112 protein-coding genes and 1 tRNA gene (2 of these 113 running past the window's edge) are annotated in these 111,343 nt (G+C 67.0%); 67 read left to right on the forward strand and 46 right to left on the reverse strand.

The genetic code is table 11. The features are described from left to right. Positions 1 to 1,593 carry the 3' portion of an SLC13 family permease gene (locus ASE22_RS08410; protein WP_056357425.1) on the forward strand. 186 nt of this gene lie to the left of the window's left edge, so 1,593 of the gene's 1,779 nt are visible here — the last part of the coding sequence; the start codon falls outside the window, past its left edge; the stop codon is at positions 1,591 to 1,593. 42 nt (positions 1,594 to 1,635) lie between these two features. Beyond that, positions 1,636 to 2,103 carry a YbaK/EbsC family protein gene (locus ASE22_RS08415; RefSeq protein WP_056357429.1) on the forward strand — a complete coding sequence of 156 codons (468 nt, stop codon included), beginning with the start codon at positions 1,636 to 1,638 and terminating at the stop codon, positions 2,101 to 2,103. Positions 2,104 to 2,169: 66 nt separating this feature from the next. Here the strand turns inward: ASE22_RS08415 and ASE22_RS08420 are convergent, their stop codons facing one another. Continuing rightward, positions 2,170 to 2,550 carry a hypothetical protein gene (locus ASE22_RS08420; RefSeq protein ID WP_056357432.1) on the reverse strand — a complete coding sequence of 127 codons (381 nt, stop codon included), beginning with the start codon at positions 2,548 to 2,550 and terminating at the stop codon, positions 2,170 to 2,172. Between the two features lie 83 nt (positions 2,551 to 2,633). Beyond that, positions 2,634 to 3,176 carry a DNA-deoxyinosine glycosylase gene (locus ASE22_RS08425; protein WP_056357435.1) on the reverse strand — a complete coding sequence of 181 codons (543 nt, stop codon included), beginning with the start codon at positions 3,174 to 3,176 and terminating at the stop codon, positions 2,634 to 2,636. 104 nt (positions 3,177 to 3,280) lie between these two features. Between ASE22_RS08425 and ASE22_RS08430 the strand changes: the two genes are divergently transcribed. From ASE22_RS08430 to tatC, 31 genes are all read left to right on the forward strand, one after another. Next, positions 3,281 to 4,279 carry a cysteine synthase A gene (locus ASE22_RS08430; RefSeq protein WP_056357438.1) on the forward strand — a complete coding sequence of 333 codons (999 nt, stop codon included), beginning with the start codon at positions 3,281 to 3,283 and terminating at the stop codon, positions 4,277 to 4,279. A 106-nt stretch (positions 4,280 to 4,385) separates the two neighbouring features. After that, positions 4,386 to 4,622 carry a hypothetical protein gene (locus tag ASE22_RS08435; RefSeq protein ID WP_056357441.1) on the forward strand — a complete coding sequence of 79 codons (237 nt, stop codon included), beginning with the start codon at positions 4,386 to 4,388 and terminating at the stop codon, positions 4,620 to 4,622. 414 nt (positions 4,623 to 5,036) lie between these two features. Next, the gene (locus ASE22_RS08440; RefSeq protein WP_235536254.1) at positions 5,037 to 5,519 is read left to right on the forward strand and encodes a division/cell wall cluster transcriptional repressor MraZ; all 483 of its coding nucleotides are present in this window, start codon (positions 5,037 to 5,039) and stop codon (positions 5,517 to 5,519) included. Continuing rightward, entirely contained in the window at positions 5,516 to 6,484 is a 969-nt protein-coding gene (gene rsmH, locus ASE22_RS08445; RefSeq protein WP_056357447.1) for a 16S rRNA (cytosine(1402)-N(4))-methyltransferase RsmH, read from the forward strand. Before ASE22_RS08440 ends, rsmH begins: the two co-directional genes overlap by 4 nt. Further along, a complete protein-coding gene (locus ASE22_RS08450) occupies positions 6,481 to 7,095 on the forward strand; it encodes a hypothetical protein (RefSeq protein ID WP_056357452.1) in 615 nt (204 codons plus the stop codon). Before rsmH ends, ASE22_RS08450 begins: the two co-directional genes overlap by 4 nt. After that, the gene (locus ASE22_RS08455) at positions 7,092 to 8,831 is read left to right on the forward strand and encodes a peptidoglycan D,D-transpeptidase FtsI family protein (protein WP_056357455.1); all 1,740 of its coding nucleotides are present in this window, start codon (positions 7,092 to 7,094) and stop codon (positions 8,829 to 8,831) included. The genes ASE22_RS08450 and ASE22_RS08455 overlap by 4 nt, the downstream gene beginning before the upstream one ends. Next, entirely contained in the window at positions 8,818 to 10,269 is a 1,452-nt protein-coding gene (locus tag ASE22_RS08460) for a UDP-N-acetylmuramoyl-L-alanyl-D-glutamate--2,6-diaminopimelate ligase (protein ID WP_056358689.1), read from the forward strand. The genes ASE22_RS08455 and ASE22_RS08460 overlap by 14 nt, the downstream gene beginning before the upstream one ends. Further along, entirely contained in the window at positions 10,257 to 11,672 is a 1,416-nt protein-coding gene (locus tag ASE22_RS08465; protein WP_056357458.1) for a UDP-N-acetylmuramoyl-tripeptide--D-alanyl-D-alanine ligase, read from the forward strand. The genes ASE22_RS08460 and ASE22_RS08465 overlap by 13 nt, the downstream gene beginning before the upstream one ends. After that, on the forward strand, positions 11,657 to 12,727 hold the full coding sequence (gene mraY / locus ASE22_RS08470) for a phospho-N-acetylmuramoyl-pentapeptide-transferase (protein ID WP_056357461.1): 1,071 nt from the start codon (positions 11,657 to 11,659) through the stop codon (positions 12,725 to 12,727). Before ASE22_RS08465 ends, mraY begins: the two co-directional genes overlap by 16 nt. Continuing rightward, the gene (gene murD / locus ASE22_RS08475; RefSeq protein WP_056357463.1) at positions 12,724 to 14,004 is read left to right on the forward strand and encodes a UDP-N-acetylmuramoyl-L-alanine--D-glutamate ligase; all 1,281 of its coding nucleotides are present in this window, start codon (positions 12,724 to 12,726) and stop codon (positions 14,002 to 14,004) included. The genes mraY and murD overlap by 4 nt, the downstream gene beginning before the upstream one ends. Continuing rightward, positions 14,001 to 15,224, forward strand: coding sequence for an FtsW/RodA/SpoVE family cell cycle protein (locus ASE22_RS08480; RefSeq protein ID WP_056357466.1), 1,224 nt, complete (start codon positions 14,001 to 14,003; stop codon positions 15,222 to 15,224). Before murD ends, ASE22_RS08480 begins: the two co-directional genes overlap by 4 nt. Next, positions 15,221 to 16,381, forward strand: a complete 1,161-nt coding sequence (gene murG, locus ASE22_RS08485) for an undecaprenyldiphospho-muramoylpentapeptide beta-N-acetylglucosaminyltransferase (RefSeq protein WP_056358692.1) — start codon at positions 15,221 to 15,223, stop codon at positions 16,379 to 16,381. Before ASE22_RS08480 ends, murG begins: the two co-directional genes overlap by 4 nt. Continuing rightward, positions 16,378 to 17,799: a UDP-N-acetylmuramate--L-alanine ligase gene (murC, locus tag ASE22_RS08490; protein WP_056357470.1), complete on the forward strand. Its 1,422-nt coding sequence runs from the start codon at positions 16,378 to 16,380 to the stop codon at positions 17,797 to 17,799. Before murG ends, murC begins: the two co-directional genes overlap by 4 nt. Further along, complete coding sequence (locus ASE22_RS08495; RefSeq protein WP_056357473.1) at positions 17,796 to 17,996, forward strand: hypothetical protein; 201 nt, start codon at positions 17,796 to 17,798, stop codon at positions 17,994 to 17,996. Before murC ends, ASE22_RS08495 begins: the two co-directional genes overlap by 4 nt. After that, positions 17,993 to 18,910 (forward strand): UDP-N-acetylmuramate dehydrogenase, encoded by a 918-nt coding sequence (murB, locus tag ASE22_RS08500; protein WP_200933291.1) that lies wholly within the window; start codon positions 17,993 to 17,995, stop codon positions 18,908 to 18,910. The genes ASE22_RS08495 and murB overlap by 4 nt, the downstream gene beginning before the upstream one ends. A 121-nt stretch (positions 18,911 to 19,031) precedes the next feature. Beyond that, positions 19,032 to 19,973, forward strand: coding sequence for a D-alanine--D-alanine ligase (locus ASE22_RS08505; RefSeq protein ID WP_056357476.1), 942 nt, complete (start codon positions 19,032 to 19,034; stop codon positions 19,971 to 19,973). Further along, positions 19,970 to 20,884: a cell division protein FtsQ/DivIB gene (locus tag ASE22_RS08510; RefSeq protein WP_056357479.1), complete on the forward strand. Its 915-nt coding sequence runs from the start codon at positions 19,970 to 19,972 to the stop codon at positions 20,882 to 20,884. The genes ASE22_RS08505 and ASE22_RS08510 overlap by 4 nt, the downstream gene beginning before the upstream one ends. 34 nt (positions 20,885 to 20,918) lie before the next feature. Beyond that, complete coding sequence (gene ftsA / locus ASE22_RS08515) at positions 20,919 to 22,178, forward strand: cell division protein FtsA (RefSeq protein ID WP_056357481.1); 1,260 nt, start codon at positions 20,919 to 20,921, stop codon at positions 22,176 to 22,178. A 139-nt stretch (positions 22,179 to 22,317) separates the two neighbouring features. Beyond that, positions 22,318 to 23,802: a cell division protein FtsZ gene (gene ftsZ, locus ASE22_RS08520; RefSeq protein WP_056357484.1), complete on the forward strand. Its 1,485-nt coding sequence runs from the start codon at positions 22,318 to 22,320 to the stop codon at positions 23,800 to 23,802. Between the two features lie 113 nt (positions 23,803 to 23,915). Then, positions 23,916 to 25,337 (forward strand): SPOR domain-containing protein, encoded by a 1,422-nt coding sequence (locus ASE22_RS08525; RefSeq protein ID WP_235536240.1) that lies wholly within the window; start codon positions 23,916 to 23,918, stop codon positions 25,335 to 25,337. A gap of 140 nt (positions 25,338 to 25,477) precedes the next feature. Beyond that, the gene (locus ASE22_RS08530; RefSeq protein WP_056357487.1) at positions 25,478 to 25,714 is read left to right on the forward strand and encodes a hypothetical protein; all 237 of its coding nucleotides are present in this window, start codon (positions 25,478 to 25,480) and stop codon (positions 25,712 to 25,714) included. A 36-nt stretch (positions 25,715 to 25,750) separates the two neighbouring features. Next, on the forward strand, positions 25,751 to 26,914 hold the full coding sequence (locus ASE22_RS08535) for a deoxyguanosinetriphosphate triphosphohydrolase (RefSeq protein WP_056357491.1): 1,164 nt from the start codon (positions 25,751 to 25,753) through the stop codon (positions 26,912 to 26,914). Next, positions 26,914 to 28,752, forward strand: a complete 1,839-nt coding sequence (locus ASE22_RS08540) for a M20/M25/M40 family metallo-hydrolase (RefSeq protein WP_056357493.1) — start codon at positions 26,914 to 26,916, stop codon at positions 28,750 to 28,752. The genes ASE22_RS08535 and ASE22_RS08540 overlap by 1 nt, the downstream gene beginning before the upstream one ends. A 58-nt stretch (positions 28,753 to 28,810) precedes the next feature. Further along, on the forward strand, positions 28,811 to 30,541 hold the full coding sequence (gene argS / locus ASE22_RS08545; RefSeq protein WP_056357495.1) for an arginine--tRNA ligase: 1,731 nt from the start codon (positions 28,811 to 28,813) through the stop codon (positions 30,539 to 30,541). Beyond that, a complete protein-coding gene (locus tag ASE22_RS08550) occupies positions 30,541 to 31,341 on the forward strand; it encodes an SPOR domain-containing protein (RefSeq protein WP_056357498.1) in 801 nt (266 codons plus the stop codon). Before argS ends, ASE22_RS08550 begins: the two co-directional genes overlap by 1 nt. A 105-nt stretch (positions 31,342 to 31,446) precedes the next feature. Then, the gene (gene nagZ / locus ASE22_RS08555) at positions 31,447 to 32,460 is read left to right on the forward strand and encodes a beta-N-acetylhexosaminidase (protein ID WP_056357501.1); all 1,014 of its coding nucleotides are present in this window, start codon (positions 31,447 to 31,449) and stop codon (positions 32,458 to 32,460) included. Positions 32,461 to 32,570: 110 nt separating this feature from the next. Then, complete coding sequence (locus ASE22_RS08560; protein WP_056357504.1) at positions 32,571 to 33,344, forward strand: segregation and condensation protein A; 774 nt, start codon at positions 32,571 to 32,573, stop codon at positions 33,342 to 33,344. Continuing rightward, the gene (gene scpB / locus ASE22_RS08565; protein ID WP_056357507.1) at positions 33,341 to 33,928 is read left to right on the forward strand and encodes an SMC-Scp complex subunit ScpB; all 588 of its coding nucleotides are present in this window, start codon (positions 33,341 to 33,343) and stop codon (positions 33,926 to 33,928) included. Before ASE22_RS08560 ends, scpB begins: the two co-directional genes overlap by 4 nt. A 159-nt stretch (positions 33,929 to 34,087) precedes the next feature. Continuing rightward, entirely contained in the window at positions 34,088 to 34,345 is a 258-nt protein-coding gene (locus ASE22_RS08570) for a twin-arginine translocase TatA/TatE family subunit (protein ID WP_056357511.1), read from the forward strand. A gap of 29 nt (positions 34,346 to 34,374) precedes the next feature. Further along, entirely contained in the window at positions 34,375 to 34,788 is a 414-nt protein-coding gene (tatB, locus tag ASE22_RS08575) for a Sec-independent protein translocase protein TatB (RefSeq protein ID WP_056357514.1), read from the forward strand. Further along, on the forward strand, positions 34,785 to 35,546 hold the full coding sequence (gene tatC / locus ASE22_RS08580; protein ID WP_056357517.1) for a twin-arginine translocase subunit TatC: 762 nt from the start codon (positions 34,785 to 34,787) through the stop codon (positions 35,544 to 35,546). The genes tatB and tatC overlap by 4 nt, the downstream gene beginning before the upstream one ends. 60 nt (positions 35,547 to 35,606) lie before the next feature. On the opposite strand, the gene ASE22_RS08585 is transcribed toward tatC, so the two are convergent. The 3 genes from ASE22_RS08585 to ASE22_RS26155 form a co-directional block, all read right to left on the reverse strand. Continuing rightward, positions 35,607 to 35,747, reverse strand: coding sequence for an entericidin A/B family lipoprotein (locus ASE22_RS08585; protein ID WP_056357520.1), 141 nt, complete (start codon positions 35,745 to 35,747; stop codon positions 35,607 to 35,609). Positions 35,748 to 36,042: 295 nt separating this feature from the next. Continuing rightward, on the reverse strand, positions 36,043 to 37,584 hold the full coding sequence (locus ASE22_RS08590) for a sensor histidine kinase (RefSeq protein WP_056357522.1): 1,542 nt from the start codon (positions 37,582 to 37,584) through the stop codon (positions 36,043 to 36,045). A gap of 61 nt (positions 37,585 to 37,645) precedes the next feature. Next, a complete protein-coding gene (locus tag ASE22_RS26155; protein WP_082545864.1) occupies positions 37,646 to 37,855 on the reverse strand; it encodes a NepR family anti-sigma factor in 210 nt (69 codons plus the stop codon). Positions 37,856 to 38,125: 270 nt separating this feature from the next. Here ASE22_RS26155 and ASE22_RS08595 point away from each other — a divergent pair, with 270 nt between their 5' ends. Both ASE22_RS08595 and ASE22_RS08600 read left to right on the forward strand, forming a co-directional pair. Then, on the forward strand, positions 38,126 to 38,920 hold the full coding sequence (locus ASE22_RS08595; protein ID WP_056357525.1) for a response regulator: 795 nt from the start codon (positions 38,126 to 38,128) through the stop codon (positions 38,918 to 38,920). Positions 38,921 to 39,085: 165 nt separating this feature from the next. After that, positions 39,086 to 39,721, forward strand: coding sequence for a sigma-70 family RNA polymerase sigma factor (locus ASE22_RS08600; RefSeq protein WP_235536238.1), 636 nt, complete (start codon positions 39,086 to 39,088; stop codon positions 39,719 to 39,721). 112 nt (positions 39,722 to 39,833) lie between these two features. Here the strand turns inward: ASE22_RS08600 and ASE22_RS08605 are convergent, their stop codons facing one another. Next, entirely contained in the window at positions 39,834 to 39,989 is a 156-nt protein-coding gene (locus ASE22_RS08605) for a hypothetical protein (RefSeq protein ID WP_156397503.1), read from the reverse strand. Between the two features lie 99 nt (positions 39,990 to 40,088). Between ASE22_RS08605 and ASE22_RS08610 the strand changes: the two genes are divergently transcribed. The 3 genes from ASE22_RS08610 to ASE22_RS08620 all read left to right on the forward strand — a co-directional run bounded on the left by ASE22_RS08610 (position 40,089) and on the right by ASE22_RS08620 (position 45,444). After that, a complete protein-coding gene (locus ASE22_RS08610) occupies positions 40,089 to 42,779 on the forward strand; it encodes a bifunctional [glutamine synthetase] adenylyltransferase/[glutamine synthetase]-adenylyl-L-tyrosine phosphorylase (protein ID WP_056357534.1) in 2,691 nt (896 codons plus the stop codon). Positions 42,780 to 43,007: 228 nt separating this feature from the next. After that, complete coding sequence (locus tag ASE22_RS08615; RefSeq protein WP_056357537.1) at positions 43,008 to 44,933, forward strand: [glutamate--ammonia-ligase] adenylyltransferase; 1,926 nt, start codon at positions 43,008 to 43,010, stop codon at positions 44,931 to 44,933. Between the two features lie 49 nt (positions 44,934 to 44,982). Beyond that, positions 44,983 to 45,444, forward strand: coding sequence for a peroxiredoxin (locus ASE22_RS08620; protein ID WP_056357540.1), 462 nt, complete (start codon positions 44,983 to 44,985; stop codon positions 45,442 to 45,444). Here the strand turns inward: ASE22_RS08620 and ASE22_RS08625 are convergent. The 4 genes from ASE22_RS08625 to ASE22_RS08640 all read right to left on the reverse strand — a co-directional run bounded on the left by ASE22_RS08625 (position 45,439) and on the right by ASE22_RS08640 (position 50,202). Further along, entirely contained in the window at positions 45,439 to 46,494 is a 1,056-nt protein-coding gene (locus tag ASE22_RS08625; RefSeq protein ID WP_056357543.1) for a PepSY-associated TM helix domain-containing protein, read from the reverse strand. The genes ASE22_RS08620 and ASE22_RS08625 overlap by 6 nt on opposite strands. Further along, positions 46,491 to 48,689, reverse strand: coding sequence for a TonB-dependent receptor (locus ASE22_RS08630; protein WP_056357546.1), 2,199 nt, complete (start codon positions 48,687 to 48,689; stop codon positions 46,491 to 46,493). Before ASE22_RS08630 ends, ASE22_RS08625 begins: the two co-directional genes overlap by 4 nt. Before the next feature lie 89 nt (positions 48,690 to 48,778). Next, complete coding sequence (locus ASE22_RS08635) at positions 48,779 to 49,255, reverse strand: RNA pyrophosphohydrolase (protein WP_082545831.1); 477 nt, start codon at positions 49,253 to 49,255, stop codon at positions 48,779 to 48,781. After that, positions 49,252 to 50,202 carry an alpha/beta hydrolase gene (locus ASE22_RS08640; protein WP_056357549.1) on the reverse strand — a complete coding sequence of 317 codons (951 nt, stop codon included), beginning with the start codon at positions 50,200 to 50,202 and terminating at the stop codon, positions 49,252 to 49,254. Before ASE22_RS08640 ends, ASE22_RS08635 begins: the two co-directional genes overlap by 4 nt. A 35-nt stretch (positions 50,203 to 50,237) precedes the next feature. Between ASE22_RS08640 and ASE22_RS08645 the strand changes: the two genes are divergently transcribed. The 6 genes from ASE22_RS08645 to ASE22_RS08670 all read left to right on the forward strand — a co-directional run bounded on the left by ASE22_RS08645 (position 50,238) and on the right by ASE22_RS08670 (position 54,888). Further along, positions 50,238 to 51,185 (forward strand): histone deacetylase family protein, encoded by a 948-nt coding sequence (locus tag ASE22_RS08645; protein WP_056357551.1) that lies wholly within the window; start codon positions 50,238 to 50,240, stop codon positions 51,183 to 51,185. Then, a complete protein-coding gene (locus ASE22_RS08650; RefSeq protein ID WP_056357554.1) occupies positions 51,185 to 52,030 on the forward strand; it encodes a ferritin-like domain-containing protein in 846 nt (281 codons plus the stop codon). Before ASE22_RS08645 ends, ASE22_RS08650 begins: the two co-directional genes overlap by 1 nt. Before the next feature lie 65 nt (positions 52,031 to 52,095). Then, positions 52,096 to 52,782, forward strand: coding sequence for a M23 family metallopeptidase (locus tag ASE22_RS08655; protein WP_235536237.1), 687 nt, complete (start codon positions 52,096 to 52,098; stop codon positions 52,780 to 52,782). A gap of 90 nt (positions 52,783 to 52,872) precedes the next feature. Further along, positions 52,873 to 53,199 carry an iron-sulfur cluster insertion protein ErpA gene (erpA, locus tag ASE22_RS08660; protein WP_056358704.1) on the forward strand — a complete coding sequence of 109 codons (327 nt, stop codon included), beginning with the start codon at positions 52,873 to 52,875 and terminating at the stop codon, positions 53,197 to 53,199. 111 nt (positions 53,200 to 53,310) lie between these two features. Beyond that, a complete protein-coding gene (gene xth, locus ASE22_RS08665) occupies positions 53,311 to 54,087 on the forward strand; it encodes an exodeoxyribonuclease III (protein WP_056358707.1) in 777 nt (258 codons plus the stop codon). Between the two features lie 63 nt (positions 54,088 to 54,150). Further along, positions 54,151 to 54,888 carry a hypothetical protein gene (locus ASE22_RS08670; protein ID WP_056357560.1) on the forward strand — a complete coding sequence of 246 codons (738 nt, stop codon included), beginning with the start codon at positions 54,151 to 54,153 and terminating at the stop codon, positions 54,886 to 54,888. Between the two features lie 4 nt (positions 54,889 to 54,892). On the opposite strand, the gene ASE22_RS08675 is transcribed toward ASE22_RS08670, so the two are convergent. The 6 genes from ASE22_RS08675 to lptF form a co-directional block, all read right to left on the reverse strand. Then, positions 54,893 to 55,189 (reverse strand): DUF1244 domain-containing protein, encoded by a 297-nt coding sequence (locus ASE22_RS08675; protein WP_056357563.1) that lies wholly within the window; start codon positions 55,187 to 55,189, stop codon positions 54,893 to 54,895. Positions 55,190 to 55,199: 10 nt separating this feature from the next. Continuing rightward, positions 55,200 to 55,832 carry a LysE family translocator gene (locus ASE22_RS08680; RefSeq protein ID WP_056357566.1) on the reverse strand — a complete coding sequence of 211 codons (633 nt, stop codon included), beginning with the start codon at positions 55,830 to 55,832 and terminating at the stop codon, positions 55,200 to 55,202. Between the two features lie 23 nt (positions 55,833 to 55,855). Then, positions 55,856 to 57,004 (reverse strand): GNAT family N-acetyltransferase, encoded by a 1,149-nt coding sequence (locus ASE22_RS08685; RefSeq protein WP_056357569.1) that lies wholly within the window; start codon positions 57,002 to 57,004, stop codon positions 55,856 to 55,858. Further along, positions 57,004 to 57,711: a sterol desaturase family protein gene (locus ASE22_RS08690; protein ID WP_082545863.1), complete on the reverse strand. Its 708-nt coding sequence runs from the start codon at positions 57,709 to 57,711 to the stop codon at positions 57,004 to 57,006. Before ASE22_RS08690 ends, ASE22_RS08685 begins: the two co-directional genes overlap by 1 nt. 158 nt (positions 57,712 to 57,869) lie before the next feature. Next, positions 57,870 to 58,934, reverse strand: a complete 1,065-nt coding sequence (lptG, locus tag ASE22_RS08695; protein ID WP_056358709.1) for an LPS export ABC transporter permease LptG — start codon at positions 58,932 to 58,934, stop codon at positions 57,870 to 57,872. Positions 58,935 to 58,960: 26 nt separating this feature from the next. Further along, positions 58,961 to 60,163 carry an LPS export ABC transporter permease LptF gene (gene lptF / locus ASE22_RS08700; RefSeq protein WP_056357572.1) on the reverse strand — a complete coding sequence of 401 codons (1,203 nt, stop codon included), beginning with the start codon at positions 60,161 to 60,163 and terminating at the stop codon, positions 58,961 to 58,963. Between the two features lie 117 nt (positions 60,164 to 60,280). Here lptF and ASE22_RS08705 point away from each other — a divergent pair, with 117 nt between their 5' ends. From ASE22_RS08705 to ASE22_RS08715, 3 genes are read left to right on the forward strand one after another with little or no spacing between them, the layout of a single operon-like run. Beyond that, positions 60,281 to 60,799: a DUF2141 domain-containing protein gene (locus ASE22_RS08705; RefSeq protein WP_056357576.1), complete on the forward strand. Its 519-nt coding sequence runs from the start codon at positions 60,281 to 60,283 to the stop codon at positions 60,797 to 60,799. Positions 60,800 to 60,801: 2 nt separating this feature from the next. Continuing rightward, positions 60,802 to 61,773, forward strand: coding sequence for a diacylglycerol/lipid kinase family protein (locus tag ASE22_RS08710; RefSeq protein ID WP_056357578.1), 972 nt, complete (start codon positions 60,802 to 60,804; stop codon positions 61,771 to 61,773). 12 nt (positions 61,774 to 61,785) lie between these two features. Next, on the forward strand, positions 61,786 to 62,709 hold the full coding sequence (locus ASE22_RS08715) for a hypothetical protein (RefSeq protein ID WP_056357580.1): 924 nt from the start codon (positions 61,786 to 61,788) through the stop codon (positions 62,707 to 62,709). Positions 62,710 to 62,720: 11 nt separating this feature from the next. Here the strand turns inward: ASE22_RS08715 and ASE22_RS08720 are convergent, their stop codons facing one another. The 3 genes from ASE22_RS08720 to ASE22_RS08730 all read right to left on the reverse strand — a co-directional run bounded on the left by ASE22_RS08720 (position 62,721) and on the right by ASE22_RS08730 (position 66,220). Then, positions 62,721 to 64,706 (reverse strand): ATP-binding protein, encoded by a 1,986-nt coding sequence (locus tag ASE22_RS08720; RefSeq protein WP_056358714.1) that lies wholly within the window; start codon positions 64,704 to 64,706, stop codon positions 62,721 to 62,723. 63 nt (positions 64,707 to 64,769) lie between these two features. Continuing rightward, positions 64,770 to 65,981, reverse strand: a complete 1,212-nt coding sequence (spt, locus tag ASE22_RS08725; protein ID WP_056357583.1) for a serine palmitoyltransferase — start codon at positions 65,979 to 65,981, stop codon at positions 64,770 to 64,772. After that, positions 65,978 to 66,220: an acyl carrier protein gene (locus ASE22_RS08730; protein WP_012050083.1), complete on the reverse strand. Its 243-nt coding sequence runs from the start codon at positions 66,218 to 66,220 to the stop codon at positions 65,978 to 65,980. The genes spt and ASE22_RS08730 overlap by 4 nt, the downstream gene beginning before the upstream one ends. A 237-nt stretch (positions 66,221 to 66,457) precedes the next feature. Between ASE22_RS08730 and ASE22_RS08735 the strand changes: the two genes are divergently transcribed. Then, entirely contained in the window at positions 66,458 to 66,898 is a 441-nt protein-coding gene (locus ASE22_RS08735) for a Pycsar system effector family protein (protein ID WP_235536236.1), read from the forward strand. 57 nt (positions 66,899 to 66,955) lie between these two features. Here the strand turns inward: ASE22_RS08735 and ASE22_RS08740 are convergent, their stop codons facing one another. The 8 genes from ASE22_RS08740 to hspQ form a co-directional block, all read right to left on the reverse strand. Beyond that, positions 66,956 to 67,861, reverse strand: coding sequence for an SDR family oxidoreductase (locus ASE22_RS08740; protein ID WP_056357589.1), 906 nt, complete (start codon positions 67,859 to 67,861; stop codon positions 66,956 to 66,958). After that, entirely contained in the window at positions 67,858 to 69,000 is a 1,143-nt protein-coding gene (gene proB / locus ASE22_RS08745) for a glutamate 5-kinase (RefSeq protein ID WP_056357592.1), read from the reverse strand. The genes ASE22_RS08740 and proB overlap by 4 nt, the downstream gene beginning before the upstream one ends. Further along, the gene (gene obgE, locus ASE22_RS08750; RefSeq protein WP_056357595.1) at positions 68,985 to 70,022 is read right to left on the reverse strand and encodes a GTPase ObgE; all 1,038 of its coding nucleotides are present in this window, start codon (positions 70,020 to 70,022) and stop codon (positions 68,985 to 68,987) included. The genes proB and obgE overlap by 16 nt, the downstream gene beginning before the upstream one ends. Before the next feature lie 123 nt (positions 70,023 to 70,145). Then, positions 70,146 to 70,715 carry a TetR/AcrR family transcriptional regulator gene (locus ASE22_RS08755; protein ID WP_056357599.1) on the reverse strand — a complete coding sequence of 190 codons (570 nt, stop codon included), beginning with the start codon at positions 70,713 to 70,715 and terminating at the stop codon, positions 70,146 to 70,148. A 188-nt stretch (positions 70,716 to 70,903) separates the two neighbouring features. Then, the gene (locus ASE22_RS08760; RefSeq protein ID WP_056357601.1) at positions 70,904 to 71,476 is read right to left on the reverse strand and encodes a GNAT family N-acetyltransferase; all 573 of its coding nucleotides are present in this window, start codon (positions 71,474 to 71,476) and stop codon (positions 70,904 to 70,906) included. A gap of 180 nt (positions 71,477 to 71,656) precedes the next feature. Continuing rightward, positions 71,657 to 71,926: a 50S ribosomal protein L27 gene (gene rpmA / locus ASE22_RS08765; RefSeq protein ID WP_056357607.1), complete on the reverse strand. Its 270-nt coding sequence runs from the start codon at positions 71,924 to 71,926 to the stop codon at positions 71,657 to 71,659. A gap of 26 nt (positions 71,927 to 71,952) precedes the next feature. Continuing rightward, complete coding sequence (gene rplU, locus ASE22_RS08770; RefSeq protein ID WP_056357610.1) at positions 71,953 to 72,315, reverse strand: 50S ribosomal protein L21; 363 nt, start codon at positions 72,313 to 72,315, stop codon at positions 71,953 to 71,955. A gap of 195 nt (positions 72,316 to 72,510) precedes the next feature. Continuing rightward, complete coding sequence (gene hspQ, locus ASE22_RS08775) at positions 72,511 to 72,882, reverse strand: heat shock protein HspQ (RefSeq protein WP_056358717.1); 372 nt, start codon at positions 72,880 to 72,882, stop codon at positions 72,511 to 72,513. 144 nt (positions 72,883 to 73,026) lie between these two features. Between hspQ and ASE22_RS08780 the strand changes: the two genes are divergently transcribed. Further along, positions 73,027 to 73,116 (forward strand) — tRNA-Ser (locus ASE22_RS08780). 48 nt (positions 73,117 to 73,164) lie between these two features. Here the strand turns inward: ASE22_RS08780 and ASE22_RS08785 are convergent. Beyond that, positions 73,165 to 74,466, reverse strand: a complete 1,302-nt coding sequence (locus ASE22_RS08785) for a GGDEF domain-containing protein (RefSeq protein ID WP_082545826.1) — start codon at positions 74,464 to 74,466, stop codon at positions 73,165 to 73,167. Between the two features lie 187 nt (positions 74,467 to 74,653). Then, on the reverse strand, positions 74,654 to 75,085 hold the full coding sequence (locus ASE22_RS26160) for a lasso peptide biosynthesis B2 protein (RefSeq protein WP_162257090.1): 432 nt from the start codon (positions 75,083 to 75,085) through the stop codon (positions 74,654 to 74,656). A gap of 356 nt (positions 75,086 to 75,441) precedes the next feature. Here ASE22_RS26160 and ASE22_RS08795 point away from each other — a divergent pair, with 356 nt between their 5' ends. Both ASE22_RS08795 and ASE22_RS08800 read left to right on the forward strand, forming a co-directional pair. Then, on the forward strand, positions 75,442 to 77,649 hold the full coding sequence (locus ASE22_RS08795) for a thiamine pyrophosphate-dependent enzyme (protein WP_056357615.1): 2,208 nt from the start codon (positions 75,442 to 75,444) through the stop codon (positions 77,647 to 77,649). Beyond that, entirely contained in the window at positions 77,642 to 78,676 is a 1,035-nt protein-coding gene (locus tag ASE22_RS08800) for an ACP S-malonyltransferase (RefSeq protein WP_056357618.1), read from the forward strand. The genes ASE22_RS08795 and ASE22_RS08800 overlap by 8 nt, the downstream gene beginning before the upstream one ends. Here ASE22_RS08800 and ASE22_RS08805 read toward each other — a convergent pair. The 9 genes from ASE22_RS08805 to coxB all read right to left on the reverse strand — a co-directional run bounded on the left by ASE22_RS08805 (position 78,669) and on the right by coxB (position 86,304). After that, positions 78,669 to 79,883, reverse strand: a complete 1,215-nt coding sequence (locus ASE22_RS08805; protein WP_056357621.1) for a glycosyltransferase — start codon at positions 79,881 to 79,883, stop codon at positions 78,669 to 78,671. The genes ASE22_RS08800 and ASE22_RS08805 overlap by 8 nt on opposite strands. Positions 79,884 to 79,890: 7 nt before the next feature. Then, positions 79,891 to 80,520: an SURF1 family protein gene (locus ASE22_RS08810; protein ID WP_056357622.1), complete on the reverse strand. Its 630-nt coding sequence runs from the start codon at positions 80,518 to 80,520 to the stop codon at positions 79,891 to 79,893. Next, positions 80,520 to 80,903: a DUF983 domain-containing protein gene (locus ASE22_RS08815; RefSeq protein ID WP_056357625.1), complete on the reverse strand. Its 384-nt coding sequence runs from the start codon at positions 80,901 to 80,903 to the stop codon at positions 80,520 to 80,522. The genes ASE22_RS08810 and ASE22_RS08815 overlap by 1 nt, the downstream gene beginning before the upstream one ends. A gap of 86 nt (positions 80,904 to 80,989) precedes the next feature. Further along, positions 80,990 to 81,856, reverse strand: a complete 867-nt coding sequence (locus ASE22_RS08820; protein ID WP_056357628.1) for a cytochrome c oxidase subunit 3 — start codon at positions 81,854 to 81,856, stop codon at positions 80,990 to 80,992. A 33-nt stretch (positions 81,857 to 81,889) separates the two neighbouring features. Continuing rightward, positions 81,890 to 82,468, reverse strand: coding sequence for a cytochrome c oxidase assembly protein (locus ASE22_RS08825; RefSeq protein ID WP_056357630.1), 579 nt, complete (start codon positions 82,466 to 82,468; stop codon positions 81,890 to 81,892). Continuing rightward, positions 82,465 to 82,593, reverse strand: coding sequence for a hypothetical protein (locus ASE22_RS27860; RefSeq protein WP_268797034.1), 129 nt, complete (start codon positions 82,591 to 82,593; stop codon positions 82,465 to 82,467). Before ASE22_RS27860 ends, ASE22_RS08825 begins: the two co-directional genes overlap by 4 nt. Continuing rightward, positions 82,590 to 83,498 carry a heme o synthase gene (locus ASE22_RS08830; protein ID WP_056357633.1) on the reverse strand — a complete coding sequence of 303 codons (909 nt, stop codon included), beginning with the start codon at positions 83,496 to 83,498 and terminating at the stop codon, positions 82,590 to 82,592. Before ASE22_RS08830 ends, ASE22_RS27860 begins: the two co-directional genes overlap by 4 nt. A gap of 83 nt (positions 83,499 to 83,581) precedes the next feature. Then, positions 83,582 to 85,270, reverse strand: a complete 1,689-nt coding sequence (gene ctaD / locus ASE22_RS08835) for a cytochrome c oxidase subunit I (RefSeq protein WP_056357636.1) — start codon at positions 85,268 to 85,270, stop codon at positions 83,582 to 83,584. Positions 85,271 to 85,281: 11 nt separating this feature from the next. Next, positions 85,282 to 86,304, reverse strand: coding sequence for a cytochrome c oxidase subunit II (gene coxB, locus ASE22_RS08840; protein WP_056357638.1), 1,023 nt, complete (start codon positions 86,302 to 86,304; stop codon positions 85,282 to 85,284). Positions 86,305 to 86,495: 191 nt separating this feature from the next. Here coxB and pyrE point away from each other — a divergent pair, with 191 nt between their 5' ends. From pyrE to lepB, 4 genes are read left to right on the forward strand one after another with little or no spacing between them, the layout of a single operon-like run. After that, a complete protein-coding gene (pyrE, locus tag ASE22_RS08845) occupies positions 86,496 to 87,086 on the forward strand; it encodes an orotate phosphoribosyltransferase (protein ID WP_056357641.1) in 591 nt (196 codons plus the stop codon). Then, positions 87,083 to 87,808, forward strand: a complete 726-nt coding sequence (locus ASE22_RS08850; protein WP_056357645.1) for a pyridoxine 5'-phosphate synthase — start codon at positions 87,083 to 87,085, stop codon at positions 87,806 to 87,808. The genes pyrE and ASE22_RS08850 overlap by 4 nt, the downstream gene beginning before the upstream one ends. A 16-nt stretch (positions 87,809 to 87,824) precedes the next feature. Beyond that, complete coding sequence (gene acpS / locus ASE22_RS08855) at positions 87,825 to 88,226, forward strand: holo-ACP synthase (protein ID WP_056357648.1); 402 nt, start codon at positions 87,825 to 87,827, stop codon at positions 88,224 to 88,226. Between the two features lie 36 nt (positions 88,227 to 88,262). Beyond that, positions 88,263 to 89,135, forward strand: a complete 873-nt coding sequence (gene lepB / locus ASE22_RS08860; RefSeq protein ID WP_056357651.1) for a signal peptidase I — start codon at positions 88,263 to 88,265, stop codon at positions 89,133 to 89,135. A gap of 316 nt (positions 89,136 to 89,451) precedes the next feature. Here the strand turns inward: lepB and ASE22_RS08865 are convergent, their stop codons facing one another. Beyond that, complete coding sequence (locus ASE22_RS08865) at positions 89,452 to 90,021, reverse strand: FKBP-type peptidyl-prolyl cis-trans isomerase (protein ID WP_056357653.1); 570 nt, start codon at positions 90,019 to 90,021, stop codon at positions 89,452 to 89,454. Between the two features lie 76 nt (positions 90,022 to 90,097). Next, entirely contained in the window at positions 90,098 to 90,304 is a 207-nt protein-coding gene (gene rpsU / locus ASE22_RS08870; RefSeq protein ID WP_029548939.1) for a 30S ribosomal protein S21, read from the reverse strand. 207 nt (positions 90,305 to 90,511) lie between these two features. Here rpsU and ASE22_RS08875 point away from each other — a divergent pair, with 207 nt between their 5' ends. Together ASE22_RS08875 and ASE22_RS08880 are read left to right on the forward strand one after the other, a co-directional pair. Next, complete coding sequence (locus ASE22_RS08875; RefSeq protein WP_056357656.1) at positions 90,512 to 91,057, forward strand: (2Fe-2S)-binding protein; 546 nt, start codon at positions 90,512 to 90,514, stop codon at positions 91,055 to 91,057. A 111-nt stretch (positions 91,058 to 91,168) separates the two neighbouring features. Further along, positions 91,169 to 92,068 (forward strand): RcnB family protein, encoded by a 900-nt coding sequence (locus ASE22_RS08880; protein WP_235536235.1) that lies wholly within the window; start codon positions 91,169 to 91,171, stop codon positions 92,066 to 92,068. 64 nt (positions 92,069 to 92,132) lie between these two features. Here ASE22_RS08880 and ASE22_RS08885 read toward each other — a convergent pair whose 3' ends face one another. Next, positions 92,133 to 92,585: a MarR family winged helix-turn-helix transcriptional regulator gene (locus ASE22_RS08885; RefSeq protein WP_056357661.1), complete on the reverse strand. Its 453-nt coding sequence runs from the start codon at positions 92,583 to 92,585 to the stop codon at positions 92,133 to 92,135. A gap of 52 nt (positions 92,586 to 92,637) precedes the next feature. On the opposite strand from ASE22_RS08885, the gene hppD reads away from it, so the two are divergent. From hppD to fahA, 3 genes are read left to right on the forward strand one after another with little or no spacing between them, the layout of a single operon-like run. Continuing rightward, positions 92,638 to 93,741 (forward strand): 4-hydroxyphenylpyruvate dioxygenase, encoded by a 1,104-nt coding sequence (hppD, locus tag ASE22_RS08890; RefSeq protein WP_056357664.1) that lies wholly within the window; start codon positions 92,638 to 92,640, stop codon positions 93,739 to 93,741. Between the two features lie 33 nt (positions 93,742 to 93,774). Next, positions 93,775 to 95,049 (forward strand): homogentisate 1,2-dioxygenase, encoded by a 1,275-nt coding sequence (hmgA, locus tag ASE22_RS08895; protein WP_056357669.1) that lies wholly within the window; start codon positions 93,775 to 93,777, stop codon positions 95,047 to 95,049. Then, on the forward strand, positions 95,046 to 96,323 hold the full coding sequence (fahA, locus tag ASE22_RS08900; protein ID WP_056357672.1) for a fumarylacetoacetase: 1,278 nt from the start codon (positions 95,046 to 95,048) through the stop codon (positions 96,321 to 96,323). Before hmgA ends, fahA begins: the two co-directional genes overlap by 4 nt. 34 nt (positions 96,324 to 96,357) lie before the next feature. Here the strand turns inward: fahA and ASE22_RS08905 are convergent, their stop codons facing one another. Further along, positions 96,358 to 97,137 carry an SDR family oxidoreductase gene (locus ASE22_RS08905; RefSeq protein WP_056357675.1) on the reverse strand — a complete coding sequence of 260 codons (780 nt, stop codon included), beginning with the start codon at positions 97,135 to 97,137 and terminating at the stop codon, positions 96,358 to 96,360. Next, positions 97,134 to 97,460 (reverse strand): nuclear transport factor 2 family protein, encoded by a 327-nt coding sequence (locus ASE22_RS08910; RefSeq protein ID WP_056357677.1) that lies wholly within the window; start codon positions 97,458 to 97,460, stop codon positions 97,134 to 97,136. The genes ASE22_RS08905 and ASE22_RS08910 overlap by 4 nt, the downstream gene beginning before the upstream one ends. A 171-nt stretch (positions 97,461 to 97,631) precedes the next feature. Here ASE22_RS08910 and ASE22_RS08915 point away from each other — a divergent pair, with 171 nt between their 5' ends. Beyond that, entirely contained in the window at positions 97,632 to 97,928 is a 297-nt protein-coding gene (locus ASE22_RS08915; protein ID WP_235536234.1) for a winged helix-turn-helix transcriptional regulator, read from the forward strand. A gap of 26 nt (positions 97,929 to 97,954) precedes the next feature. Here the strand turns inward: ASE22_RS08915 and ASE22_RS08920 are convergent, their stop codons facing one another. Next, positions 97,955 to 100,633, reverse strand: coding sequence for a TonB-dependent receptor (locus ASE22_RS08920; protein ID WP_235538151.1), 2,679 nt, complete (start codon positions 100,631 to 100,633; stop codon positions 97,955 to 97,957). Between the two features lie 225 nt (positions 100,634 to 100,858). Here ASE22_RS08920 and ASE22_RS08925 point away from each other — a divergent pair, with 225 nt between their 5' ends. The 5 genes from ASE22_RS08925 to ASE22_RS08945 all read left to right on the forward strand — a co-directional run bounded on the left by ASE22_RS08925 (position 100,859) and on the right by ASE22_RS08945 (position 108,090). Beyond that, complete coding sequence (locus ASE22_RS08925; RefSeq protein ID WP_056357683.1) at positions 100,859 to 102,421, forward strand: ATP-binding protein; 1,563 nt, start codon at positions 100,859 to 100,861, stop codon at positions 102,419 to 102,421. Between the two features lie 57 nt (positions 102,422 to 102,478). Next, complete coding sequence (locus ASE22_RS08930) at positions 102,479 to 103,543, forward strand: helix-turn-helix transcriptional regulator (protein ID WP_056357686.1); 1,065 nt, start codon at positions 102,479 to 102,481, stop codon at positions 103,541 to 103,543. 118 nt (positions 103,544 to 103,661) lie between these two features. Then, positions 103,662 to 104,576: an alpha/beta fold hydrolase gene (locus ASE22_RS08935; protein WP_056357690.1), complete on the forward strand. Its 915-nt coding sequence runs from the start codon at positions 103,662 to 103,664 to the stop codon at positions 104,574 to 104,576. 14 nt (positions 104,577 to 104,590) lie between these two features. Beyond that, positions 104,591 to 106,819, forward strand: a complete 2,229-nt coding sequence (locus tag ASE22_RS08940; protein ID WP_056358723.1) for a TonB-dependent receptor — start codon at positions 104,591 to 104,593, stop codon at positions 106,817 to 106,819. A gap of 56 nt (positions 106,820 to 106,875) precedes the next feature. Next, entirely contained in the window at positions 106,876 to 108,090 is a 1,215-nt protein-coding gene (locus ASE22_RS08945; RefSeq protein ID WP_056357693.1) for a spinster family MFS transporter, read from the forward strand. A gap of 3 nt (positions 108,091 to 108,093) precedes the next feature. Here ASE22_RS08945 and ASE22_RS08950 read toward each other — a convergent pair whose 3' ends face one another. Together ASE22_RS08950 and ASE22_RS08955 are read right to left on the reverse strand one after the other, a co-directional pair. Next, positions 108,094 to 109,011, reverse strand: coding sequence for a DUF481 domain-containing protein (locus ASE22_RS08950; RefSeq protein ID WP_056358725.1), 918 nt, complete (start codon positions 109,009 to 109,011; stop codon positions 108,094 to 108,096). 116 nt (positions 109,012 to 109,127) lie between these two features. After that, positions 109,128 to 110,870, reverse strand: a complete 1,743-nt coding sequence (locus ASE22_RS08955) for a DUF885 domain-containing protein (protein WP_056357696.1) — start codon at positions 110,868 to 110,870, stop codon at positions 109,128 to 109,130. A gap of 176 nt (positions 110,871 to 111,046) precedes the next feature. Between ASE22_RS08955 and ASE22_RS08960 the strand changes: the two genes are divergently transcribed. Then, positions 111,047 to 111,343, forward strand: the beginning of a protein-coding gene (locus ASE22_RS08960) for a peptide ABC transporter substrate-binding protein (RefSeq protein WP_056357698.1). It continues 1,233 nt past the right edge of the window; the window shows 297 of its 1,530 coding nt (coding positions 1-297); its start codon is at positions 111,047 to 111,049; its stop codon lies off the right edge, out of view.

A 111,343-nucleotide genomic window follows, 5' to 3' on the forward strand; every position in this document is an offset into this window, starting at 1 on the left:
GCGCTGGTGGTAAGCGCGGCGGTGGAACGGGCCGGCGTCGTCGAGACCGTGCTGGGCTGGACGGCGCAGCGGGTGACGAAGATCAGGTGGCAGCTCACCGTCCTTGTCGGATCGGTCACGCTGCTGTCGGCGCTGGTCAAGAATATCGGCGCGCTCGCCATGCTGATCCCGGCCGCGCTGAAGATGGCCAAGCGCTCGGGCACCTCGCCCGCCGTGTTCCTGATGCCGATGTCGTTCGGATCGCTGCTCGGGGGGCTGGTCACCCTGGTCGGGACCTCGCCCAACATCATCGTCTCGCGCGTGCGCGAGCAGATGACGGGCCAGCCGTTCCACATGTTCGACTATGCGCCGGTCGGGCTGGGCCTGTCGCTGGCGGGGCTGATCTTCCTTCGTTTCGGCTACCGGCTGATCCCCCGCGATCGCCATGCCGCGGCGACGATGGGCGAAGCGCTGGATATCGCCGATTATAATACCGAGGCGGAAGTGCCGCCGGACGCGGGCGCCGTCGGCAGCACGATCGGCGCCTTCGTCAGCGCGAACGATGGCGCCGTCGTCGTCACCGGCATGATGCGTGGCACGCGCCGCCGCGCGATCACCCTGCCCGATACCGTGATCGAGGAAGGCGATACCTTGTTCCTGCGCGGCGAACCCGATGCGCTCGAACGCGCCATCGCCAAGGGAGGGCTCGAGCTGGTCGGCCAGGACCGCAGCGCGGTGACGGACACGCTCGCCGAGAATCGCGGGGTGATCGAGGCGGTCGTCACGCCCCAGGCGGCACTGATCGGCCAGGCCGCCGGACGGATCGCGCTGCACGATCGCCACGGCATCAACCTGATCGCCATATCGCGGGCCGGGCACCGCATGACCGAACGGCTCGGCGACACCAACCTGGCGGCCGGCGACGTCCTGGTGGTGCAGGGGCCGCTCGACATCCTGCCGGAACGGATGCGCGAGCTGGGTCTGCTGCCGCTCGCCGAGCGGCCGATCCGGCTGGGCGGGATGCGCACCAGCCTGCTGCCGGTCGCGATTCTCGTCGCGGCGATGGTGGCGACGGCGACCGGACTCGTCCCCGTCGCGGTCGCCTTTTTCGCGGCGGCGGCGCTGATGCTGCTGACCGGCGCGATCGGCCCGCGCGAGGCCTATGACCATGTCGAATGGCCGATCCTGATCATGCTCGGGGCGCTGATTCCGGTCAGCGAGGCGCTGCGGACCAGCGGCGGCACCGACCTGATCGCCACCTGGCTGTCGAGCACCGCGGCCGGCCTGCCGGTCTGGGCCGCGCTCGGCCTGATCCTCGTCGTGGCGATGGCGGTGACGCCGTTCCTGAACAACGCCGCGACGGTGCTGGTAATGGCGCCGATCGCCACCCTGTTCGCCGGGGATCTCGGCTATCGCCCGGAGGCCTTCCTGATGGCGGTGGCTGTCGGCGCGGGCAGCGACTTTCTCACGCCGATCGGCCACCAGTGCAACACGCTGGTAATGGGTCCGGGCGGCTATCGTTTCAGCGATTATGCCCGGCTCGGGGCGCCGCTGTCGCTGATCGTCATCATCGTCGCGGTCCCGCTTATCCTGATCGTCTGGCCGGTCCACTGAACCCGGTTCCCGCAGTGCTCCCTTTCGGGCTAAGCGGTGGCCATGAGCCTCGAATCGGTCCGCGCCTTTCTCGCGACACATGCCCCGGACCTAGCCGTCATCGATCAGGGCGCCAGCACCGCCACGGTGACGGAAGCCGCCGAGACGCTGGGCGTGCTGCCGGGCCAGATCGCAAAGACACTCTCGATCCGCGTCGGTGAGACGGCGATGCTGGTCGTCGCGCGCGGCGATGCCCGCCTCGATAACCGCAAGACCAAGGATGCCCTCGGCGGTCGCCCCCGGATGCTGGGCGCGGAGGAGGTCGAAGCGCTGACCGGTCATCCGGTGGGCGGCGTCTGCCCTTTCGGACTCGCCAGCCCGCTGCCGATCTACTGCGACCTCTCGCTGAAGGATTTCGAAGAGGTCTATCCTGCGGCCGGATCAAGGACCGCATCGGTGCGGCTCACCCCCGATCGGCTCSCGGCGCTGACGGGCGCCCGGTGGGTCGACGTCTGCCAGCCGCCCGCGTGACGCAGCGCATCAAAAAAGGCCGGCGGAGCATGGCTCCCGCCGGCCTTCGTCATGATGGGAAAGGGATCAGGCCTTGCAGCTCTGCGACGGCTTGCCCGGCGCGGCGATGTCGACCTGCGGACCGTCGCCGCTGATCGAATAGCCTTCGGCGACGTAGGGCTTGCCGGCTTCGGCTGCCGTCAGCGGCACGCCGGCTTCTTCCTTCTTGGTCTTGTAGGCAGCCGTGTTGTTGCTGAAGAAATCGACATAAACCAGGCTGCCGTCCTTGCAGCGATAGGTGCGGCTGGCGGTCACCATCGGCGGCAGCTCGACCGGCGCAGCGGCGTTCAGCGTGGCAGCATCGGGATCGTCGTTCCCGGCGGTGACGGTTTCGGGCTTGCCGCAAGCGGTGAGCACCAGGGCGGTGCCGAGAAGCGCGGCGGCGGTGAGGCGGAAGTGGTTTTTCATAACGAGCGGTGTCTTGGAGTCCTTGGGTGCAGTGCGTCAAGTACAGGCTGCCGATGAAGGGCCCATGAACATGCGAATTTCGATCAATCTCGGCGGAATTCGGCTATCGGTTCTAAAAATCCACGCAGTCCGACCCATTTTTCGCGCTTTTCGGCCAGTGATCGGGTGAAGGCGGGGCTGCTGGAGGGCAGGTCGACCAAGGCGATTCCCTGCGGCGCGCCGATCATCCGCCGGCCGAGTCGCGCCGCGGTTCCGCCGTTGAAACCGATCGCGCGGAGCGATGGCAAGCTCGCGACCAGGGCCGCCAGGTCGTTAGGCCGATGATCGCGGATCGCCGCGTCGAGGCTGCCGTCGCGGACGGCGTCCGCGACCACGTCCCAGAGGCCGACGCCCGATGCGAGCAGCCGGGCGAGCCGCGCCTGATAATCGAGCAGGTGGAAATCCTCGTCGCCGACCAGCGCGCCAGTCAATCGCCAGAACTGGTTCTGGGGATGAGCGTAATAGCGCTCGGCGCGCAACGACGCCTCGCCGGGCAGGCTGCCGAGCAGGAGGAGGCGGGTATCGGCGGAGACCACCGGGGGGAAGCTGGACTTGCGCGCTTCGGAAGGCGTCCTGGGACCGGTCATCGGACGGACATGGGGTGGAAGGCCGCCCGTCACAAGCGGCAAAGACTGTCGCCAAAGAGAAGCTATGTTGGCAAGCGCCGCGCCGCTCGGCTAGGCTTGGCGACATGGCACATGACACGATAGCGCCCGACGCGCTCGCCCTGATCGGCAATACCCCTCTCGTCCGACTGAAGGGCCCCAGCGAGGCGACCGGCTGCGAGATCCTCGCCAAGTGCGAGTTCATGAATCCCGGCGGCTCGGTAAAGGACCGCGCCGCGCTGGCGATCATCACCGACGCCGAGGAGCGCGGCCTGATCGCGCCGGGCGGGATCATCGTCGAGGGCACCGCCGGCAACACCGGTATCGGCCTTGCACTGGTCGGCAACGCGCGCGGCTACCGCACCATCATCGTGATGACCGACACCCAGAGCCAGGAAAAGCAGGATACTCTACGCGCGCTGGGTGCCGAGCTGGTGCTGGTGGCGCCGACCGCCTATTCGAACCCCGCCCATTATGTGCACACTTCGCGTCGGATCGCCGAGGATACCCCCGGGGCTCTCTGGGCGAACCAGTTCGACAATACGGCCAATCGGCTTGCCCATATCCGCACCACCGCGCCCGAGATCTGGGCGCAGACCGGGGGCCGGATCGACGGCTTTACCTGCGCGGTCGGCACCGGTGGCACGCTGGCGGGCGTCGGGCTGGGCCTCAAGGCGTTCAACGAGGACATCGTCATCGGCCTGACCGATCCGCACGGTGCCGCGCTGTACAATTATTTCGCCCATGGCGAGCTGAAAGCCGAAGGGTCGAGCATCGCGGAGGGCATCGGCCAGAGCCGCATCACCGCCAATCTCGACGGCGCGCCGATCGACACCCAGTTCCGCATCTCCGACGAGGAAGGTCTCGAGCAGGTGATCGCTCTGCTCGGCAGCGAGGGGCTGTGCGTCGGCCTGTCGTCGGGCATTAACGTCGCGGGCGCGATCGCCCTAGCCCGGGAACTGGGTCCGGGCAGGACGATCGTCACTATCCTGTGCGATTCGGGAATGCGTTACCTGTCGTCGCTGTTCAATCCGGCCTGGCTGGAGGCCAAGGGCCTGCCCGTCCCCGCATTGCTGCGCCGCTGACGCGGGCCAGGCGACCGTCTGCCCCGTCGTCTGGAGGCGGAGAGATATTGACGATTGACCTCGACCCGAGGCTGGCGGACATTGGCGTCATGGGGATCTTCGCCTGATGCAGCGCGTGCGGATCGGTATCACCGGACTTGCCGTCGTCTTCCTGATCGTCCTGCTGGCGGCAGCGGTCGTAGGCTTCCGCTCGAAGGAACGAAGCGGCGAGGCGAACTCGATCGCCGAGAGCGATAACAGCACCAAGTCTGCCCCCGCCGATCCGCTCGCCGAGCTGGGCGTGGCTCCCGGGGGCACGTCGGGCGAGAGCGCCGCGACTCAAGGCAAGGACACGGAACGCTGATTCCGTTCGCCGCGCGGCGAACCCAAGCTCCGGTCGCCTGACGGCGGGGGTCGGCCCCGAAAATCGCCGCCCATCTTTTCGACAAACTTATCCACAGGGAGCCACTGCGGCATCCCCGGCGGATTCCTGCGCTTCCGCGAGTTTTTCCCCGATCCACGCCGTCCCTTGCTCTCCCTGGAATCCACAGCCGAATCCATGAAAAACCATGAAGTGGTATAAAAACCCTTTGAAATGGCGGGCCGACCCAAGTACACCGCAATGGTGAAATGGGGTGGGGAGTATCGCTTGGCGCATTGACGCCTCCCGCCGGCCCGAAAGGGCGGCGCGGTCCCGGCGGTTCTTCCCTCGTTCTAACTGGGGTATGCGTCGGTGGCGGCGGGTGGTGCGGTCTTCAATGACGTTCATTTGAACGGCGTGGACCTGAAAGGGCGGGTATCGCTCCCGGCTGCCTTTCGTCAGACGATCGACATCCGTTCGGGATCTCCCAAGGTCGCGTCGGGCCTCGGTCGCACGCTGCGCATGACCTTCAACGCGACGCTGAAGTGCATCGAGGTCAGCGACGGCCTGCAGATCGCCGAAACCGAAGAGCAGATGAACGCGCATGCCCAGCGCGTCTCCGAACAGACGGGCGAACTGATGGGCGACGTGCTCGACCGGCTCGAATCCGAGACCTTCCCGCTGCTGAAGGACGTCAATTTCGATGCGGCCGGCCGCATGGTGCTGCCCGACCGGCTGCGCGCCAAGGCCCAGATCGGCACAGATGCCTTCTTCGTCGGCCGCGGCCGGCGTTTTCGCATCTGGAGTCCGGACGTGCTGCGCGATGCCGCGGGGGGCGAATCCGGCGACGTGCTCGAAGAAATGGAAGAGCTGCTCGCCAAGCGGAAGGAGCGCGGATGATCCCGGCCGCGCCCCATGTTCCCGTCCTGCTCGACGAGGTCGTCGCCGGTCTCGATCCCGTAGCCGGCGAGACCCATGTCGACGGCACCTTCGGAGCGGGCGGCTATACCCGCGCCCTGTTGCGCGCGGGCGCACGCGTCTACGCGTTCGACCGCGATCCCGACGCGATCGCCGAGGGTCGCGCGCTGGAAGACGAGCATGACGGCCAGCTTATCCTGGTTCCCGAACGCTTCTCCCGCATGGCCGAGGCGCTGAGCGAACGCGGCGTCGACCAGGTCGACGGCGTGACGCTCGACATCGGCGTGTCGTCGATGCAGCTCGACCGCGCCGACCGTGGCTTCTCCTTCCAGGCCGACGGACCGCTGGACATGCGGATGGACAAGAGCGGCATGAGCGCCGCCGATTTCGTCAATACCGCCGACGAGGCCGAGATCGCCGACGTCCTGCACGACCTGGGCGAGGAACCGCGCGCACGGCGTGTCGCACGTGCGATCGTCCAGGCGCGGCCGATCACGCGGACGTCCGAACTGGCCCAGGTCGTGCGCCGCGCGCTCGGCCACAAGCCGCACGAAAAGAAGGACCCCGCGACCCGCACCTTCCAGGCAATCCGCATCCACCTCAACGCCGAGCTCGAAGAGCTCGAGCAGGGGCTTGCCGCCGCCGAGCGTGTGCTGCGTCCGGGCGGGCGGCTGGCGGTCGTCTCCTTCCACTCGATCGAGGACCGGATCGTGAAACGTTTCCTGCGCGATCGCAGCGGCGCCACGCCGGCCGGTTCCCGTCACCTTCCAGATGCGCGCGCCGGGGGGCCGCGTCCCAGCTTCGAGGCCGTCGCCAAACCCGTTCGCGCGGGCGAGGCCGAACTCGTCCGTAACCCCCGGTCCCGCTCGGCGACGTTACGCGTCGCCCAGCGGACCGAAGCAGCGCCATGGGGCCTCGCGCCCAAGAAGGAAGGACGTCAGGGATGATCACGAACCGCTTCAAGGAAGTGGTCTGGACAGGCGGCATCTGCGTCGCGGCCCTCTCCTTCTACATGATCTCGCAGACGGTCGCCGCGAAGCGGGCCGAACTCGCGGGGGTCGAGCGCAAGATCGCATCGACCCATCAGGAGATCCGCCGCCTGCGAACCGAGATCGACACGCGCGGCGGCCTGGCGCAGATCGAGAAGTGGAACCAGAGCGTCTACGGCCTGCAGGCGCCGGGGCCCGAACAGTTCGTGACCAGCTCGGTCCGGCTGGTCGCGCTGACCCAGCCGCGGCAGCTGCCGCTCGACCCCGCGATCGTGGCCAGTCATGGCGCGCTCGACAAGGTCAGCTACGACCGGATCGAGGACAGGGTGATGGACGCGCCCGCCGATCGCACCGTGGCGGCGGCTCCGCATGTCGTCGCGCCGCCGCCGCAGCCCGCGCTGCGCCAGGCCAATTATGTCCAGCCCAGGCCATCGGCGCTGGCCCCGCAGGCGTCACCCGTGCATGAGGTCGCGGAACGCAAGCTGGTCCGCGCGGTAAGGCTGGACGACAACTTTCTCGACGGTCTCGTCGAAGATGCACCGGCCCGTGCGCGCAAGGGGAAACAATGAACGCGATCGCCGCCGGGCTTGCCCAGCCGCGCGACCGCGCCCTCGCCAAGACCAACGATAGCGTCCGCATCGCCCATTATCGGCTGATGGTACTGATGCTGTTGTTCGCGCTGATGGTCGGCGTGATCGCGCTGCGCCTGCTCTACCTCGCGGTGTTCGACGCGCCCGATCGCACCTCCAGCGTGGCGGCCACCGGCCCGCGCGCGGACATCACCGATCGCAACGGCGTCGTGCTGGCAGCGACGATCAAGGGAATCAGCCTCGCCATCCGCCCTCCCCGCGTGATCGGCGACAAGGATCGGCTCGCGGTCGAGCTCGCCCGCCTCTTCCCCAATCGTACCGCCGAAGAATATCGCCGGATCCTGGGCGGACGCCGCAAGTTCGTCTACCTCGAGCGCGGCGCGACCCCCGCCAAGATCCACGCCGTCCGCCTGCTGGGCGAGCCGGCGATCGAGGAGGTTCCCGAGCCCAAGCGCTTCTATCCGCAAGGTACGATGGCCAGCCAGGTTATCGGCTACATGGATATCGGCGGCGTGCCGGTGAGCGGGATGGAGGCGTTTCTCGACAAGCGACTGACCAGCACCGCCAATAGCGGCCAGCCGGTCGAGCTGTCGATCGACAGCCGCGTACAGGCCGCGCTCGAAAGCGCCATCCGGGCATCGGCGGAGAAATATCTCGCGGTCGGCGGCGCGGGCATCGTGCTCGACGTCCACACCGGCGAGGTGCTCGCCATGGCCTCGCTACCGGTGTTCAACTCGAACGCGCCGGGCCTGATCCCGGTCGGAACCGATCCGCTGCGTCCCGACGCGCGCTACAACCGGGCGGTCAGTTCGGTCTACGAACTCGGTTCGACCTTCAAGGTGCTGACGATGGCCAATGCCATCGAGCATGGCGTGATCACCGATTTCGGCAAACGCTACGACGCCACCGCCCCGCTCCAGGTCGGCGGCTTCCGGATCAGGGACGACCATCCCGAGAACCGCTGGATGTCGGTGCCCGACATTCTGATCCATTCGTCCAACATCGGCACCGCCCGGATTTCCGAGGAGGTCGGGCTGGAGCGCACCCAGGCGTTCTTCCGCCAGCTCGGCTTCGACCGGGCAGCGGAGCTCGAGCTCGGCGCGCTCGGCAAACCGCTCTGGCCGGGCTATTGGGCACGCACCACCTTGATGACGGTCGCCTATGGCCATGGCATCGCGGTGAGCCAGCTCCATCTGGCCAATGCCTATGCGGCGATGGTCAACGGCGGCATCCTGCGGCCGGCGACGATGCTGAAGCGGGCGCCGGGCCAGATCCCGAAGGGCAAGCGCATCATTTCCGAGCAGACCAGCTACCGGGTCCGCCAGCTGATGCGCCTCGTCGTCGACGAAGGCACTGGCAAGGGCGCCAACATCCCGGGCCTGCGGGTCGGCGGCAAGACCGGCACCGCCGAGAAGAACCTCAACGGCCGCTATATCCACAGCAGCCTCGTCACCACCTTCGCCGCCGCCTTCCCGATGGACGCGCCGCGCTACGTGGTCATCGTGACGATGGACGAGCCGAAGGGCATCCCCGAAACCTACGGCTTCCGCACCGCCGCCTGGAACGCGCTGCCGGCGGTGAAGGCCGTCATCGCCCGGATCGGCCCGCTGCTCGGCGTCATTCCCGATCCCAGCAAGGACATCGACGTCTCCGACATGATGCCGTTCGTCTACAAGCCGAAAGAGAAGGACGAGGGGGTCCATGCGATTGACTGACCTGGTCGCCGGCGTTCCGGCCCTGCTCGACGCGGGCATCGGCGACGCGCGGGTCACCGGCTTCGCGATCGACCATCGCAAGGTTGCGCCGGGAACGGTGTTCGGCGCCTTCAAGGGCAGTCGCTTCAACGGCGAGGATTTCATCGCGCAGGCCGTCGCCGACGGCGCGATCGCGATCGTCTCCGCCCCCGGCGTCGCGGTCGACGGCGCGCTGCATCTCGCCGATGCCGAGCCCCGCCGGCTGTTCGCGCAGCTCGCCGCGCGCTTCTTCGCGCCCTTTCCCGATACGACGATCGCGGTCACGGGCACCAACGGCAAGACCTCGACGGTCGAGCTGACCCGCCAGCTGTGGCGGATGGCGGGCTTCCATGCCGCATCGATCGGCACGCTCGGCGTCACCACGGCCGACGACCAGGTGTCCACCGGGCTCACCACGCCCGACATCGTCACCTTCCTGTCGAACATGGCGGGACTGCGGAAGGAAGGCGTCACCCACGCCGCGTTCGAGGCGTCGAGCCATGGCCTGTCGCAGTACCGCACCGAAGGACTGCCCGTGCGCGCGGCGGCCTTCACCAATCTGAGCCGCGACCACCTCGATTATCACGGCACGATGGACGATTATTTCGCGGCCAAGCTGCGGCTGTTCACCGAAGTGGTGGACCAGGACGGCGCGGTCGTCCTCTGGGCGGACGACCCGAGATCGGCCGACGTGATGGCCGCGGTTCGCAAGCGTGGCGTGCGATTGCTCAGCGTGGGTTCGGCCGGGGAGGCAATCCGCCTCGTCGAACGCACGCCCACCGCGCTCGGCCAGACCCTGCGGCTCGAGGTCGACGGCGCGGCGCGCGACGTCAAGCTGCCGCTGATCGGTGCCTACCAGGCCGCCAACGCGCTGGTCGCGGCGGGACTCGTCATCGCCACCGGCGGCGATATCGGTCTGACCCTGGCCAACCTCCAGCGGGTCGCACCGGTACGCGGCCGCCTCGAACGCGCCGCGATCAGCAGGACCGGCGCCCCGATCTATGTCGACTATGCCCATACGCCGGACGGGCTGGAGGCCGCGATCCAGGCGCTGCGCCCGCACACCGCCGGCCGGCTGATCACCGTGTTCGGCGCGGGCGGCGATCGCGACACCGGCAAGCGTCCGCTGATGGGCGAGGTCTCGACCCGGCTGTCCGACCGGACGATCGTCACCGACGACAATCCGCGCAGCGAGGACCCGGCCACGATCCGTCGCGACGTAATGGCCGGCGCGCGGGGCGCCATCGAGATTGGCGGCCGGCGCGAGGCGATCGCCGCCGCCATCGCCGAGGCGCAGGCGGGCGACATCGTCCTGATCGCGGGCAAGGGCCATGAGCAGGGCCAGATCGTCGGCGCCGGGGACCAGATGCGCGTCCTGCCGTTCGACGACGTCACCGTCGCGCGGGAATGCGCGGCGTGAACGCCCCGCTCTGGACCGCTTTCGACATCGCCGCCGCGACCGACGGCGAGGTGCATGGCGATTTCCGCGCGGACGGGGTGGCCTTCGACTCGCGGGAGATCGGCGCGGGCGACCTGTTCGTCGCCCTGAAGGGCGAGACGACCGACGGCCACCGCTTCCTCGACAATGCTTTTGCCTCCGGCGCGGCAGGCGCGATCGTCTCCGACGCGTGCAGCGGGCCGCATGTCCGCGTCGCCGACACCACCATGGCGCTCGACGCGCTCGGCGCGGCCGCCCGCGCGCGGATGGCGGGGAAGGTGATCGGCGTCACCGGGTCGGTCGGCAAGACCGGGACCAAGGAAGCGCTCTATGCCTGCCTGGACCGCGCCTTGCCCGGACGCGTCCACCGCTCGGTCAAGAGTTACAACAATCATACCGGCGTTCCGCTCAGCCTGGCACGCATGCCGGCCGATACCGCGGTCGGCGTGTTCGAGATGGGGATGAACCATGCCGGCGAGCTGGCGGCGCTGACCCGCCTCGTCCGCCCGCATGTCGCGATCGTTACCGCCATCGCGCCCGCGCACAGCGCCTATTTCGCGAGCGAAGCCGATATCGCCGACGCCAAGGGCGAGATATTCCAGGGCCTGGAGCCCGGCGGCGTCGCCATCATCCCGTATGACAGCCCGCACCGCGACCGGCTCATGGCGGCCGCGAAGCCCCATGCCGGCCGGATCCTGACCTTCGGCACCGACCACAAGGCCGATGTCCACGCGCAAGATGTGATCCCGCTCGACAAAGGCACGCTGCTGTCGCTGGTCCTACCCGATGCCGAGCTAACCTTCACGGTCGCTCCGCCGGGCGGGCATTGGGTATCGAACGCGATGGCGGTGATCGCCGCGGTCTGGGCGGTGGGCGGCGACCTCGCTGCCGCCGGCCTCGCCTTCGCCGAGATGGAAGGGCTGGCCGGCCGCGGCCAGCGCAGCATCGTTGCAGCCGGCACGGGCGAAGCGCTGCTGATCGACGAAAGCTATAACGCCAACCCTGCATCGATGGCCGCGACCATCAAGGTATTGGGCAACGAAAAGGCCGACCGCCGCATCGCCATTCTCGGCGAGATGCGCGAGTTGGGTAGCGGATCGGCCGCCTATCATGCCGACTTGGCCGGTCCGCTCCGCGATGCGAAGGTGGATTTCGCTCTGCTCGTCGGATCGGAGATGACGGCGCTCGCGAACGCCCTTGAGGGATGGATCGAATTCGCGCATGTGCCCGACGCCGACGCAGCGATCGAGTCGATAGAAGCGATGATCGCGCCCGGCGACGCCATATTGATCAAGGGATCCAACGCGATCGGCCTGTCGCGTCTCGTTGCGCATCTGCGCGCGCGGGACGGCACCGGCGAAAGGACAACATGCTCTACCTGTTAGCCGAACAGCTCGGGTTTCCGGGCGTGCTTAACCTCATCCGCTACATCACCTTCCGCGCGGGGGCCGCAGCGCTGACCGCATTGTTCATCGGCCTGATCATCGGACCGGGCTTCATCGGCTGGCTCCGCGTGCGTCAGGGCAAGGGCCAACCGATCCGCGCCGACGGTCCGCAGACTCATCTCGCCAAGGTCGGCACGCCGACGATGGGCGGGCTGCTGATCCTCGTCTCGGTGATGCTGTCGCTGCTGCTATGGATGGACCTCAACAACCGCTACGTCTGGGCCTGCATCGGCGTGACCCTCGGCTTCGGGCTGATCGGGTTCCTCGACGATTACGACAAGGTCAAGAAGCGCAGCCATCATGGCGTTTCCGGCAAGGTCCGCCTCGCCGGCGAGTTCGTGATCGCCGGCCTCGCGAGCTGGCTGATCGTGTCGGGCAACGGCACCCAGCTCTACGTTCCCTTCTATAACGGGCCGGTCATCGACCTCGGCGCCTTCTACGTCGTCTTCGCGGCCTTCGTGATCGTCGCCTTCGGCAATGCCGTTAACCTGACCGACGGCCTCGACGGACTGGCGATCATGCCGGTGGTCATCGCCAGCCTCGCCTTCTTCGTGATCGCCTATCTCGTCGGCAATGCCAAATTCGCCCAATATCTAGGTATTCCGCACGTCCCGGGCGCGGGTGACCTGACGATATTGACGGCGGCGATCATCGGCGGCGGCCTCGCCTTCCTGTGGTTCAACGCGCCCCCGGCCGCCGTCTTCATGGGCGATACCGGCAGCCTCGCGCTCGGCGGCGCGCTCGGCGTCATCTCGGTCGTCGCGCATCACGAAATCGTGCTGGCGATCGTCGGCGGGCTGTTCGTCATGGAGACGATCTCGGTCATCCTGCAGGTGTTCTTCTACAAGCGGACCGGACGGCGGATCTTCCGCATGGCGCCGATCCACCATCATTTCGAACAGCTCGGCTGGAGCGAACCGACCGTGGTGATCCGCTTCTGGATCATCTCCTTCGTCCTCGCGCTCGCCGGTCTCGCCACGCTGAAGCTGCGGTGATCACGAGTCCCGCCTTTGCCGGCAAGACCTATGCCGTGCTCGGGCTGGCGCGCTCGGGCGTGGCGACGGTCGAGGCGCTGCAGGTGAGCGGCGCCGAAGTGACCGCGTGGGACAGCCGGGAAGAGGCGCGCGGCCAGGTGACCGGAGTCCGTTTCGCCGATCCCATCGACATGGACCTGACCGGCTATGCCGGCGTCGTCGTCTCGCCCGGCGTTCCGCTCAACAAGCATCCGATCGCCGGCCATGCGGCGAGCTTCGGCGTGCCCGTCATCGGCGACATCGAGCTTTTCGCCCAGGCGCGGCCCTCGCTGCCCGACCACAAGGTGGTCGGCATCACCGGGACCAACGGCAAGTCGACCACCACCGCCCTCATCAAGCATATCATCGAGACCGCGGGCGTGCCGACCCTGATGGGCGGCAATATCGGCCTGCCGATCATGGGCCGCGATCCACTACCGGCGGGCGGCGTCTATGTGCTCGAGCTGTCGAGCTACCAGATCGACCTCAGCTTCAGCCTGGACTGCGACGTCGCGGTGCTGACCAATATCACTCCCGACCATCTCGATCGCTATGACGGCTTCGCCGGCTATGCGGCATCGAAAGAGCGGCTGTTCGCGATGCAGTCTCCGGGCCATGCCGCGATCATCGCGGTCGAGGACGAACCGAGCCGCGCGATCGCGACGCGGCGACCCGGCGCCATCGGCGTACGATCGACCGACGCCGGCGGCGGCCAGCAGGACTGGCCCGCGCTCCAGGGTCCGCACAACGCCCAGAACGCAGCCATCGCCATCCGGGTCGCCCGCGCACTCGGCATCTCCCAAGCCGCCATAGACGAGGGGCTCGCCACCTATCCCGGCCTGCCCCACCGGATGCAGCGGATCGCCGAGAAGAAGGGCGTGTTGTTCGTCAACGACAGCAAGGCGACCAACGCCACCGCCACCGCTCCCGCGCTCGGAGCCTATCCGCGGATCCACTGGATATTGGGCGGCCTGCCCAAGACCGACGACCTCGACGACTGCGCGCCGTACTTCGACCATGTCGCCGCCGGTTACACGATCGGCCAGGCTGGTCCGATGTTCGCCCGCATCCTGCGCGCGGCGGGCAAGCCGGTGGTGGAGAGCGGGACGCTAGACCAGGCGGTGGCCGATGCCGCCGCGGCGGCGCGACCGGGTGAGGTCGTCATGCTGTCGCCCGCCTGCGCCTCGTTCGACCAGTTCAGCGATTATGAGGCACGTGGCGACGCTTTCCGTCGCGCGGTGGAGGGGCTTCCGCTATGAACGTCGCAGTGTCCTTCGACTCGTCCGTGCCCTCGCCCTCCCCGCCCTCGCCTTTCAAGCGCTCGCGTTTCGGACGCGGCAAGCGCACGCCGATCGCGCGCTGGTTCTGGGAGATCGACCGTGTCCTCCTGCTGCTGGTGACGATCCTGATCGGTGTCGGCCTGATCGCCGTCGCCGCCGCCTCGCCCGCCGCCGGGGTCCGCTATTCGGGCACGGGCGTCACCGTCGCGCCACGTCACTATTTCTGGATGCAGCTCGGCTGGACCGTGATCGCGGTACCCGTGATGCTCGCCGTTTCGGCCCTGCCGGTGCAGATCGCCCGGCGCGGCGCGCTGATCGGCGGCATCCTCTTCCTGACCCTGCTGGCGCTGGTGCCGATCGTCGGCAGCACCGCCAACGGCGCCACACGCTGGATCTCGCTCGGCCCGGCCAAGCTCCAGCCGTCCGAATTCCTGAAGCCGATGTTCGCCGTCGGCATGGCTTGGCTCTTCTCGCTGCGCGCCCGCAACCCGGGCCTGCCCTTCGCGATGATCTCGGTCGTGCCGATGGCGCTGGTCGCGGTGCTGCTGATGAAACAGCCCGACTTCGGTCAGACGGTGATCTTCGTGTCGGTCTGGATCGTCCTGCTGATGCTGTCGGGCGCCTCGCTCAAGCTGCTCGGCATGCTGGGTGCGGGCGGTCTCGCGGCGATCGTGTCGGCCTATTTCTTCTATTCGGTCGCGACCGAGCGCATCAACAAATTCCTGTTCAAGCAGGGCGATACCTATCAGGTCGACCGCGCCCACGCCACGCTGACCAACGGCGGCCTGCTCGGCACCGGCCCCGGCGCGGGAACCGAGAAGTTCACCCTGCCCGAACCGCACACCGATTATATCTTCTCGGTGATCGGCGAGGAATTCGGCCTGATCGCCTGCATCGCCATCGCGTGCCTCTACCTGGCGATCGTAGCGCGGGTCAGCTTGCGCCTGCTGCGCGAGGAGAACGATTTCCTGCTGCTCGCCTCGGCCGGCCTGGTCTCGCAGTTCGGGTTGCAGGCCCTGATCAACATGATGGTCAATGTCGGCCTCGCCCCGTCCAAGGGCATGACCCTGCCATTCATCAGCTATGGCGGCTCGTCGATGATCGCGCTGTCGATCGGCATGGGTCTGCTGCTCGCCTTCACCCGCGAGAACCCCCATCTCAAGGAAGCGACCTACACGGTGCGGTGGAACGGCAGATGAAGGTGACGCGACACTTCGTCCTCGCGGCGGGCGGTACCGGCGGCCATATGGTCCCCGCGCACGCTCTGGCGGCCGAGCTGATGCGGCGCGGCCACCGGGTCGCGCTGGTCACCGACGAACGCGGCGCACGCATCCCCGGCCTGTTCGACGGAGTCCAGACCCACATCATCCCGGCCGGGAGGCTCGGCGGCGGCCCGCGCGAATGGCTGAAGGCCTTCCGCGACATCCGCGCCGGCACCGCGATGGCGCTCCAGCTCTATTCGACCTTCGAGCCATCGGCGGTGATCGGCTTCGGCGGCTATCCCGCGCTGCCCGCGCTGCGCGCCGGCTTCAGGCGTCGCATTCCCACCGTGATCCACGAGCAGAACGCCGTGCTGGGCAGGGTCAACCGGCTGGTCGCGGGCAAGGTCGACGCGATCGCCACCGCCTATCCGGTCGTCCAGCGGCTCAAGCCCAAGTTCGAGGACAAGACCGTGCTGGTCGGCAATCCGGTGCGCGACATCGTCCGCGACATCCGCGACCAGCCCTTCCCCGATCTCGGCCCCGACAGCATCTTCCGCGTGCTGGTGACCGGTGGCAGCCAGGGCGCCTCGATCCTGTCCGACGTGGTGCCCGACGGGCTCGCGCTGCTGCCGCAAGGTTTCCGCCGCCGCCTGCAGGTGACCCAGCAGTGTCGGCCCGAGGATATCGAGACGGTGCGCAGCAAATATAAGGTGCTGGGCATTCCCGCCGACCTCGCCACCTATTTCACCGACCTGCCCGAGCGGCTGGCCTGGGCCCATCTGGTGATCGCCCGCGCAGGCGCCTCGACCATCGCCGACATCAGCGTCGCGGGCCGGCCCGCCATCCTGATCCCGCTGCCGTCCGCCGCCGACGATCACCAGACCGCCAACGCCCGCGAGCTCGCGCAGGTCGGCGGCGCGCGTGCGATCCGGCAGGAGAATTTCACGCCGCAGGAACTCGCCAAGCAGATGCAGAAGCTGGCGCTCGATCCGCAGGCTTTGATCAACGCGGCCAAGCGCGCGCGCAGCGTCGGTCGCCCCGACGCCGCCGAGGCGTTGGCCGACCTCGTCGAGCGGATCGGCCCCGATCCGATCGTCGAGCCCATCCCCGTGGAAAAACTGGAACTTCGTCCCTTGAAAGGCGCATTCGCATGAAGGGTGTCGCAACCGACATCGGCACCATCCATTTCATCGGCATCGGCGGCATCGGCATGTCCGGCATCGCCGAGGTGATGCACAATCTGGGGTACAAGGTGCAGGGCAGCGACGTGGCCGAGGGCTATGTCGTCGAGGGCCTGCGCGCACGCGGCATCCCGGTGATGATCGGCCACAAGGCGGAGAATCTGGGCGACGCCGCCGTCGTCGTCACCTCGACCGCGATCAAGCGCGGCAATCCCGAAGTCGAGCTGGCGCTGGAGAAGCGCGTTCCCGTCGTCCGCCGCGCCGAGATGCTGGCCGAGCTGATGCGGCTGAAGTCGACCGTCGCGATCGCCGGCACCCACGGCAAGACGACGACCACCTCGATGGTCGCCGCACTGCTCGACGCGGGCGGGGTCGACCCGACCGTGATCAACGGCGGCATCATCAACAGCTACGGCTCCAACGCCCGGCTCGGCGCGTCGGACTGGATGGTGGTCGAGGCCGACGAGAGCGACGGCAGCTTCCTGCGGCTCGACGGGACGATCGCCGTCGTCACCAACATCGATCCCGAGCATCTCGACCATTATGGCTCGTTCGACAAGGTGAAGGATTGCTTCGTCGAGTTCGTCGAGAACGTCCCCTTCTACGGTGCCGCGCTGCTCTGCATCGATCATCCCGAGGTGCAGGCGATCATCCCCCGGGTGCGTGACCGCAAGGTCGTCACCTATGGCTTCTCGGCGCAGGCCGACGTGCGCGGCGACAACGTCACCCCGGTTCCCGGCGGCAACCGGTTCGACGTGGTGGTCCGCAACCGCGACGGCGAGACGCGGCGGATCGAGGGGGTCACCCTGCCGATGCCCGGCCGCCACAACGTCCAGAACGCGCTGGCGGCGATCGGCGTCGCGCTGGAGATGAACATTGCGGACGAGATCATCGCCAACGGCTTCGCCAAGTTCGGCGGGGTAAAGCGGCGCTTCACCAAGGTCGGCGAGGTCGCGGTCGGCGACGGCATCGCGACCGTTATCGACGATTACGGCCATCACCCGGTCGAGATCCGCGCGGTGCTGGCCGCCGCGCGCGAGGGCGCCAGGTCGAAGGTGATCGCGGTGGTCCAGCCGCACCGCTATACCCGGCTGCGCGACCTGATGACCGATTTCCAGACCGCGTTCAACGATGCGGACAGCGTCTACGTCGCCCCGGTCTATCCGGCCGGCGAGGCACCGATCGAGGGAATCGACGCGGCGGCGCTCGTCGCCGGGCTCAAGCAGCGCGGTCATCGGTCGGCGCAGGTGATCGCGGGGCCGGAGGCGCTCGCCTCCGCCCTATCGGCGGCGATCGGGCCGGACGACATGGTGATCTGCCTGGGCGCTGGTGATATTACGAAGTGGGCGGCGGGGCTTTCGACGGCGATAGCCAAGGAGAAGGCACAATGACCGATTTCTTCGGACCCTGGAAAGTGCTCCAGGACCAGGCGATGCACATGCACAAGACCGCGGTCGACGCCGCGTTCAAGGCGATGGGCAGCGGCGAGCAGTTCGACAATGCTGCCAAGGCGGCCAAGGACCTCGCCGACATGCAGGTCAAGGCGTGGGAACGCTGGATGGCGATGTGGGGCCTCGAGAAGAAGTGAACCTGGTAGCCGGCAGCACATCCCCTCCGTCCCTGCCGCGCGTGCGCGGCCGGCTGACGGCGGATGCGCCGCTGGCGCCGCTCGTCTGGTTCAAGAGCGGGGGCGCCGCCGAGTGGTTGTTCGAACCCGCCGACGTCGACGATCTGTGCGATTTCCTGGCCGCGCTCGACCCGGCGGTGCCGGTGATGGGCCTCGGCCTCGGTTCCAACCTGATCGTGCGCGACGGCGGCGTCCCGGGCATCGTGGTCCGTCTCGGCAAGGCGTTCGCCAAGGTCGAGCGGCTGGACGCGACGACCCTGCGCTGCGGCGGCGGGGCGAGCGGCATCCTCGTTTCATCGTCGGCGCGCGACGCGGGCATCGCCGGGGTCGAGTTCCTGCGCTCGATCCCCGGCACGGTCGGCGGCTTCGTCCGCATGAACGGCGGCGCCTATGGCCGCGAGGTCAGGGACGTGCTCGTCGCGGCGGACGTCGTCCTGCGATCGGGCGAGCGCAGGCAACTGGGGTTGGCCGAGCTGGGCTACACCTATCGACACAGCGATCTGCCCGAGGGGGCGATCGTCGTGAGCGCGACCTTCCGCGGCGAGGCCGGCGACCCCGCCGCGATCCAGGCCGAGATGGACCGGATCGCCGCCGAGCGCGAGGCCAGCCAGCCGCTGCGCAGCAAGACCGGCGGTTCGACCTTCAAGAACCCGAACGGCCACAAGGCCTGGCAGCTCGTCGACCAGGCGGGATGCCGCGGCCTGACCCGCGGCGACGCGCAGGTCAGCGAGAAACATTGCAATTTCCTGCTTAACCTCGGCGCGGCCCGCTCGGCCGACATCGAGGCGCTGGGCGAAGAGGTACGGGACAAGGTGAAGGCGAAGACGGGCGTGACCCTGGAGTGGGAAATTCAGCGCGTGGGGGTGAGCCGGTGATCCGCCATCCTCTTTACCCGTCATGCCAGCATAGGCTGGCATCTCATGAGATGATCGATGCGCGCCTCTCCGGAGACCCCAGCCTTCGCTGGGGTGACCGATTTGGTTTTGAGGTGAGCAAATGACCCACGTCCCCCTTCACATCGTCGTCCTGATGGGCGGCTGGTCGTCCGAGCGCGAGGTGTCGCTGACCTCGGGCAACGGCGTCGCCGACGCGCTGGAGAGCCTGGGCCACAAGGTCACGCGGATCGACATGGACCGCGACGTCGCGTTGCGCCTGGCCGAGGCGAAGCCCGACGTGGTGTTCAACGCGCTTCACGGCACGCCGGGCGAGGACGGCACCGTCCAGGGCATGATGGACTTGATGGGCCTGGTCTACACCCATTCGGGCCTCACCACCTCGGTCATCGCGATCGACAAGGAACTGACCAAGCAGCAGCTCGTCCCCCATGGCATCCGCATGCCCGAAGGAAAGGTCGTCGAGAGCGAAAGCCTCTACGCCGGCGACCCGATGCCGCGCCCCTATGTGCTCAAGCCCGTCAACGAAGGTTCGTCGGTCGGGGTCGCGATCATAAAAGAGCGTGACAATCATGGCGCGCCGATTCATCGTGACTCGCATGGCCCGTGGCAGACCTTTCCGACCCTGCTTGCCGAGCCCTTCATCCGGGGGCGCGAGCTGACCGTCGCGGTGCTCGGCGATCGCGCCCTGGGCGTGACCGAGCTGGTCCCCAGCAGCGGCTTCTATGACTATGAAGCCAAATATACCGACGGGCTGACGACCCATATCTGCCCCGCCGACATCCCCGACGACATCGCCGGCGCGGCCATGCGGATGGCGCTCGATGCGCATCGGCTGCTCGGCTGCAAGGGCACGTCGCGGTCCGATTTCCGCTGGGACGACGAACGGGGCGAGGCCGGGCTCTACCTGCTCGAGGTAAACACCCAGCCAGGCATGACCCCGCTCAGCCTCGTGCCCGAACAGGCGCGCCATGTCGGCATGACCTATGCCGATCTCGTCCAGGCTATCGTCGACGAGGCGCTGGCCGCGAAGGAAAGATCATGAAGGCGGCGCGGGCACGCTCCACCGACCGGCGACCGCGGGTGGCGGCGCCGGCGAAGCGCGCGTCCGCGCGGCGCAAGCCTTCCGCCATCGCGCGCGCGGTCGAACAGCTTCCCATTTCGCGCGAGGCCTTGCGCAGGCTGGGCAACTGGACGCTCGGCATCGGTATCGGCGGCGGGGTCGTCGCCGGCTTGATTGCGATGGGCCTGCCGCAGATGATCGGCCTGCTGATCGCCGACGGGATCGGCGATGCCGGCTTCAAGGTCCGCAACGTCGAGATCCTCAATCGCCGCCAGGTGGACAGCGCCTTCGTCTACGACGTGGCGATGCGCCAACAGGCCCGACCGATGCCGCTCGTCGACCTCGACGGGACGCGCGCCGAGCTGATGAAGATGGGCTGGATCGCCGATGCACGGGTCTCTCGCCGCCTGCCCGACACGCTGGTGGTCGACATCGTCGAACGCGTGCCCGCCGCGATCTGGCAATATCAGCACCGGCTCGCGCTGATCGACAAGGACGGCGTCGTGATCGGCCCGGTCGACGATCGCGCCATGCCCGATCTGCCTGTCGTGGTCGGCCCGGGCGCCAACCGCCGCGCGACCCAGCTCGCCGCGTTGATGGCGGCGGCCCCCTCGCTCAAGCCGCTGGTCACCGCCGCGAGCTGGCAGGGCGACCGGCGCTGGGACATCATCTTCCAGTCGGGCGAGAAGCTGATGCTGCCCGAAGGCGACCAGGAAGCGGCCAAGGCGTTGGCCTTCTTCGCGCAGGAGGACCGGCGCGCCGGGATGCTCGGCAAGGGGCTGGTATCGATCGACCTGCGCGATCCGAGCCGGATGGTTGCGCGCATGTCGCGCGAACCCGGCAGCAAGATCGAGCCGGCGGCCCCGTCCCTCAGCGCGAAATCGGTAACATGAGGCGGACATGGCTATTTTGGGGAAGGGTATAGCGATGTCACAGGCACGCAATGACGGGCTGATCACGGCCATCGACATCGGATCGTCGAAGATCTCGGCGCTGATCGCGCGCGCCGACGACCAGGGCGAGCTGGAGGTGCTCGGCACCGGCCAGCGCGAGAGCCGGGGCGTGCGGCGCGGCTACATCGCCGACATGGAAGCGACCGAAGGCGCGATCCGCGAGGCCGTCGAGCAGGCGGAGACGATCGCCCGCATCAATATCGACCATGTCTGGGTCAGCTTCTCGGCCGGCGGGCTCGTCAGCGACGTAGCCCAGGTCGAGGTCGACCTCGGGGGCGTCCAGATCGAGCAGAAGGACATAGACGAACTGCTCCACCAGGGCCGCCGCTCGCTCAACCCCGAGGGCCGCATGGTCCTCCACGCCCAGCCGACGCTCTACACGCTCGATGGCCTCAACGGCGTCAAGAATCCGCTCGGCCTGCATGCCGATAAGCTCGGCGTCGAGATCCACGTCATCGCCGCCGAGCCGTCCCCCGTCCGCAACCTCGCGCTCTGCGTACGTTCGGCGCATCTCGGCGTCCGCTCGATCGTCGCCTCGCCGATCGCGACCGGCGTTTCCTGCCTTACCGATGAAGACCGCGAGATGGGCATCGCCCTGGTCGAGATGGGCGCCGGTGTCACGAATGTCTCGCTGTTCGCGGGCGGTCTGCTGGTCGGCCTCGCCTCGCTGCCGATGGGCTGCGCCGACATCACCGACGACATCGCCTCGGCCTTCAACATTCGCCGCGCGCAGGCCGAGCGGCTGAAATGCGTCCACGGATCGGCGCAGAACAGCCCGCGCGACAATCACGAGATGCTGGAGATCGGCTCGCCCGAGGAGGTCGCCGACGGCGCCGAGCCACCGCGCATCAGCCGTGCCCAGCTGATCCAGGTGATCCGCCAGCGGCTCGACCACTGGATGGACGCGGTCGCCAAGGCGCTGACCGATCTCGGCTATGTCGGCCCGGTCGGGCGGCAGGTGGTGCTGACCGGCGGCGGCGCCGAACTGCGCGGCATCGCCGATTATGCCCAGGGGGTCCTCGGCCGCAGCGTCCGGATCGGGCGGCCGCGCACCCTATCGGGCCTGCCAGACGCGCACAGCGGCCCCGGCTTCGCGACCCTGGTGGGCCTGGCCCAGGTCGCCGCGACCAATCCGGCCGAACTGCGCCCCTTCGCGGCCGAACAGGCGATCCACCGGCCGCAGCCCATGGGGCTCGTCGGGCGGCTCATCGCGGCGGTGAAGACGGGCTATTGATCGTGTCGGCCCCTGTCCCACATCGGTTAACCTCGAAAACTGTGGATAGGACAACTTTTCGCGTGATTCGGCGAATCGCGTCTGGCAAGATTCAATCCACGTGTTGCTTGGGCCGGCATGGCCGCCAGGGAGAAAATCTATGACGATCGAGTTCATGCGCCCCCAGGTCGATGAGCTGAAACCCCGCATCAGCGTGATCGGCGTAGGCGGAGCAGGCGGAAACGCGGTCGCCAACATGATCGGTGCCGACGTCCAGGGCGTCGACTTCATCGTCGCCAACACCGACGCGCAGGCGCTGAACGCCTCGTCGGCGGAGCGCCGCATCCAGCTCGGCCTGAAGATCACCCAGGGCCTGGGTGCAGGCAGCCGTCCCGAAATAGGACGGGCGGCCGCCGAGGAGACCCTCGAGCAGGTCGAGAAGGCACTCGAAGGATCGCACATGTGCTTCATCGCCGCGGGCATGGGCGGCGGCACCGGCACCGGTGCCGCGCCGGTCATCGCCAAGGCGGCGCGCGACCGCGGCATCCTGACCGTCGGCGTCGTCACCAAGCCGTTCAGCTTCGAAGGCAATCGTCGCATGCGTTCGGCCGATGCCGGCATCGAGGAGCTACAGAAGCACGTCGACACGCTGATCGTCATTCCGAACCAGAACCTGTTCCTGATCGCCAACCCGAACACGACCTTCAAGGAAGCGTTCCAGATGGCCGACCAGGTCCTCCAGCAGGGCGTGCGCGGCATCACCGATCTGATGGTCATGCCCGGCCTCATCAACCTCGACTTCGCCGACGTCCGCTCGGTGATGAGCGAGATGGGCAAGGCGATGATGGGAACCGGCGAAGCCACCGGCGACAACCGCGCGATCGAGGCGGCCGAGAAGGCGATCGCCAATCCGCTGCTCGACGGCGTCAGCCTCAATGGCGCGAAGGGCGTCATCGTTTCGATCACCGGCGGCGACGACATGCGCCTGCTCGAGGTCGACGAAGCGGCCAATCATATCCGCCAGCTCGTCGATCCGGACGCGAACATCATCTGGGGTTCGGCTTTCAACAACGAGCTCGAGGGCCGCATCCGCGTCTCGGTGGTCGCCACCGGCATAGAGGTCGATGTCGCGACGATGCCCGAACCGTCGAAGAGCTTCAGCTTCCCGCCGCGCACCCCGATGCGCGACGAAAAGTCGGTCGCCGTGCCGCAGGCGGCCCCGGCGCCGCAGGCCGAGACCCCCGCTCCGCAGCCGCAGGCCGCCGCGTCGGACACTCCGGCGGCACCGGCCGCCCCGGCCCCGGCCGAAGAGAAGATCGTCCTCGAGGCGCCCGAGCAGCCCACCGCCGCCGAGCCGCTGGAGCTGACCAACCTGTTCAACGACGAGCTTCTGCTGCAGCCGGAATCGGCCATGCCGACCCCGGCGGCGGAAGGTCCTTCCGAAGAGGAAGCCGCACCGCAGGGCAATCGCCGCTGGGTGACCGATGCCGAGCCTGCCCGCCGCCCGTCGGGTGCCGGCGCGACCCTGTTCGAGCGCATGTCGAACATCGCGCGCGGCGCCGCCAAGGCCCAGGTCGAGGGCGATGAGCGCGGCAACGACGATGCCGATATTCCGCGTTTCCTGAACCGCCAGAGCAACCAGTAATTGCGCATTATCGATACGCCCGTGCCAGTCGGCGCGGGCGTATCTCGTTTCGGCGTTCTGTTTGGGTTCAGCTCTTGCGCGCGATATGGCGGATATCCGAGAGCGATGTGCCCATGAACAGATTTTCCCTCGTCAGCCTGCTCGCGCTGGCTTCCACCTTCCTCGTCGTCACGCCCGCCGTCGGCCAGATGGATTCGACCTCGGCCAGCGAGGAACCGTTGATCACCGACCCGATGGCGTCGGCTCGCGATGCGATGGCGCGCGGCGATCCCGCCGAGGCGCTGGCACGTTATCTGCGCGTGCTGGCGCGCGATCCCGGCGATCTCGACGCACTGTCGGGTGCCGGATCGGCGGCGCTGGCGGTCGGCGATGCCGATGCCGCCATCAATTTCTTCGTGCGGGCCGAAAAGATCTCGCCGCGCGACGGCCGCATCAAGGCAGGCCTGGGTTCAGCGCTGATCCAGAAGGAGCAACCCCGCGCTGCGCTCCGCCTGTTCGACAATGCCACCGACCTGGGCGTCCCGCCGGTCGACGTCGCGCTCGATCGCGGCCTTGCCTATGATCTCCGCGGCGACAACCGCAAGGCGCAGGCCGAATATAACCTGCTGCTCCGCACCCGCGCCGACCCCGAGGCGACCCGCCGGCTGGCGCTGTCCCTGGCGATGAGCGGCGACAAGGTCGGTGCGCTCGCGGTCCTCGACCCGCTGCTGCAGAAACGCGATATCGCGGCCTGGCGCGCGCGCGCTTTCGTGCTGGCGATGACCGGTGACGCGCCCGGTGCCGAATCGGCCGCTTATGCGGTGCTGCCGCGCTATCAGGCGGATGCACTCAAGCCCTTCCTGTCGCGCCTGCCCGCGCTCAAGGCTGCCGAGAAGGCCGCAGCCGTCCATTTCGGCCATTTCCCCGAGGACAAGGTCCCGATGGAAATGGCGCAGGTCAGTCCCGTCCCCTCGTCCAAGGGTTCGCCCATGTCGGTCACGGCCCCGGCCGCGACATCGTCTTCGACCCGTCCGCGCTTCGACGGCAACGGCCGACTCGTGCTGAAGGCCGATACGAGCACCGCCAAGGCGGGTTCGTCGACGCCGGCCGCAGCCAGCAGCGCCGGCGATACGCCCTCGCCGCAACAGGCCGTCGCGGAACAGAAGGCCGCCGACGAGCGCAGCCTGGCCGAGGACCGCCGCGCCGCCCAGCGCAAGGCGGCCGCCGAAAAGGCCGCCGCCGAGAAGAAGGCCAAGGCACAGGAAATGGCCAAGGCCCGCAAGGCCAGCCCCGAGCGCTATTGGGTCCAGATCGCCAGCGGCGCCTACAAGCCCGATCTCGACAAGGAGTGGAGCAAGCAGAAGAGCAGCCATGGCAAGCTGCTGGCGGGCAAGACCCCGTGGACCACGCCCTACAAGGCGACCAACAGGCTGCTGATCGGCCCTTTCCCGAGCAAGGAAGCCGCCCAGGACTATGTCAACGACGCCCGCGCCGGCGGACTGAGCAGCTTTCCCGTCACCACCTCTCCTGGACAGAAGGTGGAACGGATCGATTAAACCGCCCGATGTTCGCGTGAAGGCCACGCGATTCATCGGAAGCGAGGCAAAGCCCCCGAGGCGGATCGGCGCTCTCGCCACAAGACTGTCATACAGACGTAACAGCCATGCCGCATCAGCGTCACCGAATCGGAGACGCCATGACCCGCCTGCTCGCTGCCGCCCTGCTGTTCCTTGCCGCCCAACCCGCGCTCGCGGTTCCCGGCCAGCCGCGGCTTCCCGTGGAGAAGTCCCCGCCGGTCGATCGCATCTACCCGGAATTGGCGATCGAGGGCGAAGGCTGGCGCGGGCTGCTTCCGATCATGCTGATGAACGTCGAGCAGGCCACCCGCGCGCGGACGGCGGGCGCCGCCGATACGAGCCGCGAGACAAGATAGTCGACTTGGGCCGCGCGGTCGGCCATCACGGCGCCGATGCCGACGCTTGCTCCCTACGCTTCCGATCCCTCCCGCAGCCGGGGCCGCTTCCACATATTGGGCGGCGGCGAGACGCGCGGGCCGCGCGATGCCTTCCAGCGCGATCGCGACCGGATCATCCATTCGATCAGCTTCCGCCGCCTGCGCCACAAGACCCAGGTGTTCGTCGCGCCCGATGGCGACCATTACCGCGTCCGGCTGACCCACAGCCTGGAGGTCGCGCAGATCGGCCGCACCGTCGCCCGCGCGCTCGGCCTCAACGAGGATCTCACCGAGGCGCTGTGCCTGGGCCACGACATCGGCCATCCGCCGTTCGGCCATGCCGGTGAGGAAGCGCTCCAGACCGCGATGGCCGGGGCGGGCGGCTTCGACCACAATGCCCATACGCTGCGGATACTGACCCGGCTCGATTCCCCCTATCCCGCGCATGACGGGCTCAATCTGAGCTGGGAAACGCTGGAGGGGCTCGCCAAGCATAACGGCCCGGTGCGCAAGCGGACCTGGGCAATGGCGGAGGTCGACGGCGAATGGCCGCTCGACCTCGACAGCTGGGCGGGCGCGGAGGCGCAGGTCGCGGCTCTGGCCGACGACATCGCCTATGACAATCACGATATCGACGACGGCGTGCGCGCGGGACTGCTGACGCTCGAACAGGTGCTCGAGGATTCGCTGATCCGGTCGAACTGGGATCGCGTCCGCGCGCGCTATCCCGATGTCGCGCCGGCCCGGCTGATCGGCGAACTGGTGCGCGAGCAGATCGGCTGCATGGTCAACGACCTGCTCGACGAGAGCCGCCGCCGGCTCGACGAGGCCGCCCCCCGTTCGGTCGAGGACGTTCGCGCGGCGGGCCGGCCGCTGATCGGCTTTTCGGAGCCGATGGCCGCACGCGAAAAGGCGCTGACGCGTTTCATGTACGCCAATCTCTACCACCATCCGCAACAGCTCGACATCGCCGTGCGGATGGGTTCGGTCATTGCCGGGCTGGCTGCCGCCTACAAGGCCGATCCCCGGCTGATGCCGGACAAGTGGCGCGAGACCCTGCCCGCCGACGAGCCCGGCCTTACTCGCCATATCGGCGACTTCATCGCTGGAATGACCGATCGCTACGCCCTGTCCCGCTATCGGGATCTCGTCGGACCCATCTCCACCGAAGGCTTCTGATGCATCGGACGATCGCCCTGGTAGCTGCCGTTGCCGGCGCCCTGATCTGGGCGATCATCGCGGTGTTGCCCCCCGCCCCGCGCGGTGCCGATGCGCCGCTGGACGCTTTTTCGGCTGGACGGGCCTTCGCCGACGTTGCGGCGATCAGCCAGGCACCGCGACCGGTCGGATCGCCGGGCCATGCGCGGACCCTCGCTTATCTGACCGCCCGGCTGCACGGCCTGGGCGCCGAGGTGAGCGAACAGGCCGTGCCGCTGAAGGGCAAGTCGCTGGCACGGCTGCACCAATGGAGCGGCCGCCCCGAAAAGGGAGTCGTCGCGCGCAACCTCATCGGCGTCATTCCGGGCAGGGACCGGGCGAAACCGGCGCTGATGCTGATGGCGCATCATGACAGCGTGTGGGGATCGCCGGGTGCCGGCGACGATGCGATGGCCGTCGCCGCGGCGCTGGAAGTCGCGCGCGCGATCGGCGCGCGAGGGCGGCCGGAACGCGACCTGATCCTGCTGTTCACCGACAGCGAGGAGATCGGGCTCGACGGCTCGATCGCCTTTTTCGACAGGCATCCGCTCGCACGGCGGACCGGCGCGATCATCAACATGGAGGCGCGCGGCGCTGGCGGCCGCGCCAACATGTTCGAGACGGGCCCGGGCAACGGCGCGATGATGCGACTCTATGCCGACCAAGTCGATCGCCCGGCCACCAATTCGCTGTCGGTGCTGATCTACGACCTGATGCCCAATTACACCGACTATACGATCGCCAAGCGCAAGGGCATCGCCGGTTTCAACCTGGCGGTGCTGGACCGCGGCTATGCCTATCACTCGCCGCTGGCGACGGTGGCGGCACTCGATCCGGCATCGCTGCAGGACATGGGCGACCAGGCGCTGGCGCTGGCCTCCGCGCTCGCCTTCGCGACCGAAATGCCGGCGCGCAGCGAGAATGCCGCCTTCTCCGATCTGCTCGGCCGGGTCACGATCGTCTACCCGGCCAGCACGGGATGGGCGCTGCTGGCGATCGCGGCGGCGCTGATCGGGCTGGCCCTGAGGCGCCATCGCCCCTCCTTCGGCCGGGTCGGCGGCGGCGCGGTCCTGGTCGGCGCGATCCTGCTGCACGGTGCCCTGCTGCTGACCGCCATCAACGCCCTGTCGGGCAGCGGCGGCGCCAATTATTACGACCGGCTCGCCGCGCTTCCCCGGCTGGAGACGATCGCGGGCCTGCTCGTCGCCGCGCTCCTGCTGCTGGTTCCGCTGGCCCGCCGCACCGAACCGCCGATGCTGGCCATCGCGCCAGCCATGGCGGTGATGTGGGCGGGCGTCTTCTGCGACGGACCGCTGGTGACGCTGCTGCCGCTCGGTATCTCCGCGATGCTCGCCGCATGGTTCCTGCCCGACGAGGAGGAGGGCGGACCCGTCGCCGCGATCCTGCTCCTGCTGCTCGCCGGCATCGTCGTCCAGGCGTTGCAGCCCACCGCCGGGCCGCTGTTCCACTGGCCGCTGCTGCTCGGCGCGGTCGCGTTGGCGGCGCGGGCCTGGCTGCCCGCACGGGCGGGGCTGGCGACGACCGCGCTCTGCATGGCGACCGGCGTCGGCCATCTGCTGGCGCAGGCGCACTTCATCTTCCTCGGCATCGGTGCCGAGCTTCCGGCGGTAATGATGGTCCTGCTGTTCGCCGGCCTGCCGCTGATCCTGCCGTTGCTGCCCCGCGCCGTGCCGCGCTGGATTCCGGCGGGGGCGTTGGCGGCGGCCCTGATCGTCGCGCTCTGGGTGCGGCTCGATCCGATAGCACCCTCGATTCCCGTCTACAGCCTGTCCGAGGGCGGCAAGAAAACAAGGGACTGACCTTTTCCATTCCATCCGCTAAGGCGACGCTCCACCATTTCTTCCCGCGGATTTTGCCTTGACCACGCTCTACGCCAGCTTTGCCGACCGGATCGATACCGTCCTCGACGACCTCGAGGGCAGCGGCGCGCTGCCCGCCGGCCTCGATCGACGGAATGTCACGGTCGAGCCGCCGCGCGATCCGGCGCATGGCGACCTTGCCACCAATGCGGCGATGGTGCTGGCGAAACCCGCGGGCACCAACCCCCGTGCGCTGGCCGAACTGATCGTGCCCAAGCTGGCCGCCCTGCCCGAGATCGCGAGCGCCGAGGTGGCGGGCCCCGGCTTCATCAACGTGCGCCTGACCGAGCAAAGCTGGCGCGACGAGCTGGCCGGCATCCTGTCCGCGGGCGCCGACTACGGCCGCTCGACGCTCGGCGAGGGCAAGGTCGTGAACGTCGAATATGTCTCGGCCAACCCGACCGGGCCGATGCACATGGGCCATTGCCGCGGTGCCGTGGTCGGCGACGCTCTAGCGGCGCTGCTGGAGTTTGCCGGCTACGACGTCACCCGCGAATATTATGTCAACGACGCCGGCGCGCAGGTGCAGACGCTCGCCCGGTCGGCGCATCTGCGCTACCGCGAGGCGCTCGGCGAGACGGTCGAGATTCCCGAGGGCTTCTATCCGGGCGACTATCTGGTCCCGATCGGCCGGGCACTCGCCGCCGAATTCGGCGACGCCTATGTCGGCGAGCCCGAGAGCGACTGGCTCGACATGTTCCGCGAGAAGACCGTCGCGGCGATGATGGACATGATCCGCGCCGACCTCGCCCTGCTCGGCATCGAGCATGCGGTGTTCGCATCCGAGGCGGCGGTCCAGAAGGCGGGCCGGGTCGATGCGGCGCTCGATCGGCTACGCGCCGAGGGCCTCGTCTACGAAGGCACGCTCGAGCCGCCCAAGGGCGAGCTTCCCGACGACTGGGAACCGACCGAGATGACCCTGTTCAGGGCGACCGCCTTCGGGGACGACAGCGACCGGCCGGTGAAGAAGTCGGACGGCGGGCTGACCTATTTCGGCACCGACCTCGCCTATCATGCGCAGAAGGCCGAGAAGGCCGACATGCTGATCGACATCTGGGGCGCCGATCATGCTGGCACCGTCAAGCGGATCAAGGCGGCGGTGCAGGCGCTGACGGGCGGCAAGGTCGCGTTCGACGTGAAGCTGGTCCAGATGGTCCGGCTGCTGCGCGGCGGCGAGCCGGTCAAGATGTCGAAGCGCTCGGGCAGCTTCGTCACCCTTGCCGACGTGGTCCGCGAGGTGGGCAAGGACGTCGTCCGCTTCACCATGCTGACCCGCAAGGCCGACGCGCAGATGGATTTCGACTTCGCCAAGGTGGTCGAGGCGTCGAAGGACAATCCGGTCTTCTACGTCCAGTATGCCCATGCGCGCGGCCGTTCGCTGCACCGCCGCGCGGCGGAGGCGGGTATCGACCTGGCTCCGGCCGCCGACCTGACCCTGCTCGATGCGGAGGAGTTGGCGTTGGTCAAGTTCGCGGCGCAGTTCCCGCGGATCGTCGAGGGCGCGGCGCAGGCACACGAGCCGCACCGGATCGCCTTCTACCTCTACGATCTCGCGGCGACGTTCCACGCATTGTGGAACCGGGGCAACGACGACCCGGCCCGTCGCTTCCTGCTCTCCGACAGGCCCGAAATGACGCGGGCCCGTCTGGCGCTCAGCGACGCGATCGGGCAGATTATCCGCAATGGTCTCGGCGTCATGGGCGTCACCGCTGCGGAGGAGATGCAGTAATGACCGATTATTCGCGCGACAGGCTCGGTCCCCAGGACGAGGACCGCCTGCCGTGGCTCGAACCGGTCGAGGAAGAGTTCGACGAAGGCGGCGTCAGCACCGGCCGGCTGATCATCTGGCTGGTCGCGGCGCTGATGCTGGTCGCGCTGCTCATCGGCGGCTATTTCTGGCTGCGCGGCGGTGACCGGGCGACTTCGGGCGACGGTGCGCTGATCAAGGCGCCCGACAGCTATTACAAGGAACGGCCCGGCGAGACCTCGGCCCCGGTCGGCGAGGACGAAATCGTCTACAGCGCCAGCAAGGGCAACGAGGTCGAAAGCGTGATCGACACCAGCGGCGCGGCGGAAACGCCGGTCAATATCGATCGGCCGCGCGCCGAGGCGCCGGTCGCGACGACGGCGATCCCGCCCTCCGCATCGGCCAAGACGCCCGCCGCCCCTACCGCCGGACCGGCCGTTCCCAAGCCGCTGCCCACCGTCGAGCAGCCCCTCGCGAAGCAGGCGGCCAAGGCGCCCGAATCGAAGCCAGCCCCGCCCAAGGTCGCGGCGACGCCCGCTCCCGAACCGGCCTCGGGCGGATCGATGGTCCAGCTGGGCGCCTTTTCGAGCCAGGCGAAGGCCAATGCGGCGTGGAAGACGCTGTCCGGCCGCTTCTCCTTCCTGTCGAGCCTCACCCAGTCGGTGGTGCCGGTGCAGTCGGGCGACAAGACGCTCTACCGGCTGCGCGCCAGCGGCGGCAATGCCGGCGACATCTGCCGCCGGCTGAAGACCGCGGGCGAGAGCTGCTCGGTGATCGGATAAAACACGTCGTTCCGGCGAAGCCGGGTCTCGTGAGCAGCGCGGCGCGTGAGCCTCCTGAGACCCCGGCCTGCGCCGGCTGACGGACCAACAGGGAAACCCGCGACGATGACGCCCTTGTTCCTCGGCATGGCCGGAACCACGCTTTCCGACGTCGAGCGCGGCTTCTTCCGCGACCTCGATCCGGCCGGCTACATCCTGTTCAAGCGCAACGTCGCCGATCGTGCGCAGCTTCGCGCTCTGACCGATGCGCTGCGCGAGATCGCGGGCCGCGACGACCTGCCGATCCTGATCGACCAGGAGGGCGGCCGCGTCGCGCGGATGCAGCCGCCCGAGTGGCCGGCCTTCCCCAAGGCCGAACTGTTCGACCGACTCTACGACATCGCGCCGATGACCGCGATCGAAGCCGCCCGCCACAATGCCCGTGCGATCGCCGCCACCCTGGCCGAAGTCGGCATCACCGTCGATTGCCTGCCGCTGCTCGACGTCCGCCAGCCGGGTGCGCACGACATCATCGGCGACCGCGCGCTGGGCGCCGAACCGATGCGGGTCGCGGCGATGGGCCGTGCCGTGATCGAGGGTCTTCGCGACGGCGGCGTGGTCGGCGTCGTCAAGCATATCCCGGGGCATGGCCGGGCGATGGCCGACAGCCATGTCGAACTGCCCGTCGTCGAGGCGGACGACGATGCGCTGGAAACCGATCTCGAACCATTCGCCGCCCTTAACGACGCACCGATGGCGATGACCGCGCACGTCGTCTACCCGGCCTGGGATGGCGAACAATGCGCCAGCCTGTCGGCCAAGGTTATAGGGGGGATCATCCGCGGCCGGATCGGCTTCGACGGGCTGTTGATGTCGGACGACCTCGGCATGCACGCGCTGACCGGCGATTTCGGCGAACGCGCGGCGGGCGTGCTCGCCGCCGGCTGCGACATCGCCCTTCACTGTTCGGGCGACATGGCCGAGATGGAGGCGATCGCCGCCGCGGTCGGCGCGATCGACGAGTTGGCCAAGGCCCGCCTCGACCGGGCGATGGCGACCGTCGCTGGGGCGAGACCGGATAGATCGGCCGAGGAATCGATCGCGAAGCGCGACGCACTGATGGCGGTGCTGCCCGCCTGATGACCGCGCCTCCTTTCATGCCAGCGTAAGCCGACGCGACGATCCTGATGGAAGGCCGCGCGATCCGGATGACTGTTCCCATCCTTCTGGAATCCTGATTTACTCCGCTTATGGGGGACGACGAGGACAATTTCGACCTGCCGCTGTCGGAAGCGCACGCCGATGGGGTGCTGACGCTCGACATCGACGGCTGGGAAGGACCGCTCGACCTGCTGCTCAGCCTCGCCCGCGCGCAAAAGGTCGACCTCGCGAAGATATCGATCCTCGCCCTGACCGAGCAATATCTGGCCTTCATCGACGGTGCCAAGGCGCTGAAGCTGGAGATCGCGGCCGATTATCTGGTGATGGCGGCCTGGCTCGCCTATCTCAAATCCTGCCTGCTGCTTCCGAAGGATCCCGAGGTCGAACCCAGCCCCGAGGAACTGGCGCTGCGTCTCCAGCTGCGCCTTCAGCGGCTGCAGGCGATGCGCGAGGCCGGGGCCCGGCTGATGGGGCGCGACCGGATCGGCCGCGACGTGTTTGCGCGGGGTGCGCCCGAAGGGCTGAAGGTCGTGCGCAAGCCCGCCTGGGATGCCAGCCTCTACGACCTGATCTCGGCTTATGGCATGGTCCGCGCCCGCGCCGAGGAGACCGTTCATATCGTTCAGCGGCGTCCGGTGATGACCCTCGACCAAGCGATCGAGCGGGTGTCGATGATGGTCGGCGCGGTAATCGACTGGACCAGCCTCGAGGCCTTCCTGCCTCCGGGCGCGTCGGGCGAATATCGGCGCTCGGCGCTGGCATCCAGTTTCCTCGCCGCGCTCGAACTGGCCCGGCAGGGCCGTGTCTCGCTGCAGCAGGAAGCCGCCTTCGCTCCGCTCATGCTCCGGAGCGCCACGGCATGATCGACGAACCCGACGACCTGCTCCGCGCCCTCGAAGCCGCACTGTTCGCAGCCGAGGGGCCGATGAGCCCGGCCGAGCTGATGACGGTGATCGGCGCCGACGGGCTGGGCGACGCCCTCCCCCGGCTGGCTGCGCTCTATGCCGGGCGGGGCATCGAGTTGGTCGAGCGCGGCGGCCGCTGGCATTTCCAGACCGCGGCCGATCTCGCCCATATCCTCCGCCGCACCCGCGAGGAGCCCCGCAAGCTGAGCCGGGCCGGCATCGAGACGCTCGCGATCATCGCCTATCACGAACCCGTCAGCCGCGCCGAGATCGAGGCGATCCGGGGCGTGCAGATATCGAAGGGCACGCTGGACGTGCTGCTGGAGGCGAGCTGGATTCGTCCCGCCGGACGGCGCGAGACGCCGGGCCGGCCGCTCCTCTATGCGACGACGCCGAGCTTCCTCACCCATTTCGGCCTGTCCAGCCGCAGGGACCTGCCGGGGATCGCCGATCTCAAGGCCGCCGGCCTGCTGGATCCGGTCGACCTCGCTTTCGAACAATATCAGATGGAAACCGGGAGCGATTCCGAAGAGGAGGAATGACGGCGTTTGCGCGGCCCTTGGGGCGTTCGGCCGTCACCATCCCGTCACACTCGGGCCTCATGGAGCGCTATCCGTTCCCGCCGACGGCTCCGATGATCCGCAAGGCCCGTTGCGGATGGAGTGGTCAGGCCCTAAATGACCCCATCAAGGAGATTCCCCATGGGTAGCATGAGCATCTGGCATTGGCTCGTCGTCGGCGTCCTCGTATTGCTGTTGTTCGGCAAGGGTCGCTTTTCCGACATGATGGGCGACGTCGCCAAGGGCATCAAAAGCTTCAAGAAGGGCATGACGGAAGAGGACGAAGCGACTCCGCCGGCTCCGCAGCAACCGACGGCCCGCCTTCAGCAGCAGCCCCCGCTCGAGCCGAACCCCGACGCCCGGCTTCAACCTATGCAGGACGATCGGCCCAAGAGCTGATCCTCGCGAGGCCACCGGCGCCATAAGCGATGTTGGACGTCGCCCCCACCGAACTGCTGCTCGTCGCGCTCGTCGCGCTCGTGGTCATTGGACCCAAGGACTTGCCGCGGGCGATGCGCTTCGTCGGCCAGTGGGTTGCCCGCGCGCGCGGCGTCGCGCGGCATTTCCGCTCCGGCATCGACGAGATGATCCGCCAGGCCGAACTCGAGGAAATGGAAAAGAAATGGGCGGCCGAAAATGAGCGCATCATGCGCGAGCATCCGCCCCAGCCGCAGATGATCGAGGGCGAGATGCTGCCGCTCGCCGCGCCTGCGGAACATGCGCCGCCTCGCCAAGATCCCGGTGACGGAGCGCCGCCGCAAGGCGGGCCGGGCGATCTTTCGTCCGCTCCCGCCGGCCCCGACCAGCCGGTCCTGCCGCTCGTCGCACCCCGACAACCATGAACGATATCGACGAGAGCCGCGCACCGCTGCTCGATCATCTCCTCGAACTGCGTCGCCGCCTGCTGATGGCCGCGGCAGCACTCGCGGTGGCGTTCGGCATCTGCCTCTATTTCGCGCGCCCGATCTTCGCCTTCCTCGTCCAGCCGCTGCTGCGCGCCGGCCAGGGCAAGCTGATCTACACCCAGATCTTCGAAGCCTTCTTCGTCGAGATCAAGGTGGCCTTCTTCGCGGCGATGATGCTGTCCTTCCCGGTCATCGCCAACCAGGTCTGGCAATTCGTGGCCCCCGGACTCTACCGCAACGAGCGGAGGGCACTGCTGCCCTTCATCTTTGCGACACCGGTGCTGTTCCTGTCGGGGGCCGCGCTCGCCTATTATGTCGCCATTCCGGTCGCGTTGCACTTCCTGCTCGGCTTCCAGGGCAATCTGGGCGGCGTCCAGCAGGAAGCCCTGCCCGGCGTCGGCAACTATCTGTCCTTCGTGATGCAGTTCCTGTTCGGTTTCGGCCTGTCCTTCCTTTTGCCGGTGCTGTTGATGCTGCTCGAACGGGCCGGGGTCGTTACCCGCAAGCAACTGGTCGGTGCCCGGCGCTATGCGATCGTCGGCGCCTTCGCGATCGCGGCGGTGCTGACCCCGCCTGATGTCGGCTCGCAGTTACTGCTCGCGGTGCCGCTCGTCGTCCTCTACGAATTGGCGCTGATCGGCATCTGGTTTACGGAGCGACGCCGCAAGGCCGAAGAAAAGCCCGAGACGGTCTGACCGTCCCGGGCTGTTCCATGAATAAGGTCGCCGCCCGTCGGCGGCTATCGTAGCGAACGGTTATTTGGAATCGTCGGCGGCGTCGCTGACTGCCCGGCCGGCTGACGAGACATCCTGGCCCGCGCCTTCGACCGTATTGCACGCCGCGACGGCGAGAAGCGAGAGACTGACAAAGGCGACGGCGATGGTGCGTTTGAACATGGCGAACCTTCCTGCATGATCTGAAACTTCCTTGGCGGAAGTTGCGTCGGATCAATGCTTGCTGGGCGGCTTTGTTCCCGACCTGTAATAGATCGGACGACGCTCTTTTTGCGATTTCAAGGGGTTGCCCAAAAAGTTGGGCCCGGACGCATTTACGGGGGGGATAATGCGACCGGGCCCTTGTCAAGCGGATAGCGGGAGCGGGGGGGGCAAAGCATCGCTATCCGAACAAAAAACGGCCCGCCGCTTCCCGGGTTCCAACCCTCGCGAAATTTTTTCCGCCTTCCGCTAGCCCCTAGGAATGGACGCTGATCTGGATCTCGAAACGGCCGGTCCGCAGGTCCTGGGTCAGCGGCGCGCGGAACTGGCGTGCGATGCCGGTCACCACCCGTTCGAAGCGGCCGATGGCGGGATAATTGTCGAGCGCACCTTCGGCCATGCCCACCGTCTCGATCCGCAGGTTGGCGCGATCGGGCAGGTCGGTCGCCTCGAGCGAGATCAGCACCGAGCCCTGCGGATTGCAGTGCATCAGCAGTTCGACGACCTCGGTGATCAGGAAGGCGGTCGGCACGGCGACATCCTGCGTCACATAGACATCGACCAGGTTGAGGGCGATGGGCATGCCGGCGGCGGCGGCGGGCGCCGATGCCCTGAGCGAGGTCGCCAGTTCCCCGGCCAGCGCGCGCACCGATACGCCTCTGTTCTCCTCCAGCTCGGCATAGTGGTTGCGGTGGACGACGGCGAGCGCATCGACCCGACGCTGGATCGCGCCATAGGCATCGGCGACCGCACCTTCGGCCCCGCGGGCATGCAGATTGATCAGGCTGGAGACGACCTGCAGATTGTTCTTCACGCGATGATGAACCTCGCGGGTCAGGCGGGTCTGACGGGCAAGGCCATCCTCCAGTTCCTGCTCATGATCGTGGATCCGCGCCGCGACGGCGGAGAAACTTTCGGCGAGGTCGCGGATCTCATGGCTAGGCGTCGTGAGCCGTGGCAGGCGCAGGGGCGTGCGACTACCCTGCCAGGCGTCGATCGACCGTTTCAGCTGGCTGAGCGGGAGCAGCAGCAGCCGGTTGACGATCAGCCATCCCGTGAAGGCGGCGGTGGCCCACATCAGCAGCGGCAGCAGGACCACCAGCACCGTGCGGGCCCGAGCCGGCGCCAGCCGATATTCGGCGATGAGCGCGAGGCGTCCGTCGGCCAGCGGCTGCGACAGGCGCATTATGTCCTTTTCCGCCGTGTCGCCCAGATCGATGAGCACGACCCGGGCGTCGCCCTGTCGAAGGATCATCCTGTTGAGCGGCAGCCCGCCGCCCGCGCCGAGGGTGAGGCGGATGGTATCCAGCGGGATGTCTGCTTCGAACAGCAGGCTGCCGTCCGGGCGGGCCGAGGTGAAGCGGAAGGCCCTGCGCTCGACATCAAGCCAGACATGGTCGACGCTGGGATCGACCGCAGCGATCCTGTCGATCGGCTTGCCGTAGGACTGGCAGATTTTGCGCTTCAGCCCATCGAACACCGCGATCGGCGGCCGGCCGCTGCGGTTGAAACGCGCCTGGCGCGCGATTGCCGTGCAAAGGTAAGAGGCTGGCTGCTCGCTGGCGACCGGCGCCCGAACGGCGTTGAAGCCTTGATCGAGTACCGCGTCTATCCGCGTGGCATAGAAGGCCGTGGTCGTCTGGGCCGCCGTCCGCTGTTCGATCGAGGCCGAGCGCGCCAGGTCGAGCGAGGTCAGCAGGGCAATGAATCCCAACGGCAGCATGGCCGCCGACAGAATCAGCAGCATCTTCGTGCCGGTGGAGAGATGGGCGAAAGAGAGTTTGGCCGGCTGCTTCATTCGCGAGCGCGATTCGTCCCTTCGGCCCGACCCGTCCAAAAGGGGACTGCCGAGGGCATGATCAATCTAGCTTGTTCAGCAGATCCAGGAATTCGGCCGGAATGGCTTCATCGACCGTCTGGGAATAGACAGAACGCAATGCCGCACCGACCGACGCGTCTCGCGTAGGATCGCTCTTACGCTTCCTGGTCGCTTTGCTGCCACCGGTGTCGTTTGCCGGCTTGCCCGACTGTTCATGATTAGCCAACCGGCCCACGCCCCTGAGCTGCATTTTGTTGTCCACACTCTCCAATGTAACGGCTTTCAGACACCGCCGCGCTTGGATCGACCCGGATGCGTATCATTTTACACGGTCTGGTAAAACGGGCATCAAGCATGAAACAAAAAACTCTTCCGTTGGTTCCATAACAGGAATGTCTCTTTTTACACATTCGCCAACGGAAGCCCTGGGTGACTTCCGCAATACCGGTGGGGCTGCTATCTCCCTGCCCGTGTGGCGGCAGTACACCCGCAGCAATGAATCCAGGGAGTTTTGATACCCATGTCGCTCGGCCAGAAACTTGCTCCCCATTTGCCTTTCCTGCGTCGCTACGCCCGGGCGCTCACCGGCAGCCAGAGCCATGGAGACAATTATGTGCGGGCCGCGCTCGAGGCGATCGTCGCTTCGCCCGACGACTTCCCCAGCGACGTCGACGTCCGCGTCGGGCTTTACCGCACCTTCCAGGCGATCTGGAATTCGACCAATTACGACGAGATGGAGTCTCCGACCGCAGATGCCGAACGCGAGGCGATAGCCCAGGCCCGGCTCAACACCATCACGCCGCTCTCGCGCCAGGCCCTGTTGTTGACCGCGATGGAGGGATTCACCGTCGCGGACACCGCCTATCTCATCGAGACGACCCCTGAGGAGGTGGAATCGCTGGTTGCCGACGCGATCGCGGAGATCGATCGGCAGACCCGGACCGACGTGCTGATCATCGAGGACGAACCGATCATCGCGATGGACCTGGAGACGATCGTTCGCGATCTCGGCCATGCGGTCAGCGGCGTCGCCGTGACGCGCGACGAGGCGGTCGCGCAGGCCCATGCCCACCGGCCCGGCCTCGTCCTCGCCGACATCCAGCTCGCCGACGACAGCTCGGGCATCGACGCGGTGAAGGACATCCTGGCCGAGTTCAGCGTGCCGGTGATCTTCATCACCGCCTTCCCCGAACGCCTCCTTACCGGCGAGCGGCCTGAACCCACCTTCCTGATCACCAAGCCGTTCCAGCGATCGACGGTGAAAGCCGCGATCAGCCAGGCGCTGTTTTTCGACGCGGCCACGATCGAAGCCTGAAGAAAGTCGTTTCGCTCACGGTCTTGTTGGAACCGCCCTGTCGGGCGATCGTTGGGGTTCGGGAATGGACGGCATGCGTCGTCCCGCCTGGACAACGGGGATCGGATGGCAGCACTCGCCCGTGCCGCGATGGCAGCAGACGCTTCAGCTGGGGTAGCAGATCATATGGATGACGAGGAGCAGGAGCTCGACGGCGTCGAGGCGCCGCGAGGCGAACTCATCGCCCTGTCCGACGACGAGTTCAAGGACGAGCTTTCGCGGGTAATCCCTCATCTCCGCGCCTTCGGGCGGTCGCTCTCGGGCAACCGCGATCTGGCCGACGATCTCGTCCAGGAGACGCTGATGAAGGCCTGGGCGGCGCGCAAGCGCTTCCAGGCGGGCACCAACATGCGCGCATGGACCTTCATCATCCTGCGCAACCTGTTCCTGTCGCAGATGCGCCGCGCCCGTTTCCGCGGCGAATGGGACGAGCATACGGCGAACAAGCTGCTGGCGGCCCCTGCCTCGCAGGACCGCCATATCGAACTCGCCGATATGCAACGCGCCCTGATGCACCTGCCCCAGCCGCAGCGCGAGGCGCTGATCCTCGTGGGTGCCGGCGGCTTCGCCTATGAGGAAGCCGCCGAAATCTGCGGCTGCGCGGTGGGAACCATCAAGAGCCGGGTCGCCCGTGGCCGCGCCGCGCTCGAGCAGCTTCTCGACCAGGGCCAGTTGCCGTCTCGCCGCGAGCACAAGACCGATCCGTCGACGACCACGCTCCAGCAGATCATGGCCGACGTCGACCTTCTCAGCAAGGAATAGGCTCAGCAAGGAATAGGAAATCGGGGGCGGCCTGTAGGCCGCCTCTTTCCATGAACGCCGTTTTGGGGCCGTCGCGGTCGCCGGACGCATCCCAAAGCTGTCCGCTCCCGTTTTACTTGGCGTCGAGCTTCGACAGTAGACCCATCATTTCATCGGGCAGACCGTAGCTGTCAGGACCATAAGCGAGCCGCAGGGCGTTGCCGATGCCTTCATAGCGCTGCGGCGCCTGAACCGTCCGCGAGGGACGCAACCGCGCCTGCGAGGTCATATGCGAGGGCGTCCGCTTTTCCATGACTAACATAACGCAATAGACTCGGCATGTTTCCCAATGTTGCGCTCCCGTTCAAATTGCCTATGCGATGAAGCAATGGTCACGCACGTCGATAAGCATATTTTTTCCAATGCGTTGGAAAGGATAAGGGAATTTTCGCCTTTCCTGTCGGGTCTCTCCGGCCGTTTTCCCGCCATCGTGGCGGCTGTACGGGACGAAGGGCTGGACCGCGCGATCCGCGACGGGCTCGCCGCCGAGCAATCCGACGATATCGGCAAGATGCTGCGCCGACAGCGGCAGATAGTGTCGCTGGCCACGGCCTTGGCCGATCTGACGGGCATCGCGACGTTGGAAGAGGTTGTCGCGCATCTGTCGGCGTTCGCCGATCACGCGCTCGATACCGCGGTCCGCGCCGCCATAGTCGAGCGCACGCCTGACGCCGCACCGCGCGGTTTCGCGGCTCTGGCGCTGGGCAAGCATGGTAGCCGGGAGCTCAACTATTCGTCCGACATAGACCCGATTCTGATCTTCGATCCCGCGACCCTGCCGCATCGACCGCGTGAGGAACCAGTCGAGGCCGCGGTCCGCATCGCCCGGCGGGTCGTCGAGCTGCTGCAGTCGCGCGACGAGCATGGCTATGTTTTCCGGGTCGACCTGCGGCTACGTCCCTCCCCGGAGGTTTCGCCGCTCGCCCTGCCCATCGATGCCGCGCTCAGCTATTATGAATCGGCGGCGCTGCCCTGGGAGCGGGCCGCCTTCATCCGCGCTCGCGCGGCCGCCGGCGACACGGCACTGGGGCAGGATTTCCTCGACGCAATCCGGCCGTTCGTCTGGCGCCGCTCGGTCGATTTCGGCGCCGTGCGCGAGATCAGACAGATTTCCCGCCGCATCCGCGACCATTATTCGCAGGGACAGGTGCTCGGGCCCGGCTACGACCTGAAGCGCGGCCGCGGCGGCATCCGCGAGGTCGAGTTCTTCACCCAGATCCACCAGCTGATCCATGGTGGACGGGAGCCGCAGCTGCGCGCGCCCGCGACGCTCGACGCGCTGCGCGCTCTCAGCGAGGCGGGGCGGATCGAACCGGCGGTCGCCGCCGATCTGGCCGAAGCCTACCGGCTCTACCGCACCGTAGAGCATCGGCTGCAGATGGTCGACGATCAGCAGACCCATCGGCTACCGAAGCAGATCGAGGCGCTCGACAATGTCGCGCGGCTGCACGGCCTCGACGATGGCCGGGCGCTGGTCGAGCTGCTGCGCCCACATGTCGACCGGGTCGGGTCGGTCTATGATGGCCTCGACAATGACGGCGAGGCGCGGCTTCCGGTCCAGCCCGACCAGCTCGAAACCGCATTGCAGCAGGCGGGCTTCGCCGATCCCCGCGCCGCCCGGTTGCGGATCGAGGTGATGCGCGACGGCAAGAGCCGCTCGCTAAGGACCCCGGTGGCGCAGGAAGCGCTCGAAGCGATGCTGCCGACCCTGATCGCGGCGCTGGGCAAGGCACCCGAACCACAGGACGCACTCAACCGCTTCGAGGACCTCGTCGCCGGCTTGCCCAGCGCGATCAATCTGTTCCGCCTGCTCCAGGCCCGCCCCGCCCTCGCCCGCGCCCTTATCGACGTGCTGAGCCACGCGCCGACGCTGTCCCAGGCGCTGGGCCGGCGTCCCGCCCTGCTCGACGGACTGATCGACGCGACCGCACTGGCGGCGCCGCCCGCCCAGGAGGAGCTGATCGTCGAGTTCCGCGATGGCGAGCGCAGCGACAGTTACGAACAACTGCTCGACAGCGTCCGCCAGCGCGTCGGCGAACGGCGATTCGCCCTCGGTGTCCAACTGATCGAGGCAGTGTCAGATCCGCTCGACGTCGCACAAGGCTATGCGCGGGTGGCCGAAGCGGCTCTCGCCGTGCTCACCGACGCGACCGTCGCCGAGTTCGAGGAGAATCACGGCAGGGTACCGGGCGGGGAACTGCTGATCGTGGCGCTGGGCCGGCTGGGCGGCGGTGCGCTGACCCATGCTTCCGACCTCGACATCGTCTATCTGTTCAGCGGCGGCTTCATGGCCGAATCGGACGGCCCCAGGCCGCTGGGCGCCACCACCTATTTCAACCGGCTGGCGCAGCGCGTGTCAGCCGCCATGTCGGTACCGACCGCGGCGGGCCCGCTCTACGAGGTCGACACGCGGCTGCGGCCGTCGGGCACCCAGGGGCCGCTGGCCGTGTCGGTCGAAGGTTTCGCCCAATATCAGCGCGAGAGCGCCTGGACCTGGGAGCATATGGCGCTGACCCGCGCGCGGACGATCTTCGGATCGCCACCCGCCCGCGCCGAGGTCGACGCGATCATCGCCGAGGCGCTCGGCCGCGAGCGCGATCCGACCGTATTGCTGGCCGACGTGGTCAAGATGCGGAGCGAAGTCGCCCGCCACAAGCCGCCGTCCAGTCCCTTCGACGTCAAGCTTATCGACGGCGGCCTGGTCGACGCGGAGTTCACGGTGCACCTGCTCCAGCTGCGCCATCGCGTCGGTTTCGATCCGCGGCTGCGCACCGCGATGCGTCTACTCGTCGACCAGGGGCTGCTCGATCCGGCACTGATCCCCGCGCATGAGCTGCTGACCCGGATGCTCGTCACCCTGCGGCTGGTCTCCCCCGCATCGACCGCGCCGCCGGAGGCGTCGCGGGCGCTGGTCGCACGTACCTGCGGACAGGAGGATTGGCCGTCCCTGGTTAAGGCCTATGAAACCGCACGCGGACTGATCGGCGGCGAGTGGAGAAGGGTGTCGTCCGCGGGCTGATTGAAAAATCGCCTGTAAACAGGGGATCGTTGCGTCCCCGGCATCGAAATTCGGGACAATATGGTACCCGGATTTTAACCAGTCTCACGCACCCGAGCTTAAAGACTCGCTGCTATTCCCAACATCATTGAAGTGTGTGTTGCGTAGCGTGAGAAAATCGATGGTCGTATTCATCGACGGGCGCCCCTGCGTATCGGGGCGCCCCCTTTTCCTCGACCGGGTGCGGTCATGAGGCACGAACCCACCATCCGGGTATCGGCCCCCCATGTCGCCGAACCCGCCGCCGACCGCGGCCCCGGTTCGGCCCAGTTGCTCGCCGAACTGGAGCGCCGCTGTCTCGGCCTGAGAACCCAGCCGGGCGCCGGGCGGATCGATGCCCTGTTCGCAAGACTCGACGCGTTCGCGGTCCAGGCCGCCGACCTGATCGCCAAGCTGGCCGATCCCGCCGCCTTGTCGCCGTCGGCCCGCCGGTGCTTCGAGCGCGCGCATGCCGATCTCGGCGAGGCGTTCGGCGACGTCGAACGGCTGCTGACGCTCCCCACGAGGCTCGGCATCCCGACCGCCTGCTTCAGCGAGGACATGCTGGCCGCGACCGCGATGATAGCGATGCTGGCCCCGGTCCGCGCCGATGCCGATCGCCTGCACGAGACCCTGTCGCGCGAGATGCGCGCGCTGCTCCATCCCGACACGGACGATGCGCTCGAGGCCCGGCTGGTCGATTCGGGCTTCGCCGACCCGCTGCGCGCCGCGCGCCGAATGCGCGGCTGGCAACAGGAGACGTCGACCGATCGGGCCGAAAGCGATGCGCTCGACGCACTGCTGCCCGCCATGATCGACGCGCTCGAACGCTATCAGGACCCCGATACCGCCCTGGCCGCCTTCGACGAGATCGTCGGCCGCCTGCCCGCCGACATCGCCCTGTTCGCGCCGCTCCGGGCCAGGCCCGCGCTGTTGCGGTCGCTGCTCGGACTGCTCGGCCATGCGCCGGATCTGGCGCGTCACCTGATCGCCCAGCCCGCGCTGATCCGCCGGCTGATCGATGGCAGCGCATTCATACCGCTGTCCCCGCCTGCCGATCTCGACACCGAGTTCGGCCATTTGATCGGCGCCGACGACCGGCAGGCGGGCCATCTGCGCATCGCCCAGGCAATCGACGCCCACCGCTTCGGCCTCGGCCTGCGGCTGATCGAGCGGAAGGCCGATCCGCTCGATATCGCCGCAGCGCACGGCTATCTCGCCGAAGCGGGCCTGCGGACCATGGCCGACGACGCGCTCTCGCGCATGCGCGAGAAACACGGCGTCGTGCCGGGGTCGGAACTGGTCGTTCTCGCGCTGGGCCGCTTTGGCGGCGGCGCGCTGACCGGCCGGTCCGACCTCGATATCGTCTACCTGTTCACCGGCAATCACCGCGTGCAGAGCGACGGCCACAAGCCACTCGACGCCAATGAATATTATTGCCGGGTCGCGCAACAGATCACCAACGCGATGGCGACCGTGACGACCATGGGGCCCCTGTACGAGATCGACACGCGGCTGCGCCCTTGGGGCGCGAAGGGGCTGCTCGCCTGTTCGGTCGAGAGTTTCGAGCGCTATCATTTCGAAAGCGCCTGGACCTGGGAGCATATGGCGCTGACCCGCGCGCGGCCGGTCTACGGATCGGATGCCGCACGCAAGGCGGTCAAGGCGATCGTCGGGCGCCGCCTGCGCCAGCCACGCGACGGCAACGGCTTGCTGCTCGATGCCGTCAAGATGCGGCGCGACATCGCCCGCCACAAGCCGCCGCAGGGGCCGTTCGACGTCAAGCTGGTACGCGGCGGGCTGGTCGACCTCGAGTTCGCCGTCCATGTGAACCAGCTCGGCCGCCATGTCGGCATCCATCCCCACCTGCGCACCGCGATCCGCGCCCAGGTCAAGGCCGGGCTGCTCGATCCGGCCGTGGCCGGCGCGCATGAGACGCTGACGCGGCTGCTGGTGGTGCTGCGCCTGCTGTCGCCGCACGGCCGGGAGCCCGCGCCCCAGCAGCGGTCGACGATTGCCCGCGCCTGCGGCTACGACCATTGGGAGCGGCTCGAGGCCGATTATGGCGCCGCCCGCGTCATCGTCCAGGAAAGCTGGCAGGCCACGGTCGCGCGGGCGATGACCGGGGGCGGTTGAAGTCGGCCTTCGCATCGGCTTAAGGGTCGCGTGACGAAGGAGACATGAGATGCTCAACGAAGGCGACAAGGCCCCGAACGTGACGCTCGACCTGCCCGACGGCAGCAAGACGAGCGTCGCCGAAGAGGCTGGCAAGATCCTCGTCCTCTATTTCTACCCTAAGGACGACACGCCAGGCTGTACGACCGAGGCACAGGGCTTCTCCGCGCTGGCCGAGGATTTCGCCCGCGCCGGCGCCACGATCATCGGCATATCCAAGGATACGCCGGCGAAGCACCAGAAGTTCATCGACAAATATGGGCTGGAGCTGCGCCTCGCCTCCGACGTCGATGGCAGCGTATGCGAAGCCTATGGGACGTGGATCGAAAAGACGCTCTACGGCCGCAACTATATGGGCATCGACCGGGCGACCTTCCTGATCGGCAAGGACGGTGCCATCGCCCGCATCTGGCGCAAGGTGAAGGTCAAGGGGCATGCCGAGGCGGTGCTGGCCGCCGCACAGGCGCTATAGCCGCCGCTTCGGCCGCCGGAACCAGAAGCTCCACACCGCGAGGCTGCCGAGCAGCGCGAGCGCCAGGCCTGACAGGGTCATCACGATCCTCCAGCCCAGGCCGCCCACCTTGGCCGCGTGTAGCGGATAGAGCATGTTGTAACCCCGGACCTGCCGGCCGAAGCTGCGCGCATCGCGCGCCGCGACCAGCCGCCCGCTGTCGGCCGCGAACCACAGCATCGTCCGCCCGTTGGGCAGCCATTCCTCGGGCTGGCGCATACGGATCGCGATAAGCCCGCTGTCCTTGCGCGGCAGGGCGAGCAGGCGGATTTCGGCATCGGGGAAACGGGCATGAGCACCCCGAACGATCGCGGCCCAGTCGACCTTGTCCGACAGGGGCACGCGGAGCGGCTTCGGCGCTTCGAGGCTCTTCTCGACCGCAGCCGACGTGCCGGGACCGAACGCCGCTCCCGCGACCGGGCGGAAGATCATTACCGTCCCGGTGTAGAGCGAGAGCAGCAGCAGCGGCGCGACGACGATGCCGAGATCGCGATGATGGCGCACGATCCCCGGCCGGGTGAGCCGGCGCGGCCACAGCCGGAACTCGAAGGTCCTGCGCATCCGCCACCACAGGACCACCCCCGACATGACGAAGAACAGCCCGCACAGCCCGGCGATGCCGATCACCACTTCACCGATGTCACCCGCGAAGAGGTGATGGTGGAGATCGAACAGCCAAAGTTCGGGCCGCTCCCACTGGCTGTCCCAGCGGCGGACGATCGCACCCGCCTGGTCGGCATAGGCGCCCGCGCCTTCGGTATAGGACAAGCGCAGCAGGCCGAAGCCGTCGCTGGCATAGAGGATGCTCTGCGGTCGGACGGCGGGATCGGCCATCAGTCGCGCGGTCGCGACCGCGAGCGCGGCCGGATCGGCGACCCGCGCGTCGGCCGCATGGGGCAGCGCGATCCAGGCATCGCGATGGACCAGGATCGCGCCGGTGAGCCCGAGCAGGGCGAGCACCAACCCGATCAGGCCGCCCGTCCAGCGGTGCAGCGTGTCGAGCAGTTTCAGAAGCGATAGTCCCAGCCGAGGGTCAAGGTGCGCCCGCGCCCCGCGAAATAGGCGAGGTTATCGGTCGGAAGCCGGGTGTCGCTGCTGTAGTCGATATATTGCCTATCGAACAGGTTCTGGACGCTGAAGCTCAGGCCGCCGAGCTTCGTCTGGTAGCGGACCGACATATCGGTCAGGTTATAGCCGCCGAAATTGTTGCGCGGATCGGGGTTCGCCTTGCCGTGGAAGGTGCGCGACAGATAGAAATTGGTCTGCACCAGCGCCGACAGAGGCCCGCTATTGTAGCTGGCCGACAGGTTGAGCCGGTCGGGCGAAATGTTGGCGCCGTCGAGATCGGTGTCGACGACGCCGTCCGGATTGGCGGTGTCGCTGTCATAGCGGCCCTTGATCATGGCATAGCCGACGCCGACCTTCAGACCTTCGACCGGCGTCTGGGTACGCAGGTTGACCTCCAGCCCCTCGATCTCGACGCGCTGGCGCTGGACGTCGAAGATGCGATCGGGCCGGGCGATCAGCAACTGCCCCTTGTCGCTGGACGACCAGAAATAGGTGACCGAGGCGTCGATCGGACCGCGCTTCACCTCGAGCCCGAGCTCGCGGTTGTTCGAGACGATCGGGCTGACGTCGGCGAAGGTGTCGATATCGATGCCGGGTCGGTTCACGGCGCGGGTGATGCGGCCGATATCGGGTACGGTGAAGCCCTCCGCATAGCTGGCATAGGCGCGGATCCCCTGCCACGGCTCGAAGATGATGCCGCCATTGAGCAGCACATCGTCGAACTTCGGCTTGCCGCCCGCCACGTCGACGCCCCCGAAGGTCGCCGGGTTGGGCGGCGTGCCGGTGGCGGTGGTGGAGGCGAGCGTATGATAATCGGCGATCTTGATCTGCACATTCTCCCAGCGCGCGCCGCCGGCGAAGCGCAGCTTGCCGTCGAACAGGCCTAGATTGAGCTGCGCGAATGGCGCCAGGCTGCGGAAATCGCTGGGCGGCACCCAGACGCGACCGGTCGCAATCAGCCGCTGCTCGGTCTTGTCGAACAGGGTATCGAGGCCGAGGATCGCGGTCAGCGCCTCGAATCCGGGCACGGCGCGCTCATAGCTGAACTTGGCGCCCAGCTTGCGCGAGCGGTTCTGCGACTGATCGAACAGGGTGCCGATCGGTTCGATCGTGGGATCCTGGAAGGTCGCCTGCTTCGCGAACTCTCCGCCGAACGTGTCGCGGGTACGGTTGAAGAAGAACTGGGTGACCAGATTGCCCCCGGCAAGCTCGGTATCGGTATAGGTCAGGGCGACGCTTTCGGTACGGCTGGCGGCGGGCTTGCCCGGAGGCTTTGCCCGCACCGCGCTGGTCGGCACGCCGGTCAGGCGATTGCCGTCGATGGCGCGGTAGTCGCCATCGCCCTCCATCTCGAACCGGCTGGCGATCAGATCGAGCCGGGCGCTGCCCGACACAGCATAGCCGAGCCGCGTGAAAAAATTCGTAGTCTTCGAATCCTGTGTTTCGCCCTGCGTCAGGTTCAGGCCGACCCGGCGCCCGTCGCCGTCATAATAGACGCCGCGCTTTTCGTAAGTGGCGCCGATCGTCACATCGAAATCGCCGGCCTTGTACTGGACGAGGCCACCGGCCTTGCCGCCGATGCCGTCCTTGCTGAACCCGTCGTCGGCGGTGCCCTGAAGCAGCACTCGGCCGGAAATACCGTCCTGCGTCGGGATACCGACCGTCACCTGGTTGACGATGCCGCCGGTGCCGCCGATCCCCTGCAACGCGTTCGAACCGTAGATCAGCTCGACCCGGTCGATGAAGAAACCGTCGATCGTGAAGCCGTCGCGGCTACCGTCGCGCAGCGGCGTCGACTGCGGAATGCCGTTGATCGCGTAGAGCGGCGAACGGCCGCGCAGCGTCTCGCCCGCGCCGGACAGCTTCTGCCGGGTCGGCGAGAAGGACGGCGTGAGTGCCGCGACCGCATCGTTCACCGATCCCGCTATGGCGATCTGCCGGTCGAGATCGGCCTTGCCGATGACGTCGACGGTCAGCGGCAGCGCGTTGGCGGGCAGGATGCTGCGCGCGGCGGTGACGACGATGTCGTCCCGGATCGCTTCAGTACCGGCTTCGGCATCGGGACCGGCCTGCGCGAGTGCCGGCACGGCGATGGCCAACGCGGTCATGGACGCGGCGATACGGAGCGAGCGGATCATCTTTCCCCCTTTGGATTCGGGGGAGCCGCTAATCCCTCTTTCTCTCAGTTGCAAGTGATTATCAGTAGCGTCCGATCCGCAAAGACCGGTCAGCCGGGCAGGTGATCGCGAAAAGCCTCGATTACCTGGGCGTAGAGATCCCGCTTGAACGGAACGATCAGGTCGACCAGCTCGCCGGCATCGACCCACTTCCACGCGCGGAATTCGGGCTCGGCCGTCTCGAGGTCGACGTCGGCGTCGGTGCCCAGGAACCGGGCGACGAACCAGTGCTGCGCCTGCCCGCGATAACGGCCGCCCCATATCTTGCCCGTCAGCTCGGGCGGCAGATCATAGAGCAGGACATCGGGCGCCCTGGCCAGGATCTCGACGAGTTCCGCCCTGATCCCGGTCTCCTCCTCGAGCTCGCGCAGCGCGCCGGCCTCGGGCTCCTCGTCGGGGTCGAGGCCACCTTGGGGCATCTGCCAGGCTTCGAGCGCGCTATCGATCCGCTGCGCCACGAAAACCTTGTCGTCGCTGTTGAGCAGCATGATCGCCGCCGCCGGACGGTAGGGGAGCGTCTTCTTCACGGCCGATATTCCTCGATCATCGCCTTGAATGCCGCCAGGCAGCCACGCAGATCCTCCTCCGACGAGGGGATGGCCCGGCGCAGGGTAAGCCAGCCGTGGATGTTGCCCTTGGCCTCGCGATAGACGACGGGCACGCCCGCCTCGATGCACGCCATCGCATAGGCCCGCCCCTGGTCGAGCAGCGGGTCGAGTGTCGCCACGGAGACCAGCGCGGGCGGCATGCCGCGCTGGTCTCCCACGCGTGGCGACGCCCGCCAGTGCTGGAAATCGGGTGCATAATGGCCGTTGAACCAGCGCAGCGTATCGAGGCTGAGCATATAGCCCTCACCCAGCCGCTCGGTCGACGGATAGCGCTTGCGCAGGTCGACAGCCGGATAGAGCGGCCAGATCGCGATCACCGGCAGCGGCGCCGGATGGTTGCGCAATGCCATGGCGGTGATGATCGTCAGGGTGCCGCCCGCGCTGTCGCCGCACAACGCCAGGGCGTTGAAGCGCCGCCCGAACAACATGCCCTGCTCGGCGATCCAGCGGGTCGCATCCTCGCAATCGTCGGGACCGCCGGGCCACGGATGCTCGGGCGCCAGCCGATAGTCGATCGACAGCACCGGCAGGTCGAGCCCGATCGCGATGTCCGCCGCCGCCGCGTCGTACAGCTCGATGTCGCCGAGCACGAAGCCGCCGCCGTGAAAGAAGACGACCAGCGGCCCTTCCCCGCGCTCGGGGCGCGGGTCGTAGAAGCGGGCCGGGATCGAGCGACCGTCATGGGTGGTAATGAACAGGTCCTCGCGGGTCGCGACCGGCGGGCTGTCGACATCGGCGACGGCCCGCATCCGGGCCGACATCGCGCGCGCCGTCGGCGGATCGAGTTCATGCGTCTTGGGGCCTTCGCGACTGTTGAGGTCATCGAGAAAGGCGCGGACGTCGGGGCGGACAAATTCCTCGTTCATGGCTTCCCATCGGCAAAATCGGATAAGGTGGCAAGATGCTGCACGTCGTTCACCACCCTCATTATGTCGCGCCGGCCGCGTCGGGAAGCGGCTTCGCCTTCGACAAATATGGCCTGGTGATGCAGGCGATCGAGGAAAGCGGCGCCGATCCGGTCCTCCACCGGCCCGAACCGATGCCGCACGCGTGGATCGAGGCAGTCCACGATCCCGATTATGTCGCCGAGGTCGCGGCCAGCCGGGTGCCGCCGCACAAGACGCGGCGGATCGGCTTCCCAGTCACCGAGCGCGTGACGCGGCGCGCGTTCCTCGCCCCCGGCGGCACCTGGCTCGCGGCGAAGCTCGCGCTGGCGCACGGCTATGCCGCCAACAGTGCGGGGGGTAGCCACCACGCGATGGCCGACACCGGTGCGGGCTATTGCGTGTTCAACGATCTCGCCGTCACCGCCAACCGGCTGATCGCCGAGCGCGATGTCGGGCGGATCATGATCGTCGACCTCGACGTCCACCAGGGCGACGGGACAGCGGTGCTGATGGCGGGACGGCCCGACATCTTCACCTTCTCGATCCACGGCGAGCGCAACTTCCCCGCACGCAAGGCGCGTTCCTCCTTCGACCTCGCGCTGCCGGACATGACCGGCGATGCCGATTACCTCGCGGTGCTGGCTGGCCATCTGCCCGCCGCGATCGATGGTTTCCGTCCCGACCTGATCCTCTACCAGGCTGGGGTCGATCCGCACCGCGACGATCGACTCGGCCGCCTCGCCCTCAGCGACGATGGCCTGCGCCGGCGCGATCGCTTCGTGATGCGGCAAGCGCGAGAGCGCGACATCCCGCTGGCCAGCGTGCTCGGCGGCGGCTATGGCGACGACCGCCTCGAAGTGGCACGACGGCATGTCCGCTCGATCCTCGCCCTGTACGGGGCCTTCCGGGAAATCGACGCTCCGGACGGTGCCGGAGCTGCTGGAGCGCTGGACTGGATCTGATGGTCTCCGACATCTCGGCCGCCTGCCGGGCCGTCCTCGACGAAGCCCAACCGCTCGCCAAGGTGAAGGCGGCTCGCCGGGCGGCCCGCGAGTGGCGCCTCGGCCGAACCGCCTGGGGCTTCGGCACGGCGATGCCCGATCGTCCGGCGCGCACCGGCCGGCCGCCGTTGCTACCGCCCTCGCACATGCCAAAGCGCGGCCGTGCCGGATCGCCACGGGCGCGGATCGCGATGCTCCATGCGCTCGCCCATATCGAATATGTCGCGATCGACCTCGCCTTCGATCTTGTCGGGCGGTTCGGCGGGCATTTCCCCCGCCGCTTCGTGGACGATTGGGTCGCGGTCGGTGCCGAGGAGGCAATGCACTTCGCACTGATCGAACGGCGGCTGATTGCATATGGTGCACGCTACGGCGACCTGCCGGCGCATGACGGCCTGTGGGAGGCGGCAGCGGAAACGGCGCATGATCCGCTGGCGCGGCTGGCGGTGGTGCCGATGGTGCTCGAAGCCCGGGGCCTCGACGTAACCCCTTCTCTGATAAGCCGTTTCGACGCCGCGGGCGATGACCGGTCGGCGCGGATCATGCGCCGGATCGCCGAAGACGAGGTCGACCATGTCGCGGCCGGAGTCGCATGGTTCCGATTCTTGTGCGACGCAGCGCGAATCGATTGCGTGCAAAGTTGGCAATCGATGGTCCAGCTACACTTCCGGGGACCGGTTAAACCTCCGTTCAACGACTCGGCGCGCGATAGGGCCGGTCTGACGAAAGAGATGATGGTCGGGGTTGCCGCCCCCCACGATCTTTCTCACAACCCCACCAGTCGCGTGAGGGGGGGCAATTCCTGACGTCGGCGTAACAGGGTCCGACCGGGCATCCGGTTCGGACAAAGCGTTCCGATGTCGGGGGAATTATGCACCTGGTTTCTATTCTTCTGACGGGTCTGCGCCTGCTCGCCCGACCGATCTCTTCGGTCCAAACGAAGCTCTTCGCCGCAGCATTGCTGCTGACGGCGTCTACCGCGCCCGCCCTGGCACAGGACGGCAACCTCAATACAAACGCCCAGGCCGCCGCCAAGTTCCAGGCCATCTTCCTTTCCTGGAAAAAGCTCGACACGGTCAACGTCGCCGCCACGGGCGCAATTTCGATTCCGTCGATCCTGCCGATCGCGAAGTTCACCTTCTCCAGCGCCTTCGGCGTCCGGTCCGATCCGTTCGCCGGCTCTGCCGCGATGCACGCCGGCATCGATCTGGCCTCGCCCAGCGGTACCCCGATCTATGCGACCGCCGACGGCATGGTCGATCGCGCCGAATGGTCCGGCGGCTATGGCAACATGGTCGAGATCGAGCATGGCAAGGGCATCTCGACCCGCTACGGTCATATGTCGCGCATCGCCGCCCATCCGGGCCAGCGGATCAAGCGCGGCGATCTGATCGGCTATGTCGGCTCGACCGGCCGCTCGACCGGCAACCATCTCCATTATGAGGTCCGCATCGACGGCCGCGCCGTCAACCCGATGCCCTTCCTGCAGTCGGCCAACTACATCATGGCCGTCAACGAGCAGAATTCCGACATCGCGCAGGGTGGTCCCGAGGATTGATCCTCCCGATCCGGCTGGGATAAAAAAGGGAAAAGGCCGCCGGCGATTGTCGGGGGCCTTTTTAATCCCTATCTTCGGGCCATGGATGCAATGCCCGACATCGACCTGACCCCGTCCGCCGCGGCGCGGGTCGCCCTCATCGCCAGCAAGACCGGCAAACCCGCGATCCTGCGGCTGGCAATCGACGGCGGCGGCTGCGCGGGCTTCCAGTACAAGTTCGAGCTGGCCGAGGCCCCCGACGACGACGACACCGTCGCAACCCGCGACGGCGTGACCCTTGTGGTCGATCCGATGAGCCTCGACCTCGTGCGCGGCGGCGCGGTCGATTATGTCGAATCGCTCGGCGGCGCCGCCTTTCGTGTCACCAATCCCAATGCGGCCTCGGGCTGCGGCTGCGGTTCGAGCTTCTCGGTCTGAGCTCAGCCGACCCGCATCATTCTCGCTTATCGACGTCACCGCGCCGGCGTGACGGCCATCATTTGTGACGCAATGGGTGACGGTGCGCTTCCGCCGCGCTATCCCGCTCCGATGAAGATCGCGACGTTCAACATCAACGGGATCAAGGCCCGCCTCCCCCGCCTCGTCGAGTGGCTCGAGCAGAAGTCGCCCGATGTCGCCTGCCTGCAGGAGATTAAGACTTCCGACGAGACCTTTCCGATCGCCGAGATCGAGGCCGCCGGCTACGGCGCCATCTGGCACGGGCAGAAGGGCTTCAACGGTGTCGCCATCCTCGCCAAGGGCGCCCAGCCGGTCGAGCGACGCAAGGGTCTGCCCGACGATCCCGACCCCAGCCACAGCCGCTATATCGAGGCCGAGGTGAACGGGGTGATCGTCGCGTCGATCTACCTGCCCAACGGCAATCCGCTGCCGGGCCCCAAGTTCGACTACAAGCTCGCCTGGTTCGACCGGCTGATCGGCCATGCCGCCGACCTGTGGACCGAAGAGATGCCGGTGGTGTTGGCCGGTGACTATAATGTCATCCCTACCCCATCGACCGACGACGTCTTCTCCGAACGCGCGATGGCGAGCGACGCGCTGACCCAGCCCGAAAGCCGGGCCGCCTTTCGCCGCCTCTGCCATGCGGGCTGGACCGACGCGGTCCGCACCATTCATCCGCACGGACCCGTCTATACCTTCTGGGATTATCAGGCGGGTGCGTGGCAACGTGATGCCGGCTTCCGCATCGACCATCTGATGCTGAGCCCGGCGGCCGCGGACCGGTTGAACAACGCCGGCGTCGACAAGGACACGCGCGCGCTCGAGAAGGCCAGCGACCATGCGCCGACCTGGATCACCCTAAGGTAATTGCGCAACCGTTCCGTCTCGATTCCGGTATAAGGTCGAAAGACCAAGGGAGTGGGGACTCATATGGTAGACCGGATCGATTCCTCGCGGGCTCGGACGCCCGAGCGCCGCTTCTTCGCGGTGATGGCGGCGACGATGGTGGCGACCATCATCATCGGTTTCCTGCCGAGCTATTTCCTCCGCGGCCTCGTCAGCTTCGGACCCCCGCCACCATCGCTGACGCCGCTGGTCCATCTGCACGGCACATTGTTTACCGCCTGGATGCTACTGTTCCTCGTACAGGTCTTGCTCGTCACCGGCGGCCGTCGCGACATTCACCGCAGGCTCGGCATCGCGGCGATCCCGTTGCTGCCCGCGATGATCGCCGTCGCGACGCTGAGCGGCCTCCATCAGGTCGGGCGCGCCTCCGGTCCACCGATCGTCCCGCCGCTGAGCTGGCTGTCGATCCCGCTACTAGGCGTGCCCGTATTCGGCGGCCTGATCGCCGCCGCACTGGTCAAGCGCAACGACCCTGCCAGCCACAAGCGTTACATGGTCCTAGCCATGATCGAGATGACGAGCCCCGGCCTGGGACGCTGGCCATGGCCCGCCTTCATTCCCGGCCCGGTCGTCCTGTTCGGTTTCAGCGACCTGTTCCTGCTCGCGCTGATCACGTGGGATCTGAAGCGATATGGCAGGGTCCACCGCGCGACCGCGATCGGCGGCGCCTGCCTCGTCGGATCGCAGGCGATCCGGATCGCGGTGTGGCAGACCGAACCCTGGATCGCCTTCGCGCGCTGGGCGGTCGGCCTTATCGGCTGAGGCCTCAGCCTGCCTTGTTCCTCGCGACGCTCGCCTCCATCCGGGCGAGCTGCTCGGAAGTCGCGGGCGGCTGCTTGGCCTTCCATTCCGAATAGGGCATCGCATAGACCGCCTCGCGCGCGGCATCCTTGTCGACCGCGCCCGCCGAACCCTCGGCGAGCCAGTCCGACAGACAATTTCGGCAGAAGCCGGCCAGTCCCATCAGGTCGACATTCTGCACATCGTCACGATGCTGGAGGTGGCGGACCAGCCGGCGGAACGCCGCGGCCGCATGCTTGTCGTCGATATCGTCGATCGTCATCCCACTCTCCTCAACGTTCGCGCCACGCCAGTAGCGACAGCCCGAACAGGATGAACAGCGCGCCGCTTACCCGGCTCAGCTGGCGTTGCCATTCGGCGCGGCGAAGATAGCGGGCCAGGGTGCGCCCGCCGGTCGCATAGGTCATATACCAGCCCGACTCGATCACCACGAAGGTTGCCAGCAGGATCGCGAATTGCGGCCCCTTGGGAAGCGCAGGAGCGATGAACTGGGGGAAGAAGGCCGCGGCGAAGATCAAGGCCTTCGGATTGCTGAGGCTGATCAGGAAACCGGCGCGGAACAATTCGCCCGGCGTCCTACGTTGCGGCTCGATCGCATCGGACGCAATGTCGATCGGCGCACCCTCATCCCGCCATGCCTTGACGCCGATCCAGATCAGATAGGCCGCGCCCATGATCTTGATCGCCGTCAGCAACTGCGGCAAGGCGGCGAGCAGCGCGCTCATTCCCATCGCCGACAGGCCGAACAGGCAGAGCAGCGCCAGCATGCACCCAGCCATGGTGAAGATCGCCCGGCCGAAGCCGTGCCGCATGCTCTGGGTCATGACGTGCAGCATATTGGGCCCCGGCATCGCCGAGATCACAAAGGTCGCACAGACGAAGATCCACCAGATTTGCAGCGACATCGGTGCTTCCCATGAGTCGGGGATCAGAGATCCTTGGCGTAGATGCGATAGACCTTGTTGATCCGGCTATCGATGGTCTCGGCGATCGATCGCATCCCCTGATTGTCCTCGAGGATCCAGCCGATCTCGCTGCGGCTGGCGCCGTAATTGGCGATCGAATCGCGGCGGATATATTCGATCATCATGAAGGCCAACTGGCTCGCGAGGCGGGTCGCCTGCAGCTTCTTGACGACGCCCATCAGCGGAACCCGCATGGTCTTCACCTGGGGCTTGCGCAGCCGAAGGAGCAGCTTCGCCCAGCCGAAGGGGAACAGCCGCCCGTCGAGATCGGCGGTCAGCTCGTTGAGGTCGGGCAAGGTCATCATGAAGGCGACCGGTTCGCCATCGACCTCGGCCACGCGGATCAGGTCCTCGAACACGACCGGCTTCAACTTCTTGCCGGTATAGGCGATCTCGCTCGGGGTGATCGGAACGAAACCCCAATTGTCCGACCAGGCATCGTTGAGGATCGACAGGATCAGCGCGGCTTCCTCGTCGAAGCGGCTCTTGTCGACCTTGCGGATATGGATGCGCGAATTTCGTTCGCCCGACGACACGATCCGCTGCACCAGCGGCGGGAAATCCCCGGTGATGTCGAGCTCATAGCACAGGAGATCCTTGATCCCCTTGTAGCCGAGCGGCTCGACCCAGCCCTGATAGGCGGCATTGTGATGGCCCATCATCACCGTCGGCGGGTGATCATGGCCCTGCACGAGCAGGCCAGGCTCTTCCCAGATAGAGCAGCTGAGCGGCGCCATGACGCTGGTCATGCCCTGGTCGCGCAGCCATTGCTCGGCCCGTGCGATCAGCGCGGTGGCGATCTCCTGGTCGGCCGCTTCCAGCAGGCCCCAATTGCCGATGCCCGGGCCGCCACCCTGCTCGACGGGCATCGACAGCCACAGATGATCGATATGCGCCGATATCCGACCGACCAGTTTCCCGCCGCGCTCGGCGAGGAAGAGCTGCTGGTCGGCATGCTCGTAGAAAGGATTCTTGCCGGGCGTGATCAGCTCGAGCGCCTCCATCCGCAACGGCGGCACCCAGTTCGGATCACCTGCGTTGAGCGTGAAGGCCAGTTCGACGAAGCGCTTCCGGTCCGCCTTGCCGGCGGCGGGACGGATGAGGAGAGACATCAGTGCGGGATGCGCTGGCTCGGATGGCCGGTCGCGACACCGCCCGACAGTTGCGCGACCCGGGGATAGCGCCGGGCGACCTCGGGCGTATAGCCGAGGTTGAACACCGTCTCGCTCTTCTTCGCCTTGTCGATCCGCTCGTAATAGGTGCCGAACAGCCGATCCCAGAAATAGTTAGTGATGCCGAAATTGCCGCGCTCGTCATGAAAGTGATGCGCCATGTGGCGGGCCTTCATGTTCACCACCCACCGCTGCTTCGGCTTGTAGGCCAGGTGCTGGATGCAGTGGAAGAATTCGTAGACGCAGGTCGTGATCAGCCCGGTCGCGAAGGCGGCCAGCGCCGCGCCGGTGCCGCCGATCGCATAGCCGATCGGAGCGGTTGCGAGCGCGATCGTCGGCAGGGTCGTGTGGAGCGCACCGAACAGGATTTCGAGCCGGTTCGGATCCTGGTGATGATCGTAATGGATACGCTTCCAGGTCGCGGCCAGGAAGGGCACCTTGAACATCCAGCGGCTGTGCAGCACCCAGCGGTGCAGGCAATACCAGACCAGCGGGTAGACGAACACCGATACACCGATCGCCGCCAGGGTCGGCAACACCGGCGCGGGATAGCGGAAGAACAGCCCGATCGCGATCGCAGCGCTGAGCAGATAGCCCATGATCGCCGGATATTGGAAATAGGCGATCACCAGCTCGCGCAGCGTCATGCGGTCGAGATGGTGGTCCTTCGCCCAGAAGGCGGGCTTGATGGCCGACAACTTCACGCAAAACCTCGATTTCGAAAGCGCCCCGGGTGAGGCTCCAATATGGGATCGCGGTCTGGATTGGCAATGCGGCGCTTTTGCGACCGTTCGGCGTCGCAAAGCTATTCCTCGGTCCGAATCAGCACCGTTTCTCCGATCAGCAGGAACAGCAGGAAGGGCGCCCAGGCCGCCAGAAAGGGTGGATAGGCGCCGAGATTGCCCATCGCCAACGCGAAATTATCGGCGACAAAATAGGCGAAGCCGAGCGCCATGCCGATCACCGCGCGGATGAACAGATGGCCCGAGCGGGCGAGACCGAAGGCGGCGACGGCCGCCAACAGCGGCATCAGTACCGCCGACAACGGCCCCGAGAGCTTGTGCCACAGGCCGGCACGCAGCGGCCCCGTCGGACGGCCGGCGGCTTCGAGATCGGCGATCGCGGTGCGCAGCTGCAGGATCGACTTGGATGCCGGATCGACGTTGGACAGGGTGAAGCGGTCGGCGGTCACCCCCCGGCCGAAATCATAGGTCGGCAGCTGGGTCGTGACACCGCGTTCGACATCGAAACGGCCGGCTCCGGCGATCCGCCACACGCCGCCCGTCTGGAAGGCACGGCTGCCCTTGACGATCGCGACGAGACGGCCGCCCGTGCGATCGTAGACGGTGATGTCGCGGAGCTGCGCCTGCGTTCCCCGGCCATGCACCGCGATCGCATGGATCAGGTCGTCGCCGTCGCGTACCCAGACGTTGGGGACGATACCGCGATCGCGGGGGATCAGGCCGTAATCGGCATCCTGCCACGCGCTCAGCGTCGCGGTGGCGCGCGCCACGACCCGTTCGTTGAAGGTGAACGACAGGATGGCGACGCCGAGGCTGGCCACCACCAGCGGCGCCAGGATCTGGTGGGCGGAAATGCCCGCCGCCTTCATCGATACGATCTCGCTGTTCTGGTTCAGCGTGACGAAGGTGATGAGGGTGGCCAGCAGCGCCGCAAAGGGCAGGAAGCGGGCGATGATCTGAGGCGTGCGCAGGGTGACGTAGATCCACAGCTGCGCGTCGCCATTGCCGGGATAGGCAAGAATGTCCCCCGATTCCCCCAGCAGGTCGAGCGCCATCAGAACGATCACCAGCGCCGCCAGCACCGCCGCGAAGCGGACGAGGAACATCCGGGCCATGTAGAAGGTCATCGTCGGCGAGGCGAAGAAGGAGATATTCACGCGGCCTCCTTCCGGCCGAAGCGGACCCAGCGTCCGACCGCCTTGAACGCCTTGTCGGCACCGCGTTCGAGTGCGCCGATCGGCTGACCGCCGGGGACGTGGGCGATCGTACGATACATCCACCATACCAGTGCCGCGAAGAACAGGAAGGGCACCCATAGCGCGATCAGCGGATCGATCCGGCCGAGCGCTGCGACCGAGGCGGCATATTCGTTGATCTTGTGCTGGGTCACGATCATCACGATCGACAGGAAGACGCCGAGGGCGGAGGAGGAGCGCTTGGGCGGAATGGCCAGCGCGAGCGCCAACATCGGCAGCAGGAACATCGTCGCCACCTCCACCAGGCGGAAATGGAATTCCGACCGGAATTGGGCACGCTGCTTCGCCGGGGTCTTCGCCTGGTGCGCGGTCACCACCAGTTCTGGCATCGTCATTTCAAGATCGCGGCCGCCGCGCTGGCGAAAGGCTTCCATCTTCGGCAAGTCGATCGGCAGGTCGTGGCCCACGAACTGGAGGACGCGCGGCTCCTTGAACTGCGGCGCGTCGTGGACGAGCACGCCCTTCTGGAGCCGCAGGATGATCGTGTCGGGATCGTCGGTAGCCAGGAACTGGCCATGTTCGGCGGTCACCGCCAGGCTCTTCCCATCCTTCGATTCGGTCATCACGAAGATACCCGAAAGCTCGCGCCCCCCTTCGCGGCTGCTTTCGACGCGAATCGTCATCCGCTTTCCGAGCTTGGTGAATTCGCCGACCTTGATCGATGCGCCGAGCGCGCCCGAACGCAGCTCGAAGCGCAACCCCTCATAGGCATAGCGCGAATAAGGCTGGACGAAGCCGACTATGGCAAGATTGAGGAGAGCCAGGGCGACCGCGTAATAATAAGGCACGCGCAGCAGCCGGCCGTAGCTCATACCCACCGCGCGCAGGACGTCGAGCTCGGACGACATCGCTAGCCTGCGGAAGGCAAGGAGGCAGCCGAGCATCAGCCCGATCGGGATGCCGAGCGACATATATTCCGGGATCAGATTGGCGAGCATCCGCCAGACGACGCTGACCGGCCCGCCTTCCGACACCACGAAATCGAACAGCCGCAGCATCTTGTCGAGCGTCAGCAACATCGCCGCGATCACCAGCGTCGCGATCAGCGGCGTCGCGATAAGCCGGGCGACATAGCGGTCGGTAAGCGTGTCAAATCTCAAGTTTTCGACGCCCCGTGACCATGTTCTGGCCGCAATCGCAGCCCACCTTCCGACTCATGGGGGCAGTGTGCCGGCCATGCGTTCGCGCAGGCTATAGCTTCCAGGAGTAATGAGGTCATGTCGAAACTTGTGGTTGGGATGGTTGGACTCTCGCTTGTGGCGGCAATGCCGGCCGCGGCAGGGGCGGCCGTGCTCGGCCCCGATTCGGCCGCCTGCAACGGCGGCGGCCCCGCGATGCTGGTCCATGTCGATGGTTTCAAGAAGCGCACCGGCACGCTTCGCGTTCAGTCCTATGGCGGAAACCCGACCCGCTATTTCGAAAAGGGCAGTTGGTTGCGCCGCATCGATGTGCCCGTCCCGCCCTCGGGCGCGGTCGATGTCTGCGTCCCTGTCGGGGCCAATGGCAGCTACGCCGTATCGGTGCGCCACGACATCGACGGATCGGGCAAGACCGGCATGAATGACGGCGGCGGCATGTCGGGCAATCCGAGGCTTTCGCTGATGGACGTGATCTTCCGGCGCAAGCCGGCCCCCGACAAGGTGCAGGTGAACGTCCACGGCGTCACCCAGGTCCCCGTCACTCTCAATTATGTCCAGGGCGGCTCCTTCGGTCCGCTCGCGATGGCGTCGCGCTGACGATGGCGGCGGTCGCGCTCCTCTCCAATCCACGCTCGACGGGCAACCTGTCGATGCTGCCGCGGATGCGGAGCTTCTGCGCCGCGCACAGCGATATCTTCCATTATGAGGTCGAATCGGTCGAGCAGATCGGCGAGGCGCTACGCACCATTGCCCGGGTCAATCCCAAGGTGCTTGTGGTCAATGGCGGTGACGGCACGGTGCAGGCCGCATTGACCGAGCTCTATCTGGGCAATTATTTCGACGGCGCGCCGCCGCCGGTGGCGGTACTGCCCAACGGCAAGACCAACCTGATCGCACTCGATCTGGGCGCGGTCGGCGATCCGATCGCCGCGCTCGAACGCGTGATGGAGATCGCCCGCAGCGGCATCGAGGACCATGTCGTCGTACGCGAGCTGATCGCCCTGTCGGACGGCGCCGACGGCACCCGTCCGGTGCTGGGAATGTTCCTCGGCGGGGCCGGCCTCGCCGACACCATCCTCTATTGCCGCAACAAGATCTATCCGCTGGGTCTGCCCAACGGCATCAGCCATTTCCTGACCGCGATCGCGGTGCTGGCGACCTTGATCCTGGGCATCCGCTCCGCCTTCCTGCCGCCCGCCGCCCGCCCGATGAAGGTGTCGATGATGCGGCACGGCCAGTTGCAGGGCCGCTTCTCGCTGCTGATCGTCACCACCTTGCACAAGCTGCTGCTGGGTAGCAGCACCGGCGGCACGGCGACTTCGGGCGCGCTCCAGATGATGGTGGTCGAGCAGCGGCCGCTGCCGCTGCTGCGTGCCTTGTTCGCCGGATTTCTGGGGCGCGTCGGTCGCGATCGCATGGACGGCGTGCATTTCGAGCGCGGCGACGAGATTCGCATCGAGGGCGACCGCTCGAGCGTGATCCTGGACGGCGAGATCTTCCAGGCGGATACCGGCCGGCCGATCGTCCTCAAGACCACGCCGCCGGTGCCCTTCCTGCGCCTCGCCGCCTGAACCGGGCAGCCCATGACCCTCGAAGCGCTGGTGGCGGCGGAACTGGCAGAGCCTGTGGATCCGCGCGTCGCCGCCATGGCCGCGGCGATCGCGCAGCGCTACGGAACCGCGTCGCGCGCCGTCCTTTTCTACGGTTCCTGCCTGCGCGAATCGAATCTCGACGGGCTGATGCTCGATTTCTACCTGGTCGTCTCGGACTATGGCCAGGCTTTCGGAACGGGCTGGTTCGCCCTTGCCAACCGCCTTCTGCCGCCCAATGTCTTCCCCTTCGAGCATGACGGGCTGATCGCCAAATATGCGGTGCTGAGCGAGGCGGATTTCGCTCGCCTCGCCTCGTCGGCGACGCTCAACGTATCGGTATGGGCGCGCTTCGCCCAGCCGTCGCGACTCGTCTGGGTCGCCGATGTCGCGGCCCGCGAGGCTTGCATCGCCGCGGTGGGCCTCGCCGCTCCCGCCCTGCTCTCAGCGGCCAGGCCGATGCTGCCCGAACGCATCGCCATCGGGCGACTGTGGGCAGAGGCGTTCGCGCTGACCTACGCGGCCGAATTGCGCGCCGAGCGCAAGAGCCGCGCCGGCTCGGTGGCCGACGCCGATCCGGATCGCTATCGCCGCTTCACCGCTCCCGCCCTCGCCGCCGCAGGAATCGGCGCGACGATCACCGGCGACGAGGTGGGCTTCACCCATCCCCCGACACCCGCCGAACGCAGCATCGGGGAGCGGCTCTGGGCCAGGCGGCGGCGCGAAGGCAAGGCCCTCACCCTAGCCCGCCTGGCAAAGGCCAGCACCACCTATGCCGGCGGGATCGACTACCTTGCCTGGAAGATCAACCGCCACGCGGGCGCCGCGATCGAGATCAAGCCCTGGCAGCGCCGCTGGCCGATTCTCGGCGCGATCAGCCTGCTGCCAAGACTGCTCGCCGGGGGGGCGGTGAAGTAGGCGGCCTGGTTCTACGCCGCCTGCGAGTTCGACAGTTCGCCACGGCGTTCGATCGCGCGGGTGACGGCGTTGCCCAGCGCTGCGATGGTGAAGGGTTTGCGCAGCACTTCATGGCCTGCGAAGTCGTCGCTCTGCCCAGCCTCGCCGACATAGCCGGTAACGAACAGCACGGCGATGCGCGGATAGTCCCGGCCGATCGTCGCAATCAGTTCGGGACCGGTCATGCCGGGCATCATCACGTCGGTCAGGATGAGGTCGAAGCGCGAATTTTCGGCCAGGATGGCCACGGCCTCCTCGCCCGAGGCGCAGGCGCGGACCATATGCCCGAGCTCGGCCAAGCCGGCGCGCGTCGATGCCTGGACGCGAGGGTCGTCCTCGACCAGCAGGATCGAGAGTGAACCGGTGTTCGGCCGCACGGCGTTGACGGCGTCGGTCACGCTCCGCTCGGCCGCGATCCCCCGATAGCGCGGCAGGTACAACGAGATGGTCGTGCCCTTGCCGACCTCCGAGTCGACGCGGACATCGCCATGCGACTGACGAACGAAGCCGAAGATCTGGCTGAGGCCGAGGCCGGTCCCCTTGCCGACCGGCTTGGTCGTGAAAAACGGCTCGAACGCGCGCGCGAGGACCTCCGGCGGCATCCCGCAGCCGGTATCGGTGACGGCGATGCGGACATAGTCGCCCGGTTTGATGGCGGTCGAATCGGTGCCGCCGATCGCGACATCGGCGACCGATATGCCGAGCCGTCCCGCCCCTTCCATCGCGTCCCGCGCGTTGACGGCGAGGTTCAGGATCGCGTTTTCGAGCTGGTGTGCATCGGCCCAGATCGGCCAATGCGCCTCGGTGGTGTCGACATCGACGGTGATGCGTTCGCCCAGGGTCCGATCGAGCAGGACGTTCATCCCCGCGACGAGCCGTGCGGGCTGCACCGCATCGGGCAGCAGCGGTTCGGCGCGGGCGAAGGACAGCAGCCGCCGGGTCAACGCCGCCGCGCGGTCGGCTCCCTCCATCGCGCCGTCGAGATGGACGCCCGCCTCGGCCGGACGCTGGGCGATCTTGCGCCGCGCGAGATCGAGGCCCCCCACCACCACCGCGAGCATGTTGTTGAAGTCATGTGCGATGCCGCCGGTAAGCTGACCGACCGCTTCCATCTTCTGGGCCTGGGCGAGTTGGGCCTCGGCGCGCGCGCGGGTCTCGCTCTCCTCGCGCAGCCGGCTATTGGCCTCGCTCAACTCGCGGGTGCGTTCGGCGACGGCCGTCTCGAGCTGCGTGGCGCGATCGAATTCCACCTCGGCCTGCTCGGCGGCATGGGCGCGCTGCGCCGCCGCCGCCGCCGCGAGCCAGCCGAGCAGGATGGCGAGGCCCATCAGCACGAGGCCGAGGACCGACAGCAACGTCGCGAAGCCGTTGGCCCGCTCGGCCGAGAAGAAGGTATCTTCGGACCGCTGGCCCAGGCGGGTCCGCTCGTTCGAGGCGATGCTTTCGAGAGTCGCTGAAATGGCGACGACATTGGGGGATTCGCCGGCCTTGTTGAACATGCCGATCGCGTACCAGCCCTTGCCGACATTGGCGAAGGAGGCGGCTGCCGCCAACTCCTTGTCGCGTTCTGCCGCCAGTCGCTCGAGCTTCCGGACCAGCTTCCTCTGTTCGGGCTGGCCTGCGACCAGCCTGTCGAGCTGGCGCAGCTGGCTGATCGCGCGGCGCCATTCGTCATAATAGATGGTGCCGACCCGACGATCGCCGCTCACCACATAGCGCCCCAGCGCCGCCTCCGACCGCGCCAGCGACGCGTCGAGCGAGCGGGTGAGCACCATGATGTCGTAGCTGTGCTGCTCGCGCTGCAAAGCCTCGTCGCGCGCGTCGTTCGAGCGCGCGACCATGGCGACCACCGCGATCAGCAGGCCCAGCGCCACGACGGCGAGGACGGCAGCCGCGAGCACGCGCTGCGCCGCGGGGGACACACCCCGCTTCAAGGCGTCGGGAGAGAACGTCGCCATCATCATCTTGTACCGTAGCCGCAGCGACGGGCAAAGCCACTAACCGGACGAACCGTTGAAAGCTCAGGAGATGACCCCCGTTGCCCTCCCCGCGCTTTCGAACATGCCGAGGATACGGTCGACCTGCTCGTCGCTATGTTCGGCACATAGCGAGCAACGAAGCAGGAACATGCCCGCCGGCGTCGCCGGAGGCCTGGCGGTGTTCACATAGAGCCCTGCTTCGAGCAGCCCCTGCCACAGGCCGACGGCCTGAGCCATGTCGGTCAGGATCACGGCGATGATCGCCGACTGGGCCGATTCGGTCCCGAGCTTGTAACCCATGTCGCGCAGCCCCTGGTGCAGGCGGCGGGAGTTCTTCCACAGATGGGCGCGCTTTTCGCCGGCGTGCATCAGCTTGCGGATCGAAGTCGCGGCAGTCGCGACCACCGACGGCGGCAGCGAGGCGGTAAAGACATAGGGACGGCAGACGAGGCGCAGCACCTCGAACTTGGGATGGTTCGAGACGCAGAAGCCGCCGACCGTTCCGACCGACTTGGAGAAGGTGCCGACGACGAAGTCGATATCGGCCTCCACCCCGGCCTCCTCGAACACGCCGCGGCCATGCTCGCCGAAGAAGCCCATGCCATGGGCTTCGTCACAGAGGATCATCGCACCATGCTTCTTGGAGACGGCGACCATTTCCTTGAGCGGGGCGATGTCGCCCATCATCGAATAGACGCCCTCCAGGACGACGAGCTTGCCCGCCTCGGGCGGAAGACGGCCCAGCCGCTTGTCGAGATCCTCGACCGAATTATGACGGAAGCGTACGATCTCGGCGTTGCCGAGCCAGCAGCCGTCGTAGATCGACGCATGGCTGTCGGCATCGAGGATGATGTAATCGCCCTTGCCGGCGATCGTGGAGATCATCCCGAGATTGGCCTGATAGCCGGTCGAGAAGACGATCGCGTGCTCGGTTCCGTAGAACTCCTTCAGCGCTTCCTCGCACTCCTTGTGGCCCTGATAGGTGCCGTTGAGCACGCGGCTGCCGGTCGTGCCCGAGCCGAATTCGTCGAGCGCCTTCTTGCCGGCCGCGATGACGTCCGGGTCGAAGGTCATGCCCATATAGTTGTAGGTGCCGAGCAGGATGGTCTTCCTGCCGTTGATCATTGCCTCGGTCGGCGACAGCACCTCGTCCATCACGATCGCGTACGGGTCGCGTACCCCGGTGGCGAGCAGGGCCTCGCGCTCGGCGATCAGCGGGTCGAACTTGGAAAAGAGATCGGTCGCCAAGGTCAGCCCCGCAATTTGGCTACGGCGTCGACCAGCTGGCCGACGGTTTCGATCTCGGCCTGCATGTTCATCGTGATGATGATGTCGAACTCGTCCTCGACCGCCGCGACGAAATCCATGACCGTAAGACTATCCCATTCGAGATCGCCGGCGAAGCTGGTCGTCTCGGCCAGGTCGATACCCTTCTTGTTGAACGGCTCGATCTGCTCGGCGACGCGGGTGAAGATATCTTCTCTGCTGCTCATGCCATGTCCTTAAGGTCGTTGGGCCGCGCATGACAAGCGATTGCGGCGGCATCGCGGCAAGCGCGCGGCGGCGCTTGGCAGCGACGGGTTCGCAATGCATAAGCGCGATGATCGGATGTCGCTCAAGGGGGCCATGTGTCGGCAGAATCCGCAAATCCCAACGGACCGCGCGTTTATTCGCCGGATTTCATTCACCTGCTTCGGACGACACAGCAGATTCAGTACCAGCTCAGTCAGATGGCCGACCAGAAGGCCAATCTGCTGATGGGCACGACCTTCGTCATCTTCACCGTCACCATCGGCCAGGCCAAGGCCGGAAGCGGGCCCGCGGTCGCGCTGCTGATCCTCGGCGCGGCGGCGTTCATGTCCGCATTGCTCGCGGTGATGGCGGTGCTACCCTCGACCAAGGCTGCGCCGCGGCCGGACGGCCCGGCGAATCTGCTGTTCTTCGGCTCGTTCAGCCAGTTGAGCGAGGAGGAGTTCGTCGAGATGATGCTGAAGACGGTGCAGACTCACGAAGCCGTGTTCAAGGCCTTCGCCCACGACATCTACCAGAACGGCCGGGTGCTCGCCCGCAAGAAGTACCGGCTGCTCGGCTATGCCTATCGCGTGATGGTGACGGGACTGGTGCTCAGCTTCATCGCCTTCGTGCTCCACTTCACGACCGGCATCGGCTGACCGGGCGGCGCCTTATGGCCGAAACCCTTCCGGCTTTCACCGGAACGACGGGATTCGTCAGAGCCAGCCCTGCTCGCGATACCAGTCGGCGGTTGCCTTCAGGCCCTCGCCGGCCTTGACCTTCGCTTCCCAGATCGCCGTCGGGGGACGCTTCGTCACGACCCAGTCGGGATGGCAGAAATAGCGGACACGGTCGGGCGTCAGCTTGGCCTTGTCGCCGAGCCGGAAACGTTCGGCGGTTGCGGCCAGCCGCAGCGCGAAGCCGGGGACCGGAAGCGCCAGCACCCCCGGCCGGCCCACCGCCGCGCCGACCAGCTTGCCGAACGCGCGATGGGAGTAGCCCTCCTCGGTCCCGTCGTCGGGCTCATATGTCTGTTCGAAGCTCTCCCTGGCCTCGATCAGGTCGAGCAGCAGCCCGGCCAGATCCCCCGCCTCGATCAGCGAGAGCCGGCCCCTGGGCGGCAGCGGCAGAACCCCCTTTGCCCGGGCGATGCGGAACAGCTCAAGCATCTCGCGGTCGCCCGCGCCGTAGATCGCGGGCGGCCGGACGATCGTCCAGTCGAGCGGCGACTGGACAACCATCGCCTCCGAAGAGGCCTTCGACCAGCCATAGTCGGACAGGTCGGGCTCGCGCGCCGACAGGGACGAGACATGGATGAACCGCTTCGTGCCGCTCGCCTCCGCCGCCGTCAGCAGCGATGCCGTGCCGGTGACATTGGCGGCGACGAAGCCCGCCAGGTTCGGGGCGTTGATCGCCCCCGCGATGTGGATCACGGCATCGGCGCCCTTGCAGAGCTCGGCCAGCTTGCGGTGATCTTCCAGCGTCCCGCCGAGCCATTCGACATTGGGGCGCGGCAGCTGTGCCCGGCGGGCGAGCGCCCGGACGTCGTGCCCCCGCTCGGCGGCGATGCGCAGCACATGGCCGCCGAGGAAACCGGTGCCGCCGGTGACCGCCAGGATCATAGCAGCACCATATGATCGCGGTGGACCAGCGCCGAACGCGGCGCATAGCCGAGGATCTGTTCGAGCGCGTTGCTGCGCCGGCCGACGATCTTCTCGGCATCGGCGGCGTCATATTCGATCAGGCCACGCGCGATGGCATGGCCGTCAGGCCCGACGATATCGACCACGTCGCCACGCGCGAACCGCCCTTCGACCCGCACCGCGCCGGCGGCGAGCAGGCTGCGGCCCTGCGACAGCGCGCCTACGGCGCCGGCGTCGACCTCGATCCGGCCCTTCGCGGTCAGCCGCCCGGCGAGCCAGGCCTTGCGAGCGGTGCCCGCCTTGCCGCCGACGAAGACGGTGCCGCGATGGTCGGCGTCGAACGCCGCCAGGGGATGAGCGCGCTTGCCCGTGATGATCGCGAGATGCGCGCCGGAGCGCTGGGCGATGCGCGCCGCCTCCAGCTTGGAGATCATGCCGCCCGAGCCCATGCCCGATGCCGAATCGGCATCGGCCATCGACCGGATCCGCGCATCGATGCGGAGGACCTCCGGAACCAGCCGCGCGGTCGGGTCGCGATGCGGATTGGCGGTATAGAGGCCATCGATGTCGGACAGCAGGATCACGCCCTGCGCATCCGCCGCCTGGCCGATCCGGGCCGCGAGCCGGTCGTTGTCGCCAAAGCGGATTTCCTCGGTCGCGACCGAATCATTCTCGTTGATCACCGGCACCACGCCGAGGCCGAGCAACCGATGCAGGGTCGAGGCCGCGTTCAGGTAGCGACGGCGATCCTCGAGGTCGTCGAGCGTGACGAGCATCTGCGCGGCGGTCAGGCCTTCGGCATGGAGCAATTCGGCCCAGCAATGCGACAGCGCGATCTGCCCGGTCGCTGCGGCGGCCTGCGCATCCTCCAGGCTTGCGCGGCCGCCCTTGAGCAGGCCCAGCCGGCGCGCGCCGAGCGCGATCGCGCCCGAGGAAACGACGGCGATGCGCTGTCCCGCGCGGTGTCGGGCGGCGATGTCGGCGACGACGCCCTCCAGCCAGTCGCGCCGGACCTTGCCGTCGGGATCGACGAGCAGCGCCGACCCGATCTTGACGACCAGGCGGGGACAGGCGGCAGGCGTGAAGCGGGACGCGGCCGGCGTCAGATCGGCGACCATGGCTCGTCATTTCCGCTGGCGGCGGTGGGCTTGGGCACCGGCCCCAATATCTCGATCATCCGGTCGAGGACCGGCTCGAGCCCCTCGCCGCTCGCCCCAGACAGGCGCATGACCTCGACGCCGCTGACCTTCGCCAGCTTCTTTGCCAGCTTGTCGAGGGTCTTGGCGTCGACCGCGTCGATCTTGTTGAGCGCCAGCACCTGCGGCTTGTCGGCCAGCCCCGCTCCATAGGCGTCGAGCTCGCCCTGGACGATCTCGAACGCACCGACAGGATCGTCGCCGCTGGCATCGACCAGGTGCAGCAGCACACGGCACCGTTCGATATGGCCCAGGAAGCGGTCGCCGATGCCGGCGCCTTCGGCTGCGCCCTCGATCAGGCCGGGGATGTCGGCAACGACGAACTCGCGGCCCTTGTGACTCGCCACACCGAGTTGCGGCCGGACCGTCGTGAAGGGATAGTCCCCGACCTTCGCCTTGGCGTTGGAGACGGCGTTGATGAAGGTCGACTTGCCGGCGTTGGGCAATCCCACGAGGCCGCAATCGGCGAGCAGCTTCAGCCGCAGCCAGACCCACATCTCCTCGGCCGGCCAGCCGGTGCCGTGCTGGCGCGGGGCGCGGTTGGTCGAGGTCTTGTAGCTGGCATTGCCGCGTCCGCCGTCGCCACCCCGCAGGAACACCTGCCGCTGACCCGGGACGGTGAAGTCGGCCAGCACCGTCTCCTTGTCTTCGGACAGGATCTGGGTGCCGACGGGAACCTTGATGACGAGATCGTCGCCGCCGCCGCCGGTGCGGTTGGAGCCCGAGCCGCCATGGCCGCGCTGCGCCTTGAAATGCTGGGTGTAGCGAAAGTCGATCAGCGTGTTCAGGCCGGCCACCGCCTCGAAGATGATGTCGCCGCCCTTGCCGCCGTGACCGCCGTCGGGGCCGCCATATTCGATGAACTTCTCCCGCCGGAAGCTGACGGCTCCCGGCCCGCCCGCGCCCGAGCGTATGAAAATCTTGGCCTGATCGAGAAAATGCATCGCGCGCCTTTATACGAAATGGCGGCGAAAAGAACCCTCCCCCCCTTTTTCGAGGCTTCATCCGGAGAAGGCCGGGACCTCCATTCGCGCTTTCGCGGAAACGACGTCCGAAGGATCGGGCGGCTACCAGCCGCGCATGATCCGGAGCTGGTGCGCCAGGGTGGCGCGCGCCGTCTCGCGGGGGACTTCGAGCGCTTCGGCAATCTGCCCGCCGATCATTCCTTCGCCCAAGGCGGTCAGCACGAGAATCTGGGTGATCTGGCGCAGCGGCGCACCGCGATATTCGCCAAGTTCCTCGACCAGATTGTGGACCGCATCGAGGACCGGGGCGAGGCCTTCATGCTCGCCCGACAGGATCATCCACGACATGAGCGCCGCCATGCCCTGCTTCTCGAAGGCATCGAAGGTGATGTCGACGATCTCGCGCAGGTCGCCCTCGATCTGGCGGACGCGGACGACTTCCGCGCCGATTTCGGCCGCTACCCGGCCGACCATCATTTCCGCCATCGCACGGCGCAGTTCGCCGGCCGAGCCGAAATGGTGAAGCACATTGGCATGGGTGCGGCTGATCCGTTTGGCGACCGCCATCAGAGTGACGGCCTGCGGACCTTCGTCGATGAGGATGCTGCGCGCCGCCTCGAGCGCGAGGCGGCGCATCTCCTCGGTCGAAAGGCGCGAACGTGTATGCGGCATCTGAAGGCCCTGACCTGAGCGGCCGGCCCTGGAGCCGACGCGACAGCGCGGCGACCCGTCCCCGACCCGTTCGGCGCGGCGCATAGCATCGCCAAGATGTTGCACCGCGCAGATTTTTCTGTGTTCGATAGTAGCCGCACTTGTCGCGGCCGCAAAGGCCGGTCGGCAGCACGCCTCGCGCCGCCGTGTCAGGCCGCGATCGCATCCTCGCGATCGTAGCCGATCCGCGGCGGCGCCACGGCACGGCCTCGCGCGAAAGCCGTGCGAACATAGTCGACGCAGCTTTCAACCGAGCGGCGTGCCCGGCAAGACCGGGTACTGGTCGTGCCGGTGGCCGTGAAACCTAGCTTCTGGAGCACGCGCGCCGAGGATGGGTTGTCGGCGAAATGCCCGGCGATCAACCGCGGCAGCCGCAGCCCACGGTCGGCGATGTCGACCACCGCGCGGCCGGCCTCGGTCGCGAAGCCCAGGCCCCAATAGGGCCGGGCGATCCAGTAGCCGAGTTCGACGCCGCCGTCGCATTCGGACAGGCCGATCCCGCCGACCAGGCGCGGGGCGCCATGGGTACGGGCGAACATCAGGAAATTGGGCAGCCGGCCGTGGTCCGCGGCAAGGAAGGCTTCGGCGTCTTCCTGGCCATAGGGCCAGGGCGCGCGGGCGAGCTTGCCGACCACCGAGAAATCACCGATCGCGGCCGCAAGCGCGGACGCGTCTTCCTTCCAGCCCGGGCGTAACAAAAGCCGCTGGGTGCGAGCGAACATGCAGATATCTCCCTCTCCGCCGCCCCGGAAACGCCTGTGAACTGAAAAGGTTACAGGGCAGCGACAATTTTCTGAGGGAGACACGAAAAAGGGAGAGGTTGCGACCCTCTCCCTCATCGGTCCGGCTTGCCGGACCATCGGGTCGCCCTCTGGGCGACCCGGATATGGGCTCGCCCGATGTTACTCGGCGGCTTCGGCCAGCGCGTCGACGCTGACATATTTGCGGCCGAGCTTGCCGCTATGGAAGGCGACCCGACCTTCGGTCAGCGCGAACAGCGTGTGGTCCTTGCCGATGCCGACATTGCGGCCCGGATAAACCTTGGTGCCGCGCTGGCGAATGATGATGTTGCCGCCGATGACGACTTCGCCACCGAACTTCTTCACGCCGAGGCGACGGCCAGCCGAATCACGACCATTGCGCGAAGAGCCGCCTGCTTTCTTATGTGCCATCTCAAACTACTCCGTTGGCTCTTCGATCAGGCTTCGGCAGCCGCAGGCGCGTCCGCCTTGGCCTTGGCCGGAGCCTTCTTCGCCTTGGTTTCGCCGCCGATCGACAGGATCTTGAGGATCGTGTGCTGCTGGCGATGGCCGTTCCGGCGACGATAATTGTGACGACGGCGCTTCTTGAAGACGATGACCTTCTCGCCCTTCGCCTGTGCGACGATCTCGGCCGAGACGGTGAGGCCCGCCACATCCTTCAGGTCGGCGCCTTCGCCGGCCAGCAGGACGTCGCCCAGCGACACGGTCGAACCAGCCTCACCCGGAAGCTTTTCAACGACGATCTTGTCTCCCGCGGCAACGCGATACTGCTTGCCGCCCGTGCGCACGATAGCGAACATGGCCCTCATCACTTCTTCAAACTGTTAGCGCAAACGCAACGGCTCGTGGCCGTCAGCCCCACGCGGGAAAGCGGCTCGCTAAAGGCACGACGCCGGAAAGTCAACCTTTATGGACCTGGCTTTCGGCCGAAAATATCGGCCACGAAGCAAATCGGACCCGGGCCGAAACCGACGGCCGGCGAATCGCCCGTCGGCTTATTGGCGGTGCTCGCGGCGCAACCGGTAGCGGCCGTCGACAAAGCTGTCGAACAGGCCGGAGATCGCCGGATGGTCGACCAGTTCGTCGCTTTCGTCGTGCACCAGATTCTGCTGGCTGACATAGGCGATGTAGCTGCTGTCGCTGTTCTCGGCGAACAGGTGGTAGAAGGGCTGCTCCTTCGCCGGACGCATGTCCAAGGGAATCGCCTGATACCATTCCTCGCTGTTGGCGAAGACCGGATCGACGTCGAACACGACACCGCGAAACTCGAACAGACGGTGCCGCACGACATCGCCGATCGCGAAACGCGCATGGGAGACGCTTGGCGAGATGATTCCCTGGTGCAGGGCGCCGGCCGCCGCCGGAATGGAAACGCTCTTCTCAATCACAGCGCTAATGTAGGGAAGTCACGGTCACTTGCAAGCCGGCGCTTGGCAAACGCGAATCCGTCCGCTAATGCCCCGCCCCTATCGACCTGACGAGCGGTTCCACAGCCGTTCGTTCCATCTCGCGGAGAGGTGCCGGAGTGGTCGATCGGGGCGGTCTCGAAAACCGTTGTGCCCGCAAGGGTACCGTGGGTTCGAATCCCACCCTCTCCGCCACTTTCTTTCCCGGGCACGAGCCGCCCGCCCGGAAAGCACCCCGCTGGATCAGACCGACGGCCGGACGATTTCGGCAGCCGGACCCTTCTCCGAATCCGGTCGGCCCTCTCCGCCGGACGCGACCGCGACCCGGTTCCTGCCGCCGATCTTGGCTGCATAGAGCGCGGCGTCCGCCCGGATCAGCAGGTTCCTGAAGCTGATCGACCGTGCCGGGAAGGTTGCCATACCGATGCTGATCGTCACCGCATGGCCCAGGTCGGATATTTCCGAAGCGGCCACCCTGGTGCGGATTCTCTCCGCCAGCGCCATCGCACCGTCGGGCGTCTCGGTTCCCAGCAGCGCGAATTCCTCGCCGCCATAGCGGAAGACCTGGTCGCCCTCGCGTTTCTCCGCGGCGATCATTCCAGCAACGTCGCGAATCACCCCGTCGCCGACGACATGGCCATGGCTGTCGTTGATCGCCTTGAAATGATCGATGTCGATCATCAGCAGGCTGATCGGGCGATCGAATCGCGCCGCGGCTTGCAGCATGGCGGGCCCCTGGCCGTCGAACGCGCCCCGATCCTGCAGCCCGGTCAGGGCATCCTTGCCAACCTGTTCGACGAGAATCTCATAGCGATGCCGATAGGTCAGCCGGTCGAACACGTCGACCGCGCCGCGCGCCCGCACCGGCAACGTCGAACGCTCGACGAAGCGCAGGTAGAAAGCCAGGGCCGCCGCGAAGAAGACCGCCGCCCCGATCTTGGCGATCCAGCCGCCATAGAAGGCGGTCGCGGGCACCCCGGTGAGAATGTGGAGTCCGGCCCAGAACGCCGCCTGGTCGAAGCTGAGGACGAGCGCCAGGCTGATGAAGATCAACAGGAAGGTATTGCGGACGTGCTTGCCCAGCCTTTCGTAGAGGATGATCATCGCGATCAGATCGATGTAGAGCACCACCGTGCCCCAAACCATCAGCAGCCCCATCTGATCGATGAATCCGAGGTCCGGATTGTAGCCGGGCAGGTTGGCGGGACTGCTCGACAGGCGCAGGATCAGGCCCAGCGCGATCATCAGGACGTTGCCGGACAGCAGTCCGTAGATGGGCTGCCGCATCGCCTCGGCGTCCTCCTTGATGTAGAGGAGTAGGAAGACCGCCAGCTTGCCGGTGAACATCACCGTCGAACCAGGAGAAATCAGACCGAAGGGCAGCTCGATGAAGAATGTCGCCGCCAGGTAGGTCTCGAGGAAATGCATCGTTCCGAGCAGGCAGAAGAAGACGCCGAGTCCGACGCTGTGCCGCGCCCGGAACACGGTTCCCATCAGTGCGAAGTAGATGATGCCCTGCACGAGCAAGGCGAAGAAACCGAACATGTCGCAACTAACCCCCTGCGAGGAAAACGGATCCCTTCCTCTCGCTACCGGTTGCGATCCATATCAAGCCTCGCGTGCGCTCGCCATCCGATGACCGTGTCTGAGGGTGATTCGTCGATAACGGCGCCGGCGGCGAGGGCTTCCATCCCACACAGGAGACGATGAGGGAACGAGCCCCCACCGTCGATCAGGCGCCGTGCCGCGAGACGAAACCCTCGCCGAGATCCGCGATCGGCACGAAACCGGCAGCCTCCTCTTCACCCAGCAGGACAACGTCGCCCAGCATCAGCCACGCATGGGCACCGATGCTATCATCCAGCCGGCGCACGCCGAACCTTATGACCGTCCGGATCCCGCGCCGCCGCAGCATCAGCAGGGCGGCAAGCGCCCGCTGCAAACACATGACGTCGAGGGGAAGCCGGCGGGACAGCCAGGCCACCCGCGCGGCGATACTCCGGCCGATCAGCTGGGCCTGATCCGATGGCGCCGCACGCGGCCGGTCGCCGCAGGCGCTGGACCCGAGCCTGGCAAGCGTGAAGCGAAGGGGTATGACAAAGATCAGGAGCCACGCCAGGGCGAGTGCGAAGGCCGTCTCGGCACCGCGCAACCAGCGCCTCACGCCGGATCGATCGGACGACGTTCGAAGAGGGCGGCAAGGAAGGCGGGGTCGGCCGCCACCACATTTTCCAGGCTCGACATAGCCATGCACCTCTTCAATCATATGGGAACCCGCCCGATCTAGCGTCCTTTGCGAAAGCGGCAAAGAGCCTTGAGGGAAGAGTGATCCCGGCGGCGGCGATCGTCGGGCTTCGCCTGCCGTCGATATTTGTGCCATGAAGACGCCAGTGTAAGATCAGGCCCATCCACCGGCGCGGTGCCGCGCGCCAGGGCCGCAGAGAGGGAAGGCCTGAATGAGCCAGCATGACGCCCCCCGGGTGTCGACCCTGACCGTGTCGGCAGCATGGGACTCCCGCCATGGACCCCGCTGAAACGATCCACGAGAATTTCCGCGCCGCGCTTCGATCGGGTGCGTTGCCCGCGCGCCGGTCGCGGCTGGGCCTCGACGATGCGGGCATATCGGCGCCGGCACTGGTCGACCTGTTCCATTCGCAGATCACCAGCCGCCAGCTCGACCGGGTCTCGCGCAAGCTCCAGGCGCGCGGCGAGGGTTTCTACACGATCGGCAGCTCGGGCCACGAGGGCAACGCCGCGATCGCCGCCGCGACGCGAGCCGGCGACATGGCCTTCCTCCACTATCGCGACGCGGCTTTCCAGATCCAAAGGTCGAAGCAGCTTCCCGGCCAGACTCCGGTCTGGGACATGCTCCTGAGCTTCGTCGCGTCTGCGGAGGATCCGATCTCGGGCGGCCGGCATAAGGTGCTCGGCTCCAAGGCGCTCAACATTCCGCCGCAGACCAGCACGATCGCATCGCACCTGCCCAAGGCGGTGGGCACCGCCTTCAGCATCGGCATCGCCGCGAAGATCGGGCTGGAGGACCGTCCGCTCGATCCCGAATCGATCGTGCTGTGCAGCTTCGGCGACGCCTCGGCGAACCACTCGACCGCGCAGGGCGCGATCAACACCGCGGGCTGGGCCGCCTATCAGGGCATCCCGATGCCGATCGTCTTCGCCTGCGAGGACAACGGCATCGGCATCTCGACGCGCACGCCATCGGGCTGGATCGCCGCCTCCTTCCGCCACCGCCCCGCCCTCGCCTATCTCGCTTGCGACGGGCTCGACCTGCTCGACGCGCTGCGCACCGCGCGCAAGGCGGTGGACATCGCCCGGCACGAACGCAAACCGGTATTCCTGCACATGGGCTGCACCCGGCTCTACGGCCATGCCGGATCGGACGTCCAGTCGACCTATCTGTCGCGCACCGAGATCGCCCAGATCGATGCCCGCGATCCGCTGCTGCACGGGGCAGCGCTGCTGGCCGACCTCGGCATCCTGCGCCCGGACCAGATCCTCGCCCTGTACGAGGAGGTGGAGGAGACGGTGACGCGCGCCGCCGAGGAGGCGATCCGGCGCCCCAAGCTGACCACATCGGCGCAGGTGATGGCGACCCTGCTGCCGCCGCACCGCACCATCGCCGCAACCAACCTGCCATCCCCCGAAAAGCGCGCAGAGACCTTCGCCGGCGATGCGGCGCAAATGAACAAGCCGCAGCATATGGCGCGGCTGCTGAGCTGGACGCTCGCCGACCTGATGCTGATATGGCCGCAGATCGTAGTCGCGGGCGAGGATGTCGGGCCTAAGGGCGGCGTCTACAATGTCACCGCCAAGCTGCACCAGCGCTTCGGTCCTGCCCGGGTGATCAACACCCTGCTCGACGAACAGAGCATATTGGGACTCGGCATAGGCTTCGGCCATAACGACATGCTGGCAATCACCGAGATCCAGTTCCTCGCCTATGTTCACAATGCCGAGGACCAGCTGCGCGGCGAGGCGGCGACCCTGTCCTTCTTCTCCGACGGGCAATTTGCCAATCCGATGATCGTACGGATCGCCGGGCTCGGCTATCAGAAGGGCTTTGGCGGACATTTCCACAACGACAACAGCCTCGCCGTCTTCCGCGATATCCCCGGCCTGGTGGTCGCCTGCCCGTCCAACGGGCGCGATGCGGTGGCGATGCTGCGCGAATGCGTGCGCCTCGCGATCGAGGAACGGCGGGTGGTGATCTTCGTCGAGCCGATCGCGCTCTACATGACCCGCGATCTCCATGCCGAGGGCGACGCGCTGTGGACCAGCATCTACGAGGCGCCCGGCAGCGGCGCCCCGATCGGTCTCGGCCAGGTCGGCCGCCATGGAGACGGCACCGATCTTGCCATAATCAGCTATGCCAATGGCTATTATCTCTCGCGCCAGGCGCAGAAGCTGCTCGCCGACGAGCACGGCGTCGACGCGAGGGTCATCGACCTGCGCTGGCTGGCGCCGCTCGATCCGGAGACGATCCTCGCGGCGGTGGGCGAGGCCCGCCGCGTGCTGATCGTCGACGAATGCCGCATTACCGGCTCGCAGAGCGAAGCCCTGATGGCGATGTTCGCGGAGAAGGCGCCGCAGTTGAAGGCCAGCCGGATCGCCGCAGAGGACAGCTTCATACCGCTCGCACGCGCGGCGACGCTGACCATGCCGAGCCGCGATTCGATCCTCGCCGCCGCGCTGGAGGCGGTCCGTGGCTAAGGCGAGGGCGGTCGTCATCTGTCCCGGGCGGGGGACCTACAACAAGGGCGAGCTCGGCTATCTGCGTCGTTTCCATGGCGCGCAGGCCGCTTTGCTCGAAGGCTTCGACCGACGCCGTACCCAGCTCGGGCAGCCGACCCTGTCCGAGCTCGACGGTGCGTCTTCCTATTCGGCCGCGATCCACGGTCGGGGCGACAATGCGTCGGGCCTGATCTTCGCCTGCTCCTATGCCGACTTCCTCGCCATCGACCGCGACCGCTTCGACATCGTCGCCGTCACCGGCAATTCGATGGGCTGGTATACCGCGCTCGCCTGCGGTGGCGCGCTCGACGCGGACCATGGCTTCGAGGTCGTCAACGCCATGGGTGGCCGGATGCACGCGGAAGGCGTCGGCGGCCAGATCGTCCATAGCCTGCTCGACGAGGATTGGCGGCCGATCCCGGGGCGGCGCGAGCGGTTCCTGGCACTGGTCGATGCGATTCCCGACCTTTACGTCTCGATCGAACTCGGCGGAATGATGGTGTTTGCCGGCAGCGACGCGGCGCTGAAGAGCTTGGCCGGACAGCTTCCGTCGGGGCCGGGCAGCTTCCCGATCCGGCTCCAGAACCATGCGGCCTTCCACACCCCGCTCCTCGCCGCGATCGCGGAGCAAGCGCGCCGCAGCCTGCCGGTCGGCTGGTTTCGCTCGCCGGTCGCCCCGCTGATCGACGGGCGCGGCCACGTCTGGCGCCCATATGCCACCGATCTCGATGCGCTATGGGACTACACCTTCGGCCATCAGGTCACCCGCACCTACGACTTCACCACCGCGGTCCGCGTGGCGGTGCGCGAGTTCGCGCCCGACAGCCTGATCATCCTCGGCCCCGGCGAGACGCTGGGCGGCGCGGTGATCCAGTCGCTGCTCGCGGTCGGCTGGCGCGGCTGGGACTCGAAATCCACCTTCCAGGCCGCCCAGGGCGACGAGCCCTTCGTCCTGTCCTGTGGACGCGCCGACCAGCGCGACCGGATCGTCCGGGGCCCTAGCTAAGCCGTTTGATCAGCTCCGCTCGGTGCGCGAAGACCGCGCTGTCGGTCATCGGACGGCCGTCCGCCGCTGCCCGGCGCGCTAGGTCGGCCAGGCGATCGCGGTCGCCCGCCAAGGCCGAAACCGTGGCCGCCAGCGCGGCGGGATCATGGCCGGTCAGCAAGCCGCCGCCATGCGTCGCGATCAGGTCCTCGGCATAGGGGCTGGCATAGCCGACGATCGGCGTACCCGAAAGCAGCGCCTCGATCAGGCAGCGCGCCGACTCGGGCGTCTTGTGGCAGAACAGGAAAATGTCGGCTTCGGCCAGCGCCGCGAGCAGCGCGGTGCGATCGCTGACCCGGCCGGGAAAGGCAATGCGATCGCCAAGCCCACGTTCCGACACGATGCGGCGGGCGGCGTCGAGCAGCGGCCCGTCGCCGTACCAGGTCGCCCGGACCGCTGCGCCGTCGCCCAGCCGCGCCAGCGCCTCGATCCAGTCCTCGGGGCCCTTGTCGGGATGGACCCGGCCCGCATAGACGATGCGCATCGGCTGGCCCCGGCGCGCCACTTTCGCCTCCAGTGCCGCAGGCACAATGCGATGTTCTGCACCGAGATGAATGTTGTGCACCAGATGCGGGCCGCGACTGAACCGGGCATAGGCCCGGTAGCTGTCCATGCCGTGGAACAGCCCAATCGCGGCGTGCCCTATCACGAACCGCTCGAGCCGCTCCGCCAACCAGGCGTTGAACCGCCGGTAGAGCCGGCGCACGCCACGATATCCCCGCGCCTGGAAGCGCATGACCTCCGATTCGACCCGGTCGGTCCAGACGGCGACCTTGCGGCGGCGCCGCGTCGCGAGGATCGTCGCCAGCGCCCCCCAGTCCCCCCAGCTTCCGCCGATGGCGAACTGGCAATGCGTAGCGCGCGCGATCTGGGCGAGCAGCCGGCGCCGCACCGCCCGGAAGTTCCGGACGAAGCGCAGCGGCGTGAAGGCGACGGGCAGCGGGTGGACCTCCAGCCGGTCGGCAGGCAGGCTGGCGAAGATCTCGACCATGTCCGCCGGGACTGGCCCGTGCCCAGCGAGCGGTGCGCACAGAATCACCCGGTCGAAATGGTCGAGCCACAGCCGCAGCCCATTGCAGGCCTGGGCGTCGAGCCAGAGGCGGCCATCCGATTCGTGGAGCGGCGCGGGGATGACGAGCAGCAGCGTGGTACCGGCGGGCGGCGCCACGGCGCGATCAGCCCGCCTTGGCCGACGAGCGGCGGTAGAGCGCCAGCAGGTAGATGATCAGCGCCACGCCCGCGAACAGGAACCACTGCACAGCATAGCTGATATGGTTGTTGGGGATCGTTTCGATCGATGGCGGCACGCTCGGCGACAGGCCCGCCACGCCGCCGTCGAGCACCAGCAGCAGGGGCATCGCCGCCGCCGTTTCGCCCAGCACCCGGCGCGCCAGCACCTCGTCGGGAATCAGCAGCCCCCGGCCCTCGATCCGCTGCCCGACGGCGGGAAGCGGCGGACGGGCGTCGATCGCTTTCCAGCCGAGATCGGCCATGATCACCCGCCCGTCGATCAGCGCGCAGCCGACGATGTTGCGGAAGCCTGTGCGCCCCGACGCATCGACGCCCCCCAGCACGGTCGGCCCCGTCGTGATCCGGCACAGGACATGGGCATGGCGGAAAGCGATCGCATCCGGATCGGCACCGGCTGGCACCCCGTAGAGATCGCCGGCGGTGCGCGATGCGCGATAGCTGGCGAGCAGCGCATCCTTCCAATGCGCGCGGCGGATCTGCCAGAAGCCGAGCGCCACCATCGCCGCCACCGCCAGCGCGACGACCAGCGTCGCCAACACGGGTATCCGTCGCATCAATCGGGCCTCGCGATCCGGCCCTCGCGCGCGGCATTCCGGTATTCCAGCACGAGGAGCAGCCCCTTGGCGAGGCGAAGCAGCAGGACGGTCAGCAGGATCGTCAGCGGCAGCCACAGCAGCAGATGCACGACGAGCGGCGGCGACCATTTCAGTTCGACGAGGATCGCGAGCAGGCTGACGACGCCACCGACGATCAGGATCAGGAAGGCGGCAGCGCCGTCGCCGACGTTGAAGGACCGATAGTCGAGCCCGCAGCCCGAGCAGCGATCGGCAAAGCGCAGGAAGCTCGCGAACAGGCCCGGTGTCCCGCAGCGCGGACAAAGGCCGCGCAGCGCGGCCTCGACCGGAGCCGGTGGCGGTGGCGTGGACGGTTCGGGCATCGGCGATCCTTCCCGGTCAAAAAGAAAAGGCGCGGCAGCAGGTCCCCCCGCCGCCACGCCCTTTCATGGTCCTTGCCGTCCCGGCGTCAGCCGTGGACCGGAGCGCCCCAGCCACCCCAGACATAGACGACGATGAACAGGAACAGCCAGACGACGTCGACGAAGTGCCAGTACCACGCGGCGGCTTCGAAACCGAAATGCTGCTGCGGGGTGAAGTCGCCCTTATAGGCACGCACAAGGCAAACGCTCAGGAAGATCGTGCCGATAAGGACGTGGAAACCATGGAAGCCGGTCGCCATGAAGAAGGCGGCGCCATAGTTGATGCCCTTAAAGGGGAAGGGCGCATGGATATATTCATAGGCTTGCACGCAGCTGAAGATCGCGCCGAGGATGATCGTCAGCCACAGGCCCTTCTTCAGCCCCTCGCGATCGCCGTGCAGCAGGGCGTGGTGCGCCCAGGTAACGGTCGTGCCCGAGCAAAGCAGGATCAGCGTGTTGAGCAGCGGGAAGTGGAAAGCGTCGATGACTTCCAGGCCCTTGGGCGGCCAAACGCCGGCGGCATGGGTGATGCTGTTCGGCCCCTCGATGATCGAGGTCGCACCGTCCTTCAACTCGAGCGCGACCGGGAAGAGCGAGAAGTCAAACCAGGCCCAGAACCAGCCGACGAAGAACATCACCTCGGAGGCGATGAAGAGGATCATGCCGTAGCGCAGGTGAAGCTGCACGACCGGGGTGTGATCGCCGGCATGCGCCTCGCGGATGACGTCCGACCACCAGGAGAACATGGTGAACAGCACGCCGATGACGCCGGCGAAGAAGACATAGCCGCCAAAGGCCGCCTTATGCATCCACATGATGGCGCCCGATGCCATCACCAGCGCCGACATCGAGCCGATGAACGGCCAGATGCTCGGCGGTAGGATGTGATAATCGTGGCTCTTAGCTCCGGCCATTTTCCGTGCCCCTGATGGTCTGATGGAAGTCCCTTAACCGCCCGCCCGATCGGAATCCACAGCGGATTTGTCCGGGAAGAAGGTGTAGGACAGGGTGATTTCGTTGAACTTGCCCGCTTCCTTATCCTTCAGGATCGCGGGATCGACATAATAGACAACCGGCATGCGAATCGTCTCGCCGGGCTTCAGTGTCTGGCTGGTGAAGCAGAAGCACTGGATCTTGGTGAAATAGGCGCCGGCCAGTTCGGGCGTGACGTTGAAGCTCGCCGTGCCGGTGATGGGGTGGTCGCTGAGATTGGTCGCCGTGAAGAAGGCCATGTTGCGCGCGCCGATCGCGATGCGGGCGATGTTCTTCTCGGGGGCGAAGCGCCAGGGCAGCGTGGGCGAGACATTCGCGTCGAAGCGGACGTTGATCAGCTTGCCGATGACCGCGCCGGGCGCGAGGCCGGTTTCGCTGCGCATCGTCGTGCCGCCGAAGCCGGTCGCCTGGCAGAACATCCGATATAGCGGCACCGCTGCATAGCCGAGGCCGAGCATCGCGAAGGCGATCGCGATGGCGACCATGCCGACCCGCAGATTGCGATCCTGCCGAGGAGGAAGCGCGTGGCTCATAGCATCTTCGCGATCGAGATCGCGTAGAACAGGACGACGAAGGCGCCGAGGATCAGCGCGGTCACGAGCGCCCGCGACTTCTGCCGCCGCCGGATCGCGTCCTGTTCTTCGGGCGTATAGTTCATAGCAGCACCTTGTCGGCCACGACGAGGCCGAACATGAGGAAGAGATAGAGGATCGAGAAGCCGAAAAGCCGGCGTTCGCGTTTCATCTTCGCCGGTTCGGTCTCCCGGCTGAAGGCGACCTGGACCGCCAGCAACAGGAAGACGGCGGACAATATGCTGGCGCCGATACCGTAGAGCGCGCCCGTCAGCCCCATCGCCCAGGGCGCCACCGCGGCGACGACCATCGGCAGCGTGTAGAGCAGGATCTGAATGCGGGTGGTGCGCTGGCCGGCGACCGCCGGCAGCATCGGCACGCCCGCCCGGGCATAATCCGCATTGATGAACAGCGCGAGCGCCCAGAAATGCGGGGGGGTCCACAGGAAGACGAGCGCGAACAGCAGGACGGGGAGGGTTTCGACCCGCCCGGTCGCCGCGGCCCAGCCGATCAACGCTGGAAAGGCGCCGGCGGCTCCGCCGATCACGATGTTCTGCGGCGTCCGGCGCTTCAGCCAGACCGTGTAGACGAGCACGTAGAACAGGATCGACACGGCGAGGATAGCCGCCGCGAGGACGTTGAGCGCGAGCCCCATCAGCAGCACCGAGAAGGCGCCGAGGCCGACGCCGAAATGGAGCGCCGACTGCCGGTCCATCCGGCCGGCCGGCAACGGACGATTCGCCGTCCGCGCCATCATCGCGTCGATATCGGCTTCATACCATTGGTTGAGCGCGCCGGCCGCGCCCGCGCCGAGCGCGATGCACAATACGGCGGTAAAGCCGAGCACCGGGTGGATGGACTCCGGCGCTGCCAACAGGCCGCACAATCCCGTGAAGACCACCAGGGTCATCACGCGCGGCTTGGTCAGCGCAAGGAAATCGCGCCAGTCGGCCGCGACGGTCGTTGCAGCGGGGTAAGCCTGACTCGCCATGACAATAAATTCACGTTCCTAATGAAACCGCCGCTCGGACGTGGTCGTCGAAGCGGCGGCCCATTTCATGGTGTTAGCGTCGATCAGTGGCTGTGATCGTCACCGATGTGCGGCAGCTGTTCGAACTGGTGGTACGGCGGCGGGCTGGACAACGTCCACTCGAGCGTCGTGGCGCCCTCACCCCAATAATTGCCTTCGGCCTTCTTGCCGGCGAACATCGACCAGAAGACGTTGATGAAGAAGAAGATCATCGAGAAGGCCATGATCTCATAGCCGTGGGTAGCCAGCGAGTTCCACTTCTGGAAGGCATCCGGATAGTCCGGGATACGGCGCGGCATGCCGTCGAGGCCGAGGAAGTGCATCGGGAAGAACAGCACGTTCACGCCGATGAAGAACAGCCAGAAGTGCACCTGGCCCAGGAACTCGTTGTACATCCGGCCGGTCATCTTGCCGAACCAGTAGTAGAAGGCCGCGAACAGCGAGAAGACGGCCCCGAGCGAAAGCACATAGTGGAAGTGCGCGACCACATAATAGGTGTCGTGCATATAGTTGTCGACGCCGCCGTTCGCGAGCACGACGCCCGTGACGCCGCCGACCGTGAACAGGAAGATGAAGCCGATCGCCCAGAGCATCGGCGTCTTGAAGGACATCGAGCCGCCCCACATCGTCGCGATCCAGGAGAAGATCTTGATGCCGGTGGGGACCGCGATGACCATCGTCGCGGCGGTGAAGTACATCTTGGTGTCGACCGACAGGCCGGTGGTGAACATGTGGTGCGCCCACACGACGAAGCCGACGACGCCGATCGCAACCATCGCGTAGGCCATGCCGAGATAACCGAACACCGGCTTCTTCGAGAAGGTCGAGACGATCTGGCTGATGATGCCGAAGCCCGGCAGGATCATGATGTACACTTCGGGGTGGCCGAAGAACCAGAACAGATGCTGGTAGAGCACCGGATCGCCGCCGCCCGACGCGTCATAGAAGGTCGTGCCGAAGTTGCGGTCGGTGAGCAGCATGGTGATCGCCGCGGCGAGAACCGGCAGCGCCAGCAGCAGCAGGAAGGCGGTGACGAGGACCGACCATACGAACAGCGGCATCTTGTGCAGGGTCATTCCCGGCGCGCGCATGTTGAAGATGGTGGTGATGAAGTTGACCGCGCCGAGGATCGACGAGGCACCCGCGAGGTGGAGCGACAGGATGGCCATGTCGACCGAGGGACCCGCCGAGCCGCTGGTCGACAGCGGGGCATAGACGGTCCAGCCGGTGCCGGCGCCATGGCCGGTGCCGCCCGAGAAGAAGGACGAGCCGAGCAACAGCGCGAAAGCCGGGATGAGCAGCCAGAAGCTGATGTTGTTCATCCGCGGAAAGGCCATGTCCGGCGCGCCGATCATGATCGGGACGAACCAGTTGCCGAAACCGCCGATGATCGCGGGCATGACCATGAAGAACACCATGATCAGGCCATGCGCGGTGATCAGCACGTTCCACATGTGCAGCGCGGTATCGAAGTCCGGCGCGCCGCCCATCAGCTGCGTCCAGGTGCTCAGATACTGGATGCCCGGTTCGGCGAGTTCGGCCCGCATCAGACCCGAGATTCCGCCGCCGATGATGCCGGCGATGATCGCGAAGATCAGATAGAGGGTGCCGATGTCCTTGTGGTTGGTGGACATGAACCAGCGCTGGAAGAACGCAGGCTTGTGGTCGGCGTCATGATGGCCGTGATCCTCATGCGCCTGGAAGTGCGAAGGGGTTGCGGTGGTGTCGCTCATGATATCGGACCTTAGTTCTGCGCGGTCGCAGGCTGGGACGTGACGGGCGCGGCCGGCGCGGCGGTGCCGGGCACCGCGGCGTCGGTCGCCGGAGCAGGCGTCGCGGCCGCGGGCGCCGGGGCAGCGGCGGCTGGCGCTGCCTCGCCCGGCATCTTACCGCCCTTCGAATGGACCCACTCGGCGAACTTGTCTTTCGAGACGACCTCCACGGCGATCGGCATGAAGCCGTGGCGCGCGCCGCACAGTTCCGAGCACTGGCCGTAATAGAGGCCTTCGCGCTCGGCCTTGAACCAGGTTTCGTTCAGGCGGCCGGGAACGGCGTCCATCTTGGTCCAGAAGGCGGGGACCGCCCAGCTGTGGATGACGTCGTTCGAGGTGACGATGACCTTGACCACCGCGTCGACCGGGACGACCACACGCTCGTCGACGCCCAGCAGGCGGGGCTCGCCGCGTTTCTTCGCCTCGGCTTCGGGCAGCATGTTCGAGACCAGCTCGAAATCGCCGTTATCCGGATATTGATAGGTCCAGTACCACTGGTTGCCGATCACCTTGATCGTCAGATCCGGCTTGGGCTGCGCATATTGATGCGCGAGCAGCCGGATCGACGGAACCGCGATCACCAGCAGGATCAGGACCGGGACCAGCGTCCAGACGATCTCGATCAGGGTATTGTGCGAGGTCTTCGACGGGACCGGGTTCGCCTTGGCGCGGAAGCGAATCATCGCATAGGCCAGGAGGATCAGGACGAAGATGCAGATGATCGTGATGATCGGCATCAGCAGGCTGTTGTGCAGCCACTGCGCGTCCTCGCCGATCTCGGTCACCTGCGGCTGGATCTTGAAGCCACCGGGAATCGGCTGGCCGATATCGACATCGGGCGCGCGATGCTGGAACGCGGGCGCAGCAGGCACCGCTTCTGCGGCCGGCGCCGCAGCGGCGGACGCGGCAGGAGCCGGAGCGGCATCCTGAGCCTGGACCGCCACCGGAATGGCAGCCAGCGAAAGCGCCATCATGATTGTCTTCAACGTCTTCATCTTACCCCCGTGAAGCGCGGTGATTCCACGCCTGCCTGTTATCGGGCCCTACGAATTCGAGCGCCTTATAGGCGCGGCTCGCCTGTGCCTCAAGCACCGGTTGGCGCCGAATGCAAGCGGTTGAAGCGAATATATCATACCTCTATCTGGGCGGATGCTGCACAGCGGCAGCACGAAACGGGATCCAGACGATGACGGATGAACAGGTACTCGCCGAATTTCGGGCAGCCGAAGCGTTGCTGGAGGGGCATTTCATCCTTTCCTCGGGGTTGCGCAGTTCCCGCTATCTCCAGTGCGCACGCGTCCTGATGAACCCCGCACGCGCGGCGCGACTGGCCGAGGCCTTGGCCTTGAGGATTCCGGACAAGCTGAAAATCCAGCTCGGCGCGGTCGTATCCCCTGCGATGGGCGGGGTGATCGCCGGCCATGAAATGGGCCGCGCGCTCGGCCTCGACGCGATGTTCGTCGAACGCCCCGACGGTGTCTTCCACCTGCGCCGCGGCTTCCGGCTCGAGCCGGGCCAGAAGATCCTGCTGATGGAGGACGTCGTTACTACAGGCCTGTCCTCGCGGGAGGCGATCAAGGCGGTCGAGCAAGCGGGCGGCCAGGTGATCGCCGCCGCCGCGCTGGTCGACCGGTCGAACGGCAAGGCCGACCTCGGCGTCCCCTTCTTTCCGCTGATCCGACTCGACGTTCCGACCTACCAGCCAGACGCGCTGCCGCCCGAGTTGGCGGCGCTCCCCGCGACCAAGCCCGGCAGCCGCGCGGCCGTCGCGGCGTGAGCAGACTTCGCCTCGGGGTCAATATCGACCATGTCGCCACCATCCGGAACGCCCGGGGCGGCCTCCATCCCGATCCGGTCCGCGCCGCGGTAATCGCCAGCGAGGCTGGTGCCGACGGCATCACCGCACATCTGCGCGAGGATCGCCGCCACATCATCGACGAGGATATCGGCCAGCTGATCGGCGCGGTCGCGCTACCGCTCAACCTCGAGATGGCGGCAACCGGCGAAATGCTGGCGATCGCGCTCAGACATCGGCCGCACGCCGCCTGCATCGTGCCCGAGCGGCGCGAGGAGGTGACGACCGAGGGCGGACTCGACGCCGCGGGCCAGCATGATCACCTGAAACCGCTGATCGCGGAGCTAGGCGCCGCCGGCATCCGGGTCAGCCTGTTCATCGAGCCCGATCCGCGCCAGATCCAGGCGGCGGTTTCGCTGGGGGTACCGGTCGTCGAGTTCCACACCGGCCGCTATGCCCATAGCGAGGGCGAAGGGCGTTCCGTCGAGCTCCGCCGAGTCGCCGATGCAGCGGCACTCGCCGCCAAGAACGGAATAGAGCCGCATGCCGGCCACGGCCTTACCTTCGACAATGTGCTGCCGATCGCGGCGATCCCCCAGATCGCCGAGCTCAACATCGGCCATTTCCTGATCGGTGAGGCGATCTTCGACGGGCTCGCCCCGGTCGTCCGGCGGATGCGTCAGATGATGGACGAAGCAAGGTGAACGGGGAAACGCCGTCATGATCATCGGCATCGGTTCGGACCTCTGCAACATCGAGCGTATCCAGGGGTCGCTCGACCGCTTCGGCGAGCGCTTCGTCAACCGCGTCTTCACCGATGTCGAGCGCGCGAAGGCGGAACGCCGGGTGCTCACCCGGGCCGCCACCTATGCCAAGCGATTCGCGGCGAAGGAGGCCTTCTCGAAGGCGGTGGGCACCGGTTTCAAGGTGGGTGTCTTCATGAAGGACATCGGCGTGGCCAACCTGCCGAGCGGTGCGCCGACGTTGGTTTTGGCCGGCGGAGCCAAGGCAAGGCTTGACGCGCTGACGCCGCCGGGCCACGCGGTGGACGTACATTTGACGATGACGGACGATCATCCCTGGGCGCAGGCGTTCGTCATCCTGTATGCGCGCCCGCTGTGAGGAGAGGATCGCGTGAGCGATCGGCCGAGTGACAATATGGACAACGCGACTGACGCTCCCGCCACACCGACCGAAGCGACGGTGAAGGCCCCGAAGCCCGCGACCGACTGGTGGGCGGAGGCGCGCGGGATCTTCTGGCTGATCCTCGCGGTTCTCGGCTTCCATAGCTTCATCGCCAAGCCCTTCTACATCCCGTCCGAGTCGATGATGCCGACCCTGATCACCGGCGACCGGCTGGTGGTCACCAAATATCCCTATGGTTGGTCCTATGTGTCGCCCAGCTTCCACGTCCTGCCATTCATCCGCGGCCGGCTGTTCGGCCGGCTGCCCGAACGGGGCGACATCGTCATCCTGAAACCGCCGCAAGCCGACACCGATTTCATCAAGCGGGTCATTGGCCTGCCGGGCGACCGGCTCGAAGTGCGCGGCGGCGTGGTGGTCCTCAACGGCGTACCGGTGAAACGCACGCCCGAGGCTCCCGCGATGATCGCGGTCGACGCCAACGTCACCTGCGAACAGCCCGACGTGGTCCAGTTCCGGACAACCGGACCCGACGGCAAGCTCTACTGCGCGCTGCCGCGCTTCCGCGAGACGCTGCCCAACGGGCGAAGCTACGACACGATCGACCTGGGCTATATGCCCGAGATCGACGACTATCCCGCGATCACCATTCCGGCCGACCATATCTTCGTGATGGGCGACAATCGCGACCAGTCGGCCGACAGCCGCGTCCCGGCCTATCGCAACGGCCTCGACGGGCCGGTGCCGTTCGAGAATATCGGCGGCCGCGCGGAGTTCATCACCTTCTCGCTCGACGGCACCACCAAGCTGTGGAACCCGCTAAGCTGGTTCACCGCGCTGCGCGGCGGCCGTGCCGGCACCAGCCTGCATCCCGAACGGACGCGCTGAGCCTTCCTCACCGATAACGAAACCGCGCGACGAGCGATCGTCGCGCGGTTTTTGTGCCCGCGCCCGAGAGCTGAACCTGTGTCGGCATCCATCGCCCCTCGGGGGCTGACCGGGAGAGCGGTGCGGGCCGCGTGACAGGACCCCATGGTCCATCCAGGTCCCCGGTGGATGGCGAAACGAGTTCAGCATGACGTTCGTGGTGGCGGGCTGCAGGAGAGGCGCCGGGGGCGGCCGTACCGTCCGCGCGCATGCCCAAACAGGAAAGGGGCCGCATCGCTGCGACCCCTTCCTCTCCTATTCGGTGATGCCGGTGCGGTTACATGCCGCCATGGCCGGGGGGCATGCCGCCGCCGCCCATGCCGAAGCCCTGCGGCGGCAGGACTTCCTTGACCGTGACATCGAAGATCACCAGCGCGTTGCCCGGAATCTTGCCGGGGACGCCGACCGGACCGAAGCCGAGGTCCGGCTTCATCCAGAAACGATATTTGGAACCCGCGTTCATCAGCTGGAGCCCTTCGGTCCAGCCCGCGATCATGCCCTGGAGCGGCATCGGCTGCGGGCCGCCATGGCGCGCGCTCGAATCGAACACCTCGCCATTGGCAAGCTTGCCCTCATATTCGACGAGGACGATGTCGCTCGCCGTCGCCTTGGGGCCGCTGCCTTCGCGCAGCACTTCATATTGGAGGCCCGAGGGCGTCTCGACGACGTCGCCGCCCTTGTTCGCGGCGAGGAACTCCTCCGGAGTCATCGCCATGGCCACCTGCTTCGAGGTGCCGACATAGGCCGCCCCAATTCCGATGACGACCACCGCCGCGATACCGAGCCAGAGCTTGGTCAGCGAACCCTTCGTGATCGGACGAAGGGGGACGGCGGTTACTTCGGACATGGGCGTGTCGCTCTCTCAGGTCATGATGAAACTGCCGCCAACCGGGGGAACCCGGCCGCGGATACGCCGAAACCTCTTACCGGACGCCGTCGCGCTCCATCCGCTTGCGCTCCAGCTTGCGGGCGCGGCGGATCGCTGCGGCGCGCTCGCGGGCGCGCTTCTCGGACGGCTTCTCGTAGTGACGGCGCAGCTTCATCTCGCGGTACACGCCCTCGCGCTGCAGCTTCTTCTTGAGCGCGCGAAGAGCCTGATCGACATTGTTGTCGCGAACGATGATCTGCATAAAAACCCAATTCTCCAATCATTGCGGAGCGAACCATCCACGCCGCCGATCCGACGGTGTCTCCAGCTACAACGCAAAAAAGCGTGTCGTCGCGAAAACCCTTTCCGCGCCGTGAAGTGCCGCCCCTACCAACGCGGCCGCGATTCTTCAAGCATCAGGAGGAATTTTTTCCGCTGCACCCCCACCGGGTTCGCGGTATGACGGGGCATGACAAGGTTCACCGTCAACGGCCAGCCGGTCCATTACCGGATGGATCCCGCGACCCCCCTGCTATGGGCGTTGCGCGACGCCTCCAATCTGACCGGCACCAAATATGGCTGCGGCGCGGGACAATGCGGCGCCTGTACCGTCCATATCGACGGCCAGCCGGTCCGATCCTGCCAGGTCCCGATCGGAGCGATCGAGGGTAGTTTCGTCACCACGATCGAGGCGCTGTCGCGCGACCGCGGCCACCCCGTCCAGCAGGCCTGGGTCGCCGAGAACCTTCCTCAGTGCGGCTATTGCCAATCGGGCATGATCATGGCGGCGGCCGCGCTGCTTGAAAGAAACCATGCGCCCAGCGACGAGGAGATCGACGCGGCGATGACCAATATCTGCCGCTGCGGGACTTACCCCCGCGTGCGCCGCGCGATCCGGCGTGCCGGTCGGGTGCTGGCAGGCAGCGAGACGATCGCCGCCGCCCCGCCGCCCGGCATCGATCCCGCCGATGCCGCCCGCGCCGTGCCGGCGCTCGATTCGAGGTCCGGCGACTGACGCCGTGATTCTTTCTGCTTGCTGACAGCCGGGTTCAGCCGTCGCTCAGTCGACGGAACGCATAAAGAAGACAAGGGCGGTATCACTCCGCCCGCGTGGAGAGTATTTCCGATGCGTAACCTCTCGAGGACCATGATCGGGCTGATGCTGGGAGCGGCGATCGTCCTCCCGCCAGTTGCACAAGCCCAGGAGCGCGGCCGCGACCGCGGCGCCATGATCAACGGCGACAGCCGCCGGGCGGCTGTACAGCAGGCGCGCGAGGCGAATCGTGCGGTCGAGCGTCCCGCCCCCGTCATGACCCCGCGCGCCGCCCCTACGCCCGATGCGTCGGCTCGCGCGCCGCGCGCCGAGCGCAGTTGGAATCGCGGCGGCGACAATGGCGCCGCTCCGCAACGCAGCTGGAACCGGGGTGGCGACACGCAGGCCGCACAGCAGCGCGACGCGACGCGCGGCAGCACCCCGGGCGAGGATCGCCGGCGCAGCTGGAACCGCGGCGGCCAGAACGACCAGGCGAACCAGGGCAATCGTGACGATCGCACGGGCCGGAACTGGACCCGGGACGGAAACCGCGGCGCTGCGAACGATCGCGACCGGCGCTGGAACAACGACCGGCGCGACGGAAGCGGCGACGGCCGGACCTGGGACCGCAACGATCGCGACCGCCGCGGCTGGGCCGACCGCGATGGCCGGCGCGACAACGATCGCTGGAACCGCAACTGGCGCACCGACCGCCGCTACGACTGGCGCGACTATCGCAATCATAATCGCGGCATCTACCGCTTGCCCCGTTATGTCGCGCCACGTTGGGGCTACAGCTATCAGCGCTGGTATCCCGGTTACCGCTGGGACCCGTGGTTCTACGGCTCGAGCTACTGGATCTCGGATCCGTGGTCCTATCGGCTGCCAGCCGCTTATGGCGACTATCGCTGGGTCCGCTATTATGACGACGCAGTGCTGGTCGACATCCGCACGGGCGAGATCATCGACATCATCTATTCCTTCTTCTTCTAACCAGGGTTCGGCAGGAGAGTGGCCGAAAGGGCCCGGCGGCCATGCCGCCGGGCCTACGCCTTGCCTAGAGAGTGCCGACCTCCAGCGCCCTTTCCTCGATCGCCCGGAGCATGGCCGTGAAGCGGTCGAGTTCCTCGGCCGGGAAGCTCGAGAAGATGCGCTCCTCGAACTCGATCGCCTTGGGCGCGACATCGGCGTAGAGCCGCCGCCCCGCGTCGGTGAGCGCCAATAGCCGCGAGCGCCGGTCGGCGCGGTTGGGCGCCCGGACGATCAGCCCCCGATCGACCAGCGCGATCGTCGCCCGGCTTACCATCACCTTGTCCATCCGGGTCGCGATGCAGATGCCCTGCTGGGTGATGCCGTCCTGCTCGGCGACCACCGCGACCACCCGCCATTCCGGGATCGAGAGGCCGAACAGCGCCTCATAGGCGGTCGAGATCACGTCGCTCACCACGTTCGACGTCACCGACAACCGGTAGGGAATGAAGCGATCGAGGATGAGGCCCTTTTCCGACATGGGGCGTTGGTATCATTTGACACGAATCGGTTCAAACCCGTATTGGTTTCTTATGATACTATCTAACGAGGCTGCCATGACCGATCCCCATATCGAACCGCATCACAATCCGCTGGGTCTGGACGGTTTCGAGTTCGTCGAGTTCACCGGGCCCGATCCGCTCGCGCTTGCCGCGCTGTTCGAAGCGATGGGCTTCACCCATCTCGGCGACCACCGATCGAAGAATGTCCGCCGCTACCAGCAGGGCGACGTCAATTTCGTCCTCAACATGGATGCGACCGGACAGGCCGCCGATTTCCGGGCCGCACACGGCCCCTCCGCCAATGCCATGGCGTTCCGTGTCCATGACGCCGCGAAGGCGCTCGACAAGGCGGTGGCGCGCGGCGCGACGGCGGTGAAGGGACCGGTCGGCCCGATGGAGCTCAATATCCCGGCGATCGAGGGTATCGGCGGCTCGAACCTCTATCTCGTGGATCGCTACGGCGCGCAGGAAATCTACGACGTCGATTTCCGTCCCGTCGCCGACTCGTCGCGCGACCAGCGTTCGGTAGGCCTGCACACGCTCGATCACCTGACCCACAATGTGCTGCGCGGGCGGATGAACCATTGGGCGACCTTCTACGAGAAGGTCTTCAACTTCCGCGAGATCCGTTATTTCGACATCGAGGGCCAGGCGACCGCGCTGCTCAGCCGCGCGATGACCGCCCCCGACGACAAGATCCGCATCCCGCTGAACGAAAGCCAGGACGAGAACAGCCAGATCGAGGAATTCATCCGCGAATATAAGGGCGAAGGCATCCAGCACCTCGCGCTGTCGACCGACGACATCTTCGACACGGTCGACAGGCTCCGCGCCAACGGCGTTCGTTTCCAGTCGACCCCCGACACCTATTATGAGGGGATCGACGCCCGCCTTCCCGGCCATGGCCACGACATCGCGGAGATGCAGAAGCGCGGCATCCTGATCGACGGCGCGCCCGAGACCGGCGGCGGCGTCCTGCTCCAGATCTTTACCGAGAACATGGTCGGACCGATCTTCTTCGAGATCATCCAGCGCAAGGGCAATGACGGCTTCGGCGAAGGTAATTTCAAGGCGCTGTTCGAATCGATCGAGCGCGACCAGATCCGCCGCGGCGTGGTCAAGGTCGATGACTGACCGGCCTCTTCCCGTCATTCCGGGGAATTTATCATGAACGCCTCTTATATCCCCGGCTTCGGCAACCACGTTTCGACCGAAGCGGTGGCGGGTGCGCTTCCGGTCGGGCGCAACTCGCCGCAGCGCGTCCCTTATGGGCTGTATGCCGAGCAGCTGTCGGGGAGTGCCTTCACCGCCCCCCGCGCCGAGAACCGTCGCAGCTGGCTCTACCGGATGCGTCCGGCGGCCAATCATCCGCCGTTCAAGGCCTATGGCGGGCCGACGCGGCTCCGCCATCGCCCGTTCGACGAGGTTCCGGCCGATCCCAACCGCCTGCGCTGGGACCCGCTTCCCCTGCCCGCCGAGCCGACCGACTTCGTCGACGGACTCGTCAGCATCGCCGGCAATGGAGGGGTGGGCGTGCATCTCTACGCCATCAACCGCTCGATGGAAGGCCGCGCCTTCTTCAACGCCGACGGCGAACTGCTGATCGTCCCCGAGCAGGGCGGCCTCCGGATCGTCACCGAGCTGGGCGTGATCGAGATCGAACCCCTCCACATCGCGGTGATCCCGCGCGGCGTGCGCTTCCGCGTCGCGCTGACCGGCACCGGCGCGCGCGGCTATGTCTGCGAGAATTACGGCGCGCCCTTCCGCCTGCCCGATCTCGGCCCGATCGGATCGAACGGCCTCGCCAACGTGCGTGATTTCGAGACGCCGGCCGCCTGGTTCGAGGACATCGACGAGGCGACCGAGCTGGTCCAGAAATTCGAAGGCACGCTGTGGACGACGACGCTCGGCCATTCGCCGTTCGACGTGGTCGCCTGGCACGGCAATCTAGCGCCCTATCGCTACGATCTGCGCCGCTTCAACACGATCGGCACGGTCAGCTTCGACCATCCCGATCCGTCGATCTTCACCGTGCTGACCTCGCCCTCCGAAGTGGCGGGCACGGCCAATTGCGACTTCGTGATCTTCCCGCCGCGCTGGATGGTCGCCGAGGACAGCTTCCGCCCGCCCTGGTTCCACCGCAACGTGATGAGCGAATATATGGGGCTGATCACGGGCGCCTATGACGCCAAGGCAGGCGGCTTCACGCCGGGCGGCGGCTCGCTCCACAACCGCATGTCGGGCCACGGTCCGGACCAGGCCAGCTACGAGAGCGCGGTCGCCGCGGACCTCAAGCCCCATAAGATCGACGCCACCATGGCGTTCATGTTCGAAAGCTGCTCGGTGCTCCGCCCGACCCGCTTCGCCCTCGAAAGCCCGCTCGTCCAGCTCGATTATGACGATTGCTGGTCGGGCTTTACCAAGGCAGAACTTCCCAGATGACGATGATCGATGCAACGCACGACCCCGCTCTCACGAGCTGGGTGCCTGGGGCCGACGGCCATGCCGACTTCCCGATCCAGAACCTCCCTTATGGCATTTTTTCCATCGGGGACGGCGAGAAGCGCCCCGCCGTGGCGATCGGCGACAAGCTGCTCGACCTGTCCGCGGTGTCGGGCCTGCTACCGGTCGAGCTGCGCGGGGCGACGCTCAATGCGCTGTTCGCGCTGCCCGCCGAACGGCGGCTGGCGCTGCGCCGCAAGCTGTCCGAACTGCTGTCCGAGGACAACCACCGACCCGCGCTGACGCCCTATCTGCACGACCGCTCGGCCGTGACGATGCACCTGCCCGCGGCGATCGGCGACTATACCGACTTCTATGTCGGCATCCATCACGCCAATAATATCGGCCGGCAGTTCCGGCCCGACAATCCGCTGCTGCCCAACTACAAATATGTGCCGATCGGCTATCATGGCCGCGCCTCGTCGATCCGCCCGTCGGGGGTACCGCTGGTGCGCCCCAAGGGCCAGCGCAAGCCGCCAGAGGCCGATGTACCCGTCGTCGCGCCTTCCGCCCGGCTCGATTATGAGCTGGAGCTCGGTGTCTGGATCGGCCGCGGCAACGCGCTGGGCGAGACGATTCCGATCGGCGAGGCCGCCGATCACATCGCCGGCTTCTGCCTGCTCAACGACTGGTCGGCGCGCGACTTCCAGGCCTGGGAATATCAGCCGCTCGGACCGTTCCTCGCGAAGAATTTCCAGTCGACCATCTCGCCCTGGGTGGTGACCGCCGAGGCGCTCGCGCCGTTTCGCATCGCCCAGCCGGAACGGCCCGAAGGCGATCCGAAGCCGCTGCCCTATCTGTGGGACGCGGACGACCAGGGCCGAGGCGCGCTCGGCATCGAGCTCGGGGTCCATCTGCTCACCGCGAAGATGCGCGAGGCGGGCCTGCCGCCACATAGGCTCAGCAAGGGCCCCGCGTCCAACATGTACTGGACGGTCGCCCAGATCGTCACCCATCACGCTTCCAACGGCTGCAACCTCCAGCCGGGCGACCTGCTCGGCACCGGCACGATCTCGGCGCCGAGCGAGGACGGCTTCGGCAGCCTGATGGAGCTGTCGCGCGGCGGCACGCAGCCGGTGAAGCTGCCGAACGGCGAGGAGCGCAGCTTCCTCCAGGACGGCGACGAGGTCCTGCTGTCCGCGACCGCCCGGGCCGACGGCTATGTGCCGATCGGCTTCGGGGAATGCCGCGCGGTGGTGCTGCCGGCGCGCTGATCCGAAGAGGGGGAGCCGCGTCCGACGCGGCCCCTCATGCGGTCGGCACGGTGCCTCCGTCGATGAGATATTCGGTGCCGCTGATGGCACCGGCCCGAGGCGAGACGAGGAACGCAATCAGATCCGCGACCTCCTTCGGCTTGGCCGGGCGGCCCAGCGGAATCCCGCCGAGCGCGTCCATGATGATCCGCTTGCCGCCCTCGTAATCGGTACCCATCTCGGCGGCGAGGCGCTCCGCCAGCGCCACCGCCGCCTCGGTCTCGACCCAGCCGGGCGCGACGCGGACGACGCGGACTCCCTTGGGCGTCACCTCCTTGGACAGGCTCTTGCTGTAGGTCGAAAGCGCGGCCTTGGCGGCGGCGTAGGCGGTCGTCGCTTCGGGCAAGGGCAGCCGGTGCTGGATCGAGGTGAGGTGGATGATAACGCCCGCCCCCTGCGCGACCATCGCCGGCAGCAGCGCCCGGTCTATCCGGACCGCCGGCATAAGGTTGAGCGCCAGCTCGTTCGTCCACTGCGCGTCGTCAAGCACCGCGAAACCGCCGGCCGGTGCCTGCGAGCCGCCCAGCACGTTGACGATGATGTCTATACCGCCCAGCCGCGTGAGCGCCGCTCTCGCTGCCGTGGCGCAGCCCTCGGCCGTCGTGAGGTCGGCCGCAACATAATCGACACCGGCGAACCGCTCGTCGGGCAGGTTGCGCGCCGTGGCCACCACTCGCACGCCTTCGCCGACCAGAGCCTGCACGACGGCAGCGCCGATGCCCTTGGTGCCGGCGGTCACCAGCGCCCTCCGGCCCGCCAGGGCAAGATCGCTCATGGGATCACCGCCAGCGCCGCGATGCGATCGCCGCGGAGCGTGAAGAAATAGCGCAGGTCCACCGGGCTTCCGGGAAAGCTCCCCGTCACATGGGCTGTCACGATGATCGAGCCGTCCCGCTCGTCCACGGCGAGAGGTTCGCTGATGTAGCTGATCGCCGCCGACGTCTCGTCTTTCCAGCGGCGGATCGCAGCCGCCCCCTCATGCGTGCGCCCTTCGTCCCTCACGACCGCATCCTCGGTGAAGCATCGCGCGACCGCTTCACCATCGATCTTGTCGGCCGCGAAATAGGCGGCGACGGGCTCGGGCAATTCCACTGACATGACGATCCTCCAAGAGCAGACGAGGCGTGGAAAAGCGCCGCGTCGATTGATCGGGGAGGAGGGTGGGGATATGCTTTCGATATGACAAGAACGCACGAAAAGGTAAGGTACACACCCGGAGGTAAGAATAGCCATCTCACGCCGGTTTCCGCAGCGGACGGCGTTGAGCAGGTGCTCCGCATCCTAGAGGGACGGTGGAAGCTGGTGATCCTGTTTCACCTGTTCGGCGGCCAGGTGCTGCGCTTCTCCGATCTCGAACGCGCGATCCCCGCCATTTCGCAGAAGATGCTGATCCAGCAATTGCGACAGATGGAGAAGGACGGCGTCGTGCGCCGGATCGTCCACCACCAGGTCCCGCCGAAGGTCGAATATTGCCTGACCGGCTGGGGGCAGGCCCTGTGTCCCGCGCTCGACGCGCTACTGTCCTGGGCGGGCGAGCGCGAAGCGATGGCAGCCCCCGCGGACTGAAGCCGCCCCGCGGGACCTGACCCCGATCAGAAGATCAGCTTGCGGAACTCGATCCTGATCACCCGGCCGAGAGGATCGAGATAGCCGGCCTGGTAGCGCAGCGGCGTCGCGCCGGTCGCGTCGCGCACCTTGGGCCGCGCGTCGAAGAGATTGTCGATCCGGAACGAGACGCGGGCTCCCCGCGCCCAGCCGCTGTCGAACAGCGCCGGGATCTGGGCGAGATTGACGAACAGCCGCGCATTCGCCCGCGCCAGCGGCGAGAAGCGCAGGTCGCCGGTCGGCGAACCGACCCCACCATCGACGCTGGTACCGCTCCGCCAGCTGCCGGTGATCCGCGCGCCGAGGCCGTTGTTCGAATAGGTGAGCTGGGCCTCCAGCTCGTGCCGCGAGGTACCGCCGCCCGATCCGATCACGTCGCCGTTGAGCAGGTCGAGCACAGGCAGACCGCGGCGAATCAGCACCTCGTCCTTGAGATGCCAGGTGTGGAATACCGAGAGCTGCAGCCGCCCGCCCTGGCCGCCCGCGCCGGGTCCCCGGAATCTGCCGGGACCGCCCGGTCTACCGGAACCGCCCCCGCCCTGCCCCGACGCGCCCTGCCCCGCCTCGCGCGCTGCCATGGCGGCGGCGCGCTGCTCGGCGATGCGGCGGGCGGTGGCGCTGTTGCGCATCGCATCGATCACCGTCTGCGCCGTCTTGAGGCGCTTGGTGAAGGTGAAGCCCCAGCGCAGCTCGCTGCTGTCCTGCCGTGCGAAGTTGATCGACCGCGCGTCGATCCGCAGCAGGTTGCCGTCGGCGTCGCGGGTGAACCGATCGGGAAAGGCCGCTTCGATCGCGGAAGTCGCTTCGGGGAAGGTCGCGATCGCATTGCGGATGCGGCTGTTCACATAGTTGGCGGTGAGGGTGACGTCCTCCTCGAACGGCTTCAGGGTGAGGCCGAGCTTCATCACCCGCCGCCGGTCGGCCGCGAGGCCAGGATTGCCGCCGCCGAGCTGGGTGATGTCGACGGTGACGCCGCGCACATAGTCGAAGGTCCGGACGTCGGGGGTCAGCACGGCCGGGTTGCCGAGCTGCTGCACCGAAGGCGGATTGCGATCCTGGGCCATCGAGAAGATCAGGCCGATGCCGGCGCGGGGTTTCCAGTTGGCGCCATAGCCGTAGCTGCCCAGGGCGCCGAAATCCGAATAGCGATCGAACGCCGCGTTGAGGTTGAGCGACAGGTCGCCGATCGCCGCGAGGATGTCGTTCTTGCGGCTGGTGAGCGGCAGGTCGAAGCTCGCCCGGCCGTTGATGTCGGTGCGCGACAGATCGCTCGACGTCTCGATGCCGGACCGCGACGAGGTCGCGTCGAGCCCGAGCGCGCTGAGGCCCGCCTTGAAGCTGGCGCTGAGCGGCCCGGCCGGCAGTTCGGCGACCGGACCGTTGGCGACGAGTTGGAGGTCGCCGCTGTCGGACTTCGCGCGCGCGCGATCGATCAGGCGGTCGTCGATCAGCGCCCCCGGAATCGTGCCGAACGGGTTGACCGACAGGTCGCCCGCGTCGATCGCCGCCTGCAGCGCGCCGACGTCATAGCCGCGTACCGTCCGCGTCCTGGTAACCGAATGATCGAAATTGCCGGTCAGCGACATGCGCCATTTGGCGAGATCCTTGTCGAGCGTGAGGCCGAGATGGCCGGTCACGCCGTTGGTGCCCTGAGTCAGCGGGTCGTCACCCAGATAGCGCAGCAACGTCGCGTCGGACCCGAAGGGCGAATAGGGATTGGCGGCGGGCAGGCGCAGGCTGGCCCCCGGCAGGCCGCGCAGCGAATCGCTGTCGGTGGCGTTGAGGGTCGCGTTGAGCGTCGCCGAGACATTGCCGAGGATGGTGCGCGCATAGACGCCGTTGACGTCGAGCGTCCGGCTTTCGGGCCGGATCGTCCGGTAGCGGCCGATGTCGGTGCTGTTGGCGCGGTTGGCGGTGCCGAGGAAATCGGCGAGCATGGGCGCGCTGCCCGCTGCGGACGCGGGGACGCCCGCGACCGTCACCGGCCCGCCGGCCAGCGCGCTTAGCGCGGGATCGATCTCTGCCCCGCTCGGGATGCCGGTGACGTTGCCGGCCGTATCGAACGCACGGCCGCTGCGCGAGATGAGGTTGCGTTCCGCTTCGGTGATCGCGGCATCGGCCTGATATTCGATGTTGAGGTTGATCCGCTGGTCGCGCCGGATGCGCAGGAAGGTGAGTTCGGCCTCGCCGGACTCGCCACCGCCGCGCGTCGCGATGCCGCCTTCGAGTTCGCCGGTTATCGCACGGAAGCGACGGCGCAGGACGATGTTCACCACCCGCTGGGCGGCACTGTAGCCATATTTGAGCGCGACCTCCTCGGGCAGGATGTCGACCCGCTCGATCGCCTCGGAGGGAATGTCGCGGATTTCGCGGAAGCCCGAGATGCGGCGGCCGTTGAGCAGGGTGACCGGCTGTTCGCCGCCGCGGCCCTGCCCGCTGCGCGTCTGCGGCGCCAGTTCCTCGAGCAGTTCGGCGACCGAACTGACGCCCAGTGCACGGATGTCGCCGCTATTATATTGCTGGATCGGCGCTATGTCGCCGACAACGGCGCCACGCTGGCGCTGGGTCTCGCCGTTCACGAGGATCGAGTTGGGATCTTCGTAATCGGCCTCGTCCTGAAGCTGCTCGGCGTCCGCGCGATCTTGGGCGACGGCAGGCGCGCTCATGCACAGAGCAACGATCAGCGCGGCCAGACCGGTCTCCGACACCCCCCTCGAACGCACCTGTCTTCCCCCGGATCGAATCATCACGAACCGGCTCATAGCCGGCTTTTCCAACGGGATATGTCAGCATTGAAATCCACCAGGACTCGCGACATGCCGGTTCCCGCTTCCGGGCGATCCGCGCATCGTCTACCAGCGGACGGCACGCAACTGCAGGGGGGGCAGCTGATGTTCGAAATGATCCGCGAATTCATCGGCGACAGCTATGCACCACATGGCTACTGCCTGCTGTGGGACCCTTGGCTGGTCTGGACGATGGCGGTTTCCGACGGGGTGATCGCCCTCGCCTATTTCTCGATCCCAATCGCGCTGGTCACCTTCGTCCGCAGGCGCCGCGACGTCGCCTTCGGCGGCATCTTCTGGCTGTTCGCACTGTTCATCACTGCCTGCGGCCTGACCCATGTCGCGGCGTTGTGGAACCTGTGGAACGGCGCCTATGCGTTCGAGGCGGCGATAAAGGCGGTCACCGCCTGCGTCTCGCTGCTGACTGCGATCATCCTCTGGCCGCTGTTGCCCAAGGCGATCGCCCTGCCCTCGCCCACCCGCCTGCGTGAGGCCAACATGGCGCTGCGCGCCGAGATCGTCGAGCGCGAGAAGACCGAGGCCGCGCTCGTTCAGGCCCGCAAGATGGAAGCGATGGGCCAGTTGACGGGCGGCATCGCGCATGACTTCAACAATCTGCTGCAGGTCGTGTCGGGCAGCCTAGACCTGATCCAGGCCCGAACCGGCGGCGACGAACGCATCCAGCATCTCTGCGGCGCGGCGATCTCGGCGGTCGAACGCGGCCGGCGCCTGACCAGCCAGCTCCTGTCCTTCTCGCGCATCCAGCGGATCGAGTTGCGGCCGACACGGATCGACGAAATATTGGCCGGATTGAAGGAACTGCTCACTCGGACGATCGAGCCAGCGATCGTGCTGGACTTCGACATCGACGACGCACCGGATGCCGTGCTGGCCGATCCGGTCCAGCTCGAGCTCGCGCTGCTCAACCTCGCGATCAACGCGCGCGACGCGATGCCCGACGGCGGCAAGCTGACGATCACGCTCCGGCGGCAGCGGCTGGAAGGCCGGGAAGATGTGGAGGATGGCGATTATGTCGGCATCAGCGTCACCGACACCGGGGTCGGCATGACGGCCGAGGTGCTGGCGCGGGCGTTCGAACCCTTCTTCACCACCAAACCGGTGGGCCGCGGATCGGGACTCGGGCTGAGCATGGTGTTCGGCATGGCGCGGCAGAGCGGCGGCACCGTCACGATCGAATCGCTGCCCGGCAAGGGCAGCGAGGTGACGATCTTCCTGCGCACCGCCAAGGGCGCCCTCGCCGTCAAGGCATCGCCCCGACAGGCGGCACCGGCGGATGTCACGACGATCGTCGGTTTGAAGATCCTGGTCGTCGACGACGAGCCGATCGTGCGCGAGGTGGTCGCCGAGATGCTCGCCGACCTCGGCTGCACGGTCCTGACGGCTGAGAATGGCGAGCGGGCCCTGGTCATGATCGAGCAGGAAAATCCGACGGCGCTGCTGCTCGATTTTGCCATGCCCGGTATGAACGGAGCGGAGGTCGCTCGCGCCGCGCTGGCGCGCAATCCCGATCTTCGCATCGTCTTCGCCACGGGCTTCGCCCAGTCGGACGCCATCGACGCCGTGCTGGGCGATCGCGCGATCGTGCTGCGCAAGCCTTTCTCCCCCAGCACGCTCGCCCAGGCGCTTCGATCGGCGATCGCTGCCTAAGCCCCCCGTACTTGCGCGGCCTTGATTGCCGGCCGGCGGGGGGACAGAATCGCGCATATGAGTCTTGCCGCCCTTTCCCCGCCGCCGACCGGCGACGGCGCACCGTCCCTGACCGTCGACGCGGTCCGGCCGCTGCTCGGCGTCATGGAAGCGTCGGGACTGGTGCCGGCGCACGTCCTGCGGCGGGCGGGTTTGCCCGTCGACCTTTTCGACGGACGGGGAGACGCGCCGGTGCGGCTGTCCGATTATTTCCGTATCTGCGAGCAGATGGCGCTGCTCGGCGGCGACGAGAGCTGCCATGTCTCGCTGCGCCCGCTGATGGTCGGAACCTCCGAGCTGGTGCAGGCGCGGTTGCGTGGCTGCACGACGATGGCCGAGGTGATGGAGGTGCTGGCGAACAGCTACAACATCATCCACGGCCACCGCTACAACCAGGTGCTGCGGCGTGGCGGCACGATCAGCTATGCGATCGACGACGCCGACTTCCCTTATGCCTTCGACCCAGAGGACGCCTTCGTGCTGCTCTCGCTCGAATGCCTGCTCGTCTATGTCCATGTCCTGCTGCTGTCGCTGTCGCCGGGTGGCGCGCCGATCCCGCTGCGCTCGGTGCGTACGCGCGGTCCCGCCGCCGACCGCGGCCATCTCGCCTTTCTCGCGGTGCCGGTGAGAGCGTCGGCCGGGCTGTTCGGGCTCGACTACGACGCGTCGCTGGAGAATGTCGGCGTTGCTCCGGCGCACAGCCCTGTGCTGTCCGCGCGCACCATCTATGGCGGCGTGGCCGACATGCTCGACCGGATCGAGCCGGTTTTTCCCGGCGCGCAGGGGATCGTCGGCCGGGTGGAACGCGAGCTCGCCGGCGGACGTCTCGACCAGGCCGAGATCGCCGCCGCGCTGGGAATGAGCGTCGCCTCGCTGCGCCGCCGGCTGACCGAGGCCGGGCTCGCCTTCCGCGACGTGCGCGCCGGCTATCTCAACAGCATCGCCCGCGCCGCGCTGGAGGATGGGAGCAGCATCGCCGACATTGCCGAAAACCTTGGCTTTTCGGATGGACGCAGCTTCGCGCGCGCTTTCCGCCAGTGGAACGGCGTGGCGCCGGGGGACTATCGTCGCGGGACACACTGAGCGAATTTGTCCCATCGAATCTGATCCGAACCGTCATCGACAGCGCAAGCCCGCCCCCTATCCTTGAGACCGACAAAGGCCGCGCCGGAACGCGGCATGACAGGGAGTGGAACGCCTGATGGTTCGCCATCGCCTTATCCTGACTGCGATTCTCGCCGCGACGGTGCCCGCCCTCTCATCGGCGGCATCGGCCGATGCCGCCGCCGCCGCGTCACGATCCCCCGTGGCGGCGGACCGTTTCGTGACCGTCGAGGGCTTGCGGTTCCGGATTCGTGAGGAAGGGCCGCGCTCGGCGCCGCCGATCGTCCTGATCCACGGCTTCACCTTCAGCCTCGAAAGCTGGGACGGCTGGGCGGCCGACCTCGCCCGCGACCACCGGGTGATCCGCTACGACCTCGCCGGACACGGTTTGAGCGGTCCAGATCCGCACGGCCGATATGGCACGGCGGAACGGGTGCGACAGCTGGGCGGGCTGATGGACAGGCTGGGCATCGCCCGGGCGACCATTGCCGGCAACAGCTTCGGCGGGCTCGTCGCCTGGAATTTCGCGGTCGCCCATCCGCGCCGGGTCGACCGGCTGATCCTGGTCGACAGCGCAGCCTATTCGATCAACGGCGTGACCGAGAAGCCGGTGCCGGTGCCCGACATGATGCGCGGCTATCTGCTCGATCCCAAGCCGGCCGCAGTCGCTTTCTCGGCCGGCACGATCTTCGCCCATCCCGAGCGGCTGAGCGCGGATCGGCTGGCGTTGATGCGGGCGATGATCTCCCGCAACGGCCCCGCGTTGGTCGCCCATCTCGAACAGTTCACCCTGCCCGATCCGCGCCCCGCCCTGGAGAGGATCACGGCACCGACCCTCATCCTCTGGGGCCGGGCCGACAAGGTGATCCCGGTGGCGCAGGCCAGCGAACTCGCCGCTGCGATCAAGGGCTCGAAGCTCATCATCTACGACGATGTCGGCCACGCCCCGCAGGAGGAGGCCGCGGCCGCCAGCATCGCGGACGTCCGCGCTTTCTTGAACGACAACAAATGAAAAGGGAGACCATCATGATCAAGAGGACCAAGGCCCTGCGGCTCCTCGCCGCCGCTACCGCCCTCACCGGCTTCGCGCTGCCGCAGGCCGGCTCCGCCCAGACCGCCGGCACCCCCGCCGCCGAAGACGAGGTCGCCGACACGAGCGAGATCGTCGTCACCGCGCGGCGTCGCGAGGAAAGCCTTATCGACGTGCCGATCTCGGTCTCGGCGATCAGCGGCGACGCGCTGGCGCGGCAGGGCGCGGTCGACATCACCGCCCTGCAGGACAAGACCCCCAACCTGACCCTGCAGGTCGCGCGCGGTTCGAACAGCACGCTGATCGCGTTCATCCGCGGCATCGGTCAGCAGGACCCGGTATGGGGTTTCGAGCCCGGCGTCGGCCTCTATGTAGACGACGTTTATATCGCCCGTCCGCAGGGCGCGGTGCTCGACATCTTCGACATCGATCGGGTCGAGGTGCTGCGCGGCCCGCAGGGCACGCTCTACGGCCGAAACACGATCGGCGGCGCGATCAAATATGTCACCCGCCCGCTGGGTCATGATTTCGAGGCAAAAGTCCGCGCTTCCTATGGCAGCTACAACCAGCGCGAGATCGTCGCATCGGTGACGGTGCCGGTGACCGAGACCTTCTCGATCGGCGGCGCGGTCGCCTATTACAAGCGCGACGGCTTCGGCAAGAACCTGTTCACCGGCGCCGAGCATTACAACAAGGACGTGCTCGCGGGCCGGATCTCGGCCGAATGGACGCCGAGCGACCAGCTTTCGATCCGAGTCGCGGCCGACGAGACCCGCGACAATTCGAATCCGCGCCACGGCTACCGCCTGCTGCCCAATGGCGGCCTGCCCGATTTCGCGCCGATCGGCGACGTCTATGACACCCGCGCCGGCGTGGGCGACGACAACAAGGTCGTGACCAAGGGCATTTCAGGCACCATCGCCTATGAGGCGTCGGACCTGCTGACCTTTAAGTCGATCACCGCCTATCGCAAGGGCTATACCGACACGGTCATCGACTTCGACGGCACGCCGGGTCCGGTGCTCGACATCCCGTCCTTCTACAAGGACCACCAGTTCACCCAGGAGTTGCAGGCGCTGCTCCAGAGCGACCGGGTGCAGGGTGTGTTCGGCCTCTATTATCTCAACGGCTCGGCGTCGGGCGCGTTCGACACGGTGATCGGCAACGCGAACCTGACGACACTGACCTCGGGCGACGTCGACACCAAGTCCTATGCCGCCTTCGGCGACGTCTCGGTGCAGGTGAGCGAGCAGCTCTCCGTGTCGGTCGGCGGCCGCTACACCAGCGACAAGCGCGAGGGCACCGTGTTCCGCGCCGACTATCTCGGCCTGCGATCGCCGCTGTTCGGCCGGCCGACGGCGGTTCCGTTCCGTATCCGTACCGATTACACCAACAGCCGCACCGACAAGAAGTTCACGCCTCGCCTGTCGCTCAGCTACAAGCCGGTGGAGGACATCAACCTCTATGCGTCCTGGTCGAAGGGCTACAAGTCGGGGGGCTTCGATCCGCGCGGCGACGCCATCTTCACCCCGGGCACCGTCGACGGCTACAAGCCCGAGACCGTCACCGCCTATGAGGCCGGCATGAAGGGCGCCTTCCTCGACCGCACCCTGTTCGTCAACGTCGCGGGCTTCTACTCCGACTACAAGGACCAGCAGGTCACGACCCAGTTCCTGTCGGGCGCCACGGTCGTCTCCTCGGTCGACAATGTCGGCAAGTCGCGCATCTACGGCTGGGAACTCGAGCTGCGCGCCGTGCCCGACCGCAACTTCCAGGTTCAGGCGTCGGTCGGCTATACCAACGCCAAGTTCAAGGAATTCCTGACCCTCGATCCGGCGACGCTCCAGATCCGCGACTTCGCCGACGAGCGGGTCTTCCAGAACACGCCGAAATACACCGCCAACGTCTCCGCGACGCTCGGCCATGATTTCGACGGGCTGGGCCGGGTCACCGTCACCCCGGCGCTCTCCTACCGCAGCGCTTATTCGCTGTTCGAGGTGCCGAACCCCGTGCTCGACCAGAAGTCCTATCAGCTGGTCGACCTGTCGATCGTCTGGACCTCGCCCGACAAGCGCTTCTCGCTGGCGGGCCATGGCCGCAACCTGTTCGACCGCAAATACCGGGTCGGCGGCTACAACTTCCCGGGCGCGCTGACCGGCAATTCGGTGATCGGCTTCTACGGCCCGCCGCGCACCTTCACCGTCACCGGCGAGGTAAGGTTCTGACCGCGACCCGCGCGGCTTCGGGAGGCGGGGCGGCGAAAGCCGCCTCGCCTGCCCTGATGATGGCGATGCTGCTGATCGCCTATACGCTCAACTTCATCGACCGGCAGATCATCGGCATCCTCGCTGTGCCGATCAAGACGGACCTCCAGCTCAGCGACGCGCAGCTCGGCCTGATGGGCGGACTCGCCTTCGCGCTGTTCTACACCGGGCTCGGGATCCCGATCGCGATGCTGGCCGACCGCCGCGACCGTTCGAAGATCATGACCGCCGCGCTCGCGGTGTGGAGCCTGATGACCGCGCTGTGCGGCTTGGCCCAGAATTTCTGGCAGCTTTTCGCCTGCCGGCTCGGCGTCGGCGTCGGCGAGGCGGGCGGCGTGGCGCCCGCCTACACGCTGATCGCCGACATCTTCCCACCCGAAAGGCGCGCGCGGGCGCTGGCGCTCTATTCGTTCGGCATCCCGATCGGCAGCGCCACCGGCATCGTCTTCGGCGGGGTCATCGCCACCTTGATCGACTGGCGGTCGGCCTTCTTCATCGTCGGCGCGCTCGGCCTGCTGCTCGCGCCCGTCTTCCGCAAATATGTCCGCGATCCGCGCGGCGACAGGCCCGTCACGGCCCAAGCCGTCAGCCTGCGCACCGTCCTCGCCACCCTGCTGGCCAAGCCGAGCTTCTGGCTGCTCAGCCTCGGCGCGGCCTGTTCGTCGATGATGGGCTATGGGCTGTTCTTCTGGCTCCCGAGCTTCTTCGTCCGCAGCTTCGGCATCAGCCTGCTCGACGCTTCGCTGGGCTATGGCGCGATCCTGCTCGTCGCCGGACTCGCCGGCATCTGGATCGGCGGCGCCCTGTCGGACCGGCTGGCCACGCGCTCGAAGGGCTATTACGCGCTCGTCCCGGCGCTGGCCTTCGTCGGCACCATCCCCTTCTACGCGCTCGGCATCTCGGCCCATTCCCTGGTCGCCAGCCTGCTGCTGCTGCTCGTTCCCACAGCGCTCGGCCTCGTCTGGCTCGGTCCGGTCATCGCCGCGGTCCAGGCGGTGGTGCCCGCGCCGATGCGCTCGACCACCTCGGCGATCTTCCTGTTCGTCAACAACCTGATCGGCATCGGCATCGGCACCCCGGCGATCGGCTGGATCTCCGATCATCTCAAGGTCCGATATGGCGACGAGGCGCTGCGCTACGCGATCCTGTCGGGCACCGGCTTCTACGTCCTCGCGACGGCCTTCCTGCTGCTCGCCGCGTGGCGCCTGCCGCGCGACTGGCACCGGGGCTGACGCTCAGAAGCTGTAGACCAGCGAGGCGCGAGACACGGTATCGGTCCGCTTCTGGTCGGGCGGCGCATCGCGTTCATACTGGACGTTATAGGACAGCCGCCCCTTGAGCGGGCCGAACAGCAGCGTCTCGATCGAGGTGGTCGAGGCCGCGGTGGTATTGTCCTTCTGGACGTAGACCGCCAGCTCCTGGGCCAGCGTGACTCGTGTCCAGGGCGTCCACTTCAGGTTGAGGCCGCCGCGTCCGGCGATCCGCTGCTCGTCTGGCCCGCCGTCGTAGAAGCTCGTATATCGGAAAGCGGGGCCGGCATCGAATTCGAGCCGCATCCTCGGCGTGTTGACCGCCACGACACCCAGGCCAAGACCGGCCGTCAGCCGGTGCTCGTAGCCGAGGAAGCGGTCATGCTCATATTGGGTGAGGCCGAACGCATAATAGCTGGGGCTGATCTTGTAGCGCGGCTGCCAGGCAGCGACGGCACGCTCGGTGGTGGGCTGGCCATCGGTTTCCTGATAGTCGATCCGCAACGACATATCATGCTGCCAGTCCAGGCCGGAACGCTTCAGCTTCGCCCCGCCATAAAGGCCCAGCGTCCGCGAGTTGCCGGTCGACCAGCTACCGCCGAGCTCGAACTGCCCCGTCCACAGCGAGAAAAGGCCCGCCGAGGCGAGCCGCTCGCGCTCGGCATCGGCGTTCGCCTTTGCCTTGGCGGCAAGCTCCCGGTCATGGTCGGCGGTCATGGCGTCGATCTCGGCGGCGCTCTCCGGGTTGGTCCGCCTGGCGATCGCGACCACAGCGGCGATGGTCTGCGGTTCGTCGCTCGCCAGCGCCGCCTCGATCATCGCCCGCACCGCGTCGGGAAGGGGTGCCGCCACCGCGGGGCTGCCCGCAGCCATTGCCACCGTTGCCCAGATGATGCGCTTCATCATTCCTCCGCTTCGAAAACGGTGCTCCGCTACCATGATCCGCCTGAACGGCGCGCGACCACTTGGGGATTTCGGCGGATTTTTGGGCCGGGCCGTCCCGGCGGTGCTTCCTGTCGTCAGTTCGGCAAGGGCCACGGCCCCTTGCCGCCCTCCGCGATGAAGCGGTCGGTGCGCGTGGCGACGACCGGTAGCGGCACCGAACCCAGCGACAGGATCATGTCGTGGAAGGCACGGATGTCGAACCTGCCGCCCAGTGCGGCCTCGGCACGGACGCGCTCCTTCTCGATCTGGAGCTGCCCGAGGTAATAGGACAGCGCCTGCCCCGGCCAGCCGATATAGCGATCGACCTCGGTCGCGATCTCATGCTCGCTGAGCGCGCTGTTGTCCTTGAGAAAGGCGATCCCTTGCTCGCGGGTCCAGCCCTTGCTGTGGATGCCCGTGTCGATCACCAGCCGGGCGGCGCGCCACATCTGGTAGCTGAGCATGCCGAACCGCTCATAGGGCGTGTCGTACATCCCCATCTCGACGCCCAGCTTCTCGCAATAGAGCGCCCAGCCTTCGCCATAGGCAGAGACGTAGGTGTAGCGCCGCCAGTCGGGCCGGTCCTCATTCTCGGCCGCCATCGAGGTTTGCCAGCTATGGCCAGGCGCCGACTCGTGGAGGGTCAGTGCGGTCAACTGGAACAGCGGGCGCGACGGCAGGTCGTAGGTGTTGAGTAGATAACGGTCCGGTCCGCCCCGCCCGGCGGTATAATAGGGCGCGATGTCGTCTGGGACCGGCACGATCCCGAAGCGGCCGCGTGGCATGCGGCCGAACCATTGGGCCGCGCGCCCGTCGAAGCGCTTCGCGGTCCAGGCGGCTCGATCGAGCAACTGCTGCGGCGTCTTCACGTAAAATTGCGGGTCGGTGCGCAGGAAGCGGAGGAAGGCGGGGAAATCGCCCGCGAACTTCACCTCCTTCATGATCGCGTCCATCTGGGCGCGGATCTTCGCGACCTCGGCGAGGCCGATGCGGTGGATCTCCTCAGGCGGCAGGTCGAGCGTCGTGTAGGCGCGGATCTGGGCGCGATAATAGGCCTTGCCGTCAGGCCACCCCTCGGCAGCCAGTCCTTCGCGCAGGCGCGGCAGATAGTCCTTGCGCATGAAGGCGAGCAGTTCGGCATAAGCGGGGATGATCCGATCGCGGATCAGCACCTCGGCCTCGGCGCGAAGCTCTTCCCGGCGCGCCGCCGGGATCGTGGCGGGGAGCGCCTCGAACGGCTCGAACCACAGCGTATCGCGCGGGGATTTCGCCTCGGCGATCATCGCGATCGATTGTTCCCGCCCGGCCATGATGATCTTCGGCGGCGTGAAGCCGCGCTTGAGCCCGGCGCGCATATTGGCGGCGTTCTGCGCGAAATAGCGCGGAATGTCGGCCATCATCGACAGCATCGCGCGGGCATCCGCCTCGCTCCGGATCGGCTGGCGCGCATAATAGCCGAGATCGGCCCAGAAGCTGCTGTCAGAGTTGAGCGGCTTCTCGAAATCGCGGAAACGCTGGGCGTCGAGCAGCGTCTCGATCTGCGCGCGGTAGACGCCGTAATCCTCCTGCTTGTCCGGCGAGAGGTCGGCGGGTCGGATCGCGTCGAGCGCTTTCAGCGTCTCGGTCCAGGTGGCGAGCCGAGCCTGCTGGCTGCTCGGGCTTTCATCCGGAAGATGCCTGGGGATGCCGCCCTTGTTCGACTCCTCGCTCTGGAAGCTCTGCTGTCGCCAGGCCCATTCCTTCGCGCTCAGCGCGTCGAAGCGGTCGTCGACGGGGTTGGCAAAGGCCGGGGTGCCGATGAAGATCGCGGCAGCGGCGACTATCTTGAGCAGGTACATGATGCCAATGTGGCAAATCCCCGCCCCGCTCGCCAGCGCAGTAATCTGCCGCGACCCCGGCGAAAGCCGGCTCTCCCTTTCTCGAAGGCGAAAGGACGGGGATATCCCGGCTTTCGCTGGGATGCCGGGAAAAGGGGTTGAGCCATACGGCCCTATCGGGCCACATCGCGTTACCGATGCATCGCCTGCTCCTTCCCCTGCTCCTGCTGCTGGCCGCCTGCCATGACGGGCCGCGCGCACCGCTGCCGCGGGATCGGCTGATCCGGCTCGCGGATGACGAGGTGAAGACGCTCGATCCGCAGAAATCCTCGGACCTCGCGACGATCCGCATCGGCCAGGACCAGTTCGAGGGGCTGACCCGGATGAACGGCGAGGGCCGCGCCGAACCCGGCCTCGCGAGCGGCTGGACCGTCTCTCCGAACGGACTCCTGTGGCGTTTTCCGCTACGCCCCGATCTGCGCTTCTCGGACGGA

The organism is Sphingomonas sp. Root720 (genome assembly GCF_001428605.1).
Classification (GTDB): Bacteria; Pseudomonadota; Alphaproteobacteria; order Sphingomonadales; family Sphingomonadaceae; genus Rhizorhabdus.

Bases quoted from the DNA above. Each gene is read 5' to 3' on its own strand.
- ASE22_RS08420 (WP_056357432.1), bottom strand. From the start codon at position 2,550: ATGAAAAACCACTTCCGCCTCACCGCCGCCGCGCTTCTCGGCACCGCC.
- ASE22_RS08425 (WP_056357435.1), bottom strand. From the start codon at position 3,176: ATGACCGGTCCCAGGACGCCTTCCGAAGCGCGCAAGTCCAGCTTCCCC.
- ASE22_RS08430 (WP_056357438.1), top strand. From the start codon at position 3,281: ATGGCACATGACACGATAGCGCCCGACGCGCTCGCCCTGATCGGCAAT.
- ASE22_RS08435 (WP_056357441.1), top strand. From the start codon at position 4,386: ATGCAGCGCGTGCGGATCGGTATCACCGGACTTGCCGTCGTCTTCCTG.
- rsmH (WP_056357447.1), top strand. From the start codon at position 5,516: ATGATCCCGGCCGCGCCCCATGTTCCCGTCCTGCTCGACGAGGTCGTC.
- ASE22_RS08450 (WP_056357452.1), top strand. From the start codon at position 6,481: ATGATCACGAACCGCTTCAAGGAAGTGGTCTGGACAGGCGGCATCTGC.
- ASE22_RS08455 (WP_056357455.1), top strand. From the start codon at position 7,092: ATGAACGCGATCGCCGCCGGGCTTGCCCAGCCGCGCGACCGCGCCCTC.
- ASE22_RS08460 (WP_056358689.1), top strand. From the start codon at position 8,818: ATGCGATTGACTGACCTGGTCGCCGGCGTTCCGGCCCTGCTCGACGCG.
- ASE22_RS08465 (WP_056357458.1), top strand. From the start codon at position 10,257: ATGCGCGGCGTGAACGCCCCGCTCTGGACCGCTTTCGACATCGCCGCC.
- mraY (WP_056357461.1), top strand. From the start codon at position 11,657: ATGCTCTACCTGTTAGCCGAACAGCTCGGGTTTCCGGGCGTGCTTAAC.
- ASE22_RS08480 (WP_056357466.1), top strand. From the start codon at position 14,001: ATGAACGTCGCAGTGTCCTTCGACTCGTCCGTGCCCTCGCCCTCCCCG.
- murG (WP_056358692.1), top strand. From the start codon at position 15,221: ATGAAGGTGACGCGACACTTCGTCCTCGCGGCGGGCGGTACCGGCGGC.
- murC (WP_056357470.1), top strand. From the start codon at position 16,378: ATGAAGGGTGTCGCAACCGACATCGGCACCATCCATTTCATCGGCATC.
- ASE22_RS08495 (WP_056357473.1), top strand. From the start codon at position 17,796: ATGACCGATTTCTTCGGACCCTGGAAAGTGCTCCAGGACCAGGCGATG.
- ASE22_RS08505 (WP_056357476.1), top strand. From the start codon at position 19,032: ATGACCCACGTCCCCCTTCACATCGTCGTCCTGATGGGCGGCTGGTCG.
- ASE22_RS08510 (WP_056357479.1), top strand. From the start codon at position 19,970: ATGAAGGCGGCGCGGGCACGCTCCACCGACCGGCGACCGCGGGTGGCG.
- ftsA (WP_056357481.1), top strand. From the start codon at position 20,919: ATGTCACAGGCACGCAATGACGGGCTGATCACGGCCATCGACATCGGA.
- ftsZ (WP_056357484.1), top strand. From the start codon at position 22,318: ATGACGATCGAGTTCATGCGCCCCCAGGTCGATGAGCTGAAACCCCGC.
- ASE22_RS08525 (WP_235536240.1), top strand. From the start codon at position 23,916: ATGAACAGATTTTCCCTCGTCAGCCTGCTCGCGCTGGCTTCCACCTTC.
- ASE22_RS08530 (WP_056357487.1), top strand. From the start codon at position 25,478: ATGACCCGCCTGCTCGCTGCCGCCCTGCTGTTCCTTGCCGCCCAACCC.
- ASE22_RS08535 (WP_056357491.1), top strand. From the start codon at position 25,751: ATGCCGACGCTTGCTCCCTACGCTTCCGATCCCTCCCGCAGCCGGGGC.
- ASE22_RS08540 (WP_056357493.1), top strand. From the start codon at position 26,914: ATGCATCGGACGATCGCCCTGGTAGCTGCCGTTGCCGGCGCCCTGATC.
- ASE22_RS08550 (WP_056357498.1), top strand. From the start codon at position 30,541: ATGACCGATTATTCGCGCGACAGGCTCGGTCCCCAGGACGAGGACCGC.
- nagZ (WP_056357501.1), top strand. From the start codon at position 31,447: ATGACGCCCTTGTTCCTCGGCATGGCCGGAACCACGCTTTCCGACGTC.
- ASE22_RS08560 (WP_056357504.1), top strand. From the start codon at position 32,571: ATGGGGGACGACGAGGACAATTTCGACCTGCCGCTGTCGGAAGCGCAC.
- scpB (WP_056357507.1), top strand. From the start codon at position 33,341: ATGATCGACGAACCCGACGACCTGCTCCGCGCCCTCGAAGCCGCACTG.
- ASE22_RS08570 (WP_056357511.1), top strand. From the start codon at position 34,088: ATGGGTAGCATGAGCATCTGGCATTGGCTCGTCGTCGGCGTCCTCGTA.
- tatB (WP_056357514.1), top strand. From the start codon at position 34,375: ATGTTGGACGTCGCCCCCACCGAACTGCTGCTCGTCGCGCTCGTCGCG.
- tatC (WP_056357517.1), top strand. From the start codon at position 34,785: ATGAACGATATCGACGAGAGCCGCGCACCGCTGCTCGATCATCTCCTC.
- ASE22_RS08585 (WP_056357520.1), bottom strand. From the start codon at position 35,747: ATGTTCAAACGCACCATCGCCGTCGCCTTTGTCAGTCTCTCGCTTCTC.
- ASE22_RS08590 (WP_056357522.1), bottom strand. From the start codon at position 37,584: ATGAAGCAGCCGGCCAAACTCTCTTTCGCCCATCTCTCCACCGGCACG.
- ASE22_RS26155 (WP_082545864.1), bottom strand. From the start codon at position 37,855: ATGCAGCTCAGGGGCGTGGGCCGGTTGGCTAATCATGAACAGTCGGGC.
- ASE22_RS08595 (WP_056357525.1), top strand. From the start codon at position 38,126: ATGTCGCTCGGCCAGAAACTTGCTCCCCATTTGCCTTTCCTGCGTCGC.
- ASE22_RS08600 (WP_235536238.1), top strand. From the start codon at position 39,086: ATGGATGACGAGGAGCAGGAGCTCGACGGCGTCGAGGCGCCGCGAGGC.
- ASE22_RS08605 (WP_156397503.1), bottom strand. From the start codon at position 39,989: ATGACCTCGCAGGCGCGGTTGCGTCCCTCGCGGACGGTTCAGGCGCCG.
- ASE22_RS08610 (WP_056357534.1), top strand. From the start codon at position 40,089: ATGGTCACGCACGTCGATAAGCATATTTTTTCCAATGCGTTGGAAAGG.
- ASE22_RS08615 (WP_056357537.1), top strand. From the start codon at position 43,008: ATGAGGCACGAACCCACCATCCGGGTATCGGCCCCCCATGTCGCCGAA.
- ASE22_RS08620 (WP_056357540.1), top strand. From the start codon at position 44,983: ATGCTCAACGAAGGCGACAAGGCCCCGAACGTGACGCTCGACCTGCCC.
- ASE22_RS08630 (WP_056357546.1), bottom strand. From the start codon at position 48,689: ATGATCCGCTCGCTCCGTATCGCCGCGTCCATGACCGCGTTGGCCATC.
- ASE22_RS08640 (WP_056357549.1), bottom strand. From the start codon at position 50,202: ATGAACGAGGAATTTGTCCGCCCCGACGTCCGCGCCTTTCTCGATGAC.
- ASE22_RS08645 (WP_056357551.1), top strand. From the start codon at position 50,238: ATGCTGCACGTCGTTCACCACCCTCATTATGTCGCGCCGGCCGCGTCG.
- ASE22_RS08650 (WP_056357554.1), top strand. From the start codon at position 51,185: ATGGTCTCCGACATCTCGGCCGCCTGCCGGGCCGTCCTCGACGAAGCC.
- ASE22_RS08655 (WP_235536237.1), top strand. From the start codon at position 52,096: ATGCACCTGGTTTCTATTCTTCTGACGGGTCTGCGCCTGCTCGCCCGA.
- erpA (WP_056358704.1), top strand. From the start codon at position 52,873: ATGCCCGACATCGACCTGACCCCGTCCGCCGCGGCGCGGGTCGCCCTC.
- xth (WP_056358707.1), top strand. From the start codon at position 53,311: ATGAAGATCGCGACGTTCAACATCAACGGGATCAAGGCCCGCCTCCCC.
- ASE22_RS08670 (WP_056357560.1), top strand. From the start codon at position 54,151: ATGGTAGACCGGATCGATTCCTCGCGGGCTCGGACGCCCGAGCGCCGC.
- ASE22_RS08675 (WP_056357563.1), bottom strand. From the start codon at position 55,189: ATGACGATCGACGATATCGACGACAAGCATGCGGCCGCGGCGTTCCGC.
- ASE22_RS08680 (WP_056357566.1), bottom strand. From the start codon at position 55,832: ATGTCGCTGCAAATCTGGTGGATCTTCGTCTGTGCGACCTTTGTGATC.
- ASE22_RS08685 (WP_056357569.1), bottom strand. From the start codon at position 57,004: ATGTCTCTCCTCATCCGTCCCGCCGCCGGCAAGGCGGACCGGAAGCGC.
- ASE22_RS08690 (WP_082545863.1), bottom strand. From the start codon at position 57,711: ATGACGCTGCGCGAGCTGGTGATCGCCTATTTCCAATATCCGGCGATC.
- lptG (WP_056358709.1), bottom strand. From the start codon at position 58,934: ATGACCTTCTACATGGCCCGGATGTTCCTCGTCCGCTTCGCGGCGGTG.
- ASE22_RS08705 (WP_056357576.1), top strand. From the start codon at position 60,281: ATGTCGAAACTTGTGGTTGGGATGGTTGGACTCTCGCTTGTGGCGGCA.
- ASE22_RS08710 (WP_056357578.1), top strand. From the start codon at position 60,802: ATGGCGGCGGTCGCGCTCCTCTCCAATCCACGCTCGACGGGCAACCTG.
- ASE22_RS08715 (WP_056357580.1), top strand. From the start codon at position 61,786: ATGACCCTCGAAGCGCTGGTGGCGGCGGAACTGGCAGAGCCTGTGGAT.
- ASE22_RS08720 (WP_056358714.1), bottom strand. From the start codon at position 64,706: ATGGCGACGTTCTCTCCCGACGCCTTGAAGCGGGGTGTGTCCCCCGCG.
- ASE22_RS08730 (WP_012050083.1), bottom strand. From the start codon at position 66,220: ATGAGCAGCAGAGAAGATATCTTCACCCGCGTCGCCGAGCAGATCGAG.
- ASE22_RS08735 (WP_235536236.1), top strand. From the start codon at position 66,458: ATGGCCGACCAGAAGGCCAATCTGCTGATGGGCACGACCTTCGTCATC.
- ASE22_RS08740 (WP_056357589.1), bottom strand. From the start codon at position 67,861: ATGATCCTGGCGGTCACCGGCGGCACCGGTTTCCTCGGCGGCCATGTG.
- proB (WP_056357592.1), bottom strand. From the start codon at position 69,000: ATGGTCGCCGATCTGACGCCGGCCGCGTCCCGCTTCACGCCTGCCGCC.
- obgE (WP_056357595.1), bottom strand. From the start codon at position 70,022: ATGCATTTTCTCGATCAGGCCAAGATTTTCATACGCTCGGGCGCGGGC.
- ASE22_RS08755 (WP_056357599.1), bottom strand. From the start codon at position 70,715: ATGCCGCATACACGTTCGCGCCTTTCGACCGAGGAGATGCGCCGCCTC.
- ASE22_RS08760 (WP_056357601.1), bottom strand. From the start codon at position 71,476: ATGTTCGCTCGCACCCAGCGGCTTTTGTTACGCCCGGGCTGGAAGGAA.
- rpmA (WP_056357607.1), bottom strand. From the start codon at position 71,926: ATGGCACATAAGAAAGCAGGCGGCTCTTCGCGCAATGGTCGTGATTCG.
- rplU (WP_056357610.1), bottom strand. From the start codon at position 72,315: ATGTTCGCTATCGTGCGCACGGGCGGCAAGCAGTATCGCGTTGCCGCG.
- ASE22_RS08785 (WP_082545826.1), bottom strand. From the start codon at position 74,466: ATGTTCGGTTTCTTCGCCTTGCTCGTGCAGGGCATCATCTACTTCGCA.
- ASE22_RS08795 (WP_056357615.1), top strand. From the start codon at position 75,442: ATGGACCCCGCTGAAACGATCCACGAGAATTTCCGCGCCGCGCTTCGA.
- ASE22_RS08810 (WP_056357622.1), bottom strand. From the start codon at position 80,520: ATGCGACGGATACCCGTGTTGGCGACGCTGGTCGTCGCGCTGGCGGTG.
- ASE22_RS08815 (WP_056357625.1), bottom strand. From the start codon at position 80,903: ATGCCCGAACCGTCCACGCCACCGCCACCGGCTCCGGTCGAGGCCGCG.
- ASE22_RS08820 (WP_056357628.1), bottom strand. From the start codon at position 81,856: ATGGCCGGAGCTAAGAGCCACGATTATCACATCCTACCGCCGAGCATC.
- ASE22_RS08825 (WP_056357630.1), bottom strand. From the start codon at position 82,468: ATGAGCCACGCGCTTCCTCCTCGGCAGGATCGCAATCTGCGGGTCGGC.
- ASE22_RS27860 (WP_268797034.1), bottom strand. From the start codon at position 82,593: ATGAACTATACGCCCGAAGAACAGGACGCGATCCGGCGGCGGCAGAAG.
- ASE22_RS08830 (WP_056357633.1), bottom strand. From the start codon at position 83,498: ATGGCGAGTCAGGCTTACCCCGCTGCAACGACCGTCGCGGCCGACTGG.
- ctaD (WP_056357636.1), bottom strand. From the start codon at position 85,270: ATGAGCGACACCACCGCAACCCCTTCGCACTTCCAGGCGCATGAGGAT.
- coxB (WP_056357638.1), bottom strand. From the start codon at position 86,304: ATGAAGACGTTGAAGACAATCATGATGGCGCTTTCGCTGGCTGCCATT.
- pyrE (WP_056357641.1), top strand. From the start codon at position 86,496: ATGACGGATGAACAGGTACTCGCCGAATTTCGGGCAGCCGAAGCGTTG.
- acpS (WP_056357648.1), top strand. From the start codon at position 87,825: ATGATCATCGGCATCGGTTCGGACCTCTGCAACATCGAGCGTATCCAG.
- lepB (WP_056357651.1), top strand. From the start codon at position 88,263: ATGGACAACGCGACTGACGCTCCCGCCACACCGACCGAAGCGACGGTG.
- ASE22_RS08865 (WP_056357653.1), bottom strand. From the start codon at position 90,021: ATGTCCGAAGTAACCGCCGTCCCCCTTCGTCCGATCACGAAGGGTTCG.
- rpsU (WP_029548939.1), bottom strand. From the start codon at position 90,304: ATGCAGATCATCGTTCGCGACAACAATGTCGATCAGGCTCTTCGCGCG.
- ASE22_RS08875 (WP_056357656.1), top strand. From the start codon at position 90,512: ATGACAAGGTTCACCGTCAACGGCCAGCCGGTCCATTACCGGATGGAT.
- ASE22_RS08880 (WP_235536235.1), top strand. From the start codon at position 91,169: ATGCGTAACCTCTCGAGGACCATGATCGGGCTGATGCTGGGAGCGGCG.
- ASE22_RS08885 (WP_056357661.1), bottom strand. From the start codon at position 92,585: ATGTCGGAAAAGGGCCTCATCCTCGATCGCTTCATTCCCTACCGGTTG.
- hppD (WP_056357664.1), top strand. From the start codon at position 92,638: ATGATACTATCTAACGAGGCTGCCATGACCGATCCCCATATCGAACCG.
- hmgA (WP_056357669.1), top strand. From the start codon at position 93,775: ATGAACGCCTCTTATATCCCCGGCTTCGGCAACCACGTTTCGACCGAA.
- fahA (WP_056357672.1), top strand. From the start codon at position 95,046: ATGACGATGATCGATGCAACGCACGACCCCGCTCTCACGAGCTGGGTG.
- ASE22_RS08905 (WP_056357675.1), bottom strand. From the start codon at position 97,137: ATGAGCGATCTTGCCCTGGCGGGCCGGAGGGCGCTGGTGACCGCCGGC.
- ASE22_RS08910 (WP_056357677.1), bottom strand. From the start codon at position 97,460: ATGTCAGTGGAATTGCCCGAGCCCGTCGCCGCCTATTTCGCGGCCGAC.
- ASE22_RS08920 (WP_235538151.1), bottom strand. From the start codon at position 100,633: ATGAGCGCGCCTGCCGTCGCCCAAGATCGCGCGGACGCCGAGCAGCTT.
- ASE22_RS08925 (WP_056357683.1), top strand. From the start codon at position 100,859: ATGTTCGAAATGATCCGCGAATTCATCGGCGACAGCTATGCACCACAT.
- ASE22_RS08930 (WP_056357686.1), top strand. From the start codon at position 102,479: ATGAGTCTTGCCGCCCTTTCCCCGCCGCCGACCGGCGACGGCGCACCG.
- ASE22_RS08935 (WP_056357690.1), top strand. From the start codon at position 103,662: ATGGTTCGCCATCGCCTTATCCTGACTGCGATTCTCGCCGCGACGGTG.
- ASE22_RS08940 (WP_056358723.1), top strand. From the start codon at position 104,591: ATGATCAAGAGGACCAAGGCCCTGCGGCTCCTCGCCGCCGCTACCGCC.
- ASE22_RS08945 (WP_056357693.1), top strand. From the start codon at position 106,876: ATGATGGCGATGCTGCTGATCGCCTATACGCTCAACTTCATCGACCGG.
- ASE22_RS08950 (WP_056358725.1), bottom strand. From the start codon at position 109,011: ATGAAGCGCATCATCTGGGCAACGGTGGCAATGGCTGCGGGCAGCCCC.
- ASE22_RS08955 (WP_056357696.1), bottom strand. From the start codon at position 110,870: ATGTACCTGCTCAAGATAGTCGCCGCTGCCGCGATCTTCATCGGCACC.